The sequence below is a fragment of the Methyloligella solikamskensis genome, assembly GCF_042676065.1.
Classification (GTDB): Bacteria; Pseudomonadota; Alphaproteobacteria; order Rhizobiales; family Methyloligellaceae; genus Methyloligella; species Methyloligella solikamskensis.
On the sequence record NZ_JBHTJO010000001.1, the window covers coordinates 1438757 to 1551336 of the forward strand.

Here is a 112580-nt window from a genome sequence, read left to right on the forward strand (position 1 = left end):
ATGCGAACATTAAGCAGGCGTAGCTTTCGGGGTCAATGCGGCACGAATAAGGATTGGGACGCCTACGTTTTCCAGGGGGAGGCGGTTATACGGAGCGCAGTGATGTCTGTCCCCACGCCGAATCCCGCCCCGCGCCTGCAGGATAACGACCTCCTGCTTCGCCCCGCCGAAGAGGGGGACTGGCGCCGCCGGCTCGAACTCGGCCGGGTGCCCGAGATCGCGCGGATGTTCGCCGTACAGAGTGAGGACGCGCAGAAACCGCTGACGGAGGCGGAAGCGCGGCGCTGGGCCGAGCGCCTGGCGGCCAACCCCTACGGGTGGGTCGTCGAACATGAGGACCAGTTCCTGGGCGAGGCCTTCCTCAACAATGTCGACCTGACCGATGGCGATGCGCGGCTCGCGTGCGGCTTTTACGATTATGAGAAGCTGGGGAAGGGGCTAGGCCGGCGTGTCGTCGCTCTCGTGCTCGCCTATTGCTTCGAGCAGCTCCGTCTCCACCGCGTCGGCTTGCGGGTGATCGCCTATAACGAGCGTGCGATGCGCTGCTACCGGGCCTGCGGATTCAAAGAAGAGGGGCGCTTGCGGGAAGCGGTCTTCGTGGACGGGGAACGCACCGACGACATCCTCATGAGTATCCTGGCTTCCGAGTACGAGGCGCAGCGGCGCGGGAGCAGCGCGCCTTGACGCTGGGCGGCCGAAGGACCATAAACCTCTCATGAACACCGGAACGCAACCGATCCTTATTGATTGCTGCTGCATTATTACGGGCTAAACATCCAGCCCGCGGTCGTTCACGCCTTCACTCCAGAAAATCGTAGTAGCGAACGCCCGCCGGGCTAAAACGGCTATGGAAGGGCTATCGCTTTGACGCTTTCGCTGACCAATACGCTGACGCGGAAGAAGCAGACATTTGAGCCATTGGATCCGTCCGATGTGCGCATGTATGTCTGCGGGCCGACGGTCTATGACTATGCCCATATCGGCAATGCGCGGCCCGTGATCGTCTTCGATGTGCTCTACCGGCTGCTGCGCCATCTCTACGGCGAGAGCCACGTGAAATATGTCCGCAACATCACCGATGTGGACGACAAGATCATGGCCCGCGCCGCGGAAGAGGGTGTCGAGATCGACGATCTCACCAAGCGCACGGCTGACCAGTATCACGCCGACATGGCGGCGCTCGGCGCGCTTCCGCCCACGGTGGAGCCGCGGGCGACGGAGCATATCGATCGGATGATCTCCATGATCGAGCGTTTGGTCGCGCAAGGCTTCGCCTACGAGGCGGAAGGCCATGTGCTGTTCAACGTGCCGAAGGACGCCGATTACGGGAAGCTCTCAGGCCGGTCCACCGACGAGATGATGGCGGGCGCCCGGGTCGAGGTCGCGCCCTACAAGAAAGACCCGATGGATTTCGTGCTCTGGAAGCCGAGCGAGGCGAAGGATCCCGGTTGGGACAGCCCGTGGGGCCGCGGGCGGCCAGGCTGGCATATCGAGTGCTCGGCTATGGCGGAGGCTCATCTCGGCGATACGTTCGACATCCATGGCGGTGGCATCGATCTCTGCTTCCCGCATCACGAGAACGAGATTGCCCAGTCGACCTGCGCCCACGGCAACGACGTCATGGCCCGCTACTGGGTCCATAACGGCTACCTCCAGGTGGAGGGGGAGAAGATGTCGAAGTCCCTCGGCAACTTCATCACCGTGCATGATCTGCTGGAAGGCTGGCAGGGCTATGCGTGGCCGGGCGAAGCGCTGCGCTTCAACATGCTGCGCACCCATTACCGCCAGCCGCTCGACTGGACCCTGAAGGGGCTGGACGAGTCTCACAAGATCCTCTGGGACTGGTACGGCGTCGTCGAAGGCGCGACGGCTGATGAGACGCCGCCGGCTGCGGTAATCGATGCGCTGTCCGACGATCTCAACACGCCGAAGGCGATCGCCGAGCTGCACAAGCTCGCCAACGCGAAGCAGGGCGGGGCGCTGCTCGCGGCCCTTCAGTTCATGGGCTTCTCTGGCGATCGACTGCAGTTGGAACGCAAGGCCACAGATAGTGCTTCGGGGGAGGTTGATGCGGCTGCGATAGAGCTTCTCGTCGCTGGCCGCGCCGCCGCGCGTCAGGCCAAGGACTTTGCCGAAGCCGACCGCATCCGCGACGAGCTCGTCGCAATGGGCGTGGTGCTCATGGACCGCAAGGATCCGGAGACCGGAGAGGTCAAAACCGATTGGGAGCTCGCCCGATGAGCGCTCAAGTCAACCGAGAGCTGGCCCTGCGTCCAATGCTGCCCAGCGATGTGGCGGTGCTTGCCACTATCTTCCGCGAGAGCGTGATGGAGCTGACGGGCGACGACTATAGCGAGGCGCAGCAGGAGGCTTGGATCAAGTCGGCCGAGGACGAAGCCGCATTTGCCACTTTGTTGAGCCGGCATGTGACCATCGTTGCCACGCTGAATGGCGCGCCGGTCGGGTTCGCCTCGCTGGAATCCGACGACAAGATCGGCTTCCTCTACGTGCACCCCTCGGCGGCCGGATATGGCGCCGGCATGATGCTGGCGGATGCGCTGGAGAAGCTTGCATCATCGCGGAAAGCCGGGGCGCTTAGCGTCGATGCTAGCGATACGGCCTACGGGTTCTTCGCCAAGCGCGGCTATGAGGCTCAGCAGCGCAATCAGGTGCAGCGCGCCGACGAGTGGCTCGCCACTACCACGATGCGCAAGGAGCTTCCGGCCTACGAAGGCGTACACTGAGTCATTTCAGGTGGTTGGGCGAGTGAATTGAGAAAGTGATTCGATGAAGCCGTTTCTGAAAGACGTGCCTTTCAAGGGAAGCCGGAAGGTCTATCTGGCCATCAAGCTGCTCATCCTTGTGTTCATCGTGCTGGTGGCCTGGCACGTCTTCTTCGGCTTGGTGTGACGATGACGAAAGAACGGCTCTATCTCTACGACACGACGTTGCGCGATGGCGCGCAGACCCAAGGTGTCGACTTCTCGCTCGAGGACAAGGCGCTGATGGCGGGCGCGCTGGATGCTCTGGGCATCGACTATGTCGAAGCGGGCTATCCGGGCGCCAATCCGACGGATACGGAATATTTCGAGACGGGTGAGGTGCTGCCCAATGCCAAGCGCGCCGCCTTCGGCATGACCAAGCGCTCCGGCCGCTCGCTCTCCAACGATCCGGGCTTCCAGGCGCTGCTCCAGGCCAAGGCCGATTGCGTCTGCCTGGTCGGCAAGGCGTGGGACTTCCATGTGGATGTGGCACTCGGCATCCCCCGCGAAGAGAACGTGCAAGGCATCGCTGAGTCCGTCGAGGCGGTGGTGGCCTCCGGCAAGGAGGCGCTGTTCGATGCGGAGCATTTCTTCGACGGCTTCAAGGCCAACAAGGACTACGCGCTGGCCTGCATCCAGGCGGCTTACGACGCCGGCGCCCGCTGGGTCGTGCTGTGCGACACCAATGGCGGCACGCTGCCTGGCGAGATCGAGGAGATCGTGGCCGAGGTGGTGAAGCACATCCCGGGCGATCACGTCGGCATCCATGCCCATGACGATACGGGCCATGGGGTGGCGAACTCCCTGGCCGCGGTGCGGGCCGGTGCGCGCCAGATCCAGGGCACCCTGAACGGTCTCGGCGAGCGCTGCGGCAATGCTGATCTCGTCTCCATCATCCCGACCCTGATGCTTAAGCAGCCTTATGCGGAGAGCTTCGAGACGGGGCTGACGGCGGAGCATCTGCGCAATCTCACCCACACGTCGCGTGTGCTGGACGAGCTTCTGAATCGAGCGCCCAACCGTCATGCGCCTTATGTGGGCGAATCAGCCTTCGCCCATAAGGGCGGGATTCACGTCTCGGCGGTCCAGAAGGACCCGCGCACCTACGAACACGTGCCGCCCGAATCCGTCGGCAACCAGCGCCGCCTCCTGGTCTCCAATCAGGGTGGCCGGTCGAACATCCTGGCGGAGCTGGAGCGCATCGGCTTCAAGACGCCCAAGGACGATCCGCGGGTCGCCGGTCTCCTGGAAGAGGTGAAGACGAAGGAGGCGAAGGGCTACGCCTACGAGGCGGCCGACGCCTCGTTCGAGCTGCTCGCTCGGCGCCATCTGGGCAACGTGCCCCACTTCTTCGACGTGGAGAGCTTCCGCGTGATGGTCGAGCGCCGGCACAATGCGCTGGGCCAGCTGGTGACGGTGTCCGAAGCCACCGTAAAAGTGCGGGTCGATGGCGAGACGATCGCCTCGGTGGGCGAGGGGACCGGTCCGGTCCATGCGCTGGACAATGCGCTGCGGAAGGATCTTGGGCCCTACCAAAACCTGATCGAGGATCTGACCCTGGTGGACTACAAGGTGCGTATCCTGACCGGTGGCACCGATGCGGTGACCCGGGTTCTGATCGAAAGCCGGGACGGGCAGGGCCGCCGCTGGTTCACGGTCGGCGTGTCGCCCAATATCGTGGATGCGTCTTTCGAGGCGCTGCTCGATTCCATCAATTACAAGCTGTTGCGGGACGGCGCCACGGTCCACTAGTCGTGTCGTGATGAGCGGCTAACCGACTGGAATCAGTTCAAAACTTGATGTCGATGGCGGCTTCTTCGGCCCGTTCCGGCCGCGGCTTCAGATTGGCCCGGATGGTGGGCAAAATCCGCTCCACATCGTCCACGACCTCGACCTTCAGCTCCAGCCCCTGACGGATAAAGCCGTCCTCCTGCATGTGCTTGAACAGGGCGAGCAGAGGGCTCCAGAAGTTCTCGATATCGGCGAGGACGATAGGCTTCTCGTGGCGGCCGAGCTGGGACCAGGTGAGTTGCTCCACCAGCTCCTCCAAGGTGCCGAGCCCGCCGGGTAGGGCCACGAAGGCGTCCGACTTGTCGAACATCAGGTGCTTCCGCTGATGCATATCGTCGACGACGATGAGTTCCTGCACATCCTTCAGCATGACCTCCCGCTCGGTGAGGAAGGTCGGGATGATGCCGGTGACATGGCCGCCATGCTCCAGCACCGACCGGGCGATCTCACCCATCAGGCCGATGCAGCCGCCGCCATAGACCAGCCCGATACCGGCCTCGGCGAAGATCTGGCCGAGCCGCCGTGCGCCTTCGGCATAAGCCGGATTTCCGCCCGCGCCTGAGCCGCAATAGACGCAAATTTTCTGCAAGGAAGGGTCGCTCATCTCGGGCGCCATCTGGCACTGGAGCCGCACTGCCGTCAACATGGGCGCGTGCCATTATGAAACACGTCCCAATGGTGTTATTTGAAGCGATCCGCTAGACTTGCGGCGAACTGTAAAGTCGAAGCATAAGTCTTCGATACGGCCCTCATACTAGGGCTGAGCAATTGGACTTGCAGTTCCACAAAAAACTCAGGGAGTCACGCCGGAGGGGCAGACAATGGGCAATAAGGTCGTCGGCATAATCGTCACCGTCGCATTTTTCGTGCTGGTGGCGCTGGTAGGCTACCGCCTCTACCACGAACAGTCAGAGTCGCAGGAGGCCGCTGCGCCGCCCGCCACGGAACAGGGCGAGCAGGCGAAGGCGCCCGAGCCGGAAGATAAGACCGGCGAGGAGACCGCCGCCGATACTGACGCCGCACAAGAAGAAGACGCGTCGGGCCAAGACGAAACCGCGAAGTCTTCTTCCGAGGGCGGGACGGCTGGCGAGGATAAGACCGCCGGCGAAGAGCCTCTCGCCGACGAGGGCGAAAAAACTGCCGGCGAACCGGCCGACATTCCGAGCTTCGACGTCGTGCGCATCGAGCCCTCAGGCGAGGGCGTGATCGCGGGACGGGCTGAACCCGGCTGGGGCGTCGAGATCCAGAGCAACGGCACCGGCATTGCCGACACCAAGGCGGACCCGGCTGGCCAGTGGAGCCTGGTGCTCGATGAGCCGCTGGGCGAGGGCGAGCACAGCCTCTCGATCGTTGCCACCTCGCCAGATGGCGAGAAGAGCCTGACCTCCCAGCAGAAGGTGCTCGTCTCCATGGGGGACGAGGAAGGCGAGAAGACAGTCGTCGCCTTGCGCGAGCCGGGCAAGGCGACCCAGATCCTTCAGGAGCAGGCGGCCGGGGAGGGCAGCGACGCTGCTGCGAGCGATACCTCTGAGGACGAGACGGGCGGCGAGTCGGAGTCCGGTCAGCAGATGGCTGCCGCCGACACGGATAAGTCCGGGTCGAGCGCAGGCGAGGACGCCGCATCTTCGGATGACGACGCTTCTGCAGCGTCGGATGAGAGCGAGGATGCGTCCGCGCCGGCCGGCGATACCGCATCGGACGGGGCCGGCGATGAGGCGGCCTCCTCCGACACGGTCGAGGCCAAGAAGGCGGGGGAAGATTCGTCCGGGCTGCCCGAGCCGCCCGTTCGCATCAAGACGGTCGATTACGAGGATCGCGGAGAGGATTCCGGGAAGATCATCGTGACCGGCACCAGCACCAAGCCCTCGACCGACATCCTGCTTTATCTCGACGGCGAGCTGATCGGCGAGAGCCGCACAGACTCCGACGGACGCTGGAAGATCGAAGCGACCAAGTATCTGGCGCCGGGCAACCGGGCCTTGCAGGTGGATCTGGTGAATCGCTCCGATGATGTGATCCTGGGCCGCGCTGCCGTGGGCATGCGCCGCCAGACCCCGCCGCCTGTCGCGCAGGAAGTGGCTGAAGCCGACTCCGAGACCTCGGGCAAGCCAAGCGAAGCAGACTCCGGATCAAGCGATGCCGGTTCCGCCGCAAGCTCCAATCAGGAGAAGACGGCGGAGACCGATCGGGTTGCCGGCGACCGGGCGACGTCCGGCGCATCGGACATGTCTGCACCACCTGAGGAGGAGTCGACGGCCGATGCTTCCGATTTCTCGGCACCTGCGGAGGATCAGTCGACGGCAGGCGGTTCCGATATGTCGGCGTCTTCTGAAGAGCAGTCGACCGCCGATGCCGGCGACGTTCCGGATCCGGATCGCGCGCCGGGCGAGGAGATGCCCGATCCCGACCGTGCGCCGGGCGACATGGCGAGCGTGGAGGCGGAAAGCCAGCCGGAATCCACCGATTCTGAAAGCCCGAAGGTCTACACGGTGCGCCGCGGTGACACGCTGTGGGCCATCGCCGAGGAGTATTTCGGCGGCGGCTGGCGCTACACAATGATCTTCAAGGATAACCGCGGGAAGATCCGCAATCCCCACTGGATCTATCCGGATCAGGAGTTCGAGATCCGCAAGCAATAGGGTCCCGAATTTGGCGCTGGCGGGCTAGCGCCCTATATAAAGAACAACTGAGCGACCTGAAGAGGGGCGGCGCTGGGCGCTGCCCCTTTTTGCCTCATCCGGCAAGACCGGACGCCCCGCAGACCAAACGCCGAGCTTGATGTCAGACCGTCTGCCGCAAACCAGAAGTGATGCGCTGATGAATGCCCGCTTTGGGCATTTCGCCGTGCTGCGCGACCTCGCGCCTTATGTCTGGCCGTCGGACCGGCCGGACCTAAAGCGGCGTGTGGTGCTCGCGTTCCTGGCGCTGATTGCTGCCAAGGTCGTCACCCTATCGGCGCCCATCGCCTACAAGACCATTGTTGACATGCTGTCCGGCGAGACGACGCCGGATGAGCTCGCGGTCTTCTCGAGCTTCGATCTGGTGATGGTCCCCGTCATGCTGGTGGTGGCCTACGGCATGGCCCGTGTCTTCATGGTGGTCTTCGCCCAGCTGCGCGACGTTCTGTTTACCGCCGTGGCGCAGAACGCGGTGCGCAATCTCGCCAACCGCACTTTCCAGCATCTCCACCGGCTCTCCTTGCGCTTCCATCTGGAGCGCCGCACCGGCGGCCTGAGCCGGGTGATCGAGCGCGGCGTGCGGGGCATCGACACCATCGTGCGCATGGCGATGCTGAACTCGATCCCCACGGCGGTCGAGCTTCTGATGATCGCCGGGCTCGTCTCCTATTATTTCGGCTGGACCTATGTGGTGGTCATCTTCGTCACCATCGCGTTCTATGTCTGGTTCACCTTCTGGGCGACCGAGCGGCGGCTTCTGATCCGCCGCGACATGAACGAGCACGACTCCGAGGCCAACTCCAAGGCCGTCGACAGCCTGCTGAACTACGAGACGGTCAAGTATTTCGGCAACGAGGGCCTCGAGGCGCGGCGCTACGACCGCTCCATGGAGCGCTACGAACACGCTGCGGTCCGCACCTTCACCACCCTTGGCCTGCTCAACAGCGGCCAGGCAGTGATCTTCACTGCAGGCATGGTCGTGTGCATGGTGATGGCGGCGCTGGATATCTCCGCCGGCGTGCTGACCGTCGGCGATTTCGTGATGATCAACGCCATCCTGCTGCAGCTCTACGTGCCGCTGAACTTCATGGGCATGGTCTACCGGGAGATCAAGCAGGGTCTCATCGACATCGAGACCATGTTCGCGCTGCTGGAAGAGCCGGCTGAGGTCAAAGACAAGCCGGGCGCGAAGCCGCTCGAGGTGCCCGAGGGCAAGGTCACCTTCGACCATGTGGCGTTCGCCTACGACCCCGAACGTCCGATCCTGAAGGACCTCGATTTCGAGGTACCGGCGGGCAAGATGATCGCCATCGTCGGACCGTCTGGCGCGGGCAAGTCGACCCTTTCCCGGCTGCTGTTCCGTTTCTTCGACGTGACGGGCGGCGCGATCCGGATCGACGGGCAGAACATCGCCGACGTCACGCAAGAAAGCCTGCGCCAGGCCATCGGCATGGTTCCCCAGGACACGGTGCTGTTCAACGACACCATCGAATACAACATCCGCTACGGGCGGCCCGATGCGAGTGAGGATGATGTGCGGCGCGCCGCCAAGCTCGCCCAGATCCACGATTTCATCATGGCGCTACCCGAGGGCTACGACTCCATGGTCGGCGAGCGTGGTCTGAAGCTTTCCGGTGGGGAGAAGCAGCGCGTGGCCATCGCGAGGACGATCCTGAAGGCGCCGCCCATCCTGATGCTGGACGAGGCGACATCTGCGCTGGACAGCCATACGGAGAAGGAGATCCAGGATGCGCTGGAGCGGGTCTCCCGCAACCGCACGACCCTGGTGATCGCCCATCGCCTCTCCACCGTCGTCCATGCCGACGAGATCATCGTCATGGAGCAAGGACGCATCGTGGAGCGCGGCACCCATATGGGGCTTATGAAGGCGCGCGGCCTCTATCACAGCCTGTGGACCCAGCAGCAGAAGGCCGACCGGGAGCGCGAGAAGCTGGCCGAGTCGGATGAGGGCGGTCCGGAAGAGGCCGACAGAGAAAGCCGCTTCGAGGACGAAGTGCTTGCGTCTTCGTGAAGTCTGAGAAACAACGGGCGCCATGAACGACCGGCACAGCATTCTCGAGACAATCGCCAATGTGTTCGTCCCCATTCACCGGGACGGGCATAAATTCGTTTTTGCCTTCGCGGTTGTCACCCTGATCCTGTTTTTCCTGGCGGCGCCCTTGGGCTGGCTCGGCGTTATCGCCACCGCGTGGTGCGCCTATTTCTTCCGGGATCCGGACCGGGTGACGCCCCAGCGGGACGGGCTTGTCGTGAGCGCCGGCGACGGCCGGGTCGTGTTTGCCGATGAGGCCACGCCGCCCGGCGAGCTTGGCTTGCCCGCTGGAAGCTGGGCCCGCATATCTATTTTCCTCTCCATCTTCGACGTCCACATCGCGCGCAGCCCCGTCTCGGGCCGGATTGTACGCAGCGTGTATGTGCCGGGCGCCTTCTTCAACGCGGAGCTGGACAAGGCGAGCGAGGAGAATGAGCGCCGCATCCTGGTGATCGAAACGCCGGAGGGGCAGCGGATCGGCGTTGTTCTCATCGCCGGCCTCGTCGCCCGGCGGATCGTGACTTTCGTAGAGGAGGGGGATACCCTCCAGGCGGGCGACCGGATTGGGCTGATCCGGTTTGGCAGCCGCATCGACGTCTATATGCCGAGCCAGGGGCTGGCGCTTGTGGCGCCGGGCCAGCGGGCCATCGGCGGCGAAACGGTGCTGGCGGATTTGAAGAGTGGCGAAAGCCCTCGCCGCGTCCGGGTCAGCTAGCAAACGCTCGTTTTCAGGTTTTGCGTGTGTCACTATTTCCGCCTTTCGATCCTCAACGAGAAGACCGCAAGCCGCGGCCGCGCGTCTTTCCGCGCGGGCAGGTGCCCATCCGGGTTCTGCTGCCGAATTTCTTCACCCTTCTGGGGCTTTGCGCCGGTCTGACCGCCATCCGCATGGCGATTGAAAGCCGTTGGGATGTGGCCGTTGCAGCGCTTGTCTTCGCCGCCTTCCTCGACGGGATCGACGGCCGCCTTGCGCGGCTTCTGAAGGCCTCCACCCGGTTTGGGGCGGAGCTCGACAGCCTGGCAGATTTCGTCAATTTCGGCGTGGCGCCGGCCATCATCATGTTCAGCTGGGCGCTGGAAGACCTCCGCGGCATGGGCTGGATCGCCGTGCTGGTCTTCGCGGTCTGCGCCGCGCTCCGGCTCGCCCGGTTCAACGCGGCCCTGGACGATCCGAACCAGCCCGCCTGGAAGAGCGCATTTTTCGTCGGGGTTCCGGCGCCTGCGGGCGCGATCATCCTGCTGCTGCCGCTCTATCTGCAGGATCTCGGGCTACACCTGCCGAGCCTCACGCCGCTGGTCCTGATCTACACGATCGCCATCGGCCTGCTTATGGTGAGCCGGGTGCCGACGTTCTCCGGCAAGCTGATCGGCAAGCGGATCTCCCGGGAATACGTGCTGCCGATTTTCGTGCTGGGCGCGCTCTTCGTGGCGCTGCTTCTAACCTATCCGAGTCTCACCCTGTCGGTGGGCTCGCTAACCTATCTGGCCGTGATCCCCTTGAGCTTTCACCGCTACCGGACCCGGGCGCGGGCGGAGCTTGCGACGGCTGAGACTGTGCCGGATGCGGCCGAGGGTGCCGGTCCGTCCACCGATGAGGCAAAGAACGCCGATGGGGACGCGGAAGACGCGCCCAGTCTCAATGGCGGCTCTCGAGGTGCAAAAGACGAGGATGCCGGGGAGAAACCGGCCAGTTAAGCGGGCCTCGCGAGGGCTTGCTGTTGCCCCAATCCCTGCGTAAACCGGCGCGCGTTGCGCTATAATGGCTGTTTTTGAATGTCGTGTGAGGGTCTTTTGAAGAAATCGCTTTCCACATATTTGCGCCAGCTGGAGGCGGAGAGCATCCACATCATGCGGGAGGCAGCGGCGGAGTTCGACAAGCCGGTTCTGCTCTACTCCATCGGCAAGGACTCTTCGGTTCTACTGCATCTGGCGCTAAAGGCCTTCTATCCGAGCAAGCCGCCGTTTCCGCTCCTCCATATCGACACGATGTGGAAATTCCGGGAGATGATCGAATTCCGGGACAGCGAGGCAGAGCGGCTGGAGCTCGATTTGCGCGTCCACACGAACCCGCAAGGGCTGCGCGATCAGATCTCGCCGATCACCCATGGCAGCGCGCTCCATACGGACATCATGAAGACCCAGGCCCTGAAGCAGGCGCTGGGCGAGGGCGGCTACGATTCGGCCTTCGGCGGGGCGCGGCGCGACGAGGAGAAGTCGCGGGCCAAGGAGCGCATCTATTCCTTCCGGAACAGCTCCCATAACTGGGATCCCAAGCGTCAGCGGCCGGAGCTGTGGCGGCTGGTGAACTCTCACATGTCGCCCGGCGAGAGCATGCGGGTGTTCCCGCTCTCCAACTGGACCGAGCTGGATGTCTGGACCTACATCTATCTGGAAGACATTCCCGTGGTGCCGCTCTATTTCGCCAAGGAGCGCCCCATCGTGGAGCGGGACGGCGCGCTCATCATGGTGGATGACGACCGGCTGCCGCTGAACGAGGGCGAGACGCCCGAAATGCGCATGGTGCGTTTCCGGACGCTGGGCTGCTACCCGCTGACCGGCGCGGTGGAATCGACCGCCACCACGGTCCCTGAAATCATCGAAGAGATCGTTCAGTCGCGGTCCTCGGAGCGCCAGGGTCGGGTCATCGACCACGACCAGGCCGGCTCCATGGAGAAGAAGAAGCAGGAAGGCTATTTCTGATGACCCAGTTGAAAGTTGTCGGAGACGAGAGCGATAGCGACGCCGAGGCGCGCCTCCTGTCGCGGCTTGCGGCCGAAGAGGGCCGGGGCCTGCTGCGCTTCCTGACCTGCGGCAGCGTCGATGACGGAAAGAGCACGCTGATCGGCCGGCTGCTGGTCGATGCCCAGCAGGTTTACGACGACCAGCTGAAGGGTGCGCGCAGGGATGGCCGCGCCGGCTCTGAGGATATCGACTTCTCGCTTCTGGTGGACGGGCTCCAGGCGGAACGCGAACAGGGCATCACCATCGATGTGGCCTATCGCTATTTTTCCACGCCGCGGCGAAAGTTCATCGTGGCCGATACGCCGGGCCATGTGCAGTACACCCGCAACATGGCGACGGGCGCCTCGACCTGCGATTTCGCGGTGCTGCTAGTGGATGCGCGGAACGGTGTTCTGAGCCAGACCCGCCGCCATGCCTGCATCGTCTCGCTGCTCGGCATCAAGAAGATCGCCGTGGCCGTGAACAAGATGGACCTCATCGGCTACGACGAGGAGCGCTTCGACGAGATCGCCGACGACTTCAACAATTTCGTCGCGCCGCTCGGCTTTGAGGACGTGGCTTTCATCCCGCTTTCGGCGCTGAAGGGCGACAATGTCATCAACCCCAGCGCTCATATGCAGTGGTATCACGGGCCGACCCTCATGGGGCATCTGGAGACCGTCAAGGTTGACCGGGCGCCCAAGGCCCAGCCCTTCCGCTTCACGGTGCAGTGGATCAACCGGCCCCATCTCGATTTTCGCGGCTATTCGGGCACGGTCTCGAGCGGCGCGATCTCGGTTGGCGACGAGGTGGTCATCCACCCGTCGGGCAAGAGCGTCCATGTGGGCCGGATCGTGACCCAGGACGGGGATCTGGAGCATGCCGAGGCGGGGGATGCGGTGACGCTGGTCTTCGCCGAAGAGGTGGATGCGAGCCGGGGCGACATCATCGCCAAGCCCGACGAGGACCCCTCCAATGCCGATCAGATCGCGGCCAAGCTTATCTGGTTCGATGAGGAGCCAATGCTTCCGGGCCGCTCCTATGCCATCAAATGCGGGGCTCAGGAGACCACGGCCACGGTCAGCACACTCAAACACAAATTGAATGTCGACAATCTGGACCACGTTGCCGGCAAGACCCTGGATCTCAATGAGGTCGGCGCCTGCAACCTGAGCACCAGCCGGCCGCTCACCTTCGATTCCTACTCCCAGAGCCCCGAGACGGGAAGCTTCCTGCTCATCGACCGGCTGAGCAATCTTACGGTCGCGGCGGGCATGATCGAGTTCGGCCTGCGCCGGGCGACCAACTTGAAATGGCAGGAGCTTGCGATCGACAAGGTCGCGCGGTCCAGTCTGAAGGGCCAAAAGCCTTGCGTTCTGTGGTTCACCGGGCTTTCAGGCTCCGGCAAGTCGACCATCGCGAATATGATGGAGAAGCGGCTCCACGCCATGGGCCGTCACACCTACGTGCTCGATGGCGACAATGTTCGGCACGGGCTCAACAAGGATCTCGGCTTCTCCGACGCGGACCGGGTGGAGAATATCCGCCGGGTCGCGGAATCGGCTCGCCTGTTCGCCGATGCCGGCCTGATTGTCATGGTGTCCTTCATCTCGCCGTTCCGCTCGGAGCGGCGCATGGCGCGGGAGCTGTTCGACGAAGGCGAATTCCTGGAGGTGTTCGTCGATACGCCGCTGGAGCTTTGCGAGAAGCGGGATCCGAAGGGCCTCTACAAGAAGGCGCGGGCCGGACAGATCACCAATTTCACGGGTATCGATTCCGACTACGAGAAGCCGGAATCTCCGGAATTCGATCTGCCGACGGCCAATTCCACGCCGGAAGAGCTTTCTGAGCGTCTGCTCACGGAGCTGCGGCGCCGCGGAATTATCTAAAGGCGATTATCGAGAGTCTTTTGCCGGGCTTAGCTGGACAGGCTCAAGAAGGCTGACAGCGCGATCAGCGTCAGCACGACCGCGCCTCCAATGCCGCCTGCCACGTAGAGATTGGCCTGGTGGTGGCGCTTCTCATAATCCGTGATCAGGTGGTCGAGGCTTTTTTCCATGCTGGCCCAGGAGCGGGCGCCTGCGATCCGGCTGGCATACCAGTCGGTCTCCGCTTCCTCGGTCTGCTCGGCTTCCGCCTCGGCGTAGCGGTCGAGCATTTCCGAATGGATCAACTCCAGCCCAGAGGGCGTGCCGATCCGGTCGAGCCTGTTGGAGAGTGGCTCCAGGGGCTGATCGAGATGCGGATGATAGTGCAGGTCGCCTTGCGGAAAGGCGTCCTCCGCATCGGTCCAGGCGGTCTCGAACGCGTCTTCCGAAAAGTTCTCCGACAGTTCTTCCTGCAACTCGTCTAGCATGGGGTCCGAAAAGGGCTGCTGTGCCGGCTGGGCTGCCCAGGCCTGCGCCGTGGCGTAGGACGACTGGGGTGCGGCGTAGCCGGACTCCGAGGCCTTGTAGCGCGGCCCGAGCTGGGCTCCGCGGGGGCCAAACTCCAACACGTTCGGATCCAGCACATTGAGCGGTGCGCCATGGACCTCATCGGCAGCGAAGCGGCCGGAAGTTTCGGAGTGCAGCACGAACGGTGAGGGGCCCTTATTGGACATCTCTGGCCTCAGCAAATAGCGGGAGCGATTTTCAGGTTTTCTTTGATTTCAGCCACGGTAAACGCGGACTGGGGCACCATCTCGTCCTCATTTGGGCAAAGGCGCGACAGGCGTTCCTTTTACCGCGAGGAGGCTGGGAGAAGATCCCGCGCCAACTTGGCCATCATGTCCGAATAAATCCTGAATGTTAGGCCATTCAGTTTAAGTTTCGCAGCAATCGCGCTGGGCAGAACATAGCGCCAATAGAGGCGGACGAGCCTGCGTTTTTCGTCCGCTCCGTCCAAGCGCTGCAGGACCGCCGGCGCTATGTCGTAGTACGCGGCGATGGCGCGGCGCCCTTCGGGCGTCCGGCTGAGGATTTGGTCGCGATAGCGGCGGAGGGTGGTGAGCTCGAAGCAGTCGTCGGGCAGGCCGAGGGCACCGCAGCAGGCGGTGGTGAGGAAGCAGCCTTGGGGCTGCTCGCATTTTCCCTCGTCGAGATCGGTCTGGAGCTTATCGCGCTGCTCCGACGCCCAGGTCAGAGCCTGGCGCATGGGGTCGAGCGGCACCGTGAAGCGGCAATCCTCCTCATCCCCCATCTTGATGCCGAAGGAGAGGCTCTTCTCCTCCCGCAGATAGGGTGCGAATTCGAGGGGGAGGACGATGCTGAACTCATCCTGCTGCAGATCGGTGCACACGCCGCAAAGCGGGACGTCCCCCAGGACCTTGTCGTTGGCATCGCGCACGACCAGCCGGTGGTCTTCCTTCAGCAGGATCGCCTTTTCCAGGGAGGCGCCTTCGGCATCGCCTGCGACGATGGAGATCTTGGCCTCGAAGTTCTCCGAGACGTCGATGCTGGTCCAGAAGAAGTCGCAGGGCGTGGTCATCTCGACCTCGCCGATACCAGCGCCGGCGCGCTCGTTGCTGGCCTTGCCCATCCAAGGCGCGAATTCCTTGGTGGCGAAGCATTGAGGCGTCTCGTCGCCTGCGGCCGCATCTTCGGGCGCGTCGAAATTCTCGTCGAGAGCCGAATCGGAAGAAGGGTCGTCCTGCGCGGAGGCGGGCAGGGGCGGAAGCAAGCGGGCGCCGAACGCGGCTGCGGCAAGGCCCATCATCCGGCGACGCGTGGTCAGAAGCATGGCACCGCCTCTTATGTCCTTACCCGGTAGTCCTGCCTGAAAAGCCTGATGTGATGGCGCTCAAGCTTGCGCGGTCTGCGAAGGAGTGGCTGGGGGACTAGGATTCGAACCTAGACTGGCGGAGTCAGAGTCCGCTGTCCTACCATTAGACGATCCCCCATCACGATCCATTAGAGATGGGATCCATAGCCGATGAGGCAAGGCCTTCGCCTTGCACCCCTTCGAACCGCCCTTCTACCCAAAGGTCCGGGCGGATTGCAAGGCCTCTCGTGCAAGGTCTCTGGTGCATGGCCTCTTGGCGTGGCCCTCCACCAAACGTTTACCCTGGTCTGCGAGACTGCACGCTGAAATTCTTCGCAAATTGCGGCAGGACGCCGGTTCGGGCTCTGCTGTAGAGCATACGGGTCAAGCGGTGCAGAGCACAGCGATCGATACGGAACGGCTGGAAGCGGCCCTGGAGGCCGTGCAGAAAGCGCTCGCCTCCGACGTGCCGCCGATGACCCTCGGCGCCAAGTGCCTGGGCATCGTGATCGACCATCTGCGCGAGGACGGCATCTCAGATGAGGCGCTTCAGCCGCTGAGCGAGTTGAAGACCCTTGTCGAAGGCGGGGGCACTAGCCCGGAGAAGAACCGGCGCAAGAACTATCCGCCCAGCGATGCGCTGCTCGCCCGTGTCAGCGCCATCATCGATCTTCTGGTGAAGGCCGGCTACGAAGAGAGCGAGGCGGCCCAAACCATGATGCGCCGGCTTTTCGCGGTCGGTGTGCAGCCCCCGCCGAAGGGTGGCGATGCGCGCGGCTGGCGACGGCTTTTGGAGTGGCGCTCCAACCTCTTGCACGGTCTCGCCTCGCTGGAGGCCAAGACCGAATACGAGGACTTCACCAAAGAGCTGGACGAGATTCCGGCCGGGGAGCGCATCAAGGTCGTGCTGGACAGCAACCCCTGGGACCGGCGCCGGAAGAAGTCCGCTTAAGACCCGCAACGCGATCCCTCATCGGTTCTGCGTCTGCCGGGACCCGCTTTGCACAGACTGCACGCAAAACGGGAAGCCTTCGCCAAAAGCCGCTTTACCTCCTGCCGTGGCTTGCTAGATTATCCTTATTGGATACCCGTAGCAGGCTGGCCAAGGGCTGGGTTTATTGGGCGGCCTAGTGGGCTTGAGGTTAGAAAACCGTGACACGGCCGAGCGGCGATGCCCGCACGGCTGCCATAACGCAGCGCGACCTGAGGGGCGCGCAAGGCGAAGCCGACGGCTACACCCGAAGGTCGGAGCGGCAAGGCAATGCGCCTTGCTCGCGCGATTCGGCGACCGTGGACGGCCGTCCGCAGGCAGCCAAGGGCAGAAACGACAAGGGCAGGGCCAGGAAGGGCGCCAAACCGGAGCGCTCTGACGAGGCTATCTATGGCGCCCTCGATCTCGGCACGAACAACTGCCGGCTTCTCGTCGCGCGTCCGTCCCGCCGCGGCTTCTTCGTCATCGACGCATTTTCGCGAATCATCCGCCTGGGCGAGGGGCTGCTCGGTACTGGGCGGCTGTCCGACCAGGCGATCGACCGCACGATCGAGGCGCTGAAAGTCTGCGCGGAGAAGATGAGCCGGCGCGGTGTCTCCCGCTCCAGGCTGATCGCGACGGAAGCCTGCCGGATCGCTGACAACCGCGAAGAATTCCTGGACCGCATCCGGCGGGAGACCGGGCTCAATATCGAGATCGTCAGCCAGGAGACTGAAGCCAAGCTCGCCGTTTCCGGCTGCTCGTCCCTGATCGATCCGAATTCCGACTGGGCGTTGATCTTCGATATCGGCGGCGGAAGCTCGGAGTTGATCTGGCTGGATCTTGCTCAGTTCAAGCGGCGCTGGCGCGGCTCGCTCACCGACCGGCTGGACGTGCAGGATTGCATCGCCGCCTGGACGTCGCTCCCCATCGGGGTGGTGAACCTGGCGGAGCGCCACGGCGGCCGCGACCTCACGGGCGAGGGCTACGAAGCCATGGTCCAGGAGGTCACCGCGGCGGTCGAAGCCTTTGAAGCCAAACACAAGTTCAGGGACCGGATCACCAATGGCGGGGCCCATTTCCTCGGCACGTCGGGCACGGTGACGACCATCGCCGGTGTGCATCTGAAGCTGCCCTTTTACGAGCGCTCCCGGGTCGATGGGTGCTGGCTCAGCGCCGACGAAGCGCGGGCCGTCTCCATGGATCTGAGCACCATGAGCTATGCCGACCGGGTGGCCCAGCCCTGCATCGGGCAGGAGCGGGCCGACCTGGTGCTGGCCGGCTGCGCGATCCTGGAAGCTTTGTTCCGCATGTGGCCCTGCGAACGGGTTCGTGTGGCCGACCGGGGCTTGCGCGAGGGGATCCTCGCCACGCTGATGGCCGAAGACGGTCATGAGGGCAAGCTCCGCCGGCGGCGTCGCCGGCGCCGGCGTGGCAACGGATCCTCGCCCAAATCCTCCGCCGGCTAGGGCGCTTCGCTGTTCTAGCTTGTCTGGGGCTGCTCCGGCGGCACACCGACCTCGCGGGTCCGGCGCGAGAGGCTCTCGCCCGCATGATCGGGGAGCGTCCGGAAGATCAGCATGGAGCTGACCGAGATCGCGGCCACCACCAGGAATGGCAGGACGAAATCCTCCGCCTGTACGGCCGTGTCGCCGCGGCCGAAGCGCTGCACCTCCAGGGCCAGGGCGGCGACGGCCACGCCCGCCGACAAAGACAGATGCTGAACCACGCTGGCGAAGCTGGTTGCCCGGCTCATCTCCTTGGAGCTCAGATCCGCATAGGCCAGGGAGTTGATGCTGGTGAACTGGAGCGAGCGGAAGAAGCCGCCGGCCAGCAGCACGGCAATGACCACGAAATAGGGCGTCTGTTCGGTAAAGAGCGCGGTGGCTGCGATGAAGCAGCTCGAGATCACCGCGTTCACGAGCAGGATTTTCCGGAACCCGAAACGGTGGATGATCGGGCTTGCGGCGGTCTTCATGGTGATGGCGCCGACCGCACCGGCGAAGGTCAGCAGGCCGGACTGGAAGGCGCTCATGCCGAAGCCGAGCTGGAAGAGCAGGGGCAGCAGGAACGGCCCTGCGCCGATGCCGATCCGGTAGACGAAGCCGCCGACCACAGAGGCATAGAAGGTCTTCACCTTGAAAAGGTCGAGATCGAGGATCGGGTGTTCGACCGCCCGCGCATGGCGGACATAGAGCCAGCAGGTGAACGCGCCGAACACGATGAGGGTGGCCGCGGCCCAGGTGGGGATCAGCTCCTGACCGATGGTGGTGAAGCCGAAGGCGAGGCCGGAGAGCCCGATGCCCGACAGTACGAAGCCGCGGATATCCAATGGCGGCACCTGCTCTTCGCGGATATTGCCGATATAGCGGGTGGCGAGCAGAAAGCCGATGACCCCGATGGGTATGTTGATCCAGAAGATCCATCGCCAGGACAGATAGGTGGAGATGAAGCCGCCCAGCGGCGGGCCGATCACCGGGCCCATCAGCGCGGGGATGGTGAGCCAGGCGAGCGCCGAAATCAGCTCCGCCTTGGGTACGCTGCGCAGGATGACGAGGCGGCCGACCGGCACCATCATGGCGCCGCCGAGCCCTTGAAGCACACGGAAGGCGACGAACTGGCCGAGATTGTCCGCAAAGCCGCAAAGCGCCGAGCCAAAGGTGAAGACTACGATGGCCCAGCGGAACACCGTGCGCGCGCCGAATTTGTCCGCCATCCAGCCGCTCAAGGGGATGAATACCGCGAGCGACAAGAGATAAGAGGTGAGCGCCAGCTTCAGCGCGATGGGATCTTCATTGAGATCCGCGGCGATGGCCGGCAGGGATGTCGCGATCACGGTGGAGTCCATGGTCTCCATGAACAGGGCGACCGCGACGATGAGGGTGACGAAATATCGAGGCATATGGCAGGGTTACGGACCTATTCCTAGGCGCAGATGGGGCTTGAGTGCCCTCCGGGTCAAGCGGCCCCTGTCCCAAGCGGCGGAAATCCATGACGAAATCGAAGGCGAAATCGAAGAAAAAGAACGGGATTTCGGGCGGCGCCAGCCGGCGGCTCAAGGTGAAGGTTAAATCCGCCAAGGGGCGGAAAGTTGCCTCCACCCGCTGGCTCCAGCGGCAGCTCAACGACCCTTACGTGGCCGAGGCCAAGCGCATGGGCTTCCGGTCGCGGGCGGCCTTCAAGCTGATCGAGATCGACGACAAGCACGAGCTCCTGAAGCCCGGTATGGCGGTGCTGGATCTGGGGGCGGCGCCGGGCGGCTGGAGCCAGGTGGCGACGGCGCGGGTCCATGCGGTGGAAGGAGACGGGCGGGTCATCGCCGCCGATATCAACGAGTTCGAGGAGATCCCAGGGGTCGAGATACTGCAGCTCGATATGGAGGACCCGGCGGCGGACGATGCGATCCTCGGTCTGCTGGGGCATCGCCTGGTCGATGTCGTGATGTCGGACATGGCCGCACCCGCGACCGGGCACAAGCAGACGGATCACCTGCGCATCATCAATCTGGTGGAGGCTGCCTACGAGCTCACCAAGCGCGTTTTGGCGCCGGGTGGCGCCTTCCTCGCCAAGGTCTTTCAGGGCGGTGCGGGGCAGGACCTCATGGCAGAGCTGAACCGCGACTTCGACAAAGTGCGCCATGTGAAGCCCCAAGCCAGCCGCTCTGATTCTCCGGAGACCTATGTGCTGGCGACGGGCTTCCGCGGGCGGGAGGCGGGCTAGGTCTCACGCAGATGTGTGGGCGGGGTGAGGCGGTGGCTGATAGGTTCGCTTGAGACATCCCGGACTTGAGGAGTCGCACCCATGAATCGCGAGCTGGTGCAGGAGTATTACGGCGAGATCCTGCAATCGTCGGCAGATCTGAAGACCTCTGCCTGCTGCGACGGGGGCGGGGTGCCGACGGCGTACCGGCCGCTGCTCGCCAAGCTACACCCGGATGTGATCGCCAAATATTACGGCTGCGGGGTCGCCGTGCCGACGGCGCTTTCCGGCGCCTCGGTGCTGGATCTCGGCTCGGGCTCGGGCCGCGACAGCTACATGATCAGCCAGCTCGTGGGTGCGGACGGCCGCGTGGTCGGCGTGGACATGACCGATGCCCAGCTCGCCACGGCGACCGAGCATCTCGACTGGCATATGGAGAGGTTCGGCTATGCCGAGCCCAATGTCCGCTTCCTCAAGGGCTATATCGAGACGCTCGGTGAGCTGCCCCTGGAGCCGGGCAGCTTCGACGTCATCGTCTCCAACTGCGTGATCAATCTCTCTGTCGACAAGCCGGCGGTGCTTAAGGGCGCCCACGACCTCCTGAAGGAGGGCGGCGAGCTCTATTTCGCCGATGTCTATTGCGACCGTCGGTTGCCCGACGATGTCCGCAAGGATCCGCTGCTCTACGGCGAGTGCCTGGGCGGCGCGCTCTATTGGGGCGACTTTCTGGAGATGGCGAAGCGGGCGGGGTTTCGCGATCCGCGGCTCGTGGCGAGCCGGCCGCTCGACGTCGAAGATGCGGCCATGGCCGAGAAGCTGGGTTCGGCGCGGTTCTATTCGGCGACCTACAGGCTGTTCAAGCTCCCCCAGCTCGAGGCGTCATGTGAGGATTACGGCCAGGCGGTGATCTATCGGGGCGGTGTGCCTGAGGAGCCGGATGTGTTCGTGCTGGACGATCACCATGCAATCGAGCGCGGCAAGGTCTTCCCGGTCTGCGGAAACACCTGGCACATGCTGAAAGAGACTCGCTTCGCGCCGGTCTTCGAATTCATCGGTGATTTCTCGAATCATTACGGACTCTTCGAGGGGTGCGGCTCAGGGATTCCTTTCAGTTCCGGTGGGGTGAGTGCGGGCGGCGACGAGCCCGGTTGCTGCTGAGGCCGTCATCCTGAGGCGCATGGGCGCCCTTCGAGGCACGCCTTCGGCGTGCACCTCAGGATGACGCCCATGCATTGCACCGCCGTACCATTTGGATGGCGTCCATGCCTCGAAGGAGGCGGCCGTGATGACGTGCGCGCCTCACTGCTACAGTCCCGCGGCAAATCGGCCGTTGATGGCGCGTTCGCCCACCTTCCCAAGCCGGAAACAAGCTGCTAAAGGAGGCTGCCAACTGGTTGGAGCGGGCTCGTTCCCGATGCCTCTGCTCCCCCTTCATTTCCATGAGGTTGGCCTATGCCGTCGCGGCACTTTCCTGACAATCCGATCGCTCTCACCTTCGACGACGTCCTGATCCGTCCCGCCGCCTCTTCGGTGATGCCGGGACAGGTGGACACCTCCTCCAAGGTCACCAAGACGATCGACGTTCATATCCCGGTGCTGTCCTCGGCCATGGACACCGTCACTGAGGCCAAGCTCGCCATCGCCATGGCCCAGGCCGGCGGCATCGGCGTCATCCACCGGAACTTCAACCCGGAAGAGCAGGCCGATCAGGTCTCCCAGGTGAAGAAGTTCGAATCCGGCATGGTGGTCAATCCGGTCACCATCGGGCCCGAGGCGACCCTTAAGGACGCGCTGGATCTGATGGCGATGCATCAGATCTCAGGCATTCCGGTGGTCGAGGCCGGCCCCGGCGGCGGCAAGCTGGTCGGCATCGTCACCAACCGTGATGTGCGCTTCGCCACCAACGACGATCAGCCCGTGCGCGAGCTGATGACCCACGAGAACCTGATCACGGTCAACGAGACGGTCGACAAGGACGAGGCCAAGCGGCTGCTCCACCAGCACCGGATCGAGAAGCTGCTTGTGGTGGACGACGATTACCACTGCATCGGCCTGATCACCGTGAAAGATATCGAGAAGGCGCGCCTCCATCCGCTGGCCTGCAAGGACGAGCAGGGGCGCTTGAGGGTCGCGGCCGCCACGACCGTCGGCGAAGAAGGCCTCGAGCGCGGCGAGCGGTTGGTGGCGGCGGGCTGCGATCTCATCGTCGTCGATACCGCCCACGGCCATTCGGCCCGGGTGCTGGAGTCCATCGACCGCATCAAGCGCCAGTCCAACGACGTCCAGGTGATGGCCGGCAATGTCGCGACAGCCGAAGGGGCGAAAGCGCTGATCGATGCAGGCGCCGATGCCATCAAGGTCGGCATCGGCCCGGGCTCCATCTGCACCACCCGCATCGTGGCGGGCGTCGGTGTGCCTCAGCTTTCGGCCATTCTGGAATGTTCCGATGTGGCGAAGGCGCAAGGCGTGCCCGTGATCGCCGATGGCGGCATCAAATATTCAGGCGATCTGGCGAAGGCTATCGCCGCCGGTGCCGACTGCGCCATGATCGGCTCGCTGCTGGCGGGCACCGACGAGAGCCCCGGCGAGGTGTTCCTCTATCAGGGCCGCTCCTATAAGGCCTATCGCGGTATGGGCTCGCTGGGCGCCATGGCGCGCGGTTCGGCCGACCGCTATTTCCAGCAAGATATCAAGGACACCCTGAAGCTGGTGCCCGAAGGAATCGAAGGTCAGGTGCCCTATAAGGGACCGGCGGGCAGCGTGCTGCATCAGCTGATCGGCGGCTTGCGTGCGTCCATGGGCTATGTGGGCGCGCCGGATATTCAGAGCTACCACGACAAGGTCGAGTTCCTGCAGATCACCAATGCGTCCTTGCGGGAAAGCCACGCTCACGACGTGACCATCACGCGGGAATCGCCGAATTATCCGCGGGATATCTAGCGTCCTCTAATCGGGAGACGGTTCTTCTCGGTTCCGCCGAATGAGCGTCCGGTACTCTTGGGGTGAACAGCCGGTCCACCGCTTGAAGGCACGCGTAAAATTGGCGTGCTCCTCATAGCCGAGCCGGTATGCGATCTCGACAATCGGTAAGCTCGTTTCCAGGAGAAGCGTGGCCGCACTCGATTGCCGCGTGGCATCCAGAATCTCGCGATAGAAGTAGCCCTTCTGCCGAAGGCGCCGCTGCAGCCCCTGGACGCTCAGCCCGGCGAGGCGGGCGGCGCCATCGATGTCGCTCTGCCCGTCCAGAAGACGCATTGCCACGATCGCGGAGAACGAGCGCGCGGGTTCGGCGCATTCGTTCATCGCGACGTCGGCGAGAACGCTGCGCAGAGCTTCTCTCGTCGCAGTGCCGGCACTGCCCGGCCGCCGCCGCCGCAAGTCGGCAGGCGTGAAGGGGATGCCAATGCAGGGACAAGCGAATTTCATCGGGACCTGGAGACGTTCCTCGATCAGATTTGCGGACTGGTCGCGTGGATAGTTCACCTCGATCCAGTCGGGGCGCCAGTCCGGACCGAGATAGACACGCGCCAAGCCGAGCATCGGAAAGATGATGTGGTCGGAGTACTGGATGGCATCGCCCCCGACCACTGGGCTGATCAGCCGCCAAACACAATGGACTCCCGACGGCTGCAGTGCGAACCGGCTCCCGGTGATTTGGGCTTGGGTGGTCGCGCCGAGACGCTTCAGCGCGTCTCCGAGGGTCTCCGCGGCGGCGCCGTAGTCCGCCCAACTGCCGAAGGACCGGTATCCCATACGTTCGCCGACATCCAGGCCGAACGAGCGGCATCCGACCTGCCGCGCCCCGTGAGCAAAGAGCTGCGAAATGGCGGCGATCGGGATCGGCATTTCGAGGTTGTCTCTGATCGCAAGGGGAATTTCTGCGAACCGGAAAGCTCGGATGAGCGCCTTCTCTCCCTCCCGCTCTTCGAGCAAATCCGGCAGCGAGCCGATGCCCCGTGCTCGCGATAAAGGAACCGATCCGAAATTTGCCATCCGACGTGCCGAGCGTGACGTGAAATGAAAAGGTTGCGCCTATGGAGCTCGACTACCTTTGAACATGGAAATCTGTGTCGTCGCAATTGGAGAGACCGATTTAACGACAAAGAAGTCCGCATACCCCCATTTGGATTCCGGCCTCTATGGAGGCCGCAAACCGGCAGTGGCAACTGCTCCCGCGCGGGCAGGAAGAGGAGAATACCCAAGGAATGAATAAACAGTCACATCGATATCCGCAGCTAGCGGACAGGCGAGGCCGTTCGCTCGCTGGGCGATGGTCCATGCAACTTGCTCTGGCGCTCGCCCTCAGCGTTGCGCTTCCCTTCGCTGCCAGCGCTCAAGACCCGGAACTCGATTCTTCGGCGAAATCTGGAAACATCCGCGGCTCGACGACCGGTCCAACCTCCGCTCCCGGATACGACATCCCCGGCCACTTTATGCATCTGAAAGGCGTGAAGCCGGCCCCCAATATGTATCCGGTGATCGCACACCCCGAGCAGGAGAAGCAGGCGCGCGAGAAGCTTGCCGAGCTGGAGAAGAAGACCGGCAAGAAGCCCAACGTTCTGATCTTCCTGCTCGACGATGTGGGCTGGATGGACCCGGGCTTTAATGGCGGCGGCGTGGCCGTCGGCAACGCCACCCCGAATATGGACGAACTGGCGAGTGAAGGTCTGCTGCTGACGTCGGCCTATTCGACGCCGTCCTGCTCACCGAGCCGGGCGACGATCCATACCGGTCAGAACCCGCTGCATCACGGCATCCTGCGGCCGCCAATGTACGGTGAAGCGGGTGGTCTCGACGGTGCCATCACCTTGCCGCAACTGCTCAAGGAACAGGGCTATGTGACCCAGGGTGTCGGCAAGTGGCACATGGGCGAGAACAAGGGCTCGCTGCCGCAGAATGTCGGCTATGACGACTACCTCGGATTCCTCGGTGTGTCCGATATGTATACTGAGTGGCGCGACGTCTATTTCAATCCCGAGGTCGCTCTAGAGCCTGCGCGCTTCAAGATGATGCAGGAAGACGCGTTCAATCACTACGAGGTACATTGCACGCCCGACGACACCGAGAAGTGCGAGAACGGCCAGCTGATCGATCTCGACTACATCAAGGATCTCGACACCCATTGGACGGAGGTCAGCGTAAAGTTCCTCGAGAAGATGAAGGGAAGCGACAAGCCGTTCTTCCTGTACCACGCGACCCGCGGCTGTCATTTCGACAACTATCCGAACGATGAGTATGCCGGGAAGTCGGCGGCCCACACGGTCTATAGCGACTGCATGGTCCAGATGGACGACACGCTCGGTGCTCTCGTGAAGAAGCTCGACGAAATCGGAGAGCTTGAGAACACGCTGATCCTGCTGACGTCCGACAATGGTCCGGAATGCGAGATCCCGCCCCATGGCCGCACACCGTTCCGCGGCTGCAAGGGAACCAGCTGGGAAGGCGGCGTTCGCGTCCCGACCTTCGCTTACTGGAAAGGCATGATCTCGCCGCGTCGTTCGGACGGTCTGTTCGACTTCGCCGACATCCTGCCGACCCTCATGTCGATGAACGGCGTGGCGGGCGGAGATCTGGCCACCAAGTTCTCGGACAAGACCTATATCGATGGCGTCGACCAGCTTTCGTTCCTGGTCGCCGACGATGGCCTGTCGCGCCGGCGCAGCCGTCCCTACACGATCAACCAGTATTTCAGCGCAATTCGCGTAGACGAGTTCAAATACGTCTGGACTGGTGAGATCGAGAATGGCGTCGTTCAGAAGGGGAACTGGGGCGGCTTCAGCGGCACTATGTTCACCGATAGCGGCGGTTCGATCATGTTCAACCTCTATACGAATCCGCAGGAGGACGTGAATATCGGCGTCCGCCATCTGCCCATGGAGGTCCCGCTGATCGCTGCGTCCGGCGAGTATATGTCGGTGCTGATGAAGTATCCGCCGCAGTTCAAGATCGGTTTTGCGGGCAACAACCCCCCGGCCTACGATCTCGCACCTCAGGCGCGTGAGGCGATGGAGAAGATCCTCGACGAACGCGGTCTCGGCCGGAACCAGTAGCGTCGATGGCTGAGCCGCAACAAGCCTGAGGTTCAGGCCTGCGGCTCGGCTTAGGAGCATGACGATCAATAAAACGCCCTCTCCCTTGCATAAGGGGGAGGGCATTTTTTTGGATGGATGACTACTCGACGCCGAGGGCGCGGATCTTGTCGAAGATGTCTGGCTCGAGCTTGCGGGCCATGCTGAGATCGGCGCTGCCGTCGGTGGGCTCGCCCTGGCGGCTCTTCACCACGCCGATGCCGGCGATGGCGAAGGCATTGTTGTCCTGGAGCGTCAGGGCCTTCTCGAAATCGTCTTTGGCTTCGTCCAGCTTGTCCTCAAGCACATAGACCCAGCCGCGGTCGACATAGCTCTGGGCGTTGGAGGGCTCCAGCTCGACGACCTTGGTGAAGTCGTCCTCGGCCTTGCCGAAATCCTTCATGGTCCGATGGAGCGTGCCGCGGTTCTGATAGCCGGGGACGTATTCGGCGTTCTTCTCCAGGCCGGCGGTGTATTCGTCCAGGGCCTCGTCTTGCTTGTCCTGCAGCTCGTAGATCTTGCCGCGCAGGATATGAGGAGCTGCAGAGTCCGGCTGGAGCTCGACCGTCTTTTCGAGATCGTCCAGGGCCTCGTCGTACTTCTTCTGCACGCCGTAGGCGCGGGCGCGGCTCAGATAGAGCACGGCGCGCTCGTCATCGATGGCGATGGCGTCGTTGAGCTCCTTGATAGCGCCATCCACATCGCCCATTGCGGAAAGCGCATAGGCTCGGTTGCCGTGGGCGATGATGACGTGCTCTTCATCGGTGCCTTCGTCGGCATCGATATAGACCTTGCAGGCGCGTAGCACCTCTTCGATGGAGCCTTCGCCATTGAAGCAGGGATTGGTCTTGTCGACACTCTCCGCCTGCATGGCTTCGGTAGCGCTTTGGGTCTCTTTCTCGGCTTCGTCCTTTGCCTCATCGGCGGCGTGGAGGGCGGTGGCGGGCACGGCGAGCAGCACGGCGAGGCTGGCGCCGAATAGCAGATGGCGCGCGAATTGCGCGCCGGAAACGACGTTACGACGGTAGGCGAACATGACGCGGGGTCTCCTTGGATCCTCGTATCTTTCTCTTTTGTTCCAGCTTTAGAGGGCGCGACGCTTCGGCGTCAACTTAACGGGGCGTAATCTGACGCCTGCGCGTGAGTTCGCTGCGGATCTCTTCCGGCGTGGTTAAATTGCGCCCCGTCTTCTGCAGCTCTCAACATGGCGCGGCTTTAGGGTCTATAAGCAGCGCTTTCAGATGCGGCGCCGGTCCGGCACACTGGCGCGCGGGGACAAAGACCCGAGGGAGGACCGATGTCCATTCAATCCATTCTCCTGCCCCTGTTCGTGCAGGTGCTGCTGACCTTCATCCTCCTGTTCTGGATGATCGCGTTGCGGCTCCAGGCGCTGCGCCGCGGGCAGGTGCGCGCCGAATCCATTGCGCTCAGGGAATCGAAATGGCCGCCGCGGGTCATCCAGATCGGCAATGCCTTCCACAATCAGCTGGAAGTGCCCGTTCTCTTCTATGTGGTGATGCTGCTGGCGCTCGAGACCCAGACGCTGGACCTGTTCATCCTGGTGCTCGCCTGGATGTTCGTGATCTCGCGCATCGTCCATGCCTGGATCCACGTTACCAGCAACCAGCTGGAGCACCGCACGCCGGTCTTCCTGATCGGGGCGATCGCCGTGCTGTTGATCTGGATCATCGTGATCGGCCGCGTCATCATCTTCGCGAGCCTGTAATGCAGGCTCCGGGACGTGTGAGTGCCGCCATCGAGGTGCTGGCGGACATGGAGACGCGCAAGCGGCCGGCGGCCGAGGCGCTGAAGGATTGGGGCTCCGCCCACCGCTTCGCCGGGTCCGGCGACCGGGCGGCAATCGGCAATCTGGTCTTCGATGCGCTGCGGATACGGGCGTCCTCCGCCTATCTCATGGGGGAGGAGTCCCCGCGGGCCTTGGCGCTCCGCGCGTTAGTCGATCTCTGGGGCATGACGCCGGACGAGGTCGCCGGGCTTTGCGACGGCAGCCGGTTCGCGCCTGAGCGCCTGAGCGAGGCGGAGAGTGCAGGGCTAAACAACACTCTGCCATCGGATGCGCCGGATCCCATCAAAGGCAACTATCCGGACTGGCTGCATGCGGATTTCGCGCGGGCCTTCGGCGAGATGGCGGCGGAGGAGGGGGAGGCGCTCGCCACCCGGGCGCCGGTGGATCTCCGGGTGAACACCCTGAAGGCCGATCGGGAGAAGGTGCTGAAGGCGCTTTCCCGCCATCATCCGGACGCGACGCCATTCTCGCCGAACGGTATCCGAATCGCAGCGGGGACCGGCCCCTCACGCAGCCCCCATGTGGAGGCGGAGGCAGGCCACGGCAAAGGCTGGTTCGAGGTGCAGGACGAGGGCTCGCAGATCGCGAGCCTGATCGCCGGCGCCACACGGAAAGCGCAAGCGATCGATCTGTGCGCCGGTGCCGGCGGCAAAACCCTGGCGTTGGCGGCTTCCATGGAGAACACAGGTCAGCTCTACGCCTACGATTCCGACAAGATGCGGCTGCGGCCCATCTTCGAGCGGCTGAAGCGGGCCGGCGCCCGCAACGTCCAGGTGCTGGATGGTGGCGATCCGGCCGTGCTCGCCCCGCTCGAGGGCAGGATGGATCTCGTGCTCATCGATGCGCCCTGCACGGGCTCGGGCACGTGGCGGCGGCGGCCGGACGCCAAATGGCGGCTGTCGGAGGCCAATCTAGAGACCCGCCAGGCGGAGCAGCAGGCGGTGCTGGAGGAGGGTGCGCCACTCGTGAAGTCCGGCGGGCTGCTTTGCTACATCACCTGCTCAGTGCTGCCATCAGAGAACGAGGACCAGGTCACCACTTTCCTTGAGCGCCATTCCGATTTCGCTCCAGAGCCCTGGCGGCCGGCCTGGGAGGCGGCCATGCCCGTCGCTCCGCCGGAGGCTTCGGCGCACGACAACCACCTCATCATGACACCTCGCACCTTCGGGACGGATGGGTTCTTCGTGGCTCTGCTGCGGCGGGCAGCGTGAGCTAGCTTGTCGACGTCATGCTGAGGTGCACGCCGAAGGCGTGCCTCGAAGCATCGGCCACGTGGTCCTTCGAGACTTGCTTCGCTCGCGCCTCAGGATGACGTGGAGCAGGCGCCTCAGGGAGATTAAGAACCGAGACCTCAGGATCACGGGGATCAAAGGTCGCGATTGGCCGCTTCCCATTGCCGATTGCCGACGTTTCGGCTAACCACCGTTCAATGACAGAGCGGGTGTTGATCGTCGATTTCGGAAGCCAGGTGACCCAGCTGATCGCGCGGCGGGTGCGCGAGGCGGGCGTCTATTCCGAGATCGTTCCCTTCGACAAGGCGGAAGCCGATCTGAAGGCGAATCCGCCCGCCGCTATCATCCTGTCCGGCGGGCCGGCGAGCGTTGCCGAAAGCGACACGCCCCGGGCGCCGCAAGCCGTGTTCGAAGCGGGTCTTCCCGTGCTCGGCATCTGCTATGGCGAGCAAGCCATGGTGGCCCAGCTCGGCGGCACGGTGGAGCCTCATAATTCCAAGGAGTTCGGCCGGGCGGATCTGGAAGTGGTCGAATCCACGCCGCTCTTCGACGGGGTCTGGCCTAAGGGCGAAATCCACCCGGTCTGGATGAGCCATGGCGACCGGGTGACCAAGCTGCCGGACGGTTTCAAGACCATCGCTATTTCCCAAGGCGCGCCGTTTGCGGCGATCGCCAATGAAGAGCGCAAGATGTACGGCGTGCAGTTCCACCCAGAGGTGGTGCACACGCCCCGGGGCGCCGAGCTCATCGCCAATTTCGTCCGCAATATCGCCGGGCTGAAGGGCGATTGGACCATGGCCCATTTCAAGGACACGGAGATCGCCAAGATCCGCGACCAGGTGGGCTCGGGCAAGGTGATCTGCGGGCTGTCGGGCGGGGTAGATTCGTCCGTCGCTGCGATCCTGATTCATGAGGCCATTGGCGATCAGCTCACCTGCATCTTCGTCGATCATGGGCTGCTGCGTCAGGACGAGCGGGCTCAGGTCGAGAGCCTGTTCCGCGAGACCTACAACATTCCGCTGGTGGTGGTGGATGCGTCCGAGCGTTTCCTCGCCGCGCTGAAGGACATCGACGATCCTGAGCAGAAGCGGAAGATCATCGGCAAGCTCTTCATCGACGTGTTCGACGAGGAGGCCAAGAAGCTCGGGGACGTCGACTTCCTCGCCCAAGGTACGCTCTATCCGGACGTGATCGAGAGCGTCTCGTTCTCGGGCGGTCCGTCGGTCACCATCAAATCCCACCACAATGTGGGGGGCTTGCCCGAACGCATGCGCATGAAGCTGGTGGAGCCCCTGCGCGAGCTGTTCAAGGACGAGGTCCGCGCGCTGGGCCGGGAGCTCGGCCTGCCGGAAGCCTTCGTCAATCGCCATCCCTTCCCGGGACCGGGGCTTGCCATCCGCATTCCCGGCGCTGTCTCCGAAGACAAGCTCGCCATATTGCGCCAGGCCGATGCGATCTATCTGGAAGAGATTCGCGCCGCGGGGCTCTACGACACGATCTGGCAGGCCTTCGCCGTGCTGCTGCCGGTGCGCACCGTCGGCGTGATGGGCGATGCGCGCACCTACGATTTCGTCTGCGCGCTGCGCGCCGTCACCTCCACCGACGGCATGACGGCCGACTACTACGACTTCTCCCACGAATTTCTGGGGCGCGCCGCCCGCCGCATCATCAACGAGGTGCGCGGCATCAACCGGGTGGTCTACGACATCACGTCGAAGCCGCCCGGAACTATCGAGTGGGAGTAGGGGCCGGATCGGAGGTTCGGAGCTGAAGACGGAACTCTCCGCGTCTGAGGCGCGCCGGATCGCGCTCACGGCCCAGGGCTTCAACGGATTGCAGCGCGACGGGGCGGCCGGTGCTGGCGCCTTGCGCAGAGCGATCCGCCGGCTTGGCCTGCTGCAGATCGACAGCGTGAACGTGCTCGTGCGCGCCCATTATCTGCCGCTCTTCTCCCGCCTCGGGGCTTACGACCGGACGCTGCTGGACAGGGTGGCGGAGGCCCGACCGAAGCGATTCTTCGAGTATTGGGGGCATGAGGCCTCGCTTCTTCCCATCGATCTGCATCCCCTCCTGCGCTGGCGCATGGCGCGCGCGCGTCAAGGTCAGGGTGTGTGGCGCGCTTTCGAACCTTTCGCAGGCGAACGGCGGGAAGAGGCCGATGCGCTGCTCGCCCGTATCGAACAGGAGGGGCCGCTTGCGGCGTCCGATCTAACGGAAGGCCCCGCGACGAAGGGCATGTGGCGCTGGAGCTCCGTGAAGCAGGCCCTGGAATGGTTGTTCTGGGCCGGGCTGGTCGCGGCCACCCATCGGCGCTCCAGCTTCGAGCGAGTCTACGATATCCCGGAGCGGGTGCTGCCGCGGGCGATCCTGGAGACCCCGACGCCCTCGGGCAACGATGCGCGGCGAGAGCTTCTGGCGCGCTCGGCCGCCGTGCTCGGTGCCGCCACGGCGCAGGATCTACGGGACTATTACCGCATCCCCGCCGCCGACGCCCGGCTGCCCATCGATCAGCTCGTCGAGGAGGGCACGCTGATCCCTGCGCGGGTGCGGGGCTGGCGCCAGCCGGCCTATCTGCACGCGAAGGCCCGGGCCGGTCGCAAGCTCGACGGCGCGGCGCTGCTCTCGCCCTTCGATCCGCTAATCTGGCACCGGCCGCGGACCGAGCGATTGTTCGACTTTCGCTACCGTCTGGAGATCTACACGCCAGCCCATAAGCGTGAGCATGGCTATTATGTGCTGCCCTTCCTGATGGACGGGGCGCTGGTGGCCCGGGTCGATCTTAAGGCCGACCGGAAGGCCTGTGCGCTTGTGGCGTTGCGGACCCATCTTGAGGAGGGTGCGCCGGCGGAGACGGGCGAGAGGCTGATGGCGGAGCTTCGCCTGATGGCCGATTGGCTCGGCCTGGCGGAGCTTATTCTCTCGCCGGAGGCCGCCGGGGCTCTTCCGCCCTCACTGGACCATCAATAATCCGGCGGCGACCAGTACGTTCAGCAAGCCCACCAGGATCATAAGAAGCCCGGCCACGGAGCCTTCCTCTTCGCCCAACTGATAAGCTTGGGCTGTGCCGGCGCCATGGGCGCCCAGCCCCAGCAATGCACCGCGGGCCAGGGACGTACGCAGCGGCAACCACTTCAGCAGGATCTCGCCGACCAGCGCGCCGAACACGCCCGTCAGCACCACGAAGATCGCGGTGAGGTTGGGGATGCCGCCGATATTTTCCGACATCTGCATGGCGAAGGGCGTGCTGATGGAGCGCGGCAGCAGGCTCAGGCGCATCTCATCGTCCAGCCCCAACAGGCTTGCGAAAAGCCAAGCCGTGCCCAGGGCGGTCGCGGTGCCGATGACCATGCCGACCATCAGCACGGGCCAATGGCGGCGTAGCAGGGCGCGGTGCTCGTAGATCGGCACGGCAAAGGCGACGGTGGTTGGGCCCAGCATGGCCAGGAGCCAGCCGGTGCTGTCGAGATAGTCGCGATAGCTGACATGGAGCGGTAGCGCGACGGCGAGCAGCAAGGCCGGGGTGAGGGCGATAGGCGCGAGCCACCACTGACCGAAGCGCGCATGGAGACGCCTGGCGATCCAGTAGGCCGCGATGGTCAACGCGGACCAGAACAGCATCTGGACATAGGGCTCTTGCCAAAGGGAATTCATGCCACGCTATCGGAGCTCATCCCGCATGCGTCGAAACGGTCGGCGTTCGTGCAAGCCGCGTGGTGCGTGCGCCAGCGGAAGCAGAGCTCCACGGTGAGCGCGCTGGAGATCATCACCGCGGCGGTGCCGGCGAGGATGACGATCATGATCTTCACCCCGAGCAGGCCGAGCATCTCCGGATGATTGAGTACCGCCAGGGTCGCGGGCATGAAGAACAGGATCATCTCGGCCAGGAACCAGCTCGAGCCCCGGCGCAGACTGAAGCGGCTGACCCGGCCGCTGGCCAGCAAGGCGAGCAGGAAGGCCAGTCCGACAACACCGCCTGACAGGGGAATGCCTGTGAGCCAGACGGCGAGCTGGCCGGCGAGCCAGACCAGCATGATCAGGCCGATTTGCGCGGCGCTGCTGTTGCGCAGAAAGCGGCGAAGCTGGATGCGGGCGGCGCGGAGGGTCATGAGGGGTCCTATGGGGAGTCCTGGGACTGGTGGCTTTCGAAGAAACATTGGCCCGGACTATATGCGGTGCAGCATAATTCCTAAAATGACTTGTCTGACTTAAGTCCATTCGGATATGGAATAAGTATGGAGCTCAGGAAACTTCGCGTTTTCGTCGAGGTGGTGCGCCAGGGGGGCTTTTCCGCTGCGGCCGAGACCCTGTTCGCGACTCAATCGACGGTCAGCAAGTCGGTGCGCCAGCTCGAGGACGAGATCGGCATGCCGCTCCTGAACCGGATCGGCCATCGGATCACCATGACGGAGGCGGGCGAAGTGGTGTTCCGCCGGGCACAGCAGCTTCTGGCCGACCGGGAGGATCTGATCGCCGAGCTCGACGATATCCGGGGCTTGCGGCGGGGGACCTTGCGGCTCGGCCTGCCGCCCATCGGCTCCAGCGTGCTGTTCGCGCCGGTCTTCACCCTTTACCGCAAGCGCTATCCCGGCATCGACGTCAGTCTTGTGGAGCATGGCGGCGACCGGCTGGACGAGCTGCTCCAGGCGGGCGAGATCGATCTCGCCGGCTCGCTGCTGCCGATACCGGAACAGGAGTATGACTGGCAGACGGTTCGCTGCGAGCCACTGGTGGCGCTGCTGGCGCGCGGCCATCCGCTCAAGGATGCGGGCCCGGTCACCTTGAAGGATCTGAAGGACGTGCCCTTCATCCTGTTCGAAAGCGGGTTTGCCCTGAACCGCATCATCATCGAGGCCTGCCGGGCGCAAGGGTTCGAGCCGCAGATCGTGGCGCGCAGCAGCCAGCTCGATTTCGTGGTGGAGCTGGCCGCGGCGGGGCTGGGGGTTGCCTTTCTGCCCCGCATGATCGCCGATGAGCGGCGCCGGGCCGCCGTGGATTACGTGCCGCTGAAGGGCCACGAGACCGATTGGAACCTCGCCGTCACGTGGCGTCGGAACGGCTACCTTTCCAAGAGCGCCCAAGCCTGGCTCGCCTGTCTGCGGGAGATCCACCAGGACGTTTGAGGGTGTGCTCCTTGCGCTGCGTCTTACGCTGCATCCAGCTCCGGAAAGATTGCCGTCCTAGCCAGGGCGAAACCCGAGTCGTGTCAGGGGCTTATTGCGCCTTCTTACGCTTGCGGTGAGCGGCCACCTTCGCCCGGTTGCCGCAGACGCTCATGCTGCACCAGCGCCTGGCGTGGGCTCGGGTGTGATCGGCGAAGAGCAGGATGCAGTCATGCCCCTCGCAGGCCTTCACATGAGCAAAGTCCTCTTCGGTGATGGTGTGCGCCATGGCCTCGGCGATGGGGAAGAGCAGGGTGTCGGGTGAGCGCCAGCGCCGCAGGGTCACGAAGCTCAGCCGGGGCTGGCCCGCTTCGTCGCTCCGGGTGACCTGGCCATAAATCTCGTCCCGCTCTAACAGTGTGTTGAGGGGCGCCAGCTCCCGCAGGCTCTTTTCGGTCAGCGGGCGGCCCATATGGGCGGTCACGAAGCTGCGAAACCAGTCGCGCAGCTCCCGCGCCTCGCCGGCCACGCGGTCCAGCTCGGCCGGCTTTGCGTGCTTGGCGATCTCATCGAGCGCGTCTGCCGGTACCAGCTCCGCTTCACGCAGCCATTCCACCAGGCCTTCACCATCGGCGAGCCAGTCGACGGGCTCCCCATGGGGCGTCGCCAGGGAATTCAAAAAATCGAGACCGCGGTCGTCGGCGATCAGCATCGGAGCTTCGGGTTCGGTCAAAACGGGCTTCTCCAAAGGTGTAACCTCTAAAATCATATTTGACAGGTTTCAGCCAATCAAGCATAACCACCTAAATGCATATTAGGTGGTTACAGTTTGGGAGGATGACAATGACCGACATTCGCTATCGCAGCACCGACGTCGACGGCTTGAAGATCTTCTATCGGGAGGCGGGGACGCCGGGCGCCGAGAAGCTTCTGCTCCTGCACGGCTTTCCGAGCTCCAGCCACATGTTCCGGGATCTCATCCCGCTGCTCGCCGACAAATTCCACATCGTCGCGCCGGATCTGCCGGGCTTCGGCCAGTCGGACGATCCGAAGGCGAACACATTCGAGTCTCTCGCCGAGACGACCGCCCGCTTCACCGAGGAGGTCGGGTTCGACCGCTTCGCCGTCTATGTCTTCGACTACGGTGCACCGACGGGCCTGCGGCTGGCGCTCAATCATCCGGAGCGCGTGTCGGCGATCATCACCCAGAACGGCAACGCCTATGAGGAGGGGCTGGGCGATGCATGGGCGCCGATCCGTGCCTATTGGGAGAACCCGACCCAGGAGAACCGCGATGCGATCCGCCCCGTGCTGACGCTTGAGACCACCTATTGGCAGTACACCCATGGGGTGGCCGATCCGGAGGAGGTCTCGCCGGATGGCTATACGCTGGACTGGCATTACCTCGGCCGTCCCGGCGCCACCGATATCCAGCTCGATCTGTTCGGCGACTATCAAAACAACGTCGCGATGTACCCGCAATTCCAGGAGTATTTCCGGACCCATAAGCCTCGTCTGCTGGCTGTCTGGGGCAAGCACGACCCGTTCTTCCTTCCGCCCGGCGCGGAGGCCTATAAGCGCGATATTCCCGAAGCCAAGATCGTGCTCTACGACACGGGCCACTTCGCGCTGGAAACCCACGCGGAAGAGATCGCGGGCGAGATCAGAGACTTTCTGGCCTAGGCGTCGGGCGGCTCGATGGGGTGACCGGCCCGCTTGAGGCGGACGATGGCCGCGTCCAGCGCCTGCAAGAAGGCCGAGCGATCGGCCTTGGAGAAGGGGCGGGGGCCGCCGGTTATGGCGCCCGCCGAGCGGAGATCGGTCATCAGGTCCCGGGTCGCGAGCGCCATGCCCATGGATCCAGCATCGAACGGCTTGCCGTTGGGAGCCAGAGCCTCGGCCCCGGCCGTGACCGCGCGATGGGCGAGCGGCACGTCGTTGGTCACCACGATGATCCCGGGCCGCGCCCGCTCGGCGATCCAGTCGTCGGCCACGTCCAGCCCCTGATCGACGATCACGCGCTCGATCGAAGGATGCTTCGGCAGCATCATGAAGGCATTCGAGACGACGATCGTCTTGATCCCATAGCGCAGCGCGACCTTGAACACCTCGTCCTTCACGGGACAGGCATCGGCATCGACGAGGATCAGGATCGGGTCCGGCATGGGTGGGGATTAGCAGGTCGGCGGGGCGGGGGCTAATCCTGGTTGCTGACGAAAGCGCACGATCCCGCAAACAGGATCGCGCCTTACGACTCCGGCCACGTCGACCCGGAGACCCGCGCCGAGGAGATTGCTAAGGTCCTGGGGTTGAGGCGGCATTCAGGAGGGATGGAATTTATGACCGACGCAAGTGACGACGGTTTCCTCGGCAGGATGATCGAGGTTGCGATCATCACCTCCGATCATCGCAAGGCGATCGAGGGCTTGTCCAAATTGGGCATCGGCCCGTGGCGCATCTATACCTTCAGCCCGGACAATGTCGCGAACCAGACCTACCGGGGGAAGCCCGCCGAATTCACGCTGAAGGTGTGTTTCGCCGATGCCGAGGACGGCAGTCCGGTCTGGGAGGTGATCGAGCCGGTCTCTGGGCCCACTATCTTCCAGGAGTTTATCGACGCCCATGGGGACGGCATCCATCACGTCGCTTATGACTGCAACGATATCCCATTCAAAGAGCGCATCGCGGAATTCGAGCGGCGCGGGTTTGAATTCGCCCAAGGCGGAAGCTGGGAAGGCAAATGCCACTTCGCCTTCTTCGAAACCGAGTCGAAGACGACGACCTGCCTGGAGACGATCGCCTTCGACGCCGACTGGACCTATCCGGAGCCGGACGCGTGGTACCCGCCGCGGGGTAAGGGGTGAGGTCGGTCGGGGGGGCCATCCTTAAACGACTTGCAAAGAAAATGCCGCGAAGGTGCTGTGTTATGAGAGGTTCGGCGTCTTCCGCAATGCGCCGGGACCGATATCGATACACGCCTTACTTCAGGACTATCCAATTCATGACTCCCCCCATTCCCGCCGCCCTCGCGGCTCTGATTTTCGTTCTTGCCGCGCCCGTCTTTAGCGTCCCCGCCTGGGCTGAATCCGCCTCTGCTGAGTCCGCCTCCGTCGCAGCCGAACTTCCCAAAGGCGCCAGCCTTGCGCCGGATGTGAAGCCTCTCACGTCCTATGCGCCGAAGGAGAATCCGGGGGCGACAGATTTCGACCCGGAGGACCGGCTGGCGATCGAGAACCTGCTCTATGCCTATTCCTTCGCCTACGACAATTACGAGGCTGAGGCCTGGCTCGACCTGTTCACCGACGATGCCGTGTTCGTCGCCGGCACGCCGGGGCAGCCGTCGGTCTCTTTCACCGGCGAAGGGTTCCGCAACTTCTGGACGGCGCGGATGAAGACCTTCGCGAGTTCCGGCAAACGGCGCCGGCATCTGATGTCCAACATCCTGTTCCTCGACCAGACCAAGGACACGGCCCATGTCAGCGTCGTGGGGCTTCTAACAAGCGCGAAGGACGGCAAGACCTTCAGCGCCGTCACCAGCCTCAACTACGAGGGCTGGCTGGTGAAGGGGCCTGAAGGGTGGAAGATCAAGCGCTGGCACGACCTGCCGGACGCGCCTGTGCCGCAATAGGATTGCCGGGAGCCTCAAGCGGTGCGCTCCAGCTACTGCGTCGCGCCCGCTCCAAAGCGCAAACCATCGAAAAGCAAGGCCATCATGCGGCGGGCCTCTTCGGGCCTGCCGTCGCTCGCCGGAGTCGCTAGCCGCAGCGCCGCCAGCAGAAGCTCGTTTGCGTCGATATCGGTGCGGATTTCTCCGGCCGCTTGTGCCGCATCGAGCAGCCCCTTCAGGACAGGGGTGAGCCGTCCAAAGACGTACTCGGGTAGCGCTTGGTAGGCCGGATCGCCCGAGTGCAGGGCAGGGCCTAGGCCGCGCTTGGTCGCCACCAGATCCACGAGACTTTCAAGCCATAAAGCAAGCGCTTCGCTCGGCGGCTTCTCGCCGGCCAGCGCGGCGCCGTGTTCCACCCTTGCGTCCACCTCACGGCGGAGGATCGCTTTGATCAGGTCCGAGCGCTGGGGGAAGTGCCGATAGAGGGTGCCGATGCCAACGCGGGCTTCCGCCGCGATCGTGCGCATCGGCGCGTCCACACCCTTCTCCGTAAAGACGGTCATTGCGGCCCGCAGCACGGCATCGAGATTGCGCCGCGCATCGGCGCGCATCGGCCTGCTCTCGTCCTCCTGTATGTCCGGTCGTGCGGCGTCCCGTCCCACGTTTGCGTCATCCTCTTGCTAAACGGAACGGTGTTCCGTATAAACGGAAGATCGTTCCGTTTCGTGTGTAGCCCGTTTTCCAGCGCTGCGCCAGCCTCTTGAGGAGACCGCCATGCATTACCGTCCGCTCGGCCGAACCGGCATTCAAGTCAGCCCCTGGTGCCTGGGCGCGATGATGTTCGGCGAACTCGCCAATTCCGATCATGAGGAGTGCGTCCGCATTATCCACAAGGCTCTCGATTTCGGCATCAACTTCATCGACACCGCCGACAGGTACAGCCAGGGCGAATCGGAGATCATCGTTGGAGAAGCCCTGAAGGGCAGGCGGGAGAACGTCGTGCTCGCCACCAAGTTCTATGGCCCGATGGGCGACGATCCGAACCAGCAGGGCGCCTCGCGCCGCTGGATCACGAAGGCCGTCGACGATTCTCTGCACCGGCTGCAGACGGATTATATCGATGTCTATCAGCTTCACCGGCCGACGCCTGACACCGATATCGAAGAGACCCTTTCGGCGCTCAGCGATCTCATGCGGGCGGGCAAAGTGCGCGCGATCGGCTCCTCGACCTTCCCCGCGTCAAATATCGTCGAGGCGCAATGGGTCGCCGAGCGGCGGGGCTTGGCCCGGTTCCGTACAGAGCAACCGCCCTATTCGATCCTCAACAGGTCCATCGAGCGCGAGGTGCTCCCTGCTTGCCAGCACTACGGCATGGGCGTGATGACCTGGAGTCCGCTGGCAAAGGGGATGCTGACCGGCAAATATCGCAAGGGGCAGCCCCAGCCTGACTCGCTGCGGGCCCAATATTTCCCGAAGGCGATGTCGGATGAGGCCAGTCTCGACGCGGTCGAGCAGCTGAATCCCCCTGGCGGAGAGCGCCGGCATGTCGCTGATGCATATGGGACTCGCCTTCGTGGCGGCGCATCCTGCGGTGACCTCGGCGATCATCGGCCCGCGCACCATGGAACAGCTGGATGGGCTGCTCGCCGGAGCTGAGGTGGCGCTGGACGACGAGATTCTTGATCGGATCGACGAGATCGTGCCGCCGGGCGTCGACGTGGCGCCGCTCGAGGCCGCCGCTTACGTGCCGCCGTCGATCGCACAAATCTCGATGCGCCGCCGGCCCATGGTGGAGCGCGCCGCGGCCTGAAGCCTTCCTCAGGAGGGTCGTTTCGCCGCGCCGGGGTAGTCAGAAGACGATTTCGTCGGTGCGGTCCGGCTCCATCCACCGTTCCACCTAGGGGCTTCTGCTGGTGATCGTCCTAGGCCGCCTCCTGCGACAACAGTCCTTTCGAAGCGGAGCCGACATGACGATGGTCGGTGCCGCAGCAGCCGCCGAACACGCGAAGGTTCGGCAGGAGGCCGCCAAGTTCGGCGTGCAGCGTGCCGAATTCTTCCGGATCGCCATCGTCGAGGGTTTCCGAGGCGTCCAGCTCCGCGTGGCTGAGGCGCGATGCGTTGGCCCGAACGCCACCGATGCGCTCCACCCAGTCCGCGCCGGTCTTGAGCGTCTCGGCGAAATGGTCCGGGTGGGCGCAGTTGACCATGTAGTAGAGCGGCGCGCCTGCGGTCTTCTCATCGGTCCGCGCGATCGCTTGCTCCAGCGTCTCTCCCGTCGGGAGCCGTCCGTCGGTTTCGACGGTGAACGACAGGACAACCGGCAAGTCCGCCTGCGCCGCGGCCTGGGCGATCCCGATGGCCTCTTCGGTATTGGTCATGGTGAGTGCCGAGATCATGTCGACGCCGGCGCGGGCCAGGCAGTCGATCTGCGGCTGATGCATCTTACGGGCTTCGCCAGCGTCGGGCGCCTCACTCGCCACGTAGCCATCACCCGCAGGGCCGATGACGCCGTTCAGCAGTATCGGCGAGACACGGGACTGCCAATCGGCCCGGATCTCTTTGGCAAAGGATACGGCCGCCTCGCTCAGGCGCAGCATCTGCGCTTCGGATTTCTCGAGCGCCGGGCCCCAGGCGGTGCAGCCGCGCCAGGTGTTGGTATCGAGGACGAACCCGGTTTGGGCTTCCTCGGCCATGGCCAGGAAGCCGTCGAAATAGCTGCGCATCGCTTCGCGGGCGGCTTCATCGTCCATGAGAAGAATGGCTGCGAAATTGGGCGCTTCGAAGCCTCTCTGGAAGAACAGCCATGTCTCGAATCCGCCGTCGGTCAGGAAGGGACGGCCGGTCTTCATTAATGTCTTAACGTTCGTCATCTGACACCTTTCTGGGATGCAAAATCGTCAGACCGGTATCTAGTCGATCCCGCCGGTCAAGGAAGGCGACTTGCGGTACGGTTTGGCAGACGAAAATCCGATAACGAGATCAATCCCTTAAGTTTCGAACATCGTTCCGAGACCATAGTGGGGCAGGAAAACCGCACTGGTGGTACTGTACCGTCGGTATGAATGCGTGGAGGAAATCGACGTGGCCCGTGGGGAAGAAACACGGCGAAAGATTCTCGACTTCGCTCAGGATGCTGTCTTGGCGAAAGGCTTCGACGCGACGTCGATCGACGAGATCGTCGCCAATGTCGAGATTACAAAGAGCGGCTTCTTCTATCACTTCAGGGACAAGAACGCTCTCGCCCGCGCGCTGATCGAGCGTCACATCGCGGTGGAGGACGAGCTCTTCGACGATCTGATCGGCCGGGCGGGGGAGCTCTCCGACGACCCTCTGCAGAAAGCGTTGATCGCCTTCAAGCTGCTGGCGGAGCTGATCGAGGATATGCCCAACGGGCACCCGGGCTGCGTTGTGGCGACGGCTGTCTATCAGGACAGGCTGTTCAACCGTGAGGTCCGCGAAGCGAACCGCCGCGCGGTGCTTGGCTGGCGCCAGCGTTTCAGGGCCATGTTCGACGATATCACCGCGGTCTATCGGCCCCACGACGAGGTCGATCTGGACCATCTCGCCGACATGGTGAGTTCCGTCATCGAGGGAGGCCTCGTCATGGCGCGGGCGATCGGGGATCCTTCCGTCACGTCCCAGCAAGTCATGCTCTTGCGCTCCTACGTGAAGCTTCTTTTCTCGCCGAGGCTTTAACGACCGCCAGGCTGAACCATCTTTCCGCCAGGGCGTGTACCCCGTAGCGAATAGAGAAAGGTCTGCTCATGAAGATCACGCGCGTTGACGAGCGAGCCTCCAATCCAGGTCCGGACGACTATTTCACCGGCAGGGTGCGGATCGATCCGCTGTTCAAGGCGGAGGAGCCCGGCCGGGTCGCCGGCGCCTCCGTCACCTTCGAGCCCGGCGCGCGTACCGCCTGGCATACCCATCCGCTGGGCCAGACCCTGATCGTTACCCAGGGCGTGGGGCGCGTGCAGCGGGAAGGCGGACCCGTCGAGGTGATCCGCCCCGGCGACGTGGTCTGGTTCCCGGCCGGCGAGAAGCACTGGCACGGTGCCTCTCCCGAGGTCGCCATGACCCATATCGCGGTCCAGGAAGCAAAAGACGGCGAGGTGGTAACCTGGATGGAGAAGGTGTCCGACGAGGATTATCGCGGCTGAGGACGGTCCTGGTCCGTGCGTTGTCGGTCTTGAAGTCGCCATGCCATCGTCGCATCGTTTCGGCCTGACGATAGCTTCTGTCGCGAGGGATGATTCGGTGGGCAGATCGCTTCTTTTCGCTCTGATCGGCGTCACTTGCGCAGGCCTCGCCTTCGCGCTTGCCCTTGGCGGTGCTGCGCCCAAGGCGCAGGCGCAGCAGGCGACTTGGCCGCAATGGCTGCTGCCCTATATCGGCACCGGCGACGGGCAGATCGCACCTGTCGTGATCGCACGAGCCCGGGCGCTCTATTACCAGAAGCTCCAGGCCGGCCAGACCCGAAACCCCTGCTATTTCGCCATGGATGCGACGCGCCCCAACGGCGTCGGCCAGCAGGGGCGGTTCTACGTCATCTGCGAGCGCGACCAGGTCTTCAAAGTCATGTCATCCGGTCACGGCAATGGGATGAACCTTCAGACGGTGGGGAACTTCGCCAACGGGCCGGATTGCTCGGAGCATTTCTCCAACGCGGAAGGCTCGCTCCTCACCATGGGCGGGGCCTATATGACCGGCGAGCACAAGACCTCCTTCAAGGGCTACTACAAGGCGGACGGGAAATACGTGCCACTGATGCGAACCTTCATCCAGTTCGAAGGGGAGGGGGAGACGGCGAACGCGGTCGAACGTCAGATCGGCGGACACCCGTCCGTGGTGATCCGTGCGCAATGCCGGATAAAGCCGCCGGACCCTGCCTACGCCCAATATGCCGACGAGCAGGGCTATGTGCCCTACGGCGAGTTCATCAACTATACGGGCAAGCGGAGCAACGGCTGCACCAACTGGTCCTGGGCGGACGCGAACGAGATCACCCGGATGGTGCAGAACAATCCCACCAGCCTCTATATCTATCCGGAATCGCGGGACATCGTGGCCGTTGGGCGTGGGGTGCGCGGGGCCTATTGGAACGCGGCATGCCTGCGCGCCATCGGCCGGCCGAAGTTCTGGCCGAGAGCGAGCCTGGAGCCTGCCATCGACCGGTACAAGAAGAAGTATCCGGCGCCCCCGCCGCGGCCCTTGCCGATCTGCCGCTGAGCTGCCGCCTCGATGTGCCGGGGATGCGAATTGCAGCAATTCTTCTACCGTGCGTGCCCAGCGTGGCGTAGCGTAAACGAAAGCCTAACCCTGGCCTGTCAGATTCGGCTGAGGGGGATCGAAATCCAATGCTTTTGAGATCGCTTCTTCCAGCTCTGATCGGCTTTGCCGCGCTTGCGTTTGGAGCGGGCGTTCCGGATGCGCGCGCGCAGCTCAACGCCCCGGACTGGCTCATGCGCCATGTGGGGACGGGCGAGGGGCAGATCGCGCCGGTCGTACTCTACCGGGCGCGCCAGCTCTATTTCCAGCAGCTCCAAGCCGGACGGATCCGCAATCGCTGCTATTTTGCCATGGATGCGACCCGGCCTTCCGGCGTCGGCAAGAACGGGCGCTTCTACATCATTTGCGAGCGGGAGAAGATCTACAAAGTCATGTCCTCCGGCCATGGCAACGGACGCAATCTCGGCCGGCTCGGCAATTTCGCCAACGGGCGGCAATGCGCGAAGAACTTCTCCAACGCGCTGGATTCCAAGCTGACCGCCGGCGGGCCTTATCTGACGGCGGAGCTGAAGGATTCCTTCAAGGGCTATTACACGGCGAGCGGCAAGTCTCAGCCCCTGGTGCGCACCTTCATCCAGTTCGAGGGGATGGGGGAGGCGGCCAACGCACGGCCGCGGGAAATCGGCGGCCACGCGGCGGTGATGCTGCGCTGGCAATGCCGCATGAAGGCGCCGGACAGGCAATACGCAGACGAGAATGGCTTCGCGCCATACGGCACGTACGTGAACTACACGGGCGGGCGCAGCAATGGCTGCACGAGCTGGTCCTGGTCGGACACTCAGGACATCAAGGAGATGGTGCGCAACAACCCGACCACGCTCTATATCTACCCCGAATCCCGTGACATCGCGGCGGTCGCCAGCGGCGCGCAGGGTGCTTATTGGAATGCCGCCTGTTTGCGGGCGATCGGCAAGCCGAAGTTCTGGCCGAAGGAGCAGCTGGAGCCGGTTATCAAGCGCTGGAAGGCCTCGCTGCCCAAGGGGCCGCCGCCCAAGCCGCTGCCGATCTGCCGGTAAACTCCCAGGGCTTCGTCCGGAGCCGTATTCGAAGAGACGTTTCCTTGACCATCGGATTTATCGGACTCGGCCTCATGGGCCAGCCCATGGCGTTGAACTTGGCGTCTTCTCTGCCCTCAGCGGGAGAAGCGCTGATCGTCTGGAATCGCACGCCCTCGAAATGCGAGCCTCTTCGGGCTGCCGGCGCGGAGGTGGCACCGAGCGCCGAGGCGGTTTTCGACGCGGCGCGGATCGTGATCCTCATGATGGTGGATGATGGTGCGGCCGATATCGTGCTGGAGCGGGGTACGTCCAGCTTTGCAGAAAACGTCCGCAATCGCATCGTGGTCAATATGGGGACCCACTCCGCCGCCTATTCGCGCGCGCTGGAGTCGGAGATCCGAAACGCGGGCGGACGCTTTGTCGAGGCGCCTGTGTCCGGCTCGCGCAAGCCCGCCGAGGCCGGTGAGTTGATCGCCATGGTCGCAGGCGAGCCGGATGCGGTGGACGAGGTCCGCCCGTGTCTCGCGCCGATGTGCTCCGAGGTCTTGGACTGCGGCGCGGTGCCCTCCGCCCTCGCGACCAAGCTTTCGGTCAATCTGTTCCTCATCACCATGGTGACCGCGCTGGCGGAATCTTTTCATCTGGCCGGACGGTTGGGGGTGGACCTGGAGCGCTTCGCGGAGGTGTTGAATGCCGGGCCGATGGCGAGCGCGGTTTCCAAGGTGAAGTTGCAGAAGCTGCTGGAGGAGGATTTCGAGGTTCAGGCGGCGATCACCGATGTCCTCAAGAACGCCGACCTAACGGCAGAGGCAGCCAGAACGTCGGAGACTGCTTCGCCGCTCCTCGATGCAAGCCGTACGCTCTATGAGGAAACCGTTGCACTCGGCTTCGGAGCGGAGGACATGGCCGCGGTGGTGAAGGCGATCGAGGCAAGAACGTCGAAAGCCGGCTCGTAATCGGGTTATTCTCTCGTCCGTCTCTCTCCCCCTGTTTTCATCCACATTTCCATCAGCCGACCTTTCTCCATGTCTCAATCCACCCGCGCGACGAAGGCTCTCGAGGCGGCCGGCGTCGCCTTCACCCTCCATACTTACGATTACGATGCCTCCGCCGAGCGTATCGGGCTACAGGCGGCCGACGCCTTGGGCGAGGACCCGGCTCGGATTCTGAAGACCCTCATGGCGCTGGTGGATGGCGAGCCCGTCATCGCGATTCTCCCGTCCGACGCTCAGGTCGCCATGAAGAAGCTCGCTGCCGCCTTCGTGGGGCGGAAGGCGAAGATGATGCCGCCGGCGGATGCCGAACGGCTGACGGGCTACAAGGTCGGCGGGATCTCGCCCTTCGGTCAGATGCGCAAAGTGCCGGTGGCCATGGAGGAAACGGCGCTCGCCGAACCCCATGTCTTCATCAATGGCGGTCAGCGGGGCTTGCAGATCCGCATGAACCCGCAGGATGCGGTGACCGTGCTGGACGCGTTGACCATTCCGCTCGTGGCGTAGACGGCCGAGCACTCATTCCAATTCAACGGCAGTCCTAGCCCACGAGGTCAACGGGGCAGGGAACGTTGCGCGAATATTCAACAAAACGGTTGAATGTCTGCGTGAGACCTTTATGTTCAACTACATGGTTGAACTTCATGCTCCTGAACTCAATGCCGTCTTTCACGCTCTCGGGGATGCCACGCGCCGCCATATGCTGGGCGAGCTTGCCAACGGAGAGCGTAGCGTCGGCCAGCTTGCAGAGCCTTTCGATATGTCGCTCGCAGCAGCTTCCAAGCACATCAAGGTTTTGGAGAAAGCGGGGCTGGTCCGCCGCGAGGTGCAGGGTCGAACCCATATGTGCCGTCTCGAGCCCGGTCCGCTGGCGAGCGCCGACGAATGGCTCGGCTTCTACCGGCGCTTCTGGACCGGCCGTCTCGATGCGCTGGAAAAGGTTCTGCGCGAGGAGAATGCGCAGCACTCCAAGTCGTCCAGTGAACCCAAATCCACCGTTAACTCGAAGTCCCTCAGTACAGGAGAAAAGCGATGAACGAGTTTTCCACCAATGGGTACGGCGTGCTGATCGAGAATACGACTCTGAGGATCGAGCGGCTTTTGCCGGGCCCCATCGACCGTGTTTGGGCGTATCTGACCGAAAGCGACTTGCGACGGAAGTGGCTCGCCGCTGGCGATATGGAATTGTCGGTCGGAGCCCCGTTCGAATTCACCTGGCGCAACGACGAACTGACGGACCCGCCGGGCAGCAAGCCGGAGGGCTTCGGCTCCGAGCACAGCCTGGAGAGCGAGATTACCGAGGTCGACCCGCCCCATAAGCTGTCCTTCACCTGGGGCGAGACGGGTGGCGTCACCTTTGCGTTAGAGCCGCATGGCGATCAGGTTCTGTTGACCGTGACCCATCATCGGGTGACCGACCGTAAATCCCTGCTTGGGGTCAGCACGGGCTGGCATGCCCATCTCGATGTCCTTGCCGCGCGGCTGGCCGGGGAGGAGCCGGACCCGTTCTGGGATCACTTCCTCAGCTTGCGGAAAGATTACGAGCAGCGCCTCTCGACCTGAGGTGGCAGCAGCGCGCCGGCTCCGTTCGTCGAACGGTTACTGGCTCGTCTCGATCTCGACCTCGAAATGGAGCGTCGAGGTGATGCCCTGACCGTAGAAGCCGCCGGAGACCGGCATGGTGTCGGCCTGCTCGGGTGCTGCGCAGATGGCGACGTGGCCGTCGGAGACCATGACGCCGTGGGTGGGGTCGAAGCCGATCCAGCCGACGCCGGGAAGATGGGCCTCCGGCCAAGCGTGGAGATAGCGCCGCCCATCCGCGGTCTCGGCATAGGCTTGGTAGCCGCTCACGAAGCGAGCCGGGACGTTTAGGCTCCGGCAGGCGGCGATGAAGAGCACCGCCAGGTCGCGGCAGGCGCCCCGGCCGATGGCCAGTGTATGGGCCGCCGTCTGGGCAGCCCCTTCGTCTCGGATCTTCCGGTCTGTGCGGGTGTAGAGCGTCGTGTTGAGATGCTGGAGAAAGCCGAGCGCCGCATTGTTGCACTCCGCCGCCAGCTCTCTGGCGAAGGCCTGGACCGTCTCGTCCTCCGGTTCGGCCGAGAGATAGGGTGTCATCCCCTCGGCGCCTTGCTCGCTCGCACCATCGGGCCAGGGCAGGGAGAGAAGATCGATCCCGTCGAGTGACGGGGCAGGGGCGGTCTGGAGTTCGAAGCGGCTCTCAATTGCCAGGCAATCCGACATTTCCTCGAAGGCGACGTGGGTGACCGGATTGCCGTAGGCGTCCGTCAGCACCTGCAGGCTGACCGGTTCAGGATCGACGAGAAGCTCGTGCTTCAGATGGCTGATCTTGTCGCTCCGCGGCGTCAACCGAAGCGTATGGGGCGCGAAGCCGACGGGCGCCGAATAGCGGTATTCTGTGAGGTGACGGACTTTGAAATGCATCTGGCGGAAGGGCAGGCGGAAGAAATCGAGAAGGCCGACGGTGGGCCGGTTTGCCTTGATAGCAGAGATGGCCGGCCGCGGTCTCGCCTCATCACCGCAGCCTGAGAGGTCCGACTTGCGCTGCATTGCATCATGTAATAACTAAAGTTACATGAAACGCGACAGCAAACTGTCTGGCGTCCTTCACGTGCTTCTGCACATGGCGGAAGAGGACGGCCCGGTGCGATCCGAGATGCTTGCCAAGGCGATGTGCACGAACCCTGTGGTCGTCCGCCGCGTGCTCGGAGGACTTCGGGAGGCAGGCTATGTGCGGTCCGAAAAGGGCCACGGGGGCGGCTGGTCCATCGATCGGCCGCTGACCGAGATCACCTTGCTGGATATCTACCGCGCGCTGGGGTCGCCAGCGCTGCTCGCCATGGGCAACCGGACGGAGTCGCCCGGCTGTGCCGTCGAGCAGGCGGTGAATGCCGCGCTCAACGACGCATTCGACGATGCTGAGGCGCTGCTGCTTTCCCGCTTCGGGGAAGTGACGCTGGCGGCGCTGAGCGAAGATTTTCATGCACGGGTCGTGGCTCATTGCGGGAGCTGCGGTCTGGAGGCCGCACATGGAAAGGACAGACATGGCGCATGATGAGATGGCGCATGACGAGAAGGCGCATAAGGAGATCATGCCTGGTGAGGTGAGCATGGAGGAGATCGTTGCCCGGTTCTCCGATCCGGAAGCAGTGGCCGGCTATTCGGACGGTCCGGTGCGTTATGTCCCCGGCCTTGCCGATCTTCACCGCATGGCGGGTGTTCTTTTGGCCGAACGTGCTCCTGACAATGGGCGCATCCTGGTGCTCGGGGCGGGCGGAGGAATGGAACTGAAGGCTCTGGCTGAAGCTCATCCCGGCTGGACCTTCGTCGGTGTCGACCCGGCCCGGCCCATGCTCGATCTGGCGGAGCGGAAGCTAGGACCTTCAGCGGAGCGCGTTGAGTTTGTTCACGGCTATATCGATGACGCGCCGGAGGGGCCGTTCGATGGGGCGGTTTGCTTGCTGACCCTCCATTTCCTCGATGCGCCGGAGCGGACCCGCACCGCAGGCGAGATCCGGCGTCGGCTCAAGCCGGGTGCGCCGTTCGTTGCGGCTCATGTGAGCTGCCCTCAAGGGGAGGACGAACAGGATATCTGGCTCTCCCGGTACGCGGCGTTTGCGGTTGCCGCGGGGGAGGAGCCTGAGCGCGCAGATAAGTGGCGCTCCGTAACTGCTGCCAACCGGAACTTGATGTTCAGCCCGGAGAAGAATGCCGCAATTCTCGAAGCTGCCGGCTTCTCAGATGTCGCGCTGTTCTACGCGGCGTTCACCTGGCGGGGCTGGGTGGCCTACGCTTGAGGCCGCTTCAGGCAGACCGGACGCTATTTCTCGTCCGGCTGCTTCTGCTTTGCGGATTCAGCCTCGTCCTCTTCCTTCACGCCGCTGCCGGGGATCCAGCCCGTGGGCAAAGTCTCGCCCTCGCTGAGCTGGCCGCGGGTCTTAATGAGCGAGAGGATGATGGAGCCGCCGATCAGGATGACGGTCATGAGCAGGGCCCACTCGGTGGGAATGAACTTCCCGCCATAGAGGTAGTTGGCGATCATCTTGAAGCCGATCACCAGCAGCACGAGCGACAGGCCGTATTTCAGATAGACGAAGCGCGGGACGATGCCGGCAAGCGCGAAGTAGAGCGCACGGAGGCCCAAAATCGCGAAGACGTTGGACGTGTAGACGATGAAGGGATCGGTGGTGATGGCAATGATCGCCGGGATCGAATCCACGGCGAAGATGAGATCGGTGACCTCGATCAGCACAAGCACGAGGAAGAGGGGCGTGACGTAGAGCGCGCCCTCCTGGCGGACGAAGAAATGCTTACCGTGGAAGCGGTCGGTTAGCCGGAAGCGGCTTCGGACCGCCTTCACGATGATATTGTCCTCCAGGTCCGGTTTCTCGTCGGCCACCACCAGCATCTTCACGCCCGTCACAATCAGGAACGCGCCGAAGATCAGCGCCATCCAGGCGAATTCGTGGATCAGCTTCACGCCGGCGAAGATGAGAATGCCGCGCATGACGAGGGCGCCAAGAATGCCCCAGAAGAGCACCCGGTGCTGATGCTGGGGGGGCACCTGGAAATAGCTGAAGATCAGGACGATGACGAAGATGTTGTCGACGCTCAGCGACTTCTCGATGAAGTAGCCGGTGAGGAAGTCGATGCCGTCCTGATGGCCTCTGAGCCAGAAAAGTCCGGCGCCGAAGATGAGCGCCAGCACGATATACATCAGGCTCAGCTTCATCGCCTCGGCGACTTTGATCTCGCGCTCCTTGCGGTGGAGAACGCCGAGATCGAACGCTAGCAGCGCCAGAACGAAGATGTTGAAGGCGATCCAGAGCCAGATGCTCGATTCCATTGATATGCTTTCGCTTCAATGCTCCCGAACGGGAGAGGAGTGATGGAGGTGGGCGAAGCCGGCCGTCCCTTCAAGACTGGCCTTCAAGACCGCCCCGTTGGATGCGCGCCGCACCCTAAATGCTTGTCCCTCGGCGCGCAGCTCATTTGCGCAGTCTTTCGCCCTCAGGCGCCTTTCGCGGTCCACCTCTTCTCACGGTTGGGGCCGTCCTGTCCATCGCGCGAAGGGGCTTTGATGGGGCGGCCTTCTTGAGCACCGCTTTTTGCCTGCATGAGCCGTCCTTTCGTCGTAGACTTCGCCGATATTTGAATGCGTATATTGTACGAACCGTCAGATGGCGTGACGGCTTGTATCGCGTAGGAGCCGGGGGTGGATCAGCAAAGTGCATGTAGGCGCGCGCTTCGCGTTGCGCCAGAGGGGGGCGCCTCTTGGGTTGCCTTTGCGCTCGCTCTTTTCCTGCTCACCGGCTGCGCCGGCCGTCCTGGGCCGGAGGTGCTGGCCCCGGTTTCCGCAAGCGTGCCGGAGACCCAAACGGTCACGGTCTATGTGGCGACCACTCGGGCGCGGGCCGCGGCCGACAGCAATGTCTTCACCGATCAGCCGGCGCGGGGGCTGAACTACGCCGCCTTCACCATTTCCATTCCTCCCGGGCATCAGCCCGGCGCCATCGAATGGCCCAAGGGGGCGGGGGATCCGTCCCGCGACTTCGTGGTGGTCGAGCAGCAGCGTCTCGACCGGGAAAGCTTCCGGCGTCTGACCCTGGCGGAGACCCGAGAGCGGCGCACGGGTCGCTACGGCGTCTTCGTGCATGGCTACAACAACAATTTCCAAGAGGCGCTCTTCCGGGTTGCCCAGATGGCGAACGATTCCGGCCATCGCGGCACGACCGTCCTGTTCGACTGGCCTTCCGCCGCGAAGGTCTCGGGCTATGTGACCGACAAGGACAACGCCACCTATTCGCGGGACGGGCTGGTCGACACGCTGACCCTTCTGGCCCGGCAGCCGGGCACGAAAGAAGTGACCCTGTTCGGCCACAGCATGGGTGGATGGCTGACGGTGGAATCGGTGCGTCAGCTTCGGCTCATGCGCCGCAACGATGTGATCGCCAAGCTGAACGTGATCCTGGCCGCGCCCGATATCGATGTCGCGGTCTTCATCTCGCAGCTCGAGGTGATCGGTCCCCTGAAGCCGCCGCTCACGGTGCTGGTCTCCCGGGACGACAAGGCGCTCAGCTTCTCCAGCCGTATCGCTGGAGACCGCCAGCGGCTCGGCGCCATCGACGTCAACAGCCCGCTGGTGCAGGAGGCCGCCGCGAAGGGCCATGTTCAGGTGGTCGATATCTCCAGCCTGGAGGCGACCAGCGGCATGAACCACGACCGCTACGTGGAGTTCGTCGCGCTCTACCCGAGCGTTCGCAATCAGGCGCAAGCCAGCACCTCGCGTTCGGCCGGTACGTTCGTTTTCAACGATCTCGCCGGCAGGCTCCCCAACCCGTTCACGCCCGCCCAGGCTGCGACTGCGGAGTAGCTCTGCGCCCATGCCTCGAAAGACTCTCCAGCCCCCGGAGCTCTTCGACAGCAGGGCGTGGGGTTTTTCTCAAGTCGTGATCAGCGAGCCCGGCCGGATCGTCAATATCGCGGGGCAGGTGCCGTGGGATGCCGAGGGCAAGCCGAACGCGGACGGGCTCGAGGCGCAGTTCCGCCAGGTTCTGAAGCAGGTGTTTATCGCCGTGGAGGCCGCAGGCGGAACGCCGGACGATCTCCAGATCCTCAGGTTCTATATCCGCGATTTCCATTCCGGTCCGGATGCCGACGTGATCGCGAAGGTGCTCATCGAGACGTTCGGGCGCAACAATCCTCCCGCGTCCTCCTGGATCGGCGTGGATGCGCTGGCCCAGCCCGACTATCTGATCGAAGTCGAAGCCATGGCGGTCATTCCGGCTTGAGCGTCGTGCCCGGGCCCAGGCGGCCGTAGGACAGGCGCCAGCACCCGCTTCCTTTTGCGCCTTCCGCCCCCATCTACGGGAAACCGGCTCGATCGCTGAGCCGGAGTTCGACGCCCCGGAGGACAGAGCATGGTTTCCGACGATCAATCCGATTGGCCGCTTCTCTCATACCAAGCCGAACACGAGACGTTCGAGGCGCTCCATCTGATGACCCAGATCGTCGGCAAGGTGCGGCTCGCGCTGACGCCGTGGATCAACCACAGCTGGCAGGTGACGCTCTATCTCAGCGCCGTGGGGCTCAGCACCGGCGCGATCCCTTATGGTGGTGGCGCGTTCGATCTTGAGTTCGATCTGATCCGGCATCGTCTGACGCTCCGGACCAGCGCCGGCCATCGTGATGAGATCCCGCTTGGTGCACCATCGATTGCCGACTTCCATGCCGCTGTGGTGGAAATGCTCGGCAAGGCCGGGATCGATGTCGCTTTCGATGGGAAGCCGAACGAGGTGCCGGATGCGGTGCCGTTTGCACGGGACGACCGGCCGCGCCGCTACGATCCTGATGCGGCCTACCGTTTGTGGCGGGCGTGGCTCAGAACCGATGAGGTCTTCACGCGATTCCGGTCGGCCTTTCTCGGCAAGGTAAGCCCGGTGCATTTCTTCTGGGGCAGCTTCGACCTTGCGGTTACGCGGTTCTCGGGCCGGCCAGCACCGCTGCATCCCGGCGGCGTGCCGAACCTGCCGGACGACGTGGCGCAGGAAGCTTATTCCCATGAGGTCTCCAGCGCCGGATTCTGGTCTGGCGGACCCGATGCGCCGTTCCCGCTCTTCTATTCTTACGCCTATCCAGAGCCGCCCGGATTTCGGGACGCCAAGGGCCTGCCGGAGGGCGCCAGCTTCCATGAGGGCATGGGTGAATACGTGATGTCCTACGAGGCGGTTCGAACGGCGGCCGATCCGGACGCTGCGCTGCTCCAGTTTCTGCAAGCCACCTACGCCGCTGCGGCCGATGGCGGCGGCTGGGACCGTCGGGCCCTGGAATGCGAGATCGGGCGGCCAGGGGTGGTGCGTCCGTTCTGAAGTTCTAAGCCCGATTGAGCTGCGCCATTTCGTCTTTGCAGCTGCACAATATTGCGTCACACGGGCGTCTTGTAACTCGCTTGATCTCTCCCAATTGCTGTTGACCCGCTCGACCGGCGCAAGCGTTCGGCCAAGCGGAATTCCCTGCATAAGAGGAGAATTCCCATGCCATTTGTCACCACAAAAGACGGCGTCGAGATCTTCTACAAGGATTGGGGTGATGGACAGCCCATCGTGTTCAGCCATGGCTGGCCGCTTTCGGCGGACGATTGGGATCCGCAGATGATGTTCTTCCTTGAGAAGGGCTATCGCGTCATCGCCCATGACCGGCGGGGCCACGGACGCTCATCCCAGGTCGATAGCGGTCACGACATGGACCATTACGCCGACGACCTGGCGGCGGTCACCGAGGCGCTCGATCTGAAAGATGCGATCCATGTGGGCCACTCCACCGGCGGCGGCGAGGTGATCCACTACATCGCCCGTCACGGCGATTCCCGGGTGGCCAAGGCGGCGATCATCTCTGCGGTGCCGCCGCTGATGGTGAAGACCGACGCAAACCCGGAAGGCACACCGAAGGAGGTGTTCGACGATTTCCAGAAGCAGCTCGCGGAAAACCGGGCGAAGTTCTTCTACGACGTGCCGGCGGGGCCGTTCTACGGCTTCAATAAGGACGGCGTGGAGACCATCCCGGGCAATGTCTGGAACTGGTGGCGGCAGGGTATGATGGGCGGCGCCAAGGCCCATTACGACGGCATCGTTGCCTTCTCCCAGACCGACTTCACCGAGGACCTGAAGGCGGTCGAGGTGCCGGTGCTGGTGATGCACAGCGAGGCCGACCAGATCGTGCCTTACGTCGCTTCGGGTCCGAAATCCGCCGAGCTTCTGCCCAATGGCACGCTTAAGACCTACAAGGACTACCCTCACGGGATGATCACTACCCAGGCCGACGTGATCAACGCCGACCTGCTGGACTTCTTCACAAGCTAGGTCACAAGGGCGGCGAGGCGGGTAGGGGCGGTTCTGCCTTCCGTTCCGCTTCGCCCAAACGCCGATCGTCCGGAGTCTCTAACCTTCGGTTGCAGAAATCCCTTGCGCTGGCTTTGTCGACGTGCTTACTTTGCGTTACAAAGTTTGGGGAGGGACGCAATGCGCGATTACGATAAAGCCCTGTCGGACATTGCCGACATTCGGAGCAAGGTTGCGGCGAGCACCACGTTCAAGGGGCTCGGGCCCGCGGCGCTCGGCATCACCGGTCTAATGGCGCTGGCCATGGGGATCGGCCAAAGCCTGTTCCTCACCGATCCGCTCGATGTCCCGCTCATCTTCTTCGGCGGTTGGGTCGTCATTGCCGTGATCAGCGTGGCGCTGATTGGCATGGAGATGGTGGTCCGCTCCCGGCGTGAGCATGGCGGGCTTGCCGACTCCATGATCCTCAATGCCGTGCACCAGTTCCTGCCGGCAGGCGCTGCGGGCGCGGCACTCGGCGCCATCTTCCTGCGGTTCGCTCCCGACAATGTCTGGATGCTGCCCGGTCTTTGGGAGCTGCTGGTCAGCCTCGGCCTGTTTGCCGCGCTGCCGTCTCTGCCGCGCACCGTTGCGCTCGCCGGGGCGTGGTACTTCGTCAGCGGGTGCGCCGTCCTCATGTGGGGTGCAGACGACCAGTCGCTGTCGCCCCTGATGATGGGGATCCCCTTTGCCATCGGCCAGCTGCTGCTCGCCGCGATCATCTATCAGAGCTATGGAGAGAGCGATGTCTCGTGAACGTTCCGCGCCTTACGCCTATGAGGGGCTGGACCGGGTCATCCACGAGAAGGCCCGGCTCGGAATCCTGACCTCCCTGATCGGTCACCCGAAAGGGCTCAGCTTCGGCGACCTGAAGCGGCTTTGCGGCCTGACCGACGGCAATCTGTCCCGTCATCTTCAGGTGCTGGAGGAGACCGGGCTCGTTCAGATCGACAAGCGTTTCGAGGGCAAGCGGCCGCTCACCACATGCCGTCTCACGCCCGCTGGCCGTGAGCGCTTTCTCGACTATGTCGCCGAGCTGGAGCGCGTGGTGCGCGACGCCGCGGATGTGAGCGCTCGCGTGGACAACGATCCGATGTTGAAACCCCGAGGCGCTTAGTCGCCTCTTTTTTTGCCAGGAGACTTTACAATGCAAAGTGCACTGCAGAGCAGACTTCATGTTGGATTGATCATGGATGGCAATGGACGCTGGGCCAAAGAGCAGGGGCTGCCGCGCAGCCACGGTCATCAGGCCGGGGTCCGGGCGGTGCGGTCGGTGGTCGATGCTGCGCAGGCAGCGGGGATTGGCACGCTGACTCTCTATGCGTTCTCCAGCGACAACTGGCGCCGGCCGAATGCGGAGGTCGCCGTCCTGATGCGCCTCCTGCAGAGCTATCTCGACCGAGAGGTCGGCAATCTCAAAGGGCAGGGGATTCGGCTCTCCTTCATCGGGCGGCGTGAGCGGCTCGCCCGTAGTCTGCTGGACCGGATCACCTGGGCCGAAGGGGCGACCGCCGAGTGTGAGCGGATGCATCTGCGGGTGGCGGTCGATTATTCGGGGCGGGACGCGATCCAGATGGCGGCGCGCCAGGCCGATACCGTCATGTCGCGGGCGGCCTTCGGTCGGCTCGTGACGGGCGACGGCGCGCCGGATGTGGATCTCTTGATCCGCACCGGCGGCGAGAAGCGGCTGAGCGACTTCCTTCTCTGGGAGTGTGCCTATGCGGAGCTCTTCTTCACCGACTGCATGTGGCCGGATTTCGGGTCCGACGAGCTGAACGCCGCGCTCGCCGAGTTCGGCAGGCGGCAGCGGCGCTTCGGCGGTCTGGCGCAGGAGTCACAAGCTGCCTGAGAGCAAGCGTTCCCGGTTCATCTTCTTCTGAAACTCGATTTGCTAGGACGATTTCCATGCGCGTGCTTCTCGTCAACGTTCCCCATCCCTCCATCGGCAGCCGGATCCCTGACGACCACCTGCCGCCGCTTGGTTTGCTCTCAATCGGCGGGCCTCTGATAGACGACGGTCACGATGTCCGCCTGATCGACGGCGAGTTCGGACCTCTGCCGTTGGAAAAGCTGGTGGATCGGATCGTCGATTTCGAGCCAGAAGCGGTTCTGTTCGGCCATTCCGGCTCGACCTCGGGACACCCGATCATCGCGGCCGTTGCCGCCCGGGTCGCCGACCGCCTGCCCCATGCGGCCATCATCTATGGCGGGGTCTTCCCGACCTATCATTGGCACGAGATCCTGCACACCGAACCTTGGGTTACCGCGATCGTGCGGGGTGAGGGGGAGGAGACGGCGCGCCAGCTCATCGGTGCTCTAGAGGCCGGAGAGTCCCTGGCCGGGATCGCAGGCATTGCCTATCGCGGTCCTCTCGGTCCGTGCGCTACCGTCCCCGCACCCGTGATCCGGGATCTCGATTCCTACCGTGTCGGGTGGGAGCTGATCGACCATGCGCGCTACAGCTACTGGGGGCGCCTGCGCGCCGTCGTGGTGCAGTTTTCCCGCGGCTGTCCGCATCTGTGCAATTACTGCGGCCAGCGGGGGTTCTGGACGCGATGGCGCCATCGCGATCCTGTTCTATTCGCCAAGGAGATCGCCCGACTGCATCGGGAGCATGGGGTCAAGGTTTTTAATTTTGCGGACGAGAATCCAACGGTGTCCAAGAAGGCCTGGAAGATTTTCCTGGAAGCGCTGATCTCGGAGAACGTTGATGTGATCCTCGTGGGCTCGACGCGGGCCGACGATATCGTGCGCGATGCCGATATCCTCCATCTCTACAAGAAGGCAGGTTGGCAGCGTTTCCTGCTCGGGTTGGAGACGACTGATGCCAAGACGATCGAACTCATCCGTAAAGGCGCCGCGACTTCGACCGACCGTGAGGCCATACGCCTGATGCGTGAGCACGGCATTCTTTCGATGGCGACCTGGGTGGTCGGATTCGAGGAAGAGACCGACGTGGATCTTTGGCGGGGGTTGAGACAGCTGCTCTCCTACGATCCTGACCAGATCCAGCTACTCTACGTGACGCCCCATCGCTGGACGCCCTTCTTCAGGATTGCGGAGGAACGGCGCGTAATCCAGACCGACCGGCGGCGGTGGGACTACAAGCATCAGGTGCTAGCGACCGGCACCATGCCGGCATGGCGCACGCTCTTATGGGTGAAGTTCACCGAGCTGGTGCTCCAGGGCCGGCCAAAGGCGCTGTGGCGCACCTACTGTCATCCCGACCCTGGATTGCGCCACGCCATGCGGTGGTACAGTCAAATGGGGCGCCGGGTCTGGCCCTATGAGATCGTCAATTTCTTCCTGCGGCGACGGACAAAAGACGGGCCGACCCTCGGTGCCTTCTGGGGCGACCCTCTGGATGCAGAAGAGTATTCGATGTCCGTTGGGCGAGTGGCGAGTCCAGTCCGAAGCGCCGCCTGAGCCGCATTAGGCTGCCGCGCTTCCTTCTACATCTCGCTCACGCCGCTTCTCCGCGCGGCCGAGGCCGAAGCCGATGCCGGCCCAGACAAGGGCGACGCCAGCGCCGATGACCATGGCGAAGGACGGGTCGCCGACGATATCGAGGCCGCGCTTCACCCAGCCGCTCACCGCATCGCCACCGCGATAGACGACGGTGTCGATGAAGTTCTTGGCCTTATATTTTTCCTCCGGCGAGACGACCGTGTAGAGCATCTCGCGGCCCGGGCGGACGAGGGCGTATTCCCCTGCGCGCCGCGCAATCATCACGACTGCGAGGACGCCGAAGACCGGCGAGAAGGCGAGCCACAGGAAGCCGCCTGCGATGAGCACCGGCACGGCCACCAGCAGCACGCCGATACCGAGCCGCTTGGCGATGTGGCCGGTGAAGAAGATCTGGGTGACGATGGAGAGGGTCTGCACGACCGTGTCGATCAGGCCGAAGACCTGGGTCTGGCGCGTGGGGTCGGGGAAGTTCTCCGCCACCAGCCGCGCCTGCTCGAAATAGAGGAACGTGCTGACGCTCGCCAAAAACACCACGAAGACGGCGATGCCCGCGAGATAGCCGGACTTGAAGACCTCCGTGGCGCCGGCGAACGGGTTGCCGCCCAGAGGCTTGCGGCTGTCGTTCTTGACCGCGTCGGCATGCTCGACCGGGTGACGGTCGCGCCAGCGATAGAGCAGCATGGCTGCGATGGCGCTGCCGGCGAGCAAGACCGCCGATAGGGCGAGCAGCCCGGAATGGCCGATGGGTGCGACGAGGAGGGTTCCGAGGATCGGCCCGGTGAGCCCACCGAGGCTGGCCCCGCCGGCGATCATGGCGAAGAGCCGCTTGGCTTCGGCGGTGACAAAGATGTCGGCCAGGACGCTCCAGGCCAGCGAGATGGCGATCAGGTTGAAGACCGAGAGCCAGATATAGAAGGCGCGCGCGGTCCAGATATCGTCGGGGCGCATGGCCAGGGCCGCGGCGAAACCCACGAGGTTCAGGACGAAGAAGCCGTAGGCCCAGGGGAGGATACGCCGCCGCGAGGCTTTGGAGGCGAGCCAGCCGAAAAGCGGCATTGCGGCCAGGGTCGCCAGGAAGGTGCCGGTGAAGAGCCACTGAAGGTTCTCAACGCCGCCGGCGATGCCCATGGTCTCGCGCACCGGGCGCAGCATGAAGTAGCCGGTGAAGACCAGGAAGAACATGGCGAGGCCGCCGGCGACGGCCGGGATCTCGCCAGGTTCGAGGTTGAGCAACCGCGCGATCCGGTGGCCGGCAGCGCTTTCGGCCAAATGGCCCATGACGTCCCCCGGAATGCGTGCTTAAGCGAAGGTCTCGAGCAGCTCTTTCTGCTGGGCCTCGCTCAGAAGCGGTCCGACGCCCGCATGGAGGTTGTCCGCCTGATGGGTCGGCTTGCTCGTCGCCGGGATGACGGCGGTGACCGCCGGATTGCTGATGGCGAATTTCAGAAAGATCTGGGCCCATGAGGTGGCTTCGACCTCGGAGGCCCAGTCGGGCAGGGGCTTGCCTTTCACCTGACCGAACAGCCGCCCGTCGTCGTAGGCGCGGTTGATGAGGACGGCGACGCCCTTTTCCTTCGCAAGCGGCAGGACCGTCTCGGCGGCCTTGGGCGCATTCACCGAATAGTGGATCTGGATAAAGTCGAGCGGCTCTTCGCGCATGATGTCTTCCATCACGGGCAGGCCGTAATCGAGATAGTGGGTGATGCCCACATATTTGGTGGCGCCTTGCTCCTTCAGCTCGCGGGCATAGGCGAGCTGGGTCCTCCAGTCGCGCAAATTATGAACCTGGAGCAGCTCGACGTGATCGGTGCGCAGCTTCTTCAGGGAACCGGTCCATTGGGCTTCTGCCTCCTCGCGGCTGTCGGCGGCGATCTTGGTGGCGAGGAAGCAGCGGTCGCGATACCCGCCGTCCTCCAGCAGGGCGCCCAGGGCCGCATCGGCATTGCCGTAGTTGGGGGAGGTGTCGAAGACCGTGCCGCCGCCGTCAAAGAACACCTTGATGGTCTCCTTCAGGGCTTCGAACTGGGGCGAGCCGATCTCGACGTTGTAGCTGCCCGAGGTGCCGGCGCCGATGACGGGAACCTCCTGGCCGGTCGCGGGGATGGCACGCTTGCGCAGCGGCTCCGTCGGGGGCTCGGTCGGCTTCACCACCTCGGCCGCGTAGGCCGAGAGACGGGCCTTGGGGGAGAGGAGAAGGCCGCCGGCAGCAAGGCTCGCGGCGGTCAGAAACTCTCGGCGGGACTGCATGGAAATCGCTCCTTCCGCTGTGTTCGATCGTCCGCAAAACGCGTGCACCTCCTGTTCTATACGCAGGAGGCAGGCCTATGGTTTTCGACAAATACAGCAGAATTGCAGAGGGCCGGCCGCCGTCTTCCTTTTTCGGCTGCAGCTCTCGCGATTCTCCTGCGGCGATGAGGGCGATGCAGGACGTGTCGCAGGCGCGCCCTGCACGCCCGCAATGATGCGTATTTTTCCCGTTCAGATTGCCGATTTTTAACGATTGGCGGATACCCGGTTGGGCATGACGACGATGCCTTACCCGATGCCCGAGAGCGAGGAAGCCCGCCTCCAGGCGCTCGCCGAGTATCATCTGATGGATACGCCGCCGGAAGAGGAGTTCGACCGGCTGGTGGCGCTTGCTGCGCGGATCTTCCGCGTGCCTATCGTTCTGATTTCTCTTCTGGAACAGGACCGGCAGTTCTTCAAGGCGCGGCTTGGCCTGGATGTGTGCGAGACCGACCGGACCGTCTCCTTCTGCGCCCATGCGATCATGCAGGACGACATTCTGTTCGTGGCGGACGCGAAGAAGGACGAGCGTTTCGCGGCGAATCCGCTGGTCACGGGACAGCCTTACATCCGCTTCTATGCCGGCAAGCCGCTGCGCGCCCCGAACGGCGAGAAGATCGGCACGTTCTGCATCATCGATACGGCCCCGCGCGAGTGCTTCACGAAAGAGGACCGGAAGAACCTGACGGCGCTTGCGAAGCTTGCGATGGACAAGATGGAGATGCGGCGGCTTGAGGCTGCGGAGGAGGTGAACGCGACGCGGTTCGCCAATATCGCAGCCACGTCCCCGGATGCGATCATCTGCAATGATGAAGACGGACGGGTGACCTTCTGGAACGACGCCGCCGAGAGACTGTTCGGTTACACGGCACAGGAAATGGTCGGGCAGACCGCGGACATTCTCATCCCCGATAGCTGGCGCGAGCTTTACGAAGACGAGGTTCGCCGTCTGCAGACGGGCGTCCCCATGACCCTTGCCGACCGTACTATAGAGCTCTCGGGCCTGCGAAAGGACGGGACCGTGTTCCCCACGGAGGTCTCATTGTCCACCTGGCAGGAGAGCGGCCGGACCAGCGTGGGCGCCATCGTGCGCGATATCACCGAGCGGCGGACTCATGAAGAGAAGCTGTTCGAGCTGGCCATGGTGGATCAGCTTACGGATCTACCGAATCGAAGCGCTTTCATGGACCTCTTGAGCGAGACGCTGGGCGCCGGGCAGCCCGCCACGCTGCTGCTGATCGATCTCGACGGCTTCAAAGAGACGAACGATTCCCTCGGCCGGTCGGGCGGCGATCTCGTGCTGCGCCAAGTGGCGGGAAGGGTGCAGGCGGTGGCCAAAGGCGCGAAGCTCGTCGCGCGCCTCGGCAGCGACGAGTTCGCCGTTCAGATGCCGGGCAATTGCATCGGTGAGATCAGGGCCTTGGCCGACGAATTGCTGCAGGCCCTCTGCGGCACCTACGTTGTCGCCAGGAAGGAAGTGGAGCTTGGCGCGAGCATCGGCATTGCGCTTGCGCCGCTGCACGGCGAGGAGGCGGACGAACTGATGAGCGCCGCCGACCTTGCGCTTTATCGGGCGAAGAGCGCCGGACGGCACCGCTACGAATTCTTCCAGCCTGCCTTCCGCGTGGCCGCCGTGGTGCGGCGCATCTTCAAGCGGGAGCTTCGGCGGGCATTTCAGCAAAACGAATTCGAGCTTTTCTATCAGCCCCAGGTCGCGACCAGGACAAAGCAGCTCACGGGCGCCGAGGCGCTGTTGCGCTGGAACCATCCCGAGCGGGGGCTTCTCCCGCCCTCCGCCTTTTTGGAGGTGTTGAGTGAGAAGCCGACTGCTGCCGATGTCGGCGAATGGATCCTGCGCCAGGCATGTATGCAGGCGGTCAAATGGCGGAGGCAGTCGCCGGGGTTCCGCATGGGCGTCAATCTGTTCGCCGCCCAATTCCGATCGGGACGTCTTCTGACGAGCGTCCAGAACGCCCTGGCCGAAAGCGGTCTTCCCCCCGAAGCCCTCGAGCTGGAGCTTGTCGAGAATATTCTGCTTCGAAACGACGACCGGACCCTTGCGCTGCTGCGGGAGCTGCGGCGCATAGGCGTCGGGCTCGCCTTCGACGATTACGGAACCGGCTATGCCTCGCTGAGCCTTTTGAAGCGCTATCCCGTCACCCGGCTGAAGATCGACCGCTCCTTCGTACACGACCTCACGGTGGACGAGGAAGATGCGGCCGTGGTGAAGGCGGTGATCTATCTGGGCAAGAGCTTCGGGCTGGACGTGATTGCCGAAGGTGTCGAGACGGAAGCGCAGCGCGTGGCCCTCGATGCGGCCGGCTGTCAGGAAGCCCAGGGCTATCTCTTCGGACGCCCGATGCCGGCATCCCAATTCACCGCTGAGTTCCTCGCTGCCCGGGCGGCTTGAGGGGCCGGACTCTTAATAGTGATCCGACTTTCCTCGAGGCTGGTTGAACTCGGCGGCGGGGTCGTATGTTACCGCTTGGAGAAGCGAAGCCATTTTTTCTAAAGGAGACTGGATGCTGAATACATTTCGGATTTTTGCCGCCTTCGCCATGCTGGCGATGGTGAGCGTCCCGGCCCACGCGGAAGACTTCAAGCAGATTGTCGAGGGGCAGTACGCCGCGTTCGACAAGGCGTTCAACGCGCAGAATGGCGAGGCGATCGCCAAGATGTACACGAACGACGCGATGTTCCTGCCCTCATCTCATGAGGTGATCGAGCAGGACGGTATCGCCAAGTTCTTCGACGGGCTGTTCGAGGCGGGGCTTACCGATCACAAGATCGAGCTGATCGAGATCGTCGAAGCACGCGACGGCACGATTATCGCCGCGGGCCGGTGGCATGTCATGGCGCCTGGCGAGGATGGCGAGCCCACGGAGGTGAACGGTCTCCTGACCCATGTCTTCAAGCTTCAGGAGAACGGCAACTATCTCGCGCGGCTGCATATCTTCAACTAGCGCGCAGGGTCTGGGCCCGGCGCCCGATCCAGGCAACATTGCGTAAGGTGGGGCGTGAACAATCGCGCCCCGCTTTGCGTTCAACGGGCTCCTGAATTCAAAGGAGTCCCATATGTCGACCAAATCCCTCGCCGAACTCTCCAAGCGCATGAAAGAGATCGATTTCGCCATGCTCACCACGGTGGCGCCAGATGGCGGCATCGCCTCCCGTCCCATGAGCAACAACAAGGACGTGGAGTATGACGGCGACAGCTACTACTTCACCAGCGACGAGACGGACATGGTGAGCGAGATCGCCGACAACCCCAATGTCGGCCTGACCTTCCACGGCGATGACAGGTTTTTCGTCGCGGTCGCCGGCGAGGCGGAGCTGATCCGCGACAAGGAGACGTTCAAGGCCCATTGGGCGCCCAGCGTCGACGACTGGTTCGAGGATGGGATCGACACGCCGGGCCTGGTGCTCATCAAGGTCCATGCCGCTCGCGTCCACTACTGGGACGGTGAGGAGAACGGCGAGATCAAGATCTGAGGCCTCTCTTTCCCCGCGAGCTTGCCCGAGAAGCGACATTGCAGCCGCTTGACCGGTGGCGTCTGGGTTGCTTGGCTGCCCGGATATTAGGCAGCGCCGAGTCGCATAAGGCGCAAAGGGAAACGCGGGAAGGGGCAGCAAATGCCGGAAACCAAGGACTATCCGCCGTTATCACCGATCTGGGTGGGGCTTCGCGGCTGCTGTCCCCGCTGCGGAAAAGGGCACCTTTTCAAAGGCTTTTTGACGCTTCGGAAGGAATGCGACGTTTGCGGGCTCGACTTTTCCTTCGCCGATCCGGCCGACGGCCCGGCATTCTTCGTGATGTGTTTCGGCTGTGTGCCGGCGGTGATGCTGGCCGTCTGGATCGAGATCGCCTTCCAGGCGCCTTACTGGGTCCATCTCGTGACGTCGGTGCCGTTTCTGCTGCTCACCTGCATCCCGCCGCTTCGACCTTTGAAGGCCTGGCTCGTGGCGAGCCAGTACTACCACAAGGCGGAGGAAGGAAAGCTGGTCCAGCCCGACGAGGCTTAGGGCTGACGGCACGCGGGGGTCGAGATAGTCCTCGCTGCACCTTGCGTACGCCAATGCACTCGGCGGGGCTCTGCCGGCCCTTCATTATTTCACGGGCGGCGCCGGAAAGCTTCACCACGGTTGGTCGTAATCCGACATCGCAGCGTTACCGTCCCTGAGCCCCCCTGCGGAGCCACTCATGCACGAAGCTAAGCTTGCGCTGAGTGGCATCCGAAAGCACGAAGGGGTAAATGTCGGGCAATTCCATGGAGCGATTGACGTGGTTAATCCCCATGATGATCGAGACTGCGGCGCGGATCAGGCGCTCTGCATTCGGTTCCGCGTAGGGATCCCAGCCGGGGGGTGGCAGTTCCGGCGATGAAAAGCCCGCAGAGACCAAGCTGTCGGTTATGTCGGTCAGGTGCAGCACATGGGCGGCGGTCTCGGCCCAGTCTTCATGGGGATGTGTAGAAGCGTAGATGGACAGATAGTTCGACCCCCAATCCGCTGGAGGTCCATCGGCGTAATGACGCTCTAGCGCGGCGGTGTAGTCTTCCCGTTCGTCTCCGAACACCGACCGGAACGCATCGAGAAAGTCAGAGCGCTGGCTGAGCCGCCACCAAAGCATGTGCGCAATCTCGTGGCGAAAATGACCGATCATGGTGCGATAAGGCTCATCCAGCGCTTCGCGGCGGGTTGTCCGCAAGATCTCGTCGGCCTCGGCCACAGCAATGGTGACCACGCCATCCACATGCCCCATGGCGACGGGGGTAGGGCCATCGCCCAGCATGTGAAACACCGGAGGCGCGCCCGGATCTTCCGGGCGGAACCAGTTCCAGCGGCCGAGATTGTCGAGGACCCACCGCTTCGCGGCCTCGGCCTTCGCCCAGTTGGGCATGACATTGGGAATCTCAGGATCCGGTGCCAAGGCAGTCATGGCGCAGGATCGGCAGAAAGCACCCTCTTCTGGTGCGATCCAGTTGCACCCGATGATATCGCGGTTCCGGCAGTAGGGCGGCGTCGTAATGAACGCGCGCGCCTGGGGATCATATGCGACCGGGGTCCCGTCCGCAGTGGAAAGGTTGTTGAACCACAGCGAGGCGGGCCCGACCGGATTAGAAAAAACGCGCATGCAAGACAAGCTTCCGAAGAGTTTTAGTCCGGCTCAATCCAATCAGATTGGAAAGGGTTATGCCGAGTTGTTGACAGGGTTTGAGTTGGCGTTTGCCGGTGGATCACAATCGGTCACCAACAGCTCGACAATACCCCCAACCGTCACCGGAGGCACCCTGGCTCCCAATGACGGTTCTGGTCATATTGTTCCGGCGCCCATCGGATGCCGTGTGGTTGGAGATGTGATCAAACGTAGAAGTCCAGCTCTTCCTGCTCCTTTAGCAGATCCCGCATCTTGATAGGATCGTCGCCAAAGAAGAACACCAAACCCCAATGCGTGCCGAAGGCCTGGCGATCCGGCACCATTTCCTCCGTGGGTTCGACGAGCTCGTGAGACTCGAAATACGGATGCTCAGTGGTTTCTTTCGGCATTTCCAGCTTGCTGATCACACGACGGCGCGGGTAGACGCCGAAGCATCCAGCGTAGCCCTTGGCATCTTCGACTTCCCTGGGGAAAAAGCTATCGACCTCTTCTTTAGTGCTCTTGGGGTCGAACACAAGCATGGACGCCTGGTAGGCGTTGAAGCCGTATGCGCGCTCAATCAGCTCGAACGCCTTAAATCCGGGCGGGCGATAGGCGATCTCACCAAAGTACATTTCACCATCGGAGGTGACGAAATATTCCGGGTGAATCAGTCCGAACTTGATGTCGAAGGTTTTGATCAGCTTCTCGATCTGCTTGGTGATCGCATTGCGCCAGCTTTCCAGTTCACTGGTGGCGGGCACAAAGACCGAATAACCCAGCGTCACATACTCGGAGATGTTCAGAAACTTGATCTCACCGTCATGAATCCAAGCCTCGACCGCGAATTCCCAACCATCGAGGTGGCTTTCCATCAGTAGCGGATATTCTTCGTCCGGGATCTTATCGATATCTTCGATATCTCGGATCATGCGGTGACCGAGGCAGCCGGCCTTGTCGAAGGCCTTGACGTGAATCGGGTCATCGGGATCGCCTTCAAGTTTGAGCAGCGTCTGGTTGACGCGCTTCATGAAGCGGACGACGTCGTCCTTCTCGTGCGCTTCCTCGAAAATCCCCACGCGTATACCGCCCAACTGGGCACGGCGCTTCATCAATGCTTTGTCCCGAAACAGGATGGATTGACTATACATGCGCGGCTTGTCCATGAGGACTGAGTTGATCGCACCCGACCATTCGACAGTTTCTTCAAACAGGGGGATCGCCACGTCGACGCCCTGGTCTTTGAGCCGCTGAGCAATCTCCAATGATCGATCGTTCAGGCGCGCAAAGTCCCACGGAATGAACGGAACATTATTCGCTGCGCAATAGTCTGCGGCCCACTCGGGCGCAACGACCACGTAACGGCGATCAAACTTCTGGGCGGCCTTGATTGCATTCACGCTCCAGCCCAGCAAGGCGATGTACCCCTTGTCCGGATCCTTGGGTGTTTCCGTTCCCCGCACTGAGTCCAGCGTCGGATCGGTCCAGCCCGAAACATCCTTGGTGATCGGAGCCGCTGATTCTTTCGACATATGATGTCCTCCTTACACGCGAAAAATTCGCGGTACTTTGTTTGCGTTTCCGTTCTTGGCGTTGATCGTTCCCACTGACGTGGTCCGCTTGGCTGCCCCCCTTGCAAGTGATCTTGAGCCCGTGCCCCGCCGCTAATGCACACTCATCAGGGCACTATCTTCAGAAGCGTCAGATATATGGCCGCGGCAATCTTAACCTCCTGAAGACGCGGGTGAAGGCGCGTCCGTCTATGCTCGATAGCAGCCGTTATCACTCCGCAGACGGGCGGGGTGATTTGGAACGCGGGCACCTCCTAAACGCAGGTGCTTCCTATCTGTGGATCAAGCTAATTCCCACCCGAAAGATATCGCGCGCCGCTTAACCAGCAAAATTGCCCAACGTCGTAAGGTAGGGCCTCGTTCCGCGCGATCTTTTACCTGGTATTCCTCAGCAACCTTCCACAGATCCTAAGAGAATAACAGCCAACAGAGGAAAATCTTCAGTCAGAATACCATGAGGAGCGTGGTCAACGCGTCCACGGGCGACCTTCTAAACTTCAAACTGAGACACGACCGCTTGTCGTGAAGGATCCATGTCTGACGAATTCAAACCCGGCGACAAGGTGAGCTGGGAAACCGCGCAAGGCACCACGACCGGCGAGGTGATCGAGAAGGTCACCTCGAAGACGAAGATCAAAGGTCACGTGGCAAAGCCCAGCCCGGACGATCCCCAATATGTCGTGAGGAGCGACAAGACCGGCGAAGAGGCGGTCCACAAGCCCGACGCGCTGACCAAGCGCTAGTGTGTGCTCAGCTCAGATGGCTTCCAGCAAGCGTTGGCGCTCCGGCTCCTCGACCCGGTAATAGTCGCGCTCCCATTCGCTGAGCTTCCAGCCCAGATAGATATCGCGCATCTCTTCGCCGAAGGTTTCCACGGCGATCGGATCGGTTTCGAACGCCTGCAGCGCTTCCAACAGGGTGCGAGGCAGGCGGCGCACGGTGCCTGTCTCGGTCTCGAACGTGTCGGACGCGGTCGGCTTGCCGAGGCGGAGATAGAGATTGTCGTTCATGGGATCGCCGGGGTCGCCGGATTTCTCGATCCCCTCCAGCCCCGCCATCAGGGTGATCGCCGCGCCGAGATGGAAGTTGCAGGAGATGTCCGGCGCCCGGTTCTCCACGCAAGGGCGGTTCATGGGCAGGCGGATCATGGCCGAGCGGTTGTTCTTGCCGTAGGCGCGCAGCACCGGCGCCCAGCTCATATCGGCCATCTCGCCTTGGGCCAGCAAACCCTTGTAGGAGTTGAAGCTGGGGCAGGTCACGGCCGTGATGGCGCTGGCATGGTCGAGGATGCCGGACACGAAATGGTAGCCGAGATCGGGGAAGGGGATGCCGTGTTTGGCGGCTAAGTCCCCGCCGTTTCCGGCGAAGAGGTTCTCGCCGCTCGCCTGGTCGTAGAGCGACATGTTGAAGTGAGCGCCGGAGCGGAAATCGCCTGCGAAGGGTTTCGGCATGAAGCTCGCCACGAGCCCCATCTGTTGCGCCAGGGTCTTCGCCATGAAGCGGAAGAAGACGAGCCGGTCGCACATGGTCAGGACGTCGGCATAGGCGAAGTCCAGCTCGTACTGGCTTTGGCCGCCCTCGGCGTCAAAGGAATAGACGTTCCAGCCGAGCGTATTCATCGCCTCGACGATGCGCTCCAGATAGCTCATGGACTGCACGGTCTGGTGCACGTCATAGGCCGGGCAGGGGCCCTTATGGGGCCGTTCGGCGAGCGGCGCGGTGCCGTCCTCCGTCGCCCGCAGGACATAGAACTCGGTCTCGACGCCGAGATTCATGCCGAACCCGGCCTCTTTCGTCTTCGCCAGCGCCTTCTTGAGGATCACCCGACTGCAATTCTTATAAGGCGAGTCGTGATACCAGAGGTCGGAAGCGAACCACGCATAGCGCTTGTCCCAGGGAAAGATCGTGCAGCTGTCGAGATCCGGGACGGCGGCGCACTCGTCCTTCTCCGGGCCGATCAACCCCATGCCGTCCATGGCGCCGACCGTGAAGAGTTCGGAGCCGGCGCACATCTTCTCGAAGCTTGCGATCGGCACGGCCTTGGCCTTCGGCACGCCGTGCACGTCGACATAGGTGGCGAAGCAGTATTGTACGCCTGTCTCGACGAGCTCTCGATGAAGTGCTTTGACGCGTTCCGGATCGTTCACGGGCAATCCCCCTTGCTTTGCGGTGACCTTGAGCGATGGGTCGCTCAACTCCGCCATTTCCATCCGGGGATCCGGGTTGCAAGTCGGAGGCCAGCGCCGCGAAGGACGCGGGTAGCCCGTGTTTCAGTGTGCTTGCTTCTCTCAGCTGGCTGGGACGCGGCCGTTTGCCCACGGCAAGGGCGCAAGGATTGTGCGTCCGCTGCTTATTAATTGAACAATTAACAGCCCGCACTTCAACGTTTCCTCGCGTTTTCATCGTTCTGAGGCCGATCCGCGTGGCATGGTGGTTGCAGCTTCACGGTCCGGCAGAGGCCGATCCGGAGCAGAGCAACAGACGAGGCGACAATGGCGCGATGGGATCTTCTGACGAGCAACGAGATTGAAGCGATGATCGCCGACGGGCGCGATCTGGCCGTGCTGCCGGTGGGCGCGACGGAGCAGCATGGGCCCCATCTCGCCTGCGGCTGCGATACGATCTCCGCGGAGACCCTTGCGCAGCTGGCATGCGAGCGGGCGAACGTCCTGGCGCTGCCCGCCTTGGCCTATGGCTGCTCCCTCGGTCACACGGAAAAGTGGACCGGCACGTTCTCGCTGCATCCGGGGACCATGATCGACGTCATCGTGGAGCTCGGCCGCTGGGCCGTCGCGAACGGCATCACCAAGCTGCTGTTCCTCTCCGGTCACGGCACCAACGATGCACCGTTGAAGAGCGCGATCCTGCAGCTTCGCTACGAATTTCCGGAGGCCCGGTTCGCCACCATGGGGCTGTGGGATATCTCGCCCCGGGTCGGCCAGCTCTATTTCCGGGATGGCGCCGACATCCATGCCAATCGGGGCGAGACATCGGTCCTGCTTCATCTGAGGCCCGAAATGGTCCGCATGGAGGAGAGCTTCGATGTAGCGGACGTGACGCCGGGCACGCACTTCTCCTACGCAATGCCGGCCACGACACCGACAGGCGTTGTGGGGAGCCCGAGCGAATCCACCGAAGAGGACGGCGCGATGATGGTGGAGACCATTGTCTCCGACCTGGCCGCCTGGCTCGAAACGGCGCTCGCCGAAGACTGGCCGACGCTTCCCGAAGGGCCGAAAGCGTAAGGGCAGAAGTCGTAAGGGCAGTTGCTCCGGGGTGGTTGCTCGCGGGCGGTTCTGGGGCAATGCTCGCGGTTATGGCCGATCCGCTCGATTCCGCATTCTTCGACCTCCTGACCGGAAGCTATCGCCGTCTGGTGGGTACGGATCTGGTCGTGCCGGGTCGGGACGCGCGCTGGCTTTATGAAGACGCGCCCTTCGCCGTGCTGGCCCACAACACCGACGACGATCCCCGTTTCGTCTACGGCAATCGCACGGCCCAAAGCTGCTTCGAGATGGGCTGGGACGAGATCGTGGGCCTCCCCTCGCGCTATTCGGCGGAAGCGCCGGAGCGGGGCGAGCGTCAGCGTCTGCTCGAAGCTGTAGCGCGCGACGGCTTCGGGCGGGGCTATCGCGGAATCCGTATCGCGAAGTCGGGCAGGCGGTTCTTCATCGAAGACGGGGTGATCTGGCAGCTCATCGACGACGCCGGCACATTCTGCGGCCAGGCGGCGACCTTCGCCCGCTGGACGGACGTCTAAGGCCCGTTTCTCTTATCTTTTGCTGCCCTTAGCGCTAAGCATCGGCGTTTCCTATCGCCTGATAAGATATTGAAATCAATGATATTTTTTGACGCGCGGCACTTGGTGCGCTAGGCGATCGCTCTTACGTGACCGGTAATGAGGCGCGCGAGCGCGGCCTGTCGCGGAAACTCGTTTTCGGTTCGCAAGGGCAGCGCTTCCGAGCGGCAGCCCCCTGAAGGAACGGGCGCGCCGCTCGTCCGAACGAAGAACCCAATAGGGAAAAAGAATATGGCTTCTGACAAAGATCGGAAATCCGACCACGACGATCATGCCGCGGGTGGCTGGGGTGCGGTGAACGCCGCCGAAAAGCAGCTGAGCCGGCAGAAGATCCTGGTGAAGGGCAACAAGCTCCTGCTCTCCATGAACAAGCCCGGCGGCTTTGACTGTCCGAGCTGTGCGTGGCCCGATCCCAAGAAGCCGAAGATCGCCGAGTATTGTGAGAATGGCGCGAAGGCCGTGGCCTGGGAGGCCACCAAGAAGCGCACGACGCCGGAGTTCTTTGCAGAGCATACGGTGACCGAGCTTCTGACCTGGAGCGATTTCGAGCTTGAGGATCAGGGCCGGCTCACCCATCCCATGCGCTACAACCCGGAGACCGACAAATACGAGGCGGTCGACTGGAATACGGCGCTCACCGAAATTGGCTCATACGTGCGCGAGCAGGATCCGAGCCGCGTCGAGCTTTACACCTCGGGCCGCACCTCCAACGAAGCCGCCTTCCTCTGGCAGCTCTACGGCCGGCTGATCGGCACCAACAACTTCCCCGACTGCTCCAACATGTGCCACGAGACGACCACCGTGGCGCTGCCCGAGAGCATCGGCATCGGCAAGGGTACGGTGACGCTCGAAGATTGGGAGCATTGCGACGCGCTCTTCATCATCGGCCAGAACCCCGGAACCAATAGCCCGCGCATGCTGTCCTATCTCCACGAGATGGCGATGAAGGGCGTGCCGATCGTCAGTTTCAATCCGCTGAAGGAGCGGGGGCTTGTCCGCTTCACCGATCCCCAGAGCCCGCGGGAGATGCTGACCGGCAAGGCCCAGCGGATCAGCTCCAACTATTTCCAGGTGCGGACCGGCGGCGACATTCTCGCCATGCAGGGCATCTGCAAGGTCGTGGTCGAGGCGGACGATGCCGCCAAAGCTGCGGGCCGCGAGCGCATCCTCGATGTCGACTTCATCGAGGAGCACACCCACGGGTTTGAGGCTTTCGCCGATTACGTCCGCGAGCTTAGCTGGGCGGATATCGAGCTCTACACGGCGCTCACCCGCGAGCAGATCGAGCAGGCCGCCGAGATCTACATGAAGGCCAAGAATGTTATCTGCTGCTGGGGCATGGGCATCACCCAGCACCGCCGCGGCGGCGACGCCATGCAGCAGATCATCAACATGCTGCTCCTGCGCGGGAACATGGGGCGGCCGGGCGCGGGCGCTTGTCCCATCCGCGGTCATTCCAACGTCCAGGGCGACCGGACGGTCGGCATCTACCAGAAGCCGAAGGAGCCGTTCCTGAAGAAGATGGACGAGGTGTTCGGCTTCGAAAATCCGCGGGAGTGGGGTCACGACACGGCCCAGTGCTGCGAGGCGATTCTGCGCGGCGACGTGGACGTCTTCCTCGGCATGGGCGGCAATTTCTTCCGCGCCATTCCGGACCTGGAGCGGGTGACGGCCAAGGTGAAGGATATCGGCCTGACCATGCATGTCGGCACGAAGCTCAACCGCAGCCATCTGCTCCACGGCAAGCGCGCCTATATCCTTCCCGCCCTGGGCCGCACCGAGCTGGACGAGCAGGAATGCGGCAAGCAGACCATTACGGTCGAAGACAGCTTCTCCATGGTGCACGGCTCCACCGGCATGCTGAAGCCGGCGAGCGAGCACCTGCGCTCGGAGCCCTGGATCATCGCCGGCCTTGCCAAGGAGACGGTCGCCGATCGTGCCGAGATCGATTGGGACGGGCTGGTCGCCAACTACGACCGCATCCGGGACAAGATGGAAGAGGTCTTCCCCGACCTGTTCGAGAACTTCAACGAGCGGCTTATGGTGCCGGGCGGCTTCCGCCTGCCAAACGGCGCATCGGAGCGCGTCTGGAACACGCCCACGGGCAAGGCGAACTTCCTGTTCAATCCGGCGCTCAAGGATTCCGACGATGCGGTGCCCGATTCCGGCCATCTGCAGCTCATGACGCTGCGCAGCCACGACCAGTTCAACACGACCGTCTATTCCCTGAACGACCGCTATCGCGGCATCAAGGAGGACCGCATGGTGGTGTTCATGAACGAGCGCGACATGGAAGAGCGCGGGCTTTCCGAAGGCGACATGATCACCTTCGAGGCGGCGGCCGACGACGGCATCGAGCGGATTGTCAGTGGCTTCAAGGTCGTGAAATACGACATGCCCCAGGGCTGCTGTGGTGCGTATTATCCGGAGACGAACCCGCTGCTCGCGCTGTCCCATCGTGACGAGCGCAGCAACACGCCGGCCTCAAAATCCGTGCCCGTGAAGGTCGTCGCCATGACGCCTGGTGCGGCACCAGAGACTGTCGTCGAAGGGCAGGGGCCTGAGCTGGTCCCAGCAGAATAAAGGCGCGTTCCGCCTTCATGTGCCATGGCGCGTGTCCTGAGTGACGCGACGCCGTGGCACATGCACCCTTGCCGCAATCTCCGGTAGGTAGCGTTTTCGCACGGACTCGGGGTTTCCGGGTGGCCCGGCTGGGCGTCTTCTCAAATTGTCACGCGCTTCAATTCCGCGCCTATTTCGCGTTGCGGATCGCGGCATCTATGTGCCGGGGGTGCGTAGTTTTAGATTTGGCTGTTCTTGCAGATGTTTTCCCTCGCCGCGCTGCGCCGTGATTGGTTCTCCAACCTGCGCGGCGATATCCTCGCCGGTATCGTCGTTGCGCTCGCGCTGATCCCGGAGGCCATCGGCTTCTCGGTAATCGCGGGCGTCGATCCCAAGGTTGGTCTCTACGCGTCCTTCTCCATCGCGGTGATCGCGGCCTTCGTCGGCGGTCGCCCGGGCATGATCTCGGCTGCGACCGCAGCGGTGGCGGTGCTTGTTGCGCCGCTGATCCAGAATCACGGCGTCGAATATCTCTTCGCGGCCACGATCCTGATGGGGATCCTGCAGGTGATCGCGGGCTTTCTGCGCCTCGATCTCCTGATGCAATACGTGTCGCGCTCGGTGGTGACGGGCTTCGTGAATGCGCTCGCCATCCTGATCTTCATCGCCCAGGTGCCGCAGCTCACGGGCGTGACCTGGATCACCTACGCCATGGTCGCTGCCGGGCTCGCGATCATCTACCTGTTCCCGTATCTGACGAAGATCGTGCCGTCGCCGCTCATCGCCATCGTTGTGCTGACGGTGGTCGCCATCTATGGCGGGCTCGATGTGAACACGGTGGGCGAGATGGGCCAGCTTCCGTCAACGCTGCCGTACTTCGCCATTCCCGCAGTGCCGCTCACCTTCGAGACGCTGCAGATCATCTTTCCGTTCTCGCTGACCATGGCGGCCGTGGGCCTGCTGGAATCCATGATGACGGCGCAGATCGTCGACGATCTGACCGATACGCCGAGCGACAAGCGCCGCGAATGCAAAGGGCAGGGCATTGCCAATTTCGTGACCGGTTTCTTCGGCGGAATGGGCGGCTGCGCCATGATCGGCCAGTCGGTCATCAACATTAAGTCCGGCGGCCGGGGTCGGCTCTCGACCTTCGTGGCGGGCGCGTTCCTGCTCTTCCTGATCGTGGTGCTGGGACCACTGGTGAGCCAGATCCCCATGCCGTCCCTCGTGGCCGTCATGATCATGGTCTCTATCGGCACGTTCAGCTGGCGCTCCATCAAAGACCTCAAGATCCATCCCTGGCAGTCTTCCGTCGTGATGCTGGCGACCGTCGTCATGGTCGTGTGGACCCACGATCTGGCGCAAGGCGTGCTGGTGGGGGTGCTTCTGTCCGGACTGTTCTTCGCCGGCAAGGTGCGCGGCATGTTCACGGTCACCTCGGACCTATCGTCGGACGAGACCTGTCGTACCTATCGCATCATCGGCCAAGTGTTCTTCGCTTCCACCGAGCGCTTCGTGGACGCGTTCGATTTCAAGGAAGTGCTCGATAAGGTCGTGATCGACGTGTCTCAGGCCCATTTCTGGGATATCTCTGCGGTCGGCACCCTGGACGAGGCGGTGCTGAAATTCCGGCGCGAGGGTGCGAGTGTCGAAGTGGTTGGGCTGAACGCGGCAAGCGCGACGCTCGTCGGGCGCTATGCCACCCACGACAAGCCGGGCGCGGCCGATCAACCGGCTGGGCACTGAGCTTTAGGGGAGGAATGAGATGACGCGACTTCTGGCCTGCATCGATGCTTCGACCTATGCGAACAGCGTCTGCGCGCTGACCGCCTGGGCGGCCAAGCGGCTCGATGCGGCGGTGGAGCTCCTGCACGTCATCCAGCGGAAGGATTCGGCGAGCGCCCGCAACGATCTCAGCGGGGCCATCGGGCTCGGCGTGAAGAGCGAGCTTCTGGAAGAGCTGACCCGGATCGACGAGGCGGCGGGCAAGGCCGCCATCGAGCAGGGGCGGGCCTTGCTGAACGCGGCGGAGAAATCGCTGAACGAGGCGGGCGTCTCGGACATCCATCAGGTCCATCGCCATGGCGGGATCATCGACACCATCGTCGAGCAGGAAGAGACCGCCGATCTCGTGGTGATCGGCAAGCGCGGCGCCTCCAGTGACTTCGCTTCCGAGCATATCGGCTCCAACCTGGAACGGGTCGTGCGCAGCAGCTCCAAGCCGGTGCTGATCGCCTCACGCCACGTGCTTGAGCCCAAATCTGCCGTGCTCGCCTATGACGGCAGCCCCGCAGCCCGCCGTGCGCTGCACTACGTGGCCAATTCGAACCTGTTCGAAGGGCTGGCGGTCCATGTTGTCGTTGCGGGGTCGAACAGCCCGAAGAATTGCGACTTGTTGGAAGAGGCCTCTTCCCAGCTTTCGGGCCGCAAGCCGGCGACCGTGACTCATCTCGCCGACGGCCCCGCCGAGGCGGTGATCGCCGAGTATCTCGGCACGGTCGACGACGCGCTGCTCATCATGGGCGCGTACGGCCATTCGCCCTTCCGGGCGTTCATCGTCGGCAGCACGACCACCGCCATGGTCCGCACAGTTCACGTGCCGGTCCTGCTGCTGCGGTAGCCGTTTTCATTAAGCGCTTCGGTTTGTTTGGGTTTCCCCTCGCGTTCCAGACCCCATATCTGGCATAAGCTAGTCTCTTGCAGAGGATTGGAGCGGATCGGTGTCTGTCCAAAGCCATACCAAACGCCTCACGGCGCCCGACATTGCCCGTAAGAAGGGGGGAGAGCCCGTTGTGGCCCTCACCGCCTATCACGCCCACACGGCGAAGATCGTCGATCCGTTCGTCGATCTGCTGCTCGTGGGCGATTCCCTCGGCATGGTGATGCATGGCTACGAGACGACGGTGCCGGTGCCCCTCGACCTCATGATCCGCCATGCCCAGGCCGTGGTGCGGGGCTCCGAGAAGGGGCTCGTGGTCGTCGACATGCCCTTCGGCTCCTATGAGGAGAGCCCCCAGGTCGCGTTCCGCAATGCCGCGCGCGTGCTGAAAGAGACTGGCGCCGGGGCGGTGAAGCTGGAAGGCGGCACCCATATGGCCGAGACCATCCAGTATCTAACCGACCGGGGCATTCCGGTGATGGCCCATATCGGCATGACGCCCCAATCGGTGAACGTGTTCGGCAGCTTCAAGGCGCAAGGGCGCCGTCGTTCCGAATGGGCGAAGTTCGAAGAGGACGCCCGCGCGATCTCCGACGCTGGCGCTTTCGCCGTCGTCGTGGAGGCGCTGGCCGAGCTTCTGGCGGCGCGGATCACCCGGCAAATCCCGATTCCGACCATCGGCATCGGCGCTTCCGCCGAATGCGACGGACAGATCCTCGTGCTGGAGGATCTGCTCGGCCTGTCGCCGCGGGTGCCGAAATTCGTGAAGGAATATGCGCAGTTGGGCGATGCCATCCGCAATGCGGTCTCGGCCTATGCGGACGACGTGCGGTCACGCCAGTTTCCCGGCGACGAGAATACCTATCCCATGCTGGACGACGAGGAGTCCGAGGCGCAGCCGGAGCCGAAGACAGCCTCCCGCTAGAGGCGCATGTCTGGAGGCGGCGGTGGAGCCCGAAGCGGAATTTCGCGCTTCTCGGCTTGCTTCGGACCGGCGGCTTCACTATACGCCCCGAGTGGATATAAGCGGCTGACGACCAGAAGAATCTGCTGCAGGAAACGCCTTTAAGGTAGGGCCATGAGTGACGGTGATCTTTTTCGCGAGGTGGACCAAGCGATCCGCCATGAGCGGTATCGGCTCCTTTGGGACCGCTATGGCTTCTACATCCTTGGGGCTGCCGCGCTGATCGTGCTGGTTGTGGCCGGCTATCGCGGCTGGGTCTACTGGCAGGAGAAACAGGCCCAGGAGACGGGCGCGGAGTTCGTCTCGGCTATGGAGCTGGTTCAGGCGGAGAACACCGAGAAGGCCGAAGAGGCCTTCCAGGATCTCGCCGAGAAGGCCCCCCAGGGCTACGAGACCCTGTCGCGCTTCCAGGTCGCGGCGGCCGAAGCCAATCTCGGGAACACCAAAGAGGCGATCGCCAAATACGATGCCATTGCTCAGGACGGCAGCGTCGATTCCATCCTGCGCGGCAATGCGGTGATCCAGGCCGCGACCCTGCGGCTGCCGGATGCTGACTATGCCGAGATGGAGCGCCGGCTGGAGCCCTTGATCGAGGAGAACAGCCCGTGGCGCTATTCCGCCCGCGATCTCCTCGGCCTGTCGGCCTACCGGACCGGCGACATGGAAACCGCCCAGGAGCACTTCAACACGCTGCTCGCCGATAGCGGCACGCCGGCCAATCTGCGGGAGCGGACGACGGTGATGTTGGCGGTGATCTCGGGCGCGATGTCCTCCGGCGAGGCGCCGGGCGGCACCGAAGCTGCGCCTGACGCTGGGGATGCCCCGGCCGAAGGCGCTTCTGCTCCTGCGGAGACTTCGCCTGCGGAAACTGCGCCGTCTGCTTCCGAGACCGCACCGGCCGAAGAGACGCCTTCCGCCGAGGCACCGGACGCTGAGACACCGGCTGCGGACGATGCCGCTGCGCCGGCGGAGACTGCGCCGCCTGCGAACGATGCACCCGCGATGCACGACAGCACACCGGAGCAGGGGACAGCGCCTGCGGAAGAAAGCTCGCCTGCGCAAGACAGTTCGTCCGAGGCCGGGTCTTCGGATGAGGGCGCGAGCGAACCGGACGACACCGGATCTGCGGACGACACGTCTTCTGAAGAGGAGACGCCTCCGGCGGGGTCCAACTAACGGCGCATTTTTTCAGGGGTGGCACGCGTGGCTGTGGAAGGTTTGAGACGCAAGATTGGCGCACACGGAAAGTCCGCCCTCAAGCTCGCTCTCGCCTCCAGCTTCGTGATCGGCCTTGCCGCCTGTGGCGCCAGCTCTCTGAACCCCTTCGAGAAGGAAGAGGCGAAGCTTCCGGGCGAGCGCATTGCGGTTATCCCGGATAAGGACTACCAGCCCGAGACCTCCCGTTCCGTCTCGATCCCTGGGGCGCGCACCAACAGCGCCTGGCCGCAGCCTGGCGGGTCGGCCAGCAATTCCCTCGGCAATCTGGCCCTGAGCGGCAATCTCACCAAACGTTGGCAGGTCAGCGTCGGCGAAGGGTCCTCCAAGCGGGGCCGGCTCAGCGCCGTGCCCATCGCCTCTGGCGACCGGATCTTCACCCTGGATGCCGAAGGCAATGTCTCGGCGTTCTCTGCCTCCAGCGGGGCCAAGATCTGGGCCGCCACCACGACACCGCCCAATGAAAGCGGCTCGGAAGGCTTCGGCGGCGGGCTTGCGATGGATAGCGGCCGGATCTATGCGACGACTGGCTTTGGCACTGTCGTCGCCTTTGACGCGGGTAGCGGCGCGGTGGTGTGGACCACGCGGACGGGTAAGCCGATCCGCTCCTCGCCGACCGTCTCAGACGGCAAGATCTTCTTCGTCTCCACCGACAGTGTCATCCATTGCCTGAACGCCAATACGGGCGCGGAGATCTGGAAAAAGCGAGGGCTCCCGGAGCCGGCCTCGCTGCTCTCCAATGTCAGCCCGGCGGTGAGCAGCGGCGTCGTGGTCGCGCCGTTCCCGTCCGGCGATCTGGGAGCGTATCAAGCCTCGAACGGCAAGCAGAAATGGACGGAGTCCCTGACCAGCCGAGCGGCCAACACGGCGTCTGGCGTGCTTGCAGATCCGGCCCGGCCGGTGATCGATCGGGGCATCGTCTTCGGCGTCAGCCATGGCGGGCGCATGGCGGCCACTTCGCTCTCCTCGGGCTCGCGGAGCTGGAGCAAGCCCATCGCCAGCACTCAGATGCCTTGGCTGGCGGGCGGCACGGTCTTCGTGGTGGATGTGCACGGCAAGCTGCTGGCCCTGTCGCGCAGCAACGGTGCGATCAACTGGGTGAGCGAGCTGCCCAAGGCGTCCCGCTGGAGCGGCCCGGTGCTTGCCGGCGGGCGGCTGTGGCTGGTGTCCAGCGCAGGGCTGCTGATTGGCGCCGATGCCCGCACCGGCCAGATCGCCACCGAGATAAATCTCGGCCAAGCCGTCCTCATCGCGCCCATTGTCGTCTCGGGCCGGATGTATATCCTCACCGACGAGGCCGAGCTGATCGCGCTCGGCTAGCAGCTTGCGGTCCCGATGCTTAAGGGCCGCCCTCATCCGGTTCATTCATGACCTTTACCGTCGCCATCGTCGGACGGCCCAATGTAGGCAAGTCCTCTCTGTTCAACAAGCTGGTCGGGCGCCGCCTTGCGCTCGTCGACGATCAGCCGGGGCTGACCCGCGATCGCCGTGTGGCCGACGCCGAGCTCGGCGATATGCGCATCAGGCTGATCGATACGGCGGGGCTGGAGGACAGCGGCAACGAGCTTCTGAGCAATATGCGCCGGCAGACCATGGCCGCCATCGGGCAAGCCGATCTGGTGCTGTTCCTGATCGATGCGCGGGAGGGGGTGATTCCCGCCGACCAGATGTTCGCCGGCATGGTGCGGGATTCCGGCAAGCCGGTGATCGTGGCCGGCAACAAGTGCGAGGGCCGCGCCGCTGAGCCGGGGCTGATGGAGGCCTATTCGTTGGGCTTCGGCGAGCCCATCGCGCTCTCGGCGGAACATGCGATCGGGTTGGGCGATGTGTCCGCCGCCATCGTCGAGGCTGCCGAGGCGCAGTGCGAGGCCCGGGGCGAGGGCAGCGAGGTGGAAGAAGGCGATGAGCGGCCCCTCAAGCTCGCCATCGTGGGCCGGCCCAATGCGGGCAAGTCTACGCTCGTGAACGCGCTTTTGGGCGAGGAGCGCATGATCACAGGCTCCGAGGCCGGCATCACCCGGGACGCTATCGCAAACGATCTGGAATGGGCCGGTCGGCCAATCGAGCTTTTCGACACGGCGGGCCTGCGCCGGAAGATGCGGGTCGAGGGCAAGGCGGAGACGCTCTCCGTGGGCGACGCCTTGCGGGCCATCCGGTTTGCCGAAGTCGTCGTGCTCGTGATCGATGCGGAGCGGCCTTTCGAGAAGCAGGATCTCACCATCGCCGATCTGATTATCCGCGAGGGCCGCGGTATCGTCATCGCGCTCAACAAGTGGGATCTGGTGAGGGACAAGCAGGGCCGGGTGAAGGAGCTTCGCGAGATGTGCGAGCGGTTGCTGCCCCAGGCCAAGGGCGTGCCGCTGTTGCCCATCTCCGGCCTCAAGAGCAAGGGGCTCGATGCGCTCATGGCGGGCGTATTCGAGATGGCGCGGCTTTGGAACAAGCGGTTGCCGACGGCGAAGCTGAACGACTGGCTCATCGATATGGTCGAGGCTCATCCGCCACCCCATGTCGGCGGGCGCCGGCTCAAGCTCCGCTACATGACTCAGGTGAATGCCCGGCCGCCGACTTTCGTCGCCTTCTGCTCCAAGCCGAAAGATCTGCCGGAGTCCTATATCCGCTATCTGGTCAACGGCTTGCGCGAGGACTTCAAGATGCCTGGCGTGCCGATCCGCTTCAATCTGCGCAAAGGGGAGAACCCTTACGCGGGGAAGGCGAGGGCGCGGCGATGAGCGAGGCGGCGCCAGAGCTCTATTTTTATCATCTGGAGCAGCGGAGCCTCGAAGACGTGCTGCCGGTGCTTCTGGAGCGCTCCCTGGAGCGGGGCTGGCGGGCGGTCGTGCAGGCGGGCAGCGCGGAGCGGCTGGAGCAGCTCAACTCCCATCTTTGGACCTATTCCCAGGCGAGCTTCCTGCCCCACGGCACGGCGGAGGACGGCCCGCCGGCGGAGCAACCGATCTTCCTAACCCTTGAGGACGAGAACCCCAACGGGGCCGCGATCCGCTTCCTGGTGGACGGTGCGCCGCTGTCGGAGATGGAAGGCTACGAGCGGGTCGTGATCCTGTTCGACGGGCGCGACGACGAGGCGACGGCTCAGGCTCGGCAGGAATGGAAGGCCGCGCGGGACCAGGATATTCCAGTCAGCTACTGGCAGCAGGACGAGACGGGCCGCTGGCAGCAGAAGGCGTAGAGCGCGCCACGAAGATGCTCTACGCTCTTGTAAAGCGATGGGTTGGGAGCGGTTCGGCGATGCGTTTATGGTCATGTTTTGCGGCGGCGTTGTGGGGCTGGAGTCTTGGCGCCGGCGGTGCGCTGGCGAGCGATTGCGCCCGCGATCTCTACGACCACAACGGCTCTCTGATGGAGATCGAGTTCTGCGACGGGGGCAGCGTCGTGATCGAATATGTCGAGCCGCGACCCGGACTGCAGAAGGCTGGCGTGGAGAGCGGCACGGTGCTCTTCAAGGGATCGCAGGCTGGCGACGGCAAGGTGAGCGGCAAGGCGACCATCTTCGACCGGAAATGTGGAGCGCTGACCTATCCCGTTGCCGGCGAGGCGGTCGGCGATGCGCTGATCTTGAATGGGGCTGCGCCGGTTCGTGGGGCCGATTGCAAGGTGAAGCGCTATCGGGAAGACGAGCTCGCCTTCGCTTGGAAAGGCGCGGAGGTGCAGGAGCCGCCTGCCGGAGCAGGGTCTGGGAACGGCGACTGGTACGCCATCGCCGCGGCGAGCCGGAATAGGGCGGAGGCGCAGGCCAAGGCGAACCGGCTGGGCTCAGGCTGGTTTGTGATGAAGACCGATCGCTGCCCGAACTTCACCAAAGGGCTTTGGATCGCCACCGCCGGCCCTCACGACAAGGTCGAGGCCGAAGCCTACGCGGGCGGGCCTTCGAGCGCCTATATCAAGCGCTGCCACTAGCTGCCCTCAAATGGCGATGCCGTAGCGCTTCAGCACCTGAAGCATGGCAAGATAGCCGAGCACGGTGAGCCCAACCGAGATGCCCAAGCTCAGATAGAAGCCCATGCCCCGCTGCAGCATAAGGGGCAGGGTGATGAAAAGGATGAGCGAGGGCAGCACCAGCCAGAAGACGCTGGTGGCGAAGCTCTCGATCTTCGCCACGTCCTTGGTGTCGATATAGAGCCAGATCATGGCCAGCACCGAGACCAGAGGGATAGACGCCAGGATCGCCGCCATCACGGAGCTGCGCTTGCCGATCTCGGAGATGATCACGATCAGCACGGCGGTGATCACGAGCTTCAAAGTGGCGTAGAGCAAGGGTGGCCTCTTCGATTTTTCGGTTTCGCAAGGCGCGGCAAAGGCTTCGCTTGCCGGGGGCAAATGCGACCGGTATAAGCGCCGCCAAATGAGTTTAGGGATTTTTGAGGGGTTTTGGCCATGGCCAACGAACGTACGCTTTCCATCATCAAGCCGGACGCCACGGAGCGGAACATTACCGGCAAGATCATCAGCAAGCTCGAAGATGCGGGCCTGCGGGTGATCGCGCAGAAGCGCGTGTGGTGGAAAAAGAAGGACGCGAAGGACTTCTACGAGGTCCATAAGGAGCGTCCCTTCTTCAAGGACCTTGTCGCCTACATGACCTCCGGCCCGATCGTTATTCAGGTGCTGGAAGGCGAGGACGCGGTTGCCAAGAACCGTCAGGTGATGGGCGCTACCAGCCCGGTGGATGCCGAGGACGGCACCATCCGGAAGGAGTTCGGCGTCAATATCGAGCGCAACTCCGTGCACGGCTCCGACAGCGTCGAGAACGCCAAGAAGGAGATCGATATGTGCTTCTCCAAGAAAGAGATCGTCGGCTAGCTGCAAGCTGCGCGAGCCGGACTTCCTCTCCCCAGGGGTGAGAGGTGTACGGTCGGAAACAAAAAACGCCGGGTCGAAGGGCCCGGCGTTTTCGATTCTGAGACTGTCTTGAGACCCGCTTAGGCCGTGTCCTCGATCCGGCGGATGCGGAAGGGCAGGCCGCCCTTCGGCGTGAGCGTCACGGTCGCGTGGATCTTGGGATCCTCCTCGCCGACATATTCCGGCGTGAAGCGGCGCAGCAGCTGCACCAGGGCCAGCGTGTTCTCGATCTGGGAGAGCGCGCCGCCGATGCAGGAGCGCTTGCCGGCCGCGAAGGGCAGGTAGCTGTATTTCACCCGCTTCTTCATGCGCTCGCGGGAGAACCGCTCCGGATCGAATTCTTCCGGGTTGTTCCAGAGCTTGTCGGAGTGGTGCAGCACATAGGTGCAGACCACGACCTTGTCGCCCGGATTGATCTTGTGGCCGTCGATCTCGTCCTCTTCCTGGGCGATGCGGATGAGGGCCCAGACCGGCGGGTAGAGGCGCATGGTCTCCTGGATCACCATACGGGTGTAGGTGAGCTGCTGAACCTCGTTCCACTCCGGATCGCGGTCGCCGCAGACGGCGTGAGCCTCTTCCCGGATGCGCTGCATGGCTTCCGGATGGGTCGAGAGCAGATAGAGCGACCAGGCGAGGGTGAGCGCGGTGGTCTCCGTGCCGGCCCAGAGATACTGCTTCATCTCGTCGACCGCCTGACGGTGGTCGAATTCCGGGAAGTCCGGATTTTCGGCCGCGTCCTGCAACATGCGCAGCAGGGTTTTCTCGCGATTGTCGATGATCGCGGCGTTCATCACCGAGTCGGGGACCGAATCCCAGATCTCCATGGCCTTGGCCACGTCGTCCTGGCTGATTTCCTCCAGCTCGCCGTTGACCCGGCGCATGCGGATCGACTTATGGGCGCCCACGTCGGTGTAGGTCTTCACCTGCTTGAAGATGAAGTGGGGATTGAACGGCATCTCGCGGTCGAAGAGGGCGCGGCAGACCATGTCGGCGGCCAGCGTCCAGGTCTCCTCGACCATCTCGATGGTCTCGCCCGACTCGGCGAGCTCGTCCCAGCGCTCCATCTTCGAATTGATGGAGTTCATCAGGTAGGGGAAGTACTCCTCGAACATGCCGGGGTGGAAGGCGGCCTGCTGAGGCATGCGAATCTTCTGCCAGAGCGCACCGTCGATGGTGATCATGCTCTTGCCGAAAATCGGCCGCAGCCCGTCGAAATACTTGGTGTAGTTATCGGCGTTCTCGACCAGAACCCGCTGTGCGTGCTCCGGCTTCGCCAGGATCACGATGCGCTGGTTCTTGAGATTGACCGGCATCACGCCGTTGTATTTGTCGGTCAGGCGCAGAAGCATCTGCATCGGGTTCTCTTGCGCCAGAAGCGGCGTGAGCTTGAACCAGACGCTCTGCTCTTCACCCAATCCATGTGACGGAGCGTAGGTGACTGTCATATCCACCATTTACGCCTTTCCCCTTATCATGAAGCTCGCGGGTGAGCTCTTTTCCCGGGGCCCCGTTGTCGGTGGCAAAGCGGCCTCACAGGGCATGCGGGAATAGGACAAGTTCTTGTTCGGCCGACTCATCTGCCGAAGCGTTGAAAAAAGGCGGCCTGTTACTGAGATATTGTATGTCCTGTAGCACTCTGGACGCCAGATTGTCCATGTTGCCGCTCGGGCGGATGGCCGCAATTTGCTGCGGTGCGGCATGGCTGCCACGCTTGCGCCGATCGGGGTTGAAAGTTGATGCAAATGACCTATCAGGCCCGGTCGTAAGGGGCAGACTCTATTTTTTCTGAATGGTTTACGACGATTTTATCGTCTTCGATGGTGACCGCGCCGGAGGCCACCAGCTTCAGGGCATGGGGGTACAGCAGGTGCTCCGCATCCAGGACCCGTGCGGCTAATGTGTCAGGCGTGTCATTATTTAGCACCGGTACGACCGCCTGATCGACGATCGGGCCCGAATCCATCTCCAAGCGCACCGCATGGACGGTACAGCCGGAAACCGTCATTCCGGCCTCGATCACCCGCTCATGAGTGTGCAGCCCCTTGAAGGCGGGCAGGAGCGAGGGATGGATGTTGAGATGGCGGTTCCACCAGCTTTTCACAAAGCCTTCCGTGTGCAGCCGCATGAAGCCCGCATTGCAGAGGATATCGAGCTCGGCCTTCTTGAGGTTGCGGTCGAGCGCCTCGTCGAAAGCCTCCCGGCTGTCGAAGGTCCGGTGATCGAGGGCGAGAGTTGGAATGCCGGAATCGGCCGCTTTCTGGAGGCCGGCGGCGTCCGGATTATTCGAGGCGACGAGGACGATCTCGGCCGGGTAATCCGGCTCGTATTGGCAGGCTTCGATCAGCGCGTGGAGATTGCTCCCGCGGCCGGAAATGAGAACGCCGACGCGCTTCTTCTCCATGGCCCTCAAGATCCCCCGAAGTCGAGGGAACCGCTATAGCGCACCGGCTCGCCGTCTTTTCGCGCCGCAAGGCGTCCGAGGGGGAAGGGCGCAGCACCGGCTGCTTCCAACGCGTGGATGACAGAGTCTTCCGCTTCCTCTGGGATCACCACGACCATGCCCACACCGCAATTGAAGGTGCGGAGCATCTCGTCCTCGGCGATATTCGCCGTTTCCTTCAGCCAGCCGAAGACCGGGGCCGGCTCGAGAGCGTCGAGATCGATCTTGGCGACGAGTGTGTCGGGCAGCACCCGGGGAAGGTTCTCGGTGAGCCCGCCGCCGGTGATGTGGGCCAGCGCCTTGATCACGCCGAGCTGGCGGTGAACCTCAAGCAGGGGCTTCACATAGATGCTTGTCGGCTCCAGCAGCGCTTCGCCGAGGGATTTGTCCTTATCGAAGGGGGCGGGGTCGTCCCAGGCGAGGCCCGCCTTCTCCACCACCTTCCGCACCAAGGAGAACCCATTGGAATGGATGCCGGATGAGGGAAGGCCGAGGATCACATCGCCCGCAGCGAGATCGTCGCTCGGCAGGATCCCATCCCGCTCCACGGCGCCGATGGCGAAGCCGGCGAGATCGTAATCCTCGCCCGCATAGAGACCCGGCATCTCCGCCGTCTCGCCGCCGATCAGGGCGGCGCCGGCCTGCTTGCAGCCTTCGGCGATGCCGGCGACGATGGTCTCGGCCTTGTCGGTCTCCAGCTTTCCGCAGGCGAAATAGTCGAGGAAGAAGAGGGGCTCGGCGCCCTGGACCACGAGGTCGTTGACGCACATGGCCACGAGATCGATGCCGATGCGTTCGTGATGGCCGGTCTCGATGGCGATCTTGAGCTTGGTGCCGACGCCGTCGGTGGCGGCCACCAGGATCGGGTCCTTGAAGCCGGCTTCCTTCAGGTCGAACAGCCCGCCGAACCCGCCGAGCGACCCCATGACGCCAGACCGCTTGGTCTTGGCGGCAATCGGACCTATGGCCTTCACCAGGGCGTTGCCGGCTTCGATGTCGACGCCCGCATCCTTATAGGTGAGGGAGCCGTCGTCTCGTTGGGAATCGGAGTCTGAGGCCAAAGATCGTACCTAAGGATGGCGCCGCGACAGGGGCGCATAACAAGCGGCCAAGCCGCGCCCCGTCAAGGAGAAGCTGACCTCACCTAGTGCTGATAGAAGCGGGCGAGATGAGATTCGGCGTGGGCGGCAATCTCGGGGTCCGGGTTTTCAGCCAGACGGTGCAGCACGGGCTCCATCCCTTCCACACGCTCCGGGCGCTCGGTCGCGCACATCATGGCAATCCATGACCGGTCCATATCGATCAGCCGGGTGATGAAGCCGGGATCGCCGTCGTAGAATTCGTGGACGTGGAACCAGAAGGCCTGGACGTTGGGGAGGTAGAGCTCGTCCTCGTCGAGGCTCAAAACTTCGATTACCCATTCGTCGAGGTCGAACTCTTTGAGCCGCTCGTCAGCGGCCAGACTCCCAAGGCCGTAGGATCCGGTATCGAATCCGCGCACGAAGCCGCCGCAAAGAGCGCGGCGGAGCGCCGGGCGGCGGCTGAGGCTGGTGATGAACGCCGCGAGGCTCGGCGCTGCCTCGTCCTCCGGAAACGATTCGTCGGCGAAGAGCGCGCCGAGATAGCGCGCCGCGCCGGCCGCCACCATGGGGTGGGGATCGTCGATCAGGGGCAGAATCTCGGCGGCGCACTGCTCCCATGAGACCGGGTCGGCCTTGTCGGCGAGTATCTCGAGTTCTTCCGCCTTTTCCACGGCTACCCGCATGCCGGGCTGGCCGAGACCGCGGGCCTCCAGATTGTCCATCCAGTCGTCGAAGACTTTTCGGAAGACCGGATAGCCGTGGGTGGCCACGTCGTAGCAAAGCTTGAAATGGGCGCCGGGGTCGATTGTCAGGTTGCGTTCGTAGGCGGCGAGAAAGGGAGCGATCTCCCGCTTTGCCGTCTCGACATCCCACGGCACATGCAGCTCCGGAGGCAGCTGGTCGTCGTTCAGGTCGCCAGGAACCGGTTTGCCCCGGGCCTCGTAGCGCTCCTCCATCTCGCGAATCCATTGCCGCGTATGGGCGTTCCGGTCGTAGAGGCTCTCTTCAATGGTGCTCGCCGCACAGGCCTGGAGGTGGCCTGCCTGCCAGACCTCCATATTGCCTTGAAAATCCAGCGGCGGGCTGTCAGGTGCAATCCCGAGAATCCGAAAGCAGAGATCATAGATGCGCTTCAGGCTCTTGCTATCCACATCGCCGGGGATCTCCAAACCCTGGAATGCGGTGACGAGTGCATCGTAATCGGGCGGAGACAGCCCCGCTTCGAGCTGTTGCAGCGCGTTTTCCAGATCGTTTGTCATGTCCTCTGCCTTGCCGTTAAGGCGCCTTTCGGCACCGGGCGGGTCGAGGGAAGCGATTCTGTCGCGAACGGCGTCATCGTGGCGTCGTTCGCGGAGCATGTTAGACAGCATCCGGTCACAATTTGGCGGAAAAAATGTGAGGTCTTTTGGGGGTATCGGGGGAAATGCAGCGCACCACTTGTCACGGCGCGCCGGATGGCCTTTCTTTCCGTCGGAATTTCAATTCTTTCGGGTGACGAACGTGCGGTCCTTCTTTCATTTCATCTGCTTGGCGATTCTCGCCGCGGCACCACTTGGCGTTTCGACGGGGGCGGCCCAGGCGGCTGGAAGTCTCTACGACGTCGAAAAGATCAATGTGGATGTGACGGCCGCCAACGCCGTTGCCGCCCAGAAGAAGGCCATGGCCGAAGCCCAGGCGAAGGGTGCGCAGGTTCTGTTTCGCCGGCTGGTGTCGCCGGAGGCTTATGACCGGCTGCCGCAGCTCAGCCAGGCGGAGGTAGAATCCCTGGTCACCGGCGTCTCTATCGGCCAGGAGCGCTATTCCACGACCCGCTATATCGCCTCGCTCGGCGTGAGCTATAGCGAGCCGGGCGTGCAGCAGCTGCTCGCCAGCTATGGTCTGCCGGTCGAGACTTCCCGCGCCGCCGAGATTAAGCTTCTGCCTGTGGTGGTCGATCAGACCGGCGCGACGCAAGAGCAGGGCGAGATGGCGAAGGCCTGGCTTGAGGGCTGGGAGAATGTCGACCTCGCTCATGCGGTGGCGCCGGCCGATCTGGTGAAGCGGCGCGGCGTGCTCGATCAGCAGCGCCTGTCTGAGATCTTGAACGGCAATATCGACGCCTACGAGTTCCTGCAGAACGAGGTCGGCGGGCCACTCGTGATCGCTATCGCCGAGCAGAAGGGCGAGACGCTGTCCACGCGGCTATTTGGGGCTGATGCGGTCAGCGAAGTCGATCTGATGCAGGACGTGCCGATCGGCGGCGATGTTGATGCGGCCGCCATGACGGCGGCGGAGCAGGGGTTCGCAGCCTTGCAGGACCGCTGGAAATCCATGCAGTCGGGCGCGGCCACGGCCATGCCGGAAGGCAGCCAGCCGCCGAATTCCGGTGGCGGCGGCTGGTTCAACTTCGGCGGCCGTCAGCAGCAACAACAGCAGCCGCCGCCGCAGCAGGGCTACCAGCAAGATTACGGGCAAGACTATCAGCAGGATTATCAGCCCGAGCCGCGCAATAATGGAGGCGGCTGGTTCAATTTCGGCAGCCGAGAGCAAGCAACGCCTCAGCCGCCCGCGGAATACATCGTTGCCCGGGTCGAGTTTCAGGGGCTGATGGGCTGGCAGGAAGCGCGCAGCCGGCTCTCCAACGTTCCGGGAATCCAGCGCCTGGAGGTGAATTCCTTGTCGCCGCAAGGCGCCTCGATCACCTTCGATTACGCAGGGTCGCTGAACCGGCTGCAGCAGGATCTGGCCCAGAACGGATTTTCCTTCGAGCCGGGCCAGGGCGAATATGTGCTGCGGGCTTATTAAACCCGGGCCGTCCGGCGCGTTTTGCGCGATTGCCGATCTTTTTGTGTTGAGTTCGATTTATTCGGCGGATGCTGAACCGTGATCGTGAATATCCCAAATAGCCTGACGCTGGCCCGCATCATCGCGGTGCCTTTCGTCGTCTGGCTGATCATCTCCAACGAGATGACCCTGGCGTTCATCCTGTTCCTGCTCGCCGGCGCATCGGACGCAGCCGACGGGTTCCTGGCTAAGCGCTTCGGCTGGAACACGGAGCTTGGTGCCTATCTCGATCCGATCGCCGACAAGGCGTTGCTGGTCAGCATCTATGTGACGCTGGGCTTCTCGGGCCATCTTCCCGTCTGGCTGGTGATTGCGGTGGTGAGCCGGGACGTGCTGATCGTCGGCGCCTTCATGTTGTCGTCCATGCTCGGCCGCCCGGTGGCGGTGCAGCCGATTTTGATCAGCAAGTTCAACACCTTCTTCCAAATCGTTCTGGCAGGCGTCGTGCTCGCGGAGCTCGGTGTCGGGTTCGGGTTGGGCGGGGTGGTGCAGGTGCTGGCCTGGATCACCGGCATACTGACCATCACTTCGGCGGGCGCCTATTTCTGGGGCTGGCTTGTCTATATGGCCCGCTACGAGCCCGTGCCCCATCGGCCTGCACGCCGTGCGAAAGGCGTGCGTGGCGCGCAAGGATCCGGGGTCTCGGCGCGATGATGCGGGAGCAGCTCGTTCTGGACCTGCCGCACCGTGCCGCGCTCGGCGCGGACGATTTCCTGGTGAGCGACTGCAACCGCCTGGCCGTGGAGCTGATCGATGCGTGGCCCGAATGGAGCGCGCCGGCGCAGCTTCTGGTCGGGCCGCCGGCGAGCGGCAAGACCCATCTGGTGCGGGTGTGGCAGGTCCGTTCCGACGCCATGGCGCTGACTGGGGACGAGGGCGAGCTTGCGGCGGTTGAGGCCGCGCCGCGCGGCTCGGCCTTCGTCCTGGAAGATGCCGACCGGGCCAGCTTCGGCGAGCAGGCGCTGTTTCACCTTATGAACCTGGTGAAGGAGGGCGGGCATTCGCTGCTGATCACGGCGCGTCAGCCGCCTCCGCGCTGGGGGATCGATCTGCCGGATTTGCTCTCGCGGCTCAACGCGCTGCCGCTGGCCGATATCGGTACGCCGGACGCGCCGCTTCTGAAGACGGTGCTTCTGAAGCATTTCGCCGACCGGCAGCTCAATATCGAGCCGAAGGTACTGGAGTATCTCGCGCTCCATGTGGATCGCTCCCTGGAGGCGGCCGCGCGGGCGGTGGAGGCGGTGGATCAAGCAGCGCTGGGCTCGGGGCGGAAGATCAGCCGTCAATTGGCGGCGGAAGCCTTGCGCCACACCCAGCCGACGGAGTAGGCGCTTTTGCCGTCTACCCCGATTGCGGGAGACAGGTGAAAATTCACCCTAAGCGCCATACTGTAACAGCATTGCAATGGTTGATGGGCATAGCTTGGGGTCGATCCTGCGCCACCCTTTCTGAGCCTGGCGGCCATACCGACATTTGAATCGAGGCGGTAATGACGTCGACGGATACTGTTCAAGCTATGAGTTCCTCTCCCGAACCTTCCTCGTTCGGGCCTTCCCGCTTCTTCAATCGCGAGCTGTCCTGGCTCTATTTCAATCAGCGCGTCCTGGAAGAGGCGGAGAACGAGCGGCATCCGCTGCTGGAGCGGCTGCGCTTCCTGTCCATCTCCGCCTCGAACCTCGACGAGTTCTACATGGTCCGTGTGGCGGGCCTGCGGGGCCAGGTGCTGGCCGGCATCGAGACGCCGAGCCAGGATGGGCTGACGCCGGCGGAGCAGCTCGATCGCATCAACGAATTCGTCGCCGAGCTTACCGCCGATCAGCAGGAGATCTGGGTGAAGCTGAAGGCGCTGATGGACGAGGCCGGCGTCGACATCCTCGGGGCGGACGAGCTGACCGAGGAAGAGAAGAGCTGGCTCGACCAGCATTTCCTCGACCACATCTTTCCGGTGCTGACGCCGATCGCCGTCGATCCGGCGCACCCGTTCCCGTTCATTCCGAATTTCGGCTTCACCCTCGGGCTTGAGCTGGTGCGGGAGGGCTCGCTCCGCTCCATGCACGCGCTGATGCCGATCCCGCCCATGCTCGACCGCTTCATCCGGCTGCCGAAAAGCGAAGGGGAGGGCCAAGCGATCCGCTTCATCCGGCTGGAGACGGTGGTTGCGATCTTCGTCGACCGGCTGTTTCCCGGCTACCGGGTGCGCAGCCAGGGCGCCTTCCGGGTCCTGCGCGACAGCGATCTGGAGGTGCAGGAAGAGGCGGAAGATCTGGTGCGTCTCTTCGAATCGGCGCTGAAGCGGCGCCGGCGCGGCTCGGTCATCCGGCTGGAGATCGAGAACACCATGCCGCCGCGGCTGCAGCGCTTCGTCATGCAGGAGCTGAACGTCACGGAGGACGAGAGTTTCGTGCAGAAGGGGTTGATCGGGCTTTCCGACACGGAGCAGCTCATCGTCTCGGATCGGCCGGACCTCAAGTTCGAGCCCTTCAACAGCCGATTCCCGGAGCGCATCCGCGAGCATCAGGGCGATTGCTTCGCGGCGATCAAGGAGAAGGACATCGTCGTCCATCACCCCTACGAGTCCTTCGACGTTGTGCTTCAGTTCCTGAAGCAGGCCGCCGCGGACCCGGATGTGGTGGCGATCAAATGGACGCTCTACCGCACGGGCAAGGCCTCGCCGATCATCGACGTGCTGAAGGAGGCGGCGGAGAACGGCAAGTCCGTCACCGCTGTCGTGGAGCTGAAAGCGCGCTTCGACGAAGAGGCGAACATCAAATGGGCGCGCGACCTGGAAAGCGCGGGCGTTCAGGTGGTGTACGGCTTCCTGGAGCTGAAGACCCACGCCAAGCTCAGCCTGATCGTTCGCCGGGAGCGGGGCGAGCTCGTCACCTACTGCCATGTAGGCACGGGCAACTACCACACGGTGACGGCGAAGATTTACACCGATCTCTCCTTCTTCACCGCGGACCGGTCCATCGGCACGGATCTATCGCGGGTGTTCAATTTCGTCACCGGCTATGCGGAGCCCGCTGACCTGGAAGCGCTATCCTTGTCGCCCCACGGCATCCGGGCGCGCATCCTCGATCACATCCGCGAGGAGATGTATCACGCCAAGGAAGGGCGGCCCGCCGCTATCTGGATGAAGATGAACTCCCTGGTCGACAAGGAGATCATCGATGCGTTGTACGAGGCGAGCCAGGCGGGCGTGGAGATCGATCTCGTGGTGCGCGGCATCTGCTGCCTGCGGCCGGGACTTGCCGGGCTTTCGGAACGCATCCACGTGAAGAGCATCGTCGGCCGCTTCCTGGAGCATTCGCGCATCTATTGCTTCGGCGCGGGCCACGGCCTGCCGCACCGGAAGGCGGCGATCTATATCTCGTCGGCCGATATGATGCCGCGCAATCTCGACCGGCGCGTCGAGGCCATGACGCCGATCTCGAACCCGACGGTGCATGAGCAGATTCTCGATCAGATCATGATCGCCAATCTGAAGGACAACATGCAGAGCTGGCGGGTGCTGCCCGATGGAAGCTCGGAGCGCATCCGGCCGCCGGAAGGCCAGGAACCTTTCAGCGCCCAGAGCTATTTCATGACCAATCCCAGCCTTTCGGGGCGTGGCCAGGCGCTGAAGGAAAACATGCCGCCGCGATTTGCTCATCTCGTACAGACCGGGTAAGCCTTGGATCTCCTGAATCTTTTGCGGGTGCCCACGCCCCATTCCATGGCTCGTCGCAGCGATCTCAGCCCAGTCGCGGTCGTCGATGTCGGGTCCAACTCGGTACGGCTCGTGGTCTATGAAGGCGCCACGTCGGCGCCGACACCTTTATTCAATGAGAAGGTCCTCTGCGGACTCGGCCGCTCCGTCGCGTCGACGGGCAAGCTCGATCCGAAATCTGTGGAGCGTGCCTTGCGGGCGCTCCGGCGTTTCCGTGAGTTGATCGATCAGATCGGCGCGAAGACGGTCGAGGTGATCGCCACGGCCGCGGCGCGCGATGCCGAGAACGGGCCCGATTTCGTGACCCGGGCGGAAGCCATTCTCGGTGCTCCCGTGCAGCTCCTGACCGGCACCAAGGAGGCGGAGCTTGCCGCACGCGGTGTGCTCGCCGGCCATCGGGGCGCAGACGGGCTGGCGGGCGATCTCGGCGGCGGCAGCCTGGAGCTAGTGGATATCTTCGACGGGACGACCGGCGATGCGGTGACCCTTCCGCTGGGCGGCTTGCGCCTGATCGACGTCTCCGGCGGCAGCCTCAAGAAGGCGCGCGAGATCGTCGATGAAGAGCTCGACACGGTGGACTGGCTGGAGAAGGGCAAGGGCCGGGATTTCTATCTGATCGGCGGCACCTGGCGTGCCTTCGCCCGGCTCTACATGGCCCAGATCGAATATCCCTTGAGCGTCATGCAGGATTTCCGGATCAAGACGGAGGACGCGCTGAAATTCGCCTCCGCCCTCGATCTGCAATCTCCTAATTCGCTCGCCGGAATCAGCGAGATCTCGAGCGCCCGGCGCGAGACCGTGCCTTATGGTGCGCTGGTGCTGGAGCGCCTGATCCGCCGGGTGAAGCCGAAGACCATCGTGATCTCCGCCTTCGGCATCCGCGAGGGGCTGCTCTATTCGCTGCTCGACGAGGAGGAGAAGAACCAGGACCCGCTGCTTGCCGCGTGCGACGACCTCGCAAGGCGGCGGTCCCGCTCCATCGAGAACGCCTACGAGCTGTGTGATTGGACCGATGCTCTATTCCAGGGCGAGAAGCTTGAGGAGACGCCCGAACAGCGCAGGCTTCGCCATGCGGCGTGCCTCCTGTCCGATATCGGCTGGCGGGCCCATCCCGATTATCGCGGCACCCAGAGCCTCAATCTCGTGGCCCAGGGGAATTTCGTCGATCTCGATCACCCGGGCCGCGCCTTCCTGGCGCTTACCGTCTATTTCCGGGCGGAAGGCTATGTGAAGGACGAGCTGACCGAATCTCTTCGTGAGCTTATCGACGAGGACATGGTCTTGCGCGCCCGCATCCTGGGCACGGCCATGCGCGCGGCGAACATGGTGTCCGCGTCCCTGCCGGGCGTGCTGCCCCATACACCGATCACTTACGAGGATGACAGGCTCGTCTGGACGCTTCCGGATCCTTTCTGCAATCTGGAGGGCGAGCGGGTCGAGCGGCGCTTCAAGAAGCTCGCCGGGCTTCTGGATCTCGATGGCGAGGTCCGCACCGGCATCTCGGTGCAGCAGGCGGCAGTCTGAGGCTTCGCGGCGTGATGCGGGCAGGCGGTCTTGCGCGAAGCGTCATATTTTCCCAAATGATTGTGACATCAGGGATGATGGTGTCTTATCCCAATCCAACCCAGAGCGTAGAACCGAAAGCCCAGTCGTAAATGGCAGACGACCTCTATTCCGTGCTCGGCGTATCCAAGACCGCCAGCGCCGATGAGATTAGCAAGGCCTACCGAAAGCTCGCCAAGAAGTATCACCCGGATCTCAATCCCGGCGACGACTCGGCGGAATCCAAGTTCAAGGAGGCCTCGGCGGCCTACGCGATCCTGAACGACCAGGAGAAGCGCGGCCAATACGACCGCGGCGAGATCGATGCCTCCGGCCAGGAGAAGCCCCAGCAGCGCTACTATCGTGAATATGCGGGCGGCAACGAAGGGACGCAGTACTATTCCAGCGCCGGCTTCGAGGATATGGGCGACATCTTCTCCGACCTTTTCGGTCAGCGGCGCTCGGCGGGCGGCGGCTTCGGCGGTGCCAGAGGCTTTGGCGGTGCTGGCGGGCACGGCTTCGCCATGCGCGGCCAGGACGCCAATTACCGCCTGGAGATCGCCTTCCTGGAAGCGGCCAACGGCACCAAGAAGCGCATCACGCTGCCCGATGGCGGCACGCTCGACGTGACGATCCCCGCAGGCGTCCGGGATGGCCAGGTGCTCCGGCTGAAGGGCAAGGGCATGCCGGGCTCAGGTGGCGCGGAAGCGGGCGATGCGCTGGTTGAGATCACGGTGGGCTCTCATCCGATCTTCAAGCGGGACGGGCGGGACATCATCGTCGATCTCCCCATCACCTTCGACGAGGCGGTGCTGGGCGGCAAGGTCGAGGTGCCGACCATCCATGGCGCGGTCTCCATGACCATTCCGGCGGGCGCCAATACGGGCCAGACGCTCCGCATGAAGGGCAGGGGCATCAAGGCCAAGGCCGGCACGGGCGACCAGCTGATTAAGCTGCAGGTCATGCTGCCGGAGACGATCGATAGCGATCTTAAGGAATTTGCGGAAAAGTGGCGTGAGACTCACAGCTACGATCCGCGGAAGAAGCTAAGAGAGCAGGCGTGATGCTGGATGAGCGGGATCTCGTCTCCAGAGTGGAGCAACTGACCGTCACCCGCCTTCGGGTGTGGGTCAGCGAGGGCTGGATCCGGCCTGTCGAGGATGAGACGAAGAAGTTCAGCGAGGCCGATCTGGCGCGGGCAGCTCTGATCCGCGATCTCGTCGACGAGCTCGGCGTGAACGAGGAAGAAGTGCCGGTGATCCTGAGCCTGATCGACCAGATCCACGGGCTTCGGAGTGAGCTGCGGGTGCTTGTGGAGGCGATCAACGAGCTTTCCGAAGAAGGCCGCACCGAGCTCAAAGAGCGAATCTCGCTTCGGCGCAGCAAGCCGATCCGCTAGGTCCCGCCGGGCGGTCTTACTGAAATCAGCCTGATGTGAAGATCAGTCGGCCGTGCCGTTGCCGCCGACCGGCAGCACGGAGACCTCGCCGTTCTGCACGGCAAGCGAAAGCTCGCCGCGCTTCAGCTTCAGGGCTTGCTCCCCGAAGAGCTTGCGCCGCCATCCCTTCATGGTCGGAAGATCCGGGTCGTCCTGGCGGGCGATCTGCTCCAGCTCGTCGGAGGTGGCGATCAGCTTGGGCGCCACACCATGATGGCCAGCGGTCGCCTTCAGCAGCACGCGCAGGAGATCGAACACGGCCGCGGCTTCCGGCGTCATGGGGTCGTTGCGCTGAATTCGCGGCACGGTATTGGGATCGCGCTCCAGTCCGCGCTCGACGGCCTCCAGCACGGTCTTGCCCCGGGGTGAGCGCACGAAGCCGTTATGGATGCTGCGCAGGGCGCCGAGATCGTCGAGGCTGCGTGGCGCCTGGTTGGCGATATCGTGCAGCGCGTCGTCTTTGAGGATGCGCGAGCGGGGCACGTCCTGACTTTGCGCCTCGCGCTCCCGCCAGGCGGCGACTTCCATCAGCACGGCAAGCGCCTTCGGCGTCTTGGTGCGCATCTTGAGGCGCTTCCAGGCATTCTCCGGCGGCTGCTCGTAGGTCTCCGGATCGGTGAGCACCGCCATCTCCTCGTTTAGCCAGCTCTCCCGGCCCGAATCGTCGAGCTGAGACTTCAGCTTCGGGAAGAGGTCCCGCAGATGGGTGACGTCGCCGATGGCATAGGTAAGCTGCTTTTCGGACAGCGGGCGCCGGCTCCAATCGGTGAAGCGGGAGGTCTTGTCGAGATTGCGGTTCAGAAGCCGCTTCACCAGCATGCCGTAGCCGACGGATTCGCCGAAGCCGCACACCATGGCGGCGACCTGAGTATCGAAGATCGGGTGGGGCACCTGGCCGGCGAGATGGTGCATGATCTCCACGTCCTGACGGGCGGAGTGGAAGACCTTCAGCACGTTCTCATCGTTCATCAGCTCGAAGAACGGCGCGAGATCGATCCCCGGTGCCAGGGTATCGATGAGAATTTCATGGTCCCCGGCCGCGATCTGGATCAAGCAGAGCTTGGGCCAGAACGTCGTCTCCCGCATGAACTCCGTATCGACGGCTATGAAGGGATGAGAGGCAAGCTCAGCACAGGCTGACGCAAGCTCCTCGGTCGTGGTGATGAGGCGCATGATCAGGCCGGATATATCTCACCCTTAGGCCTTCCGCAAAGGCCTTGCGTGGTTGACATGCGAAGGAGTGGTCCGGCCGTGGCAGTGGAGTCACGGCTGGCGCGTCCGGCGCGCGATTTTGCGATTCTTTTGAGCAGATTGCCGGCGTGGCTTGAAGGCGGATCGAAACTGCGTACAGAGGGCGAATTTGCCGGCTCACGCCTATTTCGGCTGCACGGTCGGATCGCCGCGCGGGCTGCCCGGGGGCGGAATGACGATGGTGGTGCCGGGATCGGGATCCGGCGCGGGCGCTTCGATCTCCGAATCGCCCACCGGCGGCGGATCGATCACCCCTTCGTCCTCGTGGAGCTGTTCGCTCAAGGGCTCGTCGGGATCGACGCCGGGGATTTTCTCGTCTTCGCCGGTCATCTCCGTGTCGGCCGGGGCCGTCTGGTCGTCGGCCGCAAAGGCCGGGCCAAAGCTGGCGAGGCTTCCCATGATGAAACCTGCCGTGATGAAGAGCGCCAGGAAGAACGTCCGCATTGGTCTGCCCCTTGCTGCGAGTGACCGAAAATAAACTTTGACGCGCGGTCCTGCGTTCCGCTCTTTGCGTGAGAGGGCGCTCTGATACACTTAAACCCGATGATCAATCGCCACGGCGAGGAGGCCGCGATGCGCAAGTTCTTTTTCCTGTCTGCACTGGTGCTGGGGCTGACTGGCGGGCTTTTGACGGTCTCGGTTTCCGGCGGAAGCCAGGCGATCGCCGCCCAAGCCAACTCCGAATGCCTCACCGGGCTCAACGGCTGCAAGGCCATGTGCTTCGGCCGGGACAACCGCCGGCGCGGGCAGTGCCTGACCTCCTGCAAGGTGCAGTACCGACAGTGCAAGCGGGCGGCCGGCACCCAGTGACGACCGGTTGAGCTCGGCCGGTTCGCTGGCCCGTTCACTGCTTCCCGGAGCTTTCTCGAACCTCTCTTTGCGCTGCTGCGGCACCGCAGGCGATGCGGACGCTTGACAGCCGGACGCTCGCCATGCGCTCTACGCGCGATTCAGACGCTCACTCTCACGGAATTGCCATGCATCCCTACCGCACCACGACCTGCGGCGCGCTTCGCGAGCAGAATGTCGGAGAAACGGTCCGTCTTTCGGGCTGGGTGCACCGCCTGCGCGACCACGGCGGATTGCTGTTCATCGACCTGCGCGACCATTACGGGCTGACCCAATGCGTCGCCGACCCCGAATCGCCGGCCTTCGCCCAGGCTGAGAAGCTGAAGGCCGAATGGGTGGTCAAGATCGACGGCGAGGTGGTGGCCCGCGAGGCCGAAACGGTGAATCCGAATCTGCCGACCGGCCAGGTTGAGATGCGCATCAAGGCGATCGAGGTCCTGTCGGAATCGGCGGAGCTGCCGCTTCCCGTGTTCGGCGAGCCGGATTATCCGGAAGAGACGCGGCTGAAATACCGCTTCCTGGATCTTCGCCGGGAGACCCTGCACGACAACATCATGAAGCGGCAGGCGATCATCTGGTCGATCCGCAACCGCATGCGCGATGCCGGCTTCTTCGAGTTTCAGACGCCCATCCTCACCGCGTCCTCGCCGGAAGGTGCGCGGGACTATCTGGTGCCGAGCCGGGTCCATCCGGGCAAGTTCTACGCGCTGCCCCAGGCGCCCCAGCAGTTCAAGCAGCTGATCATGATGGGCGGGTTCGACCGCTACTTCCAGATCGCGCCGTGCTTCCGGGACGAGGATGCGCGCGCCGACCGCTCGCCGGGCGAGTTCTATCAGCTCGATATCGAGATGAGCTTCGCCACCCAGGAGGACGTTTTCGAGGCCGTCGAGCCGATGTTGCGGGGGTTGTTCGAGGAATTCGGGGAGGGCAAGCCCGTCACCCAGAAATTCCCGCAGATCCCGTATGCGGAAGCGATGCGGAAATACGGCACCGACAAGCCGGACCTGCGCAACCCGATTGTCATGGAGAACGTGACCGATCATTTCCGGGGGTCGGGCTTCAAGATCTTCGCCGGCATGATCGAGATGGACGAGAACACTCGGGTCTGGGCGATCCCGGCCAAGGGTGGCGGTTCCAGAGCCTTCTGCGACCGCATGAATAGCTGGGCGCAGAGCGAAGGCCAGCCGGGGCTGGGCTACATCTTCTTCCGCGAGGGGGAGGGCGCCGGTCCCATCGCCAAGAATATCGGCGAGGAGCGCACCGCCGCGATCCGCGAGCAGCTTGGCCTGGCCGATGGCGATGCCGTCTTCTTCATCGCCGGTCTGCCTTACGAGTTCGCCGATTTCGCCGCCAAGGCGCGAGTGAAGGTGGGGAACGATCTGGAGTTGACCGACAAGGATCGGTTCGACTTCTGCTGGATCGTCGATTTCCCCATGTACGAGTTGGACGACGAGGGGAAGATCGACTTCTCCCACAATCCCTTCTCGATGCCCCAAGGGGGGATGGAAGCGCTGGAGGGGCCCGACCCACTGGAGCTTAAGGCCTATCAGTACGACATCGTCTGCAATGGTGTGGAACTGTCGTCGGGGGCGATCCGGAACCACAAGCCGGAAATCATGCAGAAGGCCTTCGAGATCGCCGGCTATTCGAAGGAAGACCTGGAGAAGGAATTCGGCGGCATGCTGCGCGCGCTGCAATACGGCGCGCCGCCCCATGGCGGTATCGCGCCGGGCATCGACCGCATCGTGATGCTGCTTTGCGGCGAGGAGAATCTTCGCGAGGTTGTGATGTTCCCCATGAACCAGCAGGCGGAAGACCTGCTCATGGGCGCGCCGTCGGAAGTGTCTCCCGAGCAGCTGAAAGAGCTGAACATCAAGGTCGTGCCGCCGAAGGTGGCGAAGAAGGCCGACTCCTAAGGCGCCAATCCAAATCTGCGAGTCATGAGAATCGCTTGGCCGGATCGGCTCAGGCGATTCTTCAGGGCAGGTTCTACGGCAGCGTTCCGGTCTTGATGGCCTCGACCGAGGCTTTTGCCTTCTCCACGATCTCTTCATCGTCCAATGCCGCGGTCATATCGGCGAGCACGCCTTCGGCGTGTTGAAGCAGCACGGCCCGCTGAGTCGGCGTCGATTCCTGGGCGAGCTGGTTCAGGTTCTCGATCAGGCGGAGCTGCACCGAGGGTGATCCCTTGGCGTAATGGCGGATCTTCACGAAGGCCGAATCCACCATGGATTTGAAATCGTATCGCGGTGTGATGAGGCGTACTTCGCCGTCCTCGTCCGGCCAGCGGTTCTTGGTCTCGCCCCGGCGCATGATGCGTTCAAGCGACGTGGAGAGGCGGTTGACCACGGCGATGGCCGTGAACGGGTCGGCCATGGAAGGCGACAGCGCGCGCAGCGCCACCTCCACCAGCTGGTGGATGTAGTAGCTGAGGTTTTGGACCGAGTTGGGAGCGGTGCCCTGGACCAGTGCGCCCTGCATCTTGTGCACGAGGTCGTCGGTCACAGCCTCTTGAGGCGCTACGGAAGCAAAAGTCGCGCCCTCGATACCATGATCGCCAGATACGACATCGAGCATGATGATGGCATCCGCTTCCGCCGCGGCTTGGACCAAGCTGCTGTGACTGATGCCTTGGATATAGCCGCTGTGCGGCAGCGCGATCGGCGTCGACTTTTCCGGAAACTTTGTCTCCTCCGGCTTGTCCTGATCTTCGCGGGGCGGCAGTAGCCGCTCGATCTCCGCATCGAGAATCGCTCCGACCTCGACCACCACATTGTCGGCGATGATGGAGCGGGCGAGGTGGTGCACGAAGATAAGCAGGGCGACGACATTGATGAGGATGAGCGCCGTGCCGATGGCGACGGCGAGGTTCGGTGCCTGATCTCCAGAAATATAGGCGGCCCGTAAGACCAGGATGAGGTAGACGACGGTCGCCACCATCAGACCGAGCGAGAACTGAGTGCGCCGGTTGCCCATGAAGCCGCGGATCAGCCGAGGGCCGAGCTGCTGTGCCGCCAGGGTCAGCACGACCATGGTGATGGAGATGGCCAGCGTCGACATGGTGATGATGGCGGCGACGAGATTGGACAGGAAGTGGGAGGCGCTTTCCGCACTGCCGCTATAGAGATACCAGGGCGGGTTGTCCCCGAGCTGCCAATCGACACGCACGGCAAGCACGGCGGCGATGACGGCGAAGACCACCATCACCATGGGCAGGGCCCAGAGGCTGGAGACGAGTTGCCGCCAGAAGGCGAGCAGGCGGTTCATCATGGGCGTGGCCTCACCTGGTTGAAGGACGGCTTTTCAGGGCCTCGAGGGCTGCGTTTTACGAGTCTGTTCAAGATGCTGCGTTGCCCGGTTGAAATGCCGATTCATCTCCGCCCGGGACCGGCCGGAGAATGAGACTAGCCGATGAGCCTTCGGAAAATGCTAATCTCCCGACGCCGGGCTTAGGGAGAAGGTTCCGTGGCGCTTTCGGACCACGTCTATAATTATTGCGAGCGGGGGCAGGATCCGGGGCTGTGGGCGGAGCCTCTCAATGCCGTCACAAATGGCGGATTTCTGCTTGCCGCCATCGTGGCGCTGGGGCTCCTGCTGCGCCGGCCGGCGGCCTCCCGCAGCGCCGATCACTATCTCCTGATCGCCCTGGTCTTCATCATCGGGCTGGGCAGCCTCGCCTTCCATCTCTTCGCGACCAAGGCCACGGGGCTCGCCGATACCATCCCCATCGGCCTGTTCATGCTGATCTATCTCGCCTTCGCCCTGAACAGATTGCTTCAGGTGCCGCCGGGCTGGACGACGCTTCTCGTGATCGCCTTCGCGGGGGTGGGTGCCGCCGCCATGCAGCTCCGCTGCTTCGATGGCGGGATCGGCTTTCCTGGCGAGGGCTCTGACGCCGGGCCATGCCTCAACGGCAGCGTGGGCTATCTGCCGGCGCTCTGCGCGATGCTGATTGTCGGCGGGCTGGTCTGGGCGCGAGGGATGGCTGCGGGAAAGCTCATCCTGTGGGCGGCGCTCGTCTTCACCGTTTCGGTGACCTTCCGCTCTCTCGACATGGCGCTGTGCGGCAGCCTCGTCTATGACGGGCACGAGATCGGCACCCATTTCGTCTGGCATCTACTGAATGCTGTCACGCTGTTCCTGCTGCTTCTGGCGAGCTTCCGGGCGGGGGAGAGCAGTGCTGCGCCCCGCGCACCCATCTCCGCACGGGACGAAGATGGCGGCAGCTTCCTCTAACTGCATATCGATGGGTTGAACGAGACATGACCTCTGACGCCTCTAAGACATCCTCTTCCATTCGCCGGATCGTGACCGGCGAGCGGCCGGACGGGTCCTCCGTTCTGGTGAGCGACGAGGTGGTGGATGCGATTGAGGTGCCGCTGGTGCCCGGCGCGCAGTTCTTCAGCCTCTGGGGTTCCGATGCGCCGCCGACGCTTCCTAATGCCGGGGGCGAGCCGGACTTCTCGAAGTGGTTTCCGCCGGCGGGCGGCTACCGATTTCAGATGATCGTTCTGCCGCCGGCAGGCGCGAAGCCGGATGCGGATCTCGATATGAAGCAGGCGCTGCGGGAGACCGAAACCAAGCTGCCGGGGATGATCACCAAGATGGATCCGAAGAATCCGGGCATGCATCAGACCGACAGCATCGATCTGATCTTCGTCACCAGCGGGGCGTGCGAGCTTGAACTTGGCGACGGCACGAAGGTGGCCGTGGGCACGGGCGAGGCGGTGGTGCAGAACGGTCCGCGTCATGCCTGGCGCAATCCCCATGACGAGCCCTGCAACTTGCTGACCGTCACCTTAGGCACGAAGCGGAACGGTTGAGCGCATCCCGAAAACCTGCTTCTCAACAGTCGGGCGCTAACGCGAGTCCCGCAATATGAATTCGCGAGGCCTGGCGCTTTGCGCTTTATCGCGAAGCAGGCATGCTTAGGTGCAAAAGCGGACGTGGTGGAATTGGTAGACACACAGGACTTAAAATCCTGAGGGCGAAAGCCCGTGCGGGTTCGATCCCCGCCGTCCGCACCAGTCTTTCGCAGGCCGATGATGTCGCGCTGGGTTTACAAGTTCCTGTTGAACGTAATCCTGCTTGCCATGTTCTTGGCCGGCTGTCTGGCCGCGCTCATTCTTGTTATCCGTTACATCGAGTGGCCGGACGATTCTACTGAGCTTCACGCTAAGATTCTCAAGACAGAGGGAAAGGTGTCATCCTTCAAGGCGCTGCATCCCGATGCGGGGTGGGACGCAGTCTGCTATTTCGCGCCCTATCAGGACATGAAGTATCCGAAAGGGGATTTCGTTGAAGAGAACTTCGCAGACTATACGCGGACTCCGTCGAAGAGATACGTGATGGAGGCCGAATACGTCATTGGATTTGTCGATCAAGACCTTAGGAAGATCGAACTCTACCCTCTGGCGATCGTCGGTAGGGAAGAGGGGATTTATTCGATCGAAGGCCCCCAATGCCTTGAGCGTGCGAAAGCATCATTCGTCGTTGAGGATTTAGAGTGGCCTGATCGCCGCGACATCAAACCTGAGCACAGCAAGGCTCTCCGGTTCCTCGAAGACGGCGGAAAATAGCTGAAGCTGCAGAGCCGTCCGCACCAGCGCTTTCTCGTCCCCTCAGACGTCGCTCTGATAAACCCATTTGACGGCGACGAAGAGGAGCGCCGTCGACCAGCCGAACAGCAGAAGCCCATTCGCCGCCTCGAATGAGGAGAGCAGGCGCCATTGGTCGTCGAGGGTGATGTCGCCGAAGCCGAGGGTGGTGAAGGTGACGGTGGAGAAATAGACGGCGTGCTCCAGGGTGTCGAAGGCGCCGAGCGCCAGATAGAGCAGGGCCCAGCTCCAGACCTCGGTGATCGTCGCCAGGAACAGCCATAGGACGAGCGCTGCAAGCTGCAGTGTGGCGCGGGGGACCGACTTGGTCGGGTGCAGGCGGACATGGTCGCGCAGGCGCTCGATCCCGTAGACCGTGAAGAGCCCCTGGATGAAGGTGGTGATCACGATCATCGCCGCGCCCAGCAGGATCTGTGTGAACATCGGCTTCTTCCTCTCGGTCGCCGCCTCAGCTCTTCTGGGCGCCGGGCGCTTCGATCTGGGGCGGTGGGGCGTTCTCTTTCCAGCCGCGCTTGGAGGCCTCCCGCAGGCGCTGGAACTGCACGTAGAGGAACGGCACGAAGACGACGCCGAGCAGGGTGGCGAGCAGCATGCCGCCGAACACGGTGAGGCCGACGGAGGCCCGGGCCGAGGCACCGGCGCCCGTGGCCAGCACCAGGGGCAACACGCCAAGCACGAAGGAGAGCGCCGTCATCAGCACGGCACGGAAGCGCAAGGACGCCGCCTGCTCGGCGGCGTCGACGATGGTCTCGCCGGCCTCCCGCCGCTCCTTGGCGAACTCCACGATGAGGATGGCGTTCTTGGCTGCCAGGCCGATGAGCAGGACGAGGCCGACCTGGGCGTAGGTGTTGAGTGCGATGCCGGCGAGCTTGAGGGCGGCCAGCGCGCCGAGCAGGGCGAACACCACCGACAGCATGACCGAAAGCGGGATGCTCCAGCTTTCGTATTGGGCCACCAGGAAGAGATAGGCGAAGAGGATGGAGAGCAGGAAGACGGCCGCGCCGGCCTCGCCCGCCTTGATCTCCTCATAGGACATGCCGGTCCATTCGTAGGTGTAGCCGTCTGGGAGCTCCTTCGCCGCGGTCTCTTGCATGGCGGCGATGGCCTGGCCGGAGCTGTAGCCCGCGGCTGCATCGCCGTTCACGGTGGCGGAGCGGAACATGTTGTAGCGCTCGATGGTCTCCGGCCCGAGGATCGACGAGACGGTGATGAGCGTCCGCAAGGGCACCATGTCGCCGCTTGCGGATTTCACATAGAGCTTACCGATGTCCTCGGGGCTGGAGCGCCAATCGGCCTGCGCCTGGACGAAGACCCGGTAGACCCGGCCGAACTTGTTGAAGTCGTTCACGTAGTAGGCGCCGATATTTGCGTTCAGAACCGTGAAGATGTCCTCGATGCTCACGCCCTTGGTTTTGGCGAGCTGGCGATTGATGTCGATGAAGAGCTGCGGAGAGTTGGCCCCGAAGGTGCTGAACACGCCTGAGACTTCAGGGCGTCCGTTGGCGGCGAAGATGAAGCCGTTGAGCACCGCCGACAGGGATTGCGGTGAGCGGCTCTCGGTATCCTGAAGCACGAACTCGAAGCCGCCGGTGCTGCCCAGCCCCGGAATCGGCGGCGGCACGAAGGGCGTGATCACGGCGCGGGAGATGGCGGCGAACTCCGGCGCCACCTTCTGGACGATTGCCTTGAGCCCCAGGCCCGGCGCGTCGCGCTCGTCCCAGGGGTCGAGTACGGCGATAACGAAGGCGCCGTTGGGCACCACGGTCCCTTGCAGCATGCTGTAACCGCCGACCGCGATGACATTGGCCACGCCGTCGGTGTCTTCGAGGATCTGCTCCACTTCGGCCAGCACGCTTGCCGTGCGGGGCAGGGCGGCCCCGTCGGGCAGGCGGATATCGACGAAGAAGGCGCCGCGATCCTCCGGCGGGATGAAGCCGGTGGGGAGCGTGTTGCCGAACCAGGCGGCGCCGGCGAAGACGACGGCCACCAAAGCGATGCCGATCACTGTCCTCCGGATAAGGGACGCGACCACGCGGTTATAGCCGTTGCGGGTGCGGTCGAGCGCGCTTTCAAACCAGGCGAAGAGTCCGCCCCGTCCCTCCTTGGGCGGGCGCAGGATGGTGGCGCAGAGAGCCGGGCTCAGGGTCAGCGCGTTGATGGAGGAGATCGCAACGGCGATGGAGATGGTGGCGGCGAACTGTTCGAAAAGCCGTCCCGTCAGCCCCGGCGTGAAGGCCACGGGCACGAAGACCGCGAGCAGCACCAGGGTCGTGGCGATGACCGGCGCGGTCACCTCCTCCATGGCCTTCCGGGTGGCTTCGGGCGGCGCCAGGCCCTCGGCCATATGGCGCTGCACGTTCTCCACCACCACGATGGCATCGTCGACCACCACGCCGATGGCGAGGATCAGGCCGAACAGGCTGATGGTGTTGATGGTGAAGCCCATCACGAGCAGTGCTGCGAAGGTGCCGATCAGGGAGACGGGGATCGCGATGGCCGGGATCAGGGTCGAGCGCCAGTCCTGGAGGAAGATGAAGACCACCAGCACGACGAGGACGAGGGCCTGGAGCAGGGTTATCAGCACCTCTCGGATCGAGGTCTTCACGTACAGGGTCGTGTCGTAGGTGACCTGATAGGCGAGATCGTCGGGAAAGCGCTGGGAGAGCCGGTCCATCTCGGCGCGCACCGCGTCGGCCACATCCAGGGCGTTGGCGTCGGGAAGCTGATAGACGGCGAGCAGCGAGGCAGGCTGGCCGTTGAGCTGGCCGAACCAGCCGTAATTCTCCGCGCCGAGCTCGACCTCCGCCACATCCTTCAGCCGCACCACGGAGCCGTCCTCGTTCGCGACCAGGATGATGTCCTCGAACTGGGAGACGTCGGTGAGGCGCCCCTGGGCGGTCAGGGTGTACTGAAACTGCTGAGAAGCGGGCGCCGGCTCCTGGCCGATGGCGCCGGGCGAGGCCTGAATGTTCTGGTCGCGGATCGCGGCGATCACGTCCTTGGCGGAGAGACCCAGCGCCGTCAGCCGGTCCGGATCGAGCCAGATGCGCATGCCGTAATCGCGTGCGCCCAGCACATCGACGGAGGCGACGCCGGGCACACGGGAGAGGGAGTCCCGCAGATTGATGCCGGAATAGTTGGAGAGGAAGATGTCGTCGTAGCTGTCCTCGGGCGAGAAGACCGAGACCACCATGAGCATGCTGGTGGACTTCTTCTCGGTGTTCACGCCCTGGCGCTTCACCTCCTCAGGCAATTTGGGCATCGCCTGGGAGACCCGGTTCTGCACATTGACCTGGGCGGTGTCGGGGTCGGTCTCGATGGAGAAGGTGACGGTCAAGCGGTAGCTGCCGTCATTGGCGCTCTTGGACGACATGTAGGTCATGCCCTCCACGCCGTTCACCTCCGACTCGATCACCGCGGCCACGGTCTCCGCCACGACGTTCGCATTGGCGCCAGGATAGCTGGCGGAGACCTGGACCTGGGGCGGGGTGAGCTCGGGGTATTCGGCAATCGGCAAGACGCTCAGGGCGAGCAGGCCGGCGATGACCGTGACGATGGCGATGACGAACGCGAATTTCGGACGGGTGATGAAGAACGCGCTCAGCATGGCCTACGGTCCCGCCTGCGGTCCGGCGTCCGGCTCCGTGCCCGGAGTGGGGTCGGATTGGCCGGCTTCCGCCTCGGGACTGGCTTCCTCGTCGACGATCTCGGGCGTCTCGGCGGGGTCGCGGAAATCCGTCTCGACCTCTGCCCCGGGCCGGACTTTCTGGATGCCTTCCACGACCAGGGTCTCGCCCTCGGCGAGCCCTTCCAGCACGACGATGCCGTCTTCGATCCGGTCGCCCGTCTTCACGGGGCGGGACTCGACGCGGCCCGCGCCGTTGACGATCAGCACGAAGGGTCCGGCCTGGTTCTCCTGGACGGCGACCTGCGGGATCACGATGCGCTCTTCGGGGGTGGCGCGGGAGAGCAGCACGCTCACATATTGTCCCGGCACCAGCAGGCGGTCGGGATTTGGGAACTGCAAGCGGACGGCGATGGTGCCCGTCGCGGGGTCGACCTTGTTGTCGATGAGGTCGATCTTGCCTTCCTGCCCATAGAGCTCGTTGTTGGCGAGGCGGATCTGCGGCTTGATTGCGGGAGCATCGCCGGCCTTGTCGGCTTCCTTGAAATTCAGATAGTCGCGCTCCCCGACGGAGAAGATCACGTAGATGGGATCGAGATCGAGCACCGTGACGAGCACGCCGCTATCGGGGCCGATGAGGTTTCCGACATCGACGCTGGAGATGCCGCTGCGTCCGGCGATGGGTGAGGTGATGGTGGCATAGCCCAGGTCGAGCTCGGCGCGTTCCAGATCCGCCTTCGCGGCTTCCACATCGGCCTTGGACTGATCGGCCTGGGACTTGGCAATGTCGTATTGAGCCTGGCTCGCGGTCTCGCGCTCCAGCAAGGTTTCGTAGCGCTTCCGATTGCGCTCGTTCTCTTCAAGGCTCGCTTGCGCCTTGGTGAGCTTGGCTTCGGCCGCGAGCACGTTCGCCTGAAACTCGGCCGGGTCGATCTTGTAGAGAATCGCGCCCTTTTCGATCTCCTCGCCTTCTTCGAAGGGCCGCTCCAGAAGCGTGCCGGCAACGCGTGCCCGGATATCGACGCGCTGGGAGGCTTCGGTGCGGCCGACGAAATCGGCCTGGTCGGCGACGTCCTGGGCGGTCACCGCCTCGACCACGACGCTGGGAAGCGGCGCCTGTTCGGTGTCCGCCGTGCCGCTCTCGTCGGAGCAGCCGGAAAGGAAGAAGGGAAGGGCGGTCACGACGAGCGCAAGGCGCATGGCCCGGCTCGTCCACTCCCAAGCAAAGATGCCTGCCTCTGTCATGGACAGCTCTCCCCGCGCTTCTCCCGTGCCTCTTTTGGCGCGATGCTACCTCACGGTTGTGCAGAGGGGAACGTGAAAGGGGCGTGCCGGGAGCGTTATGCCTTCTGAGTCCGCTCAGATCGTTCCGGTATGACAGTAAGCTGACGTTTACGACACGCGGCCGTGATCGCGCGTCAGCGTATTCGCAAGCGCTTGTGATTCCGCTCGATGGATGTGTGACCCCACGCCTTCGATGCCGCTGCTAGCTTTCCTTCCGTTGATCACCCCCCAGCCTCAACGAAGGAAAAACAGATGAAACAGCTTCTCCTCGCCGCCACCCTGATCGGCGCTTTCACGGTTCCGGCTTTCGCCATGGGCCCGTTCTACATCATGTTCGACAAGGACACGGGCACCTGCTCGATGGCCCAGAAGGTGCCGAGCGATACCGACAAGTTCGCGATGATGGGCTCCTACCGGACCGAGAAGGATGCGCACATGGCCATGGAAGGCATGACCAAGTGCAAATAGCCGGTCCGGCAAAACCAAAACATTGAGCCTCCCGACTTTTTGAGCGTTCTGACTTTTTCAGTCTCCCTGCGGCCGTCCTCTTATTCGAGGGCGGCCGTTTTTTTATGGAGCGCCCGGCGTGCGACGGGGGCGTGCCCCTGCGCCAGCCATGGACCAGAATTCGTACAAGGTTCGAATTTAGGCGCATCCGACGACCCAGGGTGATAGCCTGGTTGCAAGTCTGACCTTTGCCCGGACCGGCAGACCGAGTGTCGCGAAAGCCGTTATTGCAATGGGTCTGGCCGCTCGAAACCCGAACATCACTGCGCGCCATCGGGCCACGGGCGATTGAAGCTGGCGCCAACACAAAACGTCCGCAGTCAAAGACTGCGCAGATGGGGACGGAGGCCGTTGTGATCTAAGGAGGAAAAAATGAAAGTAGCAGCCTTCTCGGCCGTCTTTCTATCGGCCGCTCTCGTCGTCTCCAGCCCAGCGTGGTCTCAGAGCCCGGAGGAGACGGAGACCTCGGAGAATACGGAAAAGCCGAATGTCCTCGTCATCTGGGGCGACGATATCGGTACCTGGAACGTCAGCCACAACAATCGCGGCATGATGGGCTATCAGACGCCCAATATCGATCGCATCGCCGCGGAAGGCCTGTCCTTCACCGACTATTACGCTCAGCAATCCTGCACCGCGGGGCGGGCTGCCTTCCTCGGCGGCAACGTGCCCGTGCGCACCGGCATGACGAAGGTGGGGCTGCCGGGCGCCAAGGAGGGCTGGCAGGACTCCGACGTCACGATCGCGACGGTCATGAAAAGCCTCGGCTATTCGACCGGCCAGTTTGGCAAGAACCATCAGGGCGACCGCAACGAGCATCTGCCGACGGTGCACGGCTTCGATGTCTTCTTCGGCAATCTCTACCACCTGAATGCGGAAGAAGAGCCCGAGCACCGCGACTATCCCAAGGATCCCAAGTTTAGAGCGAAGTTCGGTCCCCGCGGCGTGCTGAAATGCGTCGCGACCGAAGAGGTCTCGACGAGAGAGGACGATCCCCGTTTCGGCGCCTGGGGCAAGCAGGAATGCGAAGATACCGGGGCGCTGACGCGAAAGCGGATGGAGACCATCGACGATGAGACCGTCGCCGCGGCGAGGGATTTCATCAAGCAGGCCGTCAGCGACGGCGAGCCTTTCTTCGTCTGGTGGAACGGCACCCGCATGCATCTCTATACCCACGTCAAGGACGAGCACACGGGAATCTCGGGGCCGAGCGGCAACGAGTATCACGACGGCATGGTGGAGCATGACATGCATGTCGGCGAGTTGCTCGATCTGCTCGATGAGCTCGGTGTCGCCGACAATACGGTGGTCATGTACTCCACCGACAATGGCCCCCATTACAATGGCTGGCCGGATGGCGGCACCACGATGTTCCGCTCGGAGAAAAACTCCAACTGGGAAGGCGCCTATCGTGTCCCGACCTTCTTCCGCTGGCCCGGGCACTTCCCGGCGGACAAGACCCTCAACGGCATCGTCGGCCACGAGGATATGCTGCCGACCTTCGCCGCAATCGCGGGCGACCCCGAGATGAGGTCGAAGCTTCTCGAAGGCGTCGAGCTAGAGGGGCGCACCTACCGGAACTACATCGACGGCGCCAACATGCTGGACTACTTCACCGGCGCGGTGGAGGAATCGCCCCGGCACGAGATGGTCTACGTGAATGACGACGGTGCGGTGGTTGCCATGCGCTACGACGACTGGAAGGCGGTCTTCCAGGAGCAGCGCGCTCAGACGTTGCAGCTATGGCGGGAGCCCTTCGTGGAGCTGCGGGTTCCGCTGCTGTTCAATTTGCGGCGCGATCCGTTCGAGAGAGCGCAGCACAATTCGAACACCTACCACGACTGGTTCCTGCAGAGAGCGTTCGTGGTCGTACCGCTCCAAGCCATAGCCACCCGGTTTATCCAGACGATGGAGGACTATCCGCCCAGCCAGACGCCGGGTTCGTTCAACCTGGAGAAGGTGCAGAAGCAGATCGAAAACGCGGCCAGCGGCCGATAGCCGGTCCGCCGTCCCTTTGAGCGTGTTCGCCAGCGGCCGTCCTCGCTTACTGGGGCGGCCGCTTCTTTATTTTAACGCCTCGTTTCCAATGCGCTTCGCGTCTCAGTTGAAGTCAATATGCAGCCTGCAATAATGCCGCCGATATTCGAACGCGATTCGATAGGGCGGCGTCTTCGTCATCAAGCTGTTCAGCCTCTCTTCGATATTGCCCTTTTGCTTCGGAGGGAGGCTCATGACGAGATTTTACCTGGCTGCTGCGACAGCCGTTTCGCTGCTCTGTGCGGGCAGCATCAGCGCGCTGGCGCAGGTGAGTGAAACCGCTGCCGCGGATACTCTCGAGGAATCCGGCACCAATATTCGCGGCGCCACCACGGGCCCGACCGATGCGCCGGGCTACAATCACCCCGACCAGTACATCCACCTGAACACCGTGAAGCCGGCGCCGAACATGTACGGCGTGATCGAGCATACGGAGCAGGACAAGGAGGCGGCGGACAAGCTCTCAAAGTTCATCGAGAAGAACGGCGGCAAGAAGCCGAACTTCCTGGTCTTCCTGCTGGACGATGTCGGCTGGATGGATCCGGGCTTCAATGGCGGCGGCATCGCCGTCGGCCACCCCACGCCGAACATGGATGCGATGGCCGCCGAAGGGCTGGTGCTGACGTCGGCCTATTCGACGCCGTCGTGCTCGCCGAGCCGGGCGACGATCCACACCGGTCAGATCCCGTTGCATCACGGTCTGCTGCGGCCGCCGATGTATGGCGAGCCCGGCGGTCTCGATGGCGCCGTCACCCTGCCGGAGGTCCTGAAGAAGCTCGGCTACACCACCCAAGGTGTCGGCAAGTGGCATATGGGCGAGAACAAGGGCTCGCTGCCTCAGAATGTCGGCTACGACAACTACCGCGGCTTCCTCGGCGTGTCGGACATGTACACCGAGTGGCGCGATATGTATTTCAATCCGGAAATCGCGCTGAGCCCGGACCGCTTCAAGATGATGCAGGAAAAGGGCTTCAGCCACTACGATGTGAATTGCAGCCCGTCGGACAAGGACAAGTGCGAAGACGTAAAGCTCATCGATCTCGATTACATCAAGGAGCTCGACGAGGTCTGGACCAAGGTCAGCACCGATTTCATCGAGGAGCAGAAGGACAGCGACAAGCCGTTCTTCCTCTATCACGCGACCCGGGGCTGCCATTTCGACAACTATCCGAACAAGAAGTGGGCTGGCGCGAGCCGTGCGCGCACCGTCTATAGCGACTGCATGGTCCACATGGACGACGTGTTCAAGCGCATCATCGGCAAGCTGGAAGAGACCGGACAGCTTGAGAATACGATCATCATGCTGACCTCGGATAATGGACCGGAATGTGAGATCCCGCCGCACGGTCAGACGCCGTTCCGCGGCTGCAAGGGGTCGAGCTGGGAAGGCGGCGTGCGTGCGCCCATGTTCGTCTATTGGAAGGACATGATCGCGCCGCGGCGTTCAGAAGGTCTG

107 protein-coding genes and 2 tRNA genes (1 of these 109 cut by a window edge) are annotated in these 112580 nt (G+C 63.4%); 78 read left to right on the forward strand and 31 right to left on the reverse strand.

Features of this window, described 5'->3' with window-relative positions; genetic code table 11:
• The first annotated feature begins 102 nt into the window (after window positions 1-102).
• The 5 genes from ACFQ2F_RS06995 to cimA all read left to right on the forward strand — a co-directional run bounded on the left by ACFQ2F_RS06995 (window position 103) and on the right by cimA (window position 4514).
• Window positions 103-684, forward strand: a complete 582-nt coding sequence (locus ACFQ2F_RS06995; RefSeq protein ID WP_379087722.1) for a GNAT family N-acetyltransferase — start codon at window positions 103-105, stop codon at window positions 682-684.
• A 180-nt stretch (window positions 685-864) separates the two neighbouring features.
• The gene (gene cysS / locus ACFQ2F_RS07000; RefSeq protein WP_379087725.1) at window positions 865-2241 is read left to right on the forward strand and encodes a cysteine--tRNA ligase; all 1377 of its coding nucleotides are present in this window, start codon (window positions 865-867) and stop codon (window positions 2239-2241) included.
• Window positions 2238-2744, forward strand: a complete 507-nt coding sequence (locus ACFQ2F_RS07005) for a GNAT family N-acetyltransferase (protein WP_379087728.1) — start codon at window positions 2238-2240, stop codon at window positions 2742-2744. The genes cysS and ACFQ2F_RS07005 overlap by 4 nt, the downstream gene beginning before the upstream one ends.
• Window positions 2745-2787: 43 nt before the next feature.
• The gene (locus tag ACFQ2F_RS07010; protein ID WP_379087731.1) at window positions 2788-2910 is read left to right on the forward strand and encodes a hypothetical protein; all 123 of its coding nucleotides are present in this window, start codon (window positions 2788-2790) and stop codon (window positions 2908-2910) included.
• Window positions 2911-2912: 2 nt separating this feature from the next.
• A complete protein-coding gene (cimA, locus tag ACFQ2F_RS07015) occupies window positions 2913-4514 on the forward strand; it encodes a citramalate synthase (protein WP_379087734.1) in 1602 nt (533 codons plus the stop codon).
• A 37-nt stretch (window positions 4515-4551) separates the two neighbouring features.
• Here the strand turns inward: cimA and ACFQ2F_RS07020 are convergent, their stop codons facing one another.
• A complete protein-coding gene (locus ACFQ2F_RS07020) occupies window positions 4552-5157 on the reverse strand; it encodes an LOG family protein (RefSeq protein ID WP_379087737.1) in 606 nt (201 codons plus the stop codon).
• A 217-nt stretch (window positions 5158-5374) separates the two neighbouring features.
• On the opposite strand from ACFQ2F_RS07020, the gene ACFQ2F_RS07025 reads away from it, so the two are divergent.
• The 6 genes from ACFQ2F_RS07025 (at window position 5375) to cysN (ending at window position 13894) form a co-directional block, all read left to right on the forward strand.
• Window positions 5375-7192, forward strand: coding sequence for a LysM peptidoglycan-binding domain-containing protein (locus ACFQ2F_RS07025; RefSeq protein ID WP_379087741.1), 1818 nt, complete (start codon window positions 5375-5377; stop codon window positions 7190-7192).
• A 139-nt stretch (window positions 7193-7331) separates the two neighbouring features.
• Window positions 7332-9263: an ABCB family ABC transporter ATP-binding protein/permease gene (locus tag ACFQ2F_RS07030; RefSeq protein WP_379087744.1), complete on the forward strand. Its 1932-nt coding sequence runs from the start codon at window positions 7332-7334 to the stop codon at window positions 9261-9263.
• A 22-nt stretch (window positions 9264-9285) separates the two neighbouring features.
• Window positions 9286-9999, forward strand: a complete 714-nt coding sequence (locus ACFQ2F_RS07035; protein ID WP_379087747.1) for a phosphatidylserine decarboxylase — start codon at window positions 9286-9288, stop codon at window positions 9997-9999.
• 26 nt (window positions 10000-10025) lie between these two features.
• Entirely contained in the window at window positions 10026-10979 is a 954-nt protein-coding gene (pssA, locus tag ACFQ2F_RS07040; RefSeq protein ID WP_379087750.1) for a CDP-diacylglycerol--serine O-phosphatidyltransferase, read from the forward strand.
• A gap of 78 nt (window positions 10980-11057) precedes the next feature.
• The gene (cysD, locus tag ACFQ2F_RS07045; RefSeq protein ID WP_379087753.1) at window positions 11058-11984 is read left to right on the forward strand and encodes a sulfate adenylyltransferase subunit CysD; all 927 of its coding nucleotides are present in this window, start codon (window positions 11058-11060) and stop codon (window positions 11982-11984) included.
• A complete protein-coding gene (gene cysN, locus ACFQ2F_RS07050; protein WP_379087756.1) occupies window positions 11984-13894 on the forward strand; it encodes a sulfate adenylyltransferase subunit CysN in 1911 nt (636 codons plus the stop codon). Before cysD ends, cysN begins: the two co-directional genes overlap by 1 nt.
• 29 nt (window positions 13895-13923) lie before the next feature.
• On the opposite strand, the gene ACFQ2F_RS07055 is transcribed toward cysN, so the two are convergent.
• The 3 genes from ACFQ2F_RS07055 to ACFQ2F_RS07065 form a co-directional block, all read right to left on the reverse strand.
• A complete protein-coding gene (locus ACFQ2F_RS07055; RefSeq protein ID WP_379087759.1) occupies window positions 13924-14607 on the reverse strand; it encodes a hypothetical protein in 684 nt (227 codons plus the stop codon).
• A 119-nt stretch (window positions 14608-14726) separates the two neighbouring features.
• Window positions 14727-15725: a CFI-box-CTERM domain-containing protein gene (locus ACFQ2F_RS07060; RefSeq protein ID WP_379087762.1), complete on the reverse strand. Its 999-nt coding sequence runs from the start codon at window positions 15723-15725 to the stop codon at window positions 14727-14729.
• Between the two features lie 86 nt (window positions 15726-15811).
• Window positions 15812-15885 (reverse strand) — tRNA-Gln (locus tag ACFQ2F_RS07065).
• A 252-nt stretch (window positions 15886-16137) separates the two neighbouring features.
• Between ACFQ2F_RS07065 and ACFQ2F_RS07070 the strand changes: the two genes are divergently transcribed.
• Both ACFQ2F_RS07070 and ACFQ2F_RS07075 read left to right on the forward strand, forming a co-directional pair.
• Window positions 16138-16698 (forward strand): hypothetical protein, encoded by a 561-nt coding sequence (locus tag ACFQ2F_RS07070; protein ID WP_379087765.1) that lies wholly within the window; start codon window positions 16138-16140, stop codon window positions 16696-16698.
• A gap of 200 nt (window positions 16699-16898) precedes the next feature.
• Window positions 16899-18185, forward strand: coding sequence for a Ppx/GppA phosphatase family protein (locus ACFQ2F_RS07075; RefSeq protein WP_379087768.1), 1287 nt, complete (start codon window positions 16899-16901; stop codon window positions 18183-18185).
• A 14-nt stretch (window positions 18186-18199) separates the two neighbouring features.
• On the opposite strand, the gene ACFQ2F_RS07080 is transcribed toward ACFQ2F_RS07075, so the two are convergent.
• The gene (locus ACFQ2F_RS07080; RefSeq protein WP_379087771.1) at window positions 18200-19618 is read right to left on the reverse strand and encodes a DHA2 family efflux MFS transporter permease subunit; all 1419 of its coding nucleotides are present in this window, start codon (window positions 19616-19618) and stop codon (window positions 18200-18202) included.
• 89 nt (window positions 19619-19707) lie between these two features.
• Between ACFQ2F_RS07080 and ACFQ2F_RS07085 the strand changes: the two genes are divergently transcribed.
• From ACFQ2F_RS07085 to guaB, 3 genes are all read left to right on the forward strand, one after another.
• Window positions 19708-20436, forward strand: a complete 729-nt coding sequence (locus tag ACFQ2F_RS07085) for an RlmE family RNA methyltransferase (RefSeq protein WP_379087774.1) — start codon at window positions 19708-19710, stop codon at window positions 20434-20436.
• 81 nt (window positions 20437-20517) lie between these two features.
• Window positions 20518-21573 (forward strand): methyltransferase domain-containing protein, encoded by a 1056-nt coding sequence (locus tag ACFQ2F_RS07090; RefSeq protein ID WP_379087777.1) that lies wholly within the window; start codon window positions 20518-20520, stop codon window positions 21571-21573.
• A 294-nt stretch (window positions 21574-21867) separates the two neighbouring features.
• The gene (gene guaB / locus ACFQ2F_RS07095; protein ID WP_379087780.1) at window positions 21868-23355 is read left to right on the forward strand and encodes an IMP dehydrogenase; all 1488 of its coding nucleotides are present in this window, start codon (window positions 21868-21870) and stop codon (window positions 23353-23355) included.
• Between the two features lie 6 nt (window positions 23356-23361).
• On the opposite strand, the gene ACFQ2F_RS07100 is transcribed toward guaB, so the two are convergent.
• Complete coding sequence (locus ACFQ2F_RS07100; protein ID WP_379087783.1) at window positions 23362-24408, reverse strand: helix-turn-helix domain-containing protein; 1047 nt, start codon at window positions 24406-24408, stop codon at window positions 23362-23364.
• Window positions 24409-24692: 284 nt separating this feature from the next.
• On the opposite strand from ACFQ2F_RS07100, the gene ACFQ2F_RS07105 reads away from it, so the two are divergent.
• Window positions 24693-26465 (forward strand): sulfatase-like hydrolase/transferase, encoded by a 1773-nt coding sequence (locus ACFQ2F_RS07105; protein WP_379087786.1) that lies wholly within the window; start codon window positions 24693-24695, stop codon window positions 26463-26465.
• A 121-nt stretch (window positions 26466-26586) separates the two neighbouring features.
• Here the strand turns inward: ACFQ2F_RS07105 and ACFQ2F_RS07110 are convergent, their stop codons facing one another.
• Window positions 26587-27519, reverse strand: coding sequence for a tetratricopeptide repeat protein (locus ACFQ2F_RS07110; protein WP_379087789.1), 933 nt, complete (start codon window positions 27517-27519; stop codon window positions 26587-26589).
• Window positions 27520-27780: 261 nt separating this feature from the next.
• Here ACFQ2F_RS07110 and ACFQ2F_RS07115 point away from each other — a divergent pair, with 261 nt between their 5' ends.
• The 4 genes from ACFQ2F_RS07115 to ACFQ2F_RS07130 all read left to right on the forward strand — a co-directional run bounded on the left by ACFQ2F_RS07115 (window position 27781) and on the right by ACFQ2F_RS07130 (window position 32489).
• Window positions 27781-28209 (forward strand): MAPEG family protein, encoded by a 429-nt coding sequence (locus ACFQ2F_RS07115; RefSeq protein WP_379087792.1) that lies wholly within the window; start codon window positions 27781-27783, stop codon window positions 28207-28209.
• Window positions 28209-29501 (forward strand): RsmB/NOP family class I SAM-dependent RNA methyltransferase, encoded by a 1293-nt coding sequence (locus tag ACFQ2F_RS07120; RefSeq protein WP_379087795.1) that lies wholly within the window; start codon window positions 28209-28211, stop codon window positions 29499-29501. The genes ACFQ2F_RS07115 and ACFQ2F_RS07120 overlap by 1 nt, the downstream gene beginning before the upstream one ends.
• A 218-nt stretch (window positions 29502-29719) precedes the next feature.
• Window positions 29720-31267 carry a glutamine-hydrolyzing GMP synthase gene (gene guaA, locus ACFQ2F_RS07125; protein ID WP_379087798.1) on the forward strand — a complete coding sequence of 516 codons (1548 nt, stop codon included), beginning with the start codon at window positions 29720-29722 and terminating at the stop codon, window positions 31265-31267.
• A 22-nt stretch (window positions 31268-31289) separates the two neighbouring features.
• Window positions 31290-32489: a winged helix-turn-helix domain-containing protein gene (locus ACFQ2F_RS07130; protein ID WP_379090626.1), complete on the forward strand. Its 1200-nt coding sequence runs from the start codon at window positions 31290-31292 to the stop codon at window positions 32487-32489.
• Here the strand turns inward: ACFQ2F_RS07130 and ACFQ2F_RS07135 are convergent.
• Both ACFQ2F_RS07135 and ACFQ2F_RS07140 read right to left on the reverse strand, forming a co-directional pair.
• A complete protein-coding gene (locus ACFQ2F_RS07135) occupies window positions 32472-33173 on the reverse strand; it encodes an LrgB family protein (protein WP_379087801.1) in 702 nt (233 codons plus the stop codon). The genes ACFQ2F_RS07130 and ACFQ2F_RS07135 overlap by 18 nt on opposite strands.
• Complete coding sequence (locus tag ACFQ2F_RS07140) at window positions 33170-33628, reverse strand: CidA/LrgA family protein (protein WP_379087804.1); 459 nt, start codon at window positions 33626-33628, stop codon at window positions 33170-33172. The genes ACFQ2F_RS07135 and ACFQ2F_RS07140 overlap by 4 nt, the downstream gene beginning before the upstream one ends.
• 126 nt (window positions 33629-33754) lie before the next feature.
• On the opposite strand from ACFQ2F_RS07140, the gene ACFQ2F_RS07145 reads away from it, so the two are divergent.
• Window positions 33755-34642, forward strand: a complete 888-nt coding sequence (locus ACFQ2F_RS07145; RefSeq protein WP_379087807.1) for a LysR family transcriptional regulator — start codon at window positions 33755-33757, stop codon at window positions 34640-34642.
• A 91-nt stretch (window positions 34643-34733) separates the two neighbouring features.
• Here ACFQ2F_RS07145 and ACFQ2F_RS07150 read toward each other — a convergent pair whose 3' ends face one another.
• Window positions 34734-35333, reverse strand: coding sequence for a CGNR zinc finger domain-containing protein (locus ACFQ2F_RS07150; RefSeq protein WP_379090628.1), 600 nt, complete (start codon window positions 35331-35333; stop codon window positions 34734-34736).
• A gap of 131 nt (window positions 35334-35464) precedes the next feature.
• Here ACFQ2F_RS07150 and ACFQ2F_RS07155 point away from each other — a divergent pair, with 131 nt between their 5' ends.
• The gene (locus ACFQ2F_RS07155) at window positions 35465-36304 is read left to right on the forward strand and encodes an alpha/beta fold hydrolase (protein WP_379087811.1); all 840 of its coding nucleotides are present in this window, start codon (window positions 35465-35467) and stop codon (window positions 36302-36304) included.
• Here the strand turns inward: ACFQ2F_RS07155 and ACFQ2F_RS07160 are convergent.
• Window positions 36301-36786, reverse strand: coding sequence for a YaiI/YqxD family protein (locus ACFQ2F_RS07160; RefSeq protein ID WP_379087814.1), 486 nt, complete (start codon window positions 36784-36786; stop codon window positions 36301-36303). The two genes, ACFQ2F_RS07155 and ACFQ2F_RS07160, sit on opposite strands and share 4 nt — an antisense overlap.
• Before the next feature lie 174 nt (window positions 36787-36960).
• On the opposite strand from ACFQ2F_RS07160, the gene ACFQ2F_RS07165 reads away from it, so the two are divergent.
• Together ACFQ2F_RS07165 and ACFQ2F_RS07170 are read left to right on the forward strand one after the other, a co-directional pair.
• Window positions 36961-37485 carry a VOC family protein gene (locus ACFQ2F_RS07165; protein ID WP_379087817.1) on the forward strand — a complete coding sequence of 175 codons (525 nt, stop codon included), beginning with the start codon at window positions 36961-36963 and terminating at the stop codon, window positions 37483-37485.
• Window positions 37486-37622: 137 nt separating this feature from the next.
• A complete protein-coding gene (locus tag ACFQ2F_RS07170) occupies window positions 37623-38249 on the forward strand; it encodes a nuclear transport factor 2 family protein (protein ID WP_379087820.1) in 627 nt (208 codons plus the stop codon).
• Between the two features lie 32 nt (window positions 38250-38281).
• Here the strand turns inward: ACFQ2F_RS07170 and ACFQ2F_RS07175 are convergent, their stop codons facing one another.
• Window positions 38282-38839: a TetR/AcrR family transcriptional regulator gene (locus ACFQ2F_RS07175; RefSeq protein ID WP_379087823.1), complete on the reverse strand. Its 558-nt coding sequence runs from the start codon at window positions 38837-38839 to the stop codon at window positions 38282-38284.
• A gap of 163 nt (window positions 38840-39002) precedes the next feature.
• Between ACFQ2F_RS07175 and ACFQ2F_RS07180 the strand changes: the two genes are divergently transcribed.
• Window positions 39003-39884 carry an aldo/keto reductase gene (locus ACFQ2F_RS07180; RefSeq protein ID WP_379087826.1) on the forward strand — a complete coding sequence of 294 codons (882 nt, stop codon included), beginning with the start codon at window positions 39003-39005 and terminating at the stop codon, window positions 39882-39884.
• Window positions 39787-40038, forward strand: coding sequence for a hypothetical protein (locus tag ACFQ2F_RS07185; RefSeq protein ID WP_379090630.1), 252 nt, complete (start codon window positions 39787-39789; stop codon window positions 40036-40038). Before ACFQ2F_RS07180 ends, ACFQ2F_RS07185 begins: the two co-directional genes overlap by 98 nt.
• A gap of 112 nt (window positions 40039-40150) precedes the next feature.
• Here ACFQ2F_RS07185 and ACFQ2F_RS07190 read toward each other — a convergent pair whose 3' ends face one another.
• A complete protein-coding gene (locus tag ACFQ2F_RS07190; protein WP_379087829.1) occupies window positions 40151-41098 on the reverse strand; it encodes a homocysteine S-methyltransferase family protein in 948 nt (315 codons plus the stop codon).
• Window positions 41099-41309: 211 nt separating this feature from the next.
• On the opposite strand from ACFQ2F_RS07190, the gene ACFQ2F_RS07195 reads away from it, so the two are divergent.
• From ACFQ2F_RS07195 to ACFQ2F_RS07230, 8 genes are all read left to right on the forward strand, one after another.
• Window positions 41310-41924, forward strand: a complete 615-nt coding sequence (locus ACFQ2F_RS07195; protein WP_379087832.1) for a TetR/AcrR family transcriptional regulator — start codon at window positions 41310-41312, stop codon at window positions 41922-41924.
• A 68-nt stretch (window positions 41925-41992) separates the two neighbouring features.
• Window positions 41993-42388, forward strand: a complete 396-nt coding sequence (locus ACFQ2F_RS07200; RefSeq protein ID WP_379087835.1) for a (R)-mandelonitrile lyase — start codon at window positions 41993-41995, stop codon at window positions 42386-42388.
• A 97-nt stretch (window positions 42389-42485) separates the two neighbouring features.
• A complete protein-coding gene (locus ACFQ2F_RS07205; RefSeq protein WP_379087838.1) occupies window positions 42486-43457 on the forward strand; it encodes a hypothetical protein in 972 nt (323 codons plus the stop codon).
• 128 nt (window positions 43458-43585) lie between these two features.
• On the forward strand, window positions 43586-44533 hold the full coding sequence (locus ACFQ2F_RS07210) for a hypothetical protein (protein ID WP_379087840.1): 948 nt from the start codon (window positions 43586-43588) through the stop codon (window positions 44531-44533).
• A 44-nt stretch (window positions 44534-44577) separates the two neighbouring features.
• The gene (locus ACFQ2F_RS07215) at window positions 44578-45471 is read left to right on the forward strand and encodes an NAD(P)-dependent oxidoreductase (RefSeq protein WP_379087843.1); all 894 of its coding nucleotides are present in this window, start codon (window positions 44578-44580) and stop codon (window positions 45469-45471) included.
• Between the two features lie 69 nt (window positions 45472-45540).
• On the forward strand, window positions 45541-46014 hold the full coding sequence (gene ybaK / locus ACFQ2F_RS07220) for a Cys-tRNA(Pro) deacylase (protein WP_379087846.1): 474 nt from the start codon (window positions 45541-45543) through the stop codon (window positions 46012-46014).
• A 124-nt stretch (window positions 46015-46138) separates the two neighbouring features.
• Window positions 46139-46543 (forward strand): ArsR/SmtB family transcription factor, encoded by a 405-nt coding sequence (locus ACFQ2F_RS07225; protein ID WP_379090632.1) that lies wholly within the window; start codon window positions 46139-46141, stop codon window positions 46541-46543.
• Window positions 46540-47070, forward strand: coding sequence for an SRPBCC family protein (locus ACFQ2F_RS07230; RefSeq protein ID WP_379087849.1), 531 nt, complete (start codon window positions 46540-46542; stop codon window positions 47068-47070). The genes ACFQ2F_RS07225 and ACFQ2F_RS07230 overlap by 4 nt, the downstream gene beginning before the upstream one ends.
• Window positions 47071-47106: 36 nt before the next feature.
• On the opposite strand, the gene ACFQ2F_RS07235 is transcribed toward ACFQ2F_RS07230, so the two are convergent.
• Window positions 47107-48075 (reverse strand): transglutaminase family protein, encoded by a 969-nt coding sequence (locus ACFQ2F_RS07235; protein WP_379087852.1) that lies wholly within the window; start codon window positions 48073-48075, stop codon window positions 47107-47109.
• A 25-nt stretch (window positions 48076-48100) separates the two neighbouring features.
• On the opposite strand from ACFQ2F_RS07235, the gene ACFQ2F_RS07240 reads away from it, so the two are divergent.
• Together ACFQ2F_RS07240 and ACFQ2F_RS07245 are read left to right on the forward strand one after the other, a co-directional pair.
• Window positions 48101-48580, forward strand: a complete 480-nt coding sequence (locus ACFQ2F_RS07240) for an RrF2 family transcriptional regulator (protein WP_379087855.1) — start codon at window positions 48101-48103, stop codon at window positions 48578-48580.
• A 55-nt stretch (window positions 48581-48635) separates the two neighbouring features.
• Entirely contained in the window at window positions 48636-49322 is a 687-nt protein-coding gene (locus tag ACFQ2F_RS07245) for a class I SAM-dependent methyltransferase (protein ID WP_379090634.1), read from the forward strand.
• 23 nt (window positions 49323-49345) lie between these two features.
• Here the strand turns inward: ACFQ2F_RS07245 and ACFQ2F_RS07250 are convergent, their stop codons facing one another.
• Window positions 49346-50371, reverse strand: coding sequence for a TerC family protein (locus tag ACFQ2F_RS07250; protein WP_379087858.1), 1026 nt, complete (start codon window positions 50369-50371; stop codon window positions 49346-49348).
• Window positions 50372-50740: 369 nt separating this feature from the next.
• Here ACFQ2F_RS07250 and ACFQ2F_RS07255 point away from each other — a divergent pair, with 369 nt between their 5' ends.
• The 8 genes from ACFQ2F_RS07255 to bchE all read left to right on the forward strand — a co-directional run bounded on the left by ACFQ2F_RS07255 (window position 50741) and on the right by bchE (window position 57827).
• Window positions 50741-51898, forward strand: coding sequence for an alpha/beta hydrolase (locus tag ACFQ2F_RS07255; RefSeq protein WP_379087863.1), 1158 nt, complete (start codon window positions 50741-50743; stop codon window positions 51896-51898).
• A gap of 10 nt (window positions 51899-51908) precedes the next feature.
• Window positions 51909-52316 (forward strand): RidA family protein, encoded by a 408-nt coding sequence (locus ACFQ2F_RS07260; protein WP_379087866.1) that lies wholly within the window; start codon window positions 51909-51911, stop codon window positions 52314-52316.
• 129 nt (window positions 52317-52445) lie between these two features.
• On the forward strand, window positions 52446-53393 hold the full coding sequence (locus tag ACFQ2F_RS07265; protein WP_379087869.1) for a DUF5996 family protein: 948 nt from the start codon (window positions 52446-52448) through the stop codon (window positions 53391-53393).
• 165 nt (window positions 53394-53558) lie between these two features.
• The gene (locus ACFQ2F_RS07270) at window positions 53559-54383 is read left to right on the forward strand and encodes an alpha/beta fold hydrolase (RefSeq protein WP_379087872.1); all 825 of its coding nucleotides are present in this window, start codon (window positions 53559-53561) and stop codon (window positions 54381-54383) included.
• 159 nt (window positions 54384-54542) lie between these two features.
• A complete protein-coding gene (locus ACFQ2F_RS07275; RefSeq protein WP_379087875.1) occupies window positions 54543-55157 on the forward strand; it encodes a hypothetical protein in 615 nt (204 codons plus the stop codon).
• Window positions 55147-55518 (forward strand): winged helix-turn-helix domain-containing protein, encoded by a 372-nt coding sequence (locus ACFQ2F_RS07280; RefSeq protein ID WP_379087878.1) that lies wholly within the window; start codon window positions 55147-55149, stop codon window positions 55516-55518. Before ACFQ2F_RS07275 ends, ACFQ2F_RS07280 begins: the two co-directional genes overlap by 11 nt.
• Before the next feature lie 30 nt (window positions 55519-55548).
• On the forward strand, window positions 55549-56250 hold the full coding sequence (locus tag ACFQ2F_RS07285; RefSeq protein WP_379087881.1) for a di-trans,poly-cis-decaprenylcistransferase: 702 nt from the start codon (window positions 55549-55551) through the stop codon (window positions 56248-56250).
• Between the two features lie 56 nt (window positions 56251-56306).
• On the forward strand, window positions 56307-57827 hold the full coding sequence (gene bchE, locus ACFQ2F_RS07290; RefSeq protein ID WP_379087884.1) for a magnesium-protoporphyrin IX monomethyl ester anaerobic oxidative cyclase: 1521 nt from the start codon (window positions 56307-56309) through the stop codon (window positions 57825-57827).
• A gap of 6 nt (window positions 57828-57833) precedes the next feature.
• On the opposite strand, the gene ACFQ2F_RS07295 is transcribed toward bchE, so the two are convergent.
• Together ACFQ2F_RS07295 and ACFQ2F_RS07300 are read right to left on the reverse strand one after the other, a co-directional pair.
• Complete coding sequence (locus tag ACFQ2F_RS07295; protein WP_379087887.1) at window positions 57834-59147, reverse strand: NTP/NDP exchange transporter; 1314 nt, start codon at window positions 59145-59147, stop codon at window positions 57834-57836.
• 21 nt (window positions 59148-59168) lie between these two features.
• Window positions 59169-60116 carry an aldo/keto reductase gene (locus ACFQ2F_RS07300; RefSeq protein ID WP_379087889.1) on the reverse strand — a complete coding sequence of 316 codons (948 nt, stop codon included), beginning with the start codon at window positions 60114-60116 and terminating at the stop codon, window positions 59169-59171.
• A 274-nt stretch (window positions 60117-60390) separates the two neighbouring features.
• On the opposite strand from ACFQ2F_RS07300, the gene ACFQ2F_RS07305 reads away from it, so the two are divergent.
• The 4 genes from ACFQ2F_RS07305 (at window position 60391) to ACFQ2F_RS07320 (ending at window position 64178) form a co-directional block, all read left to right on the forward strand.
• On the forward strand, window positions 60391-62565 hold the full coding sequence (locus tag ACFQ2F_RS07305; RefSeq protein WP_379087892.1) for a sensor domain-containing phosphodiesterase: 2175 nt from the start codon (window positions 60391-60393) through the stop codon (window positions 62563-62565).
• Between the two features lie 112 nt (window positions 62566-62677).
• The gene (locus ACFQ2F_RS07310; protein ID WP_379087895.1) at window positions 62678-63118 is read left to right on the forward strand and encodes a YybH family protein; all 441 of its coding nucleotides are present in this window, start codon (window positions 62678-62680) and stop codon (window positions 63116-63118) included.
• A 112-nt stretch (window positions 63119-63230) separates the two neighbouring features.
• Window positions 63231-63647 (forward strand): pyridoxamine 5'-phosphate oxidase family protein, encoded by a 417-nt coding sequence (locus ACFQ2F_RS07315; RefSeq protein ID WP_379087898.1) that lies wholly within the window; start codon window positions 63231-63233, stop codon window positions 63645-63647.
• Between the two features lie 141 nt (window positions 63648-63788).
• Window positions 63789-64178, forward strand: a complete 390-nt coding sequence (locus ACFQ2F_RS07320) for a DUF983 domain-containing protein (RefSeq protein ID WP_379087901.1) — start codon at window positions 63789-63791, stop codon at window positions 64176-64178.
• A 145-nt stretch (window positions 64179-64323) separates the two neighbouring features.
• On the opposite strand, the gene ACFQ2F_RS07325 is transcribed toward ACFQ2F_RS07320, so the two are convergent.
• Entirely contained in the window at window positions 64324-65289 is a 966-nt protein-coding gene (locus ACFQ2F_RS07325) for a zinc-binding metallopeptidase family protein (RefSeq protein WP_379087906.1), read from the reverse strand.
• A gap of 227 nt (window positions 65290-65516) precedes the next feature.
• A complete protein-coding gene (locus tag ACFQ2F_RS07330; RefSeq protein ID WP_379087909.1) occupies window positions 65517-66824 on the reverse strand; it encodes an ATP-grasp domain-containing protein in 1308 nt (435 codons plus the stop codon).
• Between the two features lie 572 nt (window positions 66825-67396).
• Here ACFQ2F_RS07330 and ACFQ2F_RS07335 point away from each other — a divergent pair.
• A complete protein-coding gene (locus ACFQ2F_RS07335; RefSeq protein ID WP_379087911.1) occupies window positions 67397-67606 on the forward strand; it encodes a hypervirulence associated TUDOR domain-containing protein in 210 nt (69 codons plus the stop codon).
• A gap of 12 nt (window positions 67607-67618) precedes the next feature.
• Here ACFQ2F_RS07335 and ACFQ2F_RS07340 read toward each other — a convergent pair whose 3' ends face one another.
• Window positions 67619-69058 carry a glutamine synthetase gene (locus ACFQ2F_RS07340; RefSeq protein WP_379087914.1) on the reverse strand — a complete coding sequence of 480 codons (1440 nt, stop codon included), beginning with the start codon at window positions 69056-69058 and terminating at the stop codon, window positions 67619-67621.
• Window positions 69059-69355: 297 nt separating this feature from the next.
• Between ACFQ2F_RS07340 and ACFQ2F_RS07345 the strand changes: the two genes are divergently transcribed.
• From ACFQ2F_RS07345 to ACFQ2F_RS07395, 11 genes are all read left to right on the forward strand, one after another.
• On the forward strand, window positions 69356-70108 hold the full coding sequence (locus tag ACFQ2F_RS07345; protein WP_379087916.1) for a creatininase family protein: 753 nt from the start codon (window positions 69356-69358) through the stop codon (window positions 70106-70108).
• 59 nt (window positions 70109-70167) lie between these two features.
• Entirely contained in the window at window positions 70168-70623 is a 456-nt protein-coding gene (locus ACFQ2F_RS07350; protein WP_379087919.1) for an MEKHLA domain-containing protein, read from the forward strand.
• Between the two features lie 270 nt (window positions 70624-70893).
• Window positions 70894-73245 carry an FdhF/YdeP family oxidoreductase gene (locus ACFQ2F_RS07355; RefSeq protein WP_379087922.1) on the forward strand — a complete coding sequence of 784 codons (2352 nt, stop codon included), beginning with the start codon at window positions 70894-70896 and terminating at the stop codon, window positions 73243-73245.
• A gap of 240 nt (window positions 73246-73485) precedes the next feature.
• Window positions 73486-74970, forward strand: coding sequence for a SulP family inorganic anion transporter (locus ACFQ2F_RS07360; protein WP_379090636.1), 1485 nt, complete (start codon window positions 73486-73488; stop codon window positions 74968-74970).
• A gap of 19 nt (window positions 74971-74989) precedes the next feature.
• The gene (locus ACFQ2F_RS07365) at window positions 74990-75844 is read left to right on the forward strand and encodes a universal stress protein (protein ID WP_379087925.1); all 855 of its coding nucleotides are present in this window, start codon (window positions 74990-74992) and stop codon (window positions 75842-75844) included.
• A 100-nt stretch (window positions 75845-75944) separates the two neighbouring features.
• Window positions 75945-76808, forward strand: coding sequence for a 3-methyl-2-oxobutanoate hydroxymethyltransferase (panB, locus tag ACFQ2F_RS07370; protein WP_379087928.1), 864 nt, complete (start codon window positions 75945-75947; stop codon window positions 76806-76808).
• 153 nt (window positions 76809-76961) lie between these two features.
• Entirely contained in the window at window positions 76962-78023 is a 1062-nt protein-coding gene (locus ACFQ2F_RS07375) for a tetratricopeptide repeat protein (protein ID WP_379087931.1), read from the forward strand.
• Between the two features lie 42 nt (window positions 78024-78065).
• Window positions 78066-79382 (forward strand): outer membrane protein assembly factor BamB family protein, encoded by a 1317-nt coding sequence (locus tag ACFQ2F_RS07380; protein WP_379087934.1) that lies wholly within the window; start codon window positions 78066-78068, stop codon window positions 79380-79382.
• A gap of 47 nt (window positions 79383-79429) precedes the next feature.
• A complete protein-coding gene (gene der / locus ACFQ2F_RS07385; RefSeq protein ID WP_379087937.1) occupies window positions 79430-80794 on the forward strand; it encodes a ribosome biogenesis GTPase Der in 1365 nt (454 codons plus the stop codon).
• Window positions 80791-81252 carry a DNA polymerase III subunit chi gene (locus ACFQ2F_RS07390; protein WP_379087940.1) on the forward strand — a complete coding sequence of 154 codons (462 nt, stop codon included), beginning with the start codon at window positions 80791-80793 and terminating at the stop codon, window positions 81250-81252. The genes der and ACFQ2F_RS07390 overlap by 4 nt, the downstream gene beginning before the upstream one ends.
• 59 nt (window positions 81253-81311) lie before the next feature.
• The gene (locus ACFQ2F_RS07395; RefSeq protein WP_379087942.1) at window positions 81312-81980 is read left to right on the forward strand and encodes a hypothetical protein; all 669 of its coding nucleotides are present in this window, start codon (window positions 81312-81314) and stop codon (window positions 81978-81980) included.
• A 6-nt stretch (window positions 81981-81986) separates the two neighbouring features.
• Here ACFQ2F_RS07395 and ACFQ2F_RS07400 read toward each other — a convergent pair whose 3' ends face one another.
• Window positions 81987-82337, reverse strand: a complete 351-nt coding sequence (locus ACFQ2F_RS07400; RefSeq protein WP_379087945.1) for a DUF3147 family protein — start codon at window positions 82335-82337, stop codon at window positions 81987-81989.
• A gap of 120 nt (window positions 82338-82457) precedes the next feature.
• Here ACFQ2F_RS07400 and ndk point away from each other — a divergent pair, with 120 nt between their 5' ends.
• Window positions 82458-82880 (forward strand): nucleoside-diphosphate kinase, encoded by a 423-nt coding sequence (gene ndk, locus ACFQ2F_RS07405; RefSeq protein WP_379087948.1) that lies wholly within the window; start codon window positions 82458-82460, stop codon window positions 82878-82880.
• 119 nt (window positions 82881-82999) lie between these two features.
• On the opposite strand, the gene ACFQ2F_RS07410 is transcribed toward ndk, so the two are convergent.
• From ACFQ2F_RS07410 to ACFQ2F_RS07425, 4 genes are all read right to left on the reverse strand, one after another.
• Window positions 83000-84373, reverse strand: coding sequence for a cytochrome P450 (locus ACFQ2F_RS07410; RefSeq protein ID WP_379087951.1), 1374 nt, complete (start codon window positions 84371-84373; stop codon window positions 83000-83002).
• Window positions 84374-84669: 296 nt separating this feature from the next.
• Window positions 84670-85320 (reverse strand): phosphoribosylglycinamide formyltransferase, encoded by a 651-nt coding sequence (gene purN / locus ACFQ2F_RS07415; protein ID WP_379087953.1) that lies wholly within the window; start codon window positions 85318-85320, stop codon window positions 84670-84672.
• Window positions 85321-85325: 5 nt separating this feature from the next.
• A complete protein-coding gene (purM, locus tag ACFQ2F_RS07420; RefSeq protein ID WP_379087956.1) occupies window positions 85326-86420 on the reverse strand; it encodes a phosphoribosylformylglycinamidine cyclo-ligase in 1095 nt (364 codons plus the stop codon).
• A gap of 83 nt (window positions 86421-86503) precedes the next feature.
• On the reverse strand, window positions 86504-87700 hold the full coding sequence (locus tag ACFQ2F_RS07425; protein ID WP_379087959.1) for a hypothetical protein: 1197 nt from the start codon (window positions 87698-87700) through the stop codon (window positions 86504-86506).
• Between the two features lie 241 nt (window positions 87701-87941).
• On the opposite strand from ACFQ2F_RS07425, the gene ACFQ2F_RS07430 reads away from it, so the two are divergent.
• The 7 genes from ACFQ2F_RS07430 (at window position 87942) to ACFQ2F_RS07460 (ending at window position 95914) form a co-directional block, all read left to right on the forward strand.
• Window positions 87942-89225 carry a hypothetical protein gene (locus tag ACFQ2F_RS07430; protein ID WP_379087962.1) on the forward strand — a complete coding sequence of 428 codons (1284 nt, stop codon included), beginning with the start codon at window positions 87942-87944 and terminating at the stop codon, window positions 89223-89225.
• A gap of 78 nt (window positions 89226-89303) precedes the next feature.
• Window positions 89304-89918, forward strand: a complete 615-nt coding sequence (locus ACFQ2F_RS07435; RefSeq protein WP_379087964.1) for a CDP-alcohol phosphatidyltransferase family protein — start codon at window positions 89304-89306, stop codon at window positions 89916-89918.
• Entirely contained in the window at window positions 89915-90592 is a 678-nt protein-coding gene (locus ACFQ2F_RS07440) for a hypothetical protein (protein WP_379087967.1), read from the forward strand. The genes ACFQ2F_RS07435 and ACFQ2F_RS07440 overlap by 4 nt, the downstream gene beginning before the upstream one ends.
• Before the next feature lie 188 nt (window positions 90593-90780).
• Window positions 90781-92934 (forward strand): RNA degradosome polyphosphate kinase, encoded by a 2154-nt coding sequence (locus ACFQ2F_RS07445; RefSeq protein WP_379087970.1) that lies wholly within the window; start codon window positions 90781-90783, stop codon window positions 92932-92934.
• 3 nt (window positions 92935-92937) lie between these two features.
• Window positions 92938-94497 (forward strand): Ppx/GppA family phosphatase, encoded by a 1560-nt coding sequence (locus ACFQ2F_RS07450; protein ID WP_379087973.1) that lies wholly within the window; start codon window positions 92938-92940, stop codon window positions 94495-94497.
• A 131-nt stretch (window positions 94498-94628) separates the two neighbouring features.
• Complete coding sequence (locus ACFQ2F_RS07455; RefSeq protein WP_379087976.1) at window positions 94629-95579, forward strand: DnaJ C-terminal domain-containing protein; 951 nt, start codon at window positions 94629-94631, stop codon at window positions 95577-95579.
• Entirely contained in the window at window positions 95579-95914 is a 336-nt protein-coding gene (locus tag ACFQ2F_RS07460) for a chaperone modulator CbpM (RefSeq protein WP_379090638.1), read from the forward strand. The genes ACFQ2F_RS07455 and ACFQ2F_RS07460 overlap by 1 nt, the downstream gene beginning before the upstream one ends.
• A 42-nt stretch (window positions 95915-95956) precedes the next feature.
• Here ACFQ2F_RS07460 and rnd read toward each other — a convergent pair whose 3' ends face one another.
• Window positions 95957-97126, reverse strand: coding sequence for a ribonuclease D (rnd, locus tag ACFQ2F_RS07465; RefSeq protein WP_379087982.1), 1170 nt, complete (start codon window positions 97124-97126; stop codon window positions 95957-95959).
• A gap of 201 nt (window positions 97127-97327) precedes the next feature.
• Complete coding sequence (locus tag ACFQ2F_RS07470; protein ID WP_379087985.1) at window positions 97328-97648, reverse strand: hypothetical protein; 321 nt, start codon at window positions 97646-97648, stop codon at window positions 97328-97330.
• Between the two features lie 129 nt (window positions 97649-97777).
• Here ACFQ2F_RS07470 and ACFQ2F_RS07475 point away from each other — a divergent pair, with 129 nt between their 5' ends.
• Both ACFQ2F_RS07475 and aspS read left to right on the forward strand, forming a co-directional pair.
• Window positions 97778-98014: a hypothetical protein gene (locus tag ACFQ2F_RS07475; RefSeq protein ID WP_379087989.1), complete on the forward strand. Its 237-nt coding sequence runs from the start codon at window positions 97778-97780 to the stop codon at window positions 98012-98014.
• 167 nt (window positions 98015-98181) lie between these two features.
• A complete protein-coding gene (gene aspS / locus ACFQ2F_RS07480; RefSeq protein WP_379087992.1) occupies window positions 98182-99969 on the forward strand; it encodes an aspartate--tRNA ligase in 1788 nt (595 codons plus the stop codon).
• Window positions 99970-100042: 73 nt separating this feature from the next.
• On the opposite strand, the gene ACFQ2F_RS07485 is transcribed toward aspS, so the two are convergent.
• Window positions 100043-101323, reverse strand: coding sequence for a DUF2254 domain-containing protein (locus ACFQ2F_RS07485; protein ID WP_379087997.1), 1281 nt, complete (start codon window positions 101321-101323; stop codon window positions 100043-100045).
• A 195-nt stretch (window positions 101324-101518) separates the two neighbouring features.
• Here ACFQ2F_RS07485 and ACFQ2F_RS07490 point away from each other — a divergent pair, with 195 nt between their 5' ends.
• From ACFQ2F_RS07490 to ACFQ2F_RS07505, 4 genes are all read left to right on the forward strand, one after another.
• On the forward strand, window positions 101519-102289 hold the full coding sequence (locus ACFQ2F_RS07490; protein ID WP_379088000.1) for a ceramidase domain-containing protein: 771 nt from the start codon (window positions 101519-101521) through the stop codon (window positions 102287-102289).
• Between the two features lie 26 nt (window positions 102290-102315).
• The gene (locus ACFQ2F_RS07495) at window positions 102316-102876 is read left to right on the forward strand and encodes a cupin domain-containing protein (RefSeq protein ID WP_379088003.1); all 561 of its coding nucleotides are present in this window, start codon (window positions 102316-102318) and stop codon (window positions 102874-102876) included.
• Between the two features lie 117 nt (window positions 102877-102993).
• Window positions 102994-103080: transfer RNA gene (locus tag ACFQ2F_RS07500), tRNA-Leu, on the forward strand.
• A gap of 18 nt (window positions 103081-103098) precedes the next feature.
• On the forward strand, window positions 103099-103632 hold the full coding sequence (locus ACFQ2F_RS07505) for a hypothetical protein (RefSeq protein WP_379088005.1): 534 nt from the start codon (window positions 103099-103101) through the stop codon (window positions 103630-103632).
• 42 nt (window positions 103633-103674) lie between these two features.
• Here ACFQ2F_RS07505 and ACFQ2F_RS07510 read toward each other — a convergent pair whose 3' ends face one another.
• The 3 genes from ACFQ2F_RS07510 to ACFQ2F_RS07520 are packed head-to-tail and all read right to left on the reverse strand — an operon-like array spanning window position 103675 to window position 108541.
• Window positions 103675-104094: a potassium channel family protein gene (locus ACFQ2F_RS07510; protein ID WP_379088008.1), complete on the reverse strand. Its 420-nt coding sequence runs from the start codon at window positions 104092-104094 to the stop codon at window positions 103675-103677.
• 25 nt (window positions 104095-104119) lie between these two features.
• Window positions 104120-107278, reverse strand: a complete 3159-nt coding sequence (locus ACFQ2F_RS07515; RefSeq protein ID WP_379088011.1) for an efflux RND transporter permease subunit — start codon at window positions 107276-107278, stop codon at window positions 104120-104122.
• Window positions 107279-107281: 3 nt separating this feature from the next.
• On the reverse strand, window positions 107282-108541 hold the full coding sequence (locus tag ACFQ2F_RS07520; protein WP_379088014.1) for an efflux RND transporter periplasmic adaptor subunit: 1260 nt from the start codon (window positions 108539-108541) through the stop codon (window positions 107282-107284).
• Between the two features lie 291 nt (window positions 108542-108832).
• Between ACFQ2F_RS07520 and ACFQ2F_RS07525 the strand changes: the two genes are divergently transcribed.
• The 3 genes from ACFQ2F_RS07525 to ACFQ2F_RS07535 all read left to right on the forward strand — a co-directional run.
• Complete coding sequence (locus ACFQ2F_RS07525) at window positions 108833-109048, forward strand: hypothetical protein (protein WP_379088017.1); 216 nt, start codon at window positions 108833-108835, stop codon at window positions 109046-109048.
• A gap of 411 nt (window positions 109049-109459) precedes the next feature.
• Window positions 109460-111085, forward strand: a complete 1626-nt coding sequence (locus ACFQ2F_RS07530; RefSeq protein ID WP_379088020.1) for an arylsulfatase — start codon at window positions 109460-109462, stop codon at window positions 111083-111085.
• Between the two features lie 232 nt (window positions 111086-111317).
• Window positions 111318-112580, forward strand: partial view of a sulfatase-like hydrolase/transferase gene (locus ACFQ2F_RS07535; RefSeq protein ID WP_379088023.1) — the 5' portion only. 555 nt of this gene lie beyond the right edge of the window; 1263 of the gene's 1818 nt are visible here — the first part of the coding sequence; the start codon lies at window positions 111318-111320; the stop codon falls past the right edge of the window.

Excerpts from the sequence above, each read along its gene's own strand:
- ACFQ2F_RS07520 (WP_379088014.1), bottom strand. The coding sequence starts at position 108,541 with ATGACAGAGGCAGGCATCTTTGCTTGGGAGTGGACGAGCCGGGCCATG.
- ACFQ2F_RS07030 (WP_379087744.1), top strand. The coding sequence starts at position 7,332 with ATGTCAGACCGTCTGCCGCAAACCAGAAGTGATGCGCTGATGAATGCC.
- ACFQ2F_RS07530 (WP_379088020.1), top strand. The coding sequence starts at position 109,460 with ATGAAAGTAGCAGCCTTCTCGGCCGTCTTTCTATCGGCCGCTCTCGTC.
- ACFQ2F_RS07515 (WP_379088011.1), bottom strand. The coding sequence starts at position 107,278 with ATGCTGAGCGCGTTCTTCATCACCCGTCCGAAATTCGCGTTCGTCATC.
- ACFQ2F_RS07460 (WP_379090638.1), top strand. The coding sequence starts at position 95,579 with ATGCTGGATGAGCGGGATCTCGTCTCCAGAGTGGAGCAACTGACCGTC.
- ACFQ2F_RS07245 (WP_379090634.1), top strand. The coding sequence starts at position 48,636 with ATGGAGGAGATCGTTGCCCGGTTCTCCGATCCGGAAGCAGTGGCCGGC.
- der (WP_379087937.1), top strand. The coding sequence starts at position 79,430 with ATGACCTTTACCGTCGCCATCGTCGGACGGCCCAATGTAGGCAAGTCC.
- ACFQ2F_RS07235 (WP_379087852.1), bottom strand. The coding sequence starts at position 48,075 with ATGCAGCGCAAGTCGGACCTCTCAGGCTGCGGTGATGAGGCGAGACCG.
- cysD (WP_379087753.1), top strand. The coding sequence starts at position 11,058 with ATGTCGTGTGAGGGTCTTTTGAAGAAATCGCTTTCCACATATTTGCGC.
- ACFQ2F_RS07105 (WP_379087786.1), top strand. The coding sequence starts at position 24,693 with ATGCAACTTGCTCTGGCGCTCGCCCTCAGCGTTGCGCTTCCCTTCGCT.
- ACFQ2F_RS07375 (WP_379087931.1), top strand. The coding sequence starts at position 76,962 with ATGAGTGACGGTGATCTTTTTCGCGAGGTGGACCAAGCGATCCGCCAT.
- ACFQ2F_RS07200 (WP_379087835.1), top strand. The coding sequence starts at position 41,993 with ATGAAGATCACGCGCGTTGACGAGCGAGCCTCCAATCCAGGTCCGGAC.
- guaB (WP_379087780.1), top strand. The coding sequence starts at position 21,868 with ATGCCGTCGCGGCACTTTCCTGACAATCCGATCGCTCTCACCTTCGAC.
- ACFQ2F_RS07305 (WP_379087892.1), top strand. The coding sequence starts at position 60,391 with ATGACGACGATGCCTTACCCGATGCCCGAGAGCGAGGAAGCCCGCCTC.
- ACFQ2F_RS07410 (WP_379087951.1), bottom strand. The coding sequence starts at position 84,373 with ATGGTGGATATGACAGTCACCTACGCTCCGTCACATGGATTGGGTGAA.
- ACFQ2F_RS07325 (WP_379087906.1), bottom strand. The coding sequence starts at position 65,289 with ATGCGCGTTTTTTCTAATCCGGTCGGGCCCGCCTCGCTGTGGTTCAAC.
- ACFQ2F_RS07510 (WP_379088008.1), bottom strand. The coding sequence starts at position 104,094 with ATGTTCACACAGATCCTGCTGGGCGCGGCGATGATCGTGATCACCACC.
- ACFQ2F_RS07085 (WP_379087774.1), top strand. The coding sequence starts at position 19,708 with ATGACGAAATCGAAGGCGAAATCGAAGAAAAAGAACGGGATTTCGGGC.
- ACFQ2F_RS07345 (WP_379087916.1), top strand. The coding sequence starts at position 69,356 with ATGGCGCGATGGGATCTTCTGACGAGCAACGAGATTGAAGCGATGATC.
- ACFQ2F_RS07155 (WP_379087811.1), top strand. The coding sequence starts at position 35,465 with ATGACCGACATTCGCTATCGCAGCACCGACGTCGACGGCTTGAAGATC.
- ACFQ2F_RS07145 (WP_379087807.1), top strand. The coding sequence starts at position 33,755 with ATGGAGCTCAGGAAACTTCGCGTTTTCGTCGAGGTGGTGCGCCAGGGG.
- ACFQ2F_RS07190 (WP_379087829.1), bottom strand. The coding sequence starts at position 41,098 with ATGACGAACGTTAAGACATTAATGAAGACCGGCCGTCCCTTCCTGACC.
- aspS (WP_379087992.1), top strand. The coding sequence starts at position 98,182 with ATGCATCCCTACCGCACCACGACCTGCGGCGCGCTTCGCGAGCAGAAT.
- ACFQ2F_RS07395 (WP_379087942.1), top strand. The coding sequence starts at position 81,312 with ATGCGTTTATGGTCATGTTTTGCGGCGGCGTTGTGGGGCTGGAGTCTT.
- ACFQ2F_RS07055 (WP_379087759.1), bottom strand. The coding sequence starts at position 14,607 with ATGTCCAATAAGGGCCCCTCACCGTTCGTGCTGCACTCCGAAACTTCC.
- ACFQ2F_RS07230 (WP_379087849.1), top strand. The coding sequence starts at position 46,540 with ATGAACGAGTTTTCCACCAATGGGTACGGCGTGCTGATCGAGAATACG.
- ACFQ2F_RS07475 (WP_379087989.1), top strand. The coding sequence starts at position 97,778 with ATGCGCAAGTTCTTTTTCCTGTCTGCACTGGTGCTGGGGCTGACTGGC.
- ACFQ2F_RS07295 (WP_379087887.1), bottom strand. The coding sequence starts at position 59,147 with ATGGGCCATTTGGCCGAAAGCGCTGCCGGCCACCGGATCGCGCGGTTG.
- ACFQ2F_RS07240 (WP_379087855.1), top strand. The coding sequence starts at position 48,101 with ATGAAACGCGACAGCAAACTGTCTGGCGTCCTTCACGTGCTTCTGCAC.
- ACFQ2F_RS07445 (WP_379087970.1), top strand. The coding sequence starts at position 90,781 with ATGAGTTCCTCTCCCGAACCTTCCTCGTTCGGGCCTTCCCGCTTCTTC.
- ACFQ2F_RS07350 (WP_379087919.1), top strand. The coding sequence starts at position 70,168 with ATGCTCGCGGTTATGGCCGATCCGCTCGATTCCGCATTCTTCGACCTC.
- ACFQ2F_RS06995 (WP_379087722.1), top strand. The coding sequence starts at position 103 with ATGTCTGTCCCCACGCCGAATCCCGCCCCGCGCCTGCAGGATAACGAC.
- ACFQ2F_RS07330 (WP_379087909.1), bottom strand. The coding sequence starts at position 66,824 with ATGTCGAAAGAATCAGCGGCTCCGATCACCAAGGATGTTTCGGGCTGG.
- ACFQ2F_RS07005 (WP_379087728.1), top strand. The coding sequence starts at position 2,238 with ATGAGCGCTCAAGTCAACCGAGAGCTGGCCCTGCGTCCAATGCTGCCC.
- ACFQ2F_RS07440 (WP_379087967.1), top strand. The coding sequence starts at position 89,915 with ATGATGCGGGAGCAGCTCGTTCTGGACCTGCCGCACCGTGCCGCGCTC.
- ACFQ2F_RS07025 (WP_379087741.1), top strand. The coding sequence starts at position 5,375 with ATGGGCAATAAGGTCGTCGGCATAATCGTCACCGTCGCATTTTTCGTG.
- cimA (WP_379087734.1), top strand. The coding sequence starts at position 2,913 with ATGACGAAAGAACGGCTCTATCTCTACGACACGACGTTGCGCGATGGC.
- ACFQ2F_RS07165 (WP_379087817.1), top strand. The coding sequence starts at position 36,961 with ATGACCGACGCAAGTGACGACGGTTTCCTCGGCAGGATGATCGAGGTT.
- ACFQ2F_RS07355 (WP_379087922.1), top strand. The coding sequence starts at position 70,894 with ATGGCTTCTGACAAAGATCGGAAATCCGACCACGACGATCATGCCGCG.
- ACFQ2F_RS07010 (WP_379087731.1), top strand. The coding sequence starts at position 2,788 with ATGAAGCCGTTTCTGAAAGACGTGCCTTTCAAGGGAAGCCGGAAGGTC.
- ACFQ2F_RS07115 (WP_379087792.1), top strand. The coding sequence starts at position 27,781 with ATGTCCATTCAATCCATTCTCCTGCCCCTGTTCGTGCAGGTGCTGCTG.
- ACFQ2F_RS07170 (WP_379087820.1), top strand. The coding sequence starts at position 37,623 with ATGACTCCCCCCATTCCCGCCGCCCTCGCGGCTCTGATTTTCGTTCTT.
- ACFQ2F_RS07250 (WP_379087858.1), bottom strand. The coding sequence starts at position 50,371 with ATGGAATCGAGCATCTGGCTCTGGATCGCCTTCAACATCTTCGTTCTG.
- ACFQ2F_RS07120 (WP_379087795.1), top strand. The coding sequence starts at position 28,209 with ATGCAGGCTCCGGGACGTGTGAGTGCCGCCATCGAGGTGCTGGCGGAC.
- ACFQ2F_RS07365 (WP_379087925.1), top strand. The coding sequence starts at position 74,990 with ATGACGCGACTTCTGGCCTGCATCGATGCTTCGACCTATGCGAACAGC.
- ACFQ2F_RS07285 (WP_379087881.1), top strand. The coding sequence starts at position 55,549 with ATGCAAAGTGCACTGCAGAGCAGACTTCATGTTGGATTGATCATGGAT.
- ACFQ2F_RS07210 (WP_379087840.1), top strand. The coding sequence starts at position 43,586 with ATGCTTTTGAGATCGCTTCTTCCAGCTCTGATCGGCTTTGCCGCGCTT.
- ACFQ2F_RS07180 (WP_379087826.1), top strand. The coding sequence starts at position 39,003 with ATGCATTACCGTCCGCTCGGCCGAACCGGCATTCAAGTCAGCCCCTGG.
- ACFQ2F_RS07225 (WP_379090632.1), top strand. The coding sequence starts at position 46,139 with ATGGTTGAACTTCATGCTCCTGAACTCAATGCCGTCTTTCACGCTCTC.
- ACFQ2F_RS07265 (WP_379087869.1), top strand. The coding sequence starts at position 52,446 with ATGGTTTCCGACGATCAATCCGATTGGCCGCTTCTCTCATACCAAGCC.
- ACFQ2F_RS07390 (WP_379087940.1), top strand. The coding sequence starts at position 80,791 with ATGAGCGAGGCGGCGCCAGAGCTCTATTTTTATCATCTGGAGCAGCGG.
- ACFQ2F_RS07360 (WP_379090636.1), top strand. The coding sequence starts at position 73,486 with ATGTTTTCCCTCGCCGCGCTGCGCCGTGATTGGTTCTCCAACCTGCGC.
- ACFQ2F_RS07310 (WP_379087895.1), top strand. The coding sequence starts at position 62,678 with ATGCTGAATACATTTCGGATTTTTGCCGCCTTCGCCATGCTGGCGATG.
- ACFQ2F_RS07280 (WP_379087878.1), top strand. The coding sequence starts at position 55,147 with ATGTCTCGTGAACGTTCCGCGCCTTACGCCTATGAGGGGCTGGACCGG.
- ACFQ2F_RS07150 (WP_379090628.1), bottom strand. The coding sequence starts at position 35,333 with ATGCTGATCGCCGACGACCGCGGTCTCGATTTTTTGAATTCCCTGGCG.
- ACFQ2F_RS07100 (WP_379087783.1), bottom strand. The coding sequence starts at position 24,408 with ATGGCAAATTTCGGATCGGTTCCTTTATCGCGAGCACGGGGCATCGGC.
- ACFQ2F_RS07300 (WP_379087889.1), bottom strand. The coding sequence starts at position 60,116 with ATGCAGTCCCGCCGAGAGTTTCTGACCGCCGCGAGCCTTGCTGCCGGC.
- ACFQ2F_RS07140 (WP_379087804.1), bottom strand. The coding sequence starts at position 33,628 with ATGACCCTCCGCGCCGCCCGCATCCAGCTTCGCCGCTTTCTGCGCAAC.
- ACFQ2F_RS07035 (WP_379087747.1), top strand. The coding sequence starts at position 9,286 with ATGAACGACCGGCACAGCATTCTCGAGACAATCGCCAATGTGTTCGTC.
- ACFQ2F_RS07505 (WP_379088005.1), top strand. The coding sequence starts at position 103,099 with ATGTCGCGCTGGGTTTACAAGTTCCTGTTGAACGTAATCCTGCTTGCC.
- ACFQ2F_RS07425 (WP_379087959.1), bottom strand. The coding sequence starts at position 87,700 with ATGACAAACGATCTGGAAAACGCGCTGCAACAGCTCGAAGCGGGGCTG.
- guaA (WP_379087798.1), top strand. The coding sequence starts at position 29,720 with ATGACAGAGCGGGTGTTGATCGTCGATTTCGGAAGCCAGGTGACCCAG.
- ACFQ2F_RS07260 (WP_379087866.1), top strand. The coding sequence starts at position 51,909 with ATGCCTCGAAAGACTCTCCAGCCCCCGGAGCTCTTCGACAGCAGGGCG.
- ACFQ2F_RS07060 (WP_379087762.1), bottom strand. The coding sequence starts at position 15,725 with ATGCTTCTGACCACGCGTCGCCGGATGATGGGCCTTGCCGCAGCCGCG.
- ACFQ2F_RS07485 (WP_379087997.1), bottom strand. The coding sequence starts at position 101,323 with ATGATGAACCGCCTGCTCGCCTTCTGGCGGCAACTCGTCTCCAGCCTC.
- ACFQ2F_RS07135 (WP_379087801.1), bottom strand. The coding sequence starts at position 33,173 with ATGAATTCCCTTTGGCAAGAGCCCTATGTCCAGATGCTGTTCTGGTCC.
- ACFQ2F_RS07270 (WP_379087872.1), top strand. The coding sequence starts at position 53,559 with ATGCCATTTGTCACCACAAAAGACGGCGTCGAGATCTTCTACAAGGAT.
- ACFQ2F_RS07335 (WP_379087911.1), top strand. The coding sequence starts at position 67,397 with ATGTCTGACGAATTCAAACCCGGCGACAAGGTGAGCTGGGAAACCGCG.
- ACFQ2F_RS07315 (WP_379087898.1), top strand. The coding sequence starts at position 63,231 with ATGTCGACCAAATCCCTCGCCGAACTCTCCAAGCGCATGAAAGAGATC.
- ACFQ2F_RS07160 (WP_379087814.1), bottom strand. The coding sequence starts at position 36,786 with ATGCCGGACCCGATCCTGATCCTCGTCGATGCCGATGCCTGTCCCGTG.
- ACFQ2F_RS07080 (WP_379087771.1), bottom strand. The coding sequence starts at position 19,618 with ATGCCTCGATATTTCGTCACCCTCATCGTCGCGGTCGCCCTGTTCATG.
- ACFQ2F_RS07175 (WP_379087823.1), bottom strand. The coding sequence starts at position 38,839 with ATGCGCGCCGATGCGCGGCGCAATCTCGATGCCGTGCTGCGGGCCGCA.
- bchE (WP_379087884.1), top strand. The coding sequence starts at position 56,307 with ATGCGCGTGCTTCTCGTCAACGTTCCCCATCCCTCCATCGGCAGCCGG.
- ACFQ2F_RS07455 (WP_379087976.1), top strand. The coding sequence starts at position 94,629 with ATGGCAGACGACCTCTATTCCGTGCTCGGCGTATCCAAGACCGCCAGC.
- ACFQ2F_RS07110 (WP_379087789.1), bottom strand. The coding sequence starts at position 27,519 with ATGTTCGCCTACCGTCGTAACGTCGTTTCCGGCGCGCAATTCGCGCGC.
- ACFQ2F_RS07525 (WP_379088017.1), top strand. The coding sequence starts at position 108,833 with ATGAAACAGCTTCTCCTCGCCGCCACCCTGATCGGCGCTTTCACGGTT.
- purN (WP_379087953.1), bottom strand. The coding sequence starts at position 85,320 with ATGGAGAAGAAGCGCGTCGGCGTTCTCATTTCCGGCCGCGGGAGCAAT.
- ndk (WP_379087948.1), top strand. The coding sequence starts at position 82,458 with ATGGCCAACGAACGTACGCTTTCCATCATCAAGCCGGACGCCACGGAG.
- ACFQ2F_RS07320 (WP_379087901.1), top strand. The coding sequence starts at position 63,789 with ATGCCGGAAACCAAGGACTATCCGCCGTTATCACCGATCTGGGTGGGG.
- ACFQ2F_RS07470 (WP_379087985.1), bottom strand. The coding sequence starts at position 97,648 with ATGCGGACGTTCTTCCTGGCGCTCTTCATCACGGCAGGTTTCATCATG.
- ACFQ2F_RS07495 (WP_379088003.1), top strand. The coding sequence starts at position 102,316 with ATGACCTCTGACGCCTCTAAGACATCCTCTTCCATTCGCCGGATCGTG.
- cysN (WP_379087756.1), top strand. The coding sequence starts at position 11,984 with ATGACCCAGTTGAAAGTTGTCGGAGACGAGAGCGATAGCGACGCCGAG.
- ybaK (WP_379087846.1), top strand. The coding sequence starts at position 45,541 with ATGTCTCAATCCACCCGCGCGACGAAGGCTCTCGAGGCGGCCGGCGTC.
- ACFQ2F_RS07185 (WP_379090630.1), top strand. The coding sequence starts at position 39,787 with ATGGGACTCGCCTTCGTGGCGGCGCATCCTGCGGTGACCTCGGCGATC.
- ACFQ2F_RS07020 (WP_379087737.1), bottom strand. The coding sequence starts at position 5,157 with ATGAGCGACCCTTCCTTGCAGAAAATTTGCGTCTATTGCGGCTCAGGC.
- rnd (WP_379087982.1), bottom strand. The coding sequence starts at position 97,126 with ATGCGCCTCATCACCACGACCGAGGAGCTTGCGTCAGCCTGTGCTGAG.
- ACFQ2F_RS07090 (WP_379087777.1), top strand. The coding sequence starts at position 20,518 with ATGAATCGCGAGCTGGTGCAGGAGTATTACGGCGAGATCCTGCAATCG.
- ACFQ2F_RS07275 (WP_379087875.1), top strand. The coding sequence starts at position 54,543 with ATGCGCGATTACGATAAAGCCCTGTCGGACATTGCCGACATTCGGAGC.